General features: G+C 64.1%; 105 protein-coding genes and 2 pseudogenes (1 of these 107 cut by a window edge). 41 read left to right on the top strand and 66 right to left on the bottom strand.

The genetic code is table 11. From position 1 onward, the window contains the following. Positions 1-136: 136 nt before the first annotated feature. The 4 genes and pseudogenes from G3N96_RS00005 (at position 137) to G3N96_RS00020 (ending at position 3,589) form a co-directional block, all read left to right on the top strand. Positions 137-1,522 carry a cache domain-containing protein gene (locus tag G3N96_RS00005; RefSeq protein WP_206135787.1) on the top strand — a complete coding sequence of 462 codons (1,386 nt, stop codon included), beginning with the start codon at positions 137-139 and terminating at the stop codon, positions 1,520-1,522. Between the two features lie 29 nt (positions 1,523-1,551). Beyond that, positions 1,552-2,196: a response regulator transcription factor gene (locus tag G3N96_RS00010; RefSeq protein WP_124583310.1), complete on the top strand. Its 645-nt coding sequence runs from the start codon at positions 1,552-1,554 to the stop codon at positions 2,194-2,196. 202 nt (positions 2,197-2,398) lie between these two features. Then, positions 2,399-2,962: a PAAR domain-containing protein gene (locus G3N96_RS00015; protein WP_206135788.1), complete on the top strand. Its 564-nt coding sequence runs from the start codon at positions 2,399-2,401 to the stop codon at positions 2,960-2,962. Then, positions 2,962-3,589: pseudogene (locus tag G3N96_RS00020) on the top strand (type VI secretion system amidase effector protein Tae4). Before G3N96_RS00015 ends, G3N96_RS00020 begins: the two are co-directional and overlap by 1 nt. A gap of 447 nt (positions 3,590-4,036) precedes the next feature. Here G3N96_RS00020 and G3N96_RS00025 read toward each other — a convergent pair. Continuing rightward, entirely contained in the window at positions 4,037-5,560 is a 1,524-nt protein-coding gene (locus tag G3N96_RS00025; protein WP_124583316.1) for an MFS transporter, read from the bottom strand. 144 nt (positions 5,561-5,704) lie between these two features. Here G3N96_RS00025 and G3N96_RS00030 point away from each other — a divergent pair, with 144 nt between their 5' ends. Continuing rightward, the gene (locus G3N96_RS00030; protein WP_206135789.1) at positions 5,705-6,343 is read left to right on the top strand and encodes a TetR/AcrR family transcriptional regulator; all 639 of its coding nucleotides are present in this window, start codon (positions 5,705-5,707) and stop codon (positions 6,341-6,343) included. An 80-nt stretch (positions 6,344-6,423) separates the two neighbouring features. Here G3N96_RS00030 and G3N96_RS00035 read toward each other — a convergent pair whose 3' ends face one another. Next, complete coding sequence (locus tag G3N96_RS00035) at positions 6,424-7,020, bottom strand: ABC transporter substrate-binding protein (protein ID WP_011353639.1); 597 nt, start codon at positions 7,018-7,020, stop codon at positions 6,424-6,426. 322 nt (positions 7,021-7,342) lie between these two features. On the opposite strand from G3N96_RS00035, the gene G3N96_RS00040 reads away from it, so the two are divergent. Together G3N96_RS00040 and G3N96_RS00045 are read left to right on the top strand one after the other, a co-directional pair. Further along, on the top strand, positions 7,343-9,976 hold the full coding sequence (locus tag G3N96_RS00040; RefSeq protein WP_206135790.1) for an MMPL family transporter: 2,634 nt from the start codon (positions 7,343-7,345) through the stop codon (positions 9,974-9,976). Next, complete coding sequence (locus G3N96_RS00045) at positions 9,969-10,943, top strand: VacJ family lipoprotein (protein WP_124583323.1); 975 nt, start codon at positions 9,969-9,971, stop codon at positions 10,941-10,943. The genes G3N96_RS00040 and G3N96_RS00045 overlap by 8 nt, the downstream gene beginning before the upstream one ends. A 113-nt stretch (positions 10,944-11,056) precedes the next feature. Here G3N96_RS00045 and G3N96_RS00050 read toward each other — a convergent pair whose 3' ends face one another. The 5 genes from G3N96_RS00050 to G3N96_RS00070 all read right to left on the bottom strand — a co-directional run bounded on the left by G3N96_RS00050 (position 11,057) and on the right by G3N96_RS00070 (position 16,461). Then, the gene (locus G3N96_RS00050; RefSeq protein WP_241022391.1) at positions 11,057-11,713 is read right to left on the bottom strand and encodes a phosphorylase; all 657 of its coding nucleotides are present in this window, start codon (positions 11,711-11,713) and stop codon (positions 11,057-11,059) included. Between the two features lie 51 nt (positions 11,714-11,764). After that, positions 11,765-13,738, bottom strand: a complete 1,974-nt coding sequence (gene shc / locus G3N96_RS00055; protein WP_206135791.1) for a squalene--hopene cyclase — start codon at positions 13,736-13,738, stop codon at positions 11,765-11,767. Positions 13,739-13,753: 15 nt separating this feature from the next. After that, positions 13,754-15,007 (bottom strand): hydroxysqualene dehydroxylase HpnE, encoded by a 1,254-nt coding sequence (hpnE, locus tag G3N96_RS00060; protein WP_206135792.1) that lies wholly within the window; start codon positions 15,005-15,007, stop codon positions 13,754-13,756. 13 nt (positions 15,008-15,020) lie between these two features. Further along, a complete protein-coding gene (gene hpnD / locus G3N96_RS00065) occupies positions 15,021-15,869 on the bottom strand; it encodes a presqualene diphosphate synthase HpnD (protein ID WP_206135793.1) in 849 nt (282 codons plus the stop codon). Between the two features lie 259 nt (positions 15,870-16,128). Further along, the gene (locus tag G3N96_RS00070; protein WP_124585810.1) at positions 16,129-16,461 is read right to left on the bottom strand and encodes a hypothetical protein; all 333 of its coding nucleotides are present in this window, start codon (positions 16,459-16,461) and stop codon (positions 16,129-16,131) included. Positions 16,462-16,636: 175 nt separating this feature from the next. Here G3N96_RS00070 and G3N96_RS00075 point away from each other — a divergent pair, with 175 nt between their 5' ends. Beyond that, entirely contained in the window at positions 16,637-17,521 is an 885-nt protein-coding gene (locus G3N96_RS00075) for an alpha/beta fold hydrolase (protein ID WP_206135794.1), read from the top strand. A gap of 54 nt (positions 17,522-17,575) precedes the next feature. Here G3N96_RS00075 and G3N96_RS00080 read toward each other — a convergent pair whose 3' ends face one another. From G3N96_RS00080 to G3N96_RS00090, 3 genes are read right to left on the bottom strand one after another with little or no spacing between them, the layout of a single operon-like run. Beyond that, positions 17,576-18,514: a diguanylate cyclase gene (locus G3N96_RS00080; RefSeq protein ID WP_089443728.1), complete on the bottom strand. Its 939-nt coding sequence runs from the start codon at positions 18,512-18,514 to the stop codon at positions 17,576-17,578. Continuing rightward, positions 18,511-19,137, bottom strand: coding sequence for a chemotaxis protein CheC (locus G3N96_RS00085; RefSeq protein WP_039344650.1), 627 nt, complete (start codon positions 19,135-19,137; stop codon positions 18,511-18,513). Before G3N96_RS00085 ends, G3N96_RS00080 begins: the two co-directional genes overlap by 4 nt. Continuing rightward, on the bottom strand, positions 19,130-19,498 hold the full coding sequence (locus G3N96_RS00090; RefSeq protein ID WP_039344648.1) for a response regulator: 369 nt from the start codon (positions 19,496-19,498) through the stop codon (positions 19,130-19,132). Before G3N96_RS00090 ends, G3N96_RS00085 begins: the two co-directional genes overlap by 8 nt. A gap of 471 nt (positions 19,499-19,969) precedes the next feature. Here G3N96_RS00090 and G3N96_RS00095 point away from each other — a divergent pair, with 471 nt between their 5' ends. Further along, on the top strand, positions 19,970-22,228 hold the full coding sequence (locus tag G3N96_RS00095; RefSeq protein ID WP_124585814.1) for a hybrid sensor histidine kinase/response regulator: 2,259 nt from the start codon (positions 19,970-19,972) through the stop codon (positions 22,226-22,228). A gap of 52 nt (positions 22,229-22,280) precedes the next feature. Here G3N96_RS00095 and G3N96_RS00100 read toward each other — a convergent pair whose 3' ends face one another. Next, a complete protein-coding gene (locus tag G3N96_RS00100; RefSeq protein ID WP_039344642.1) occupies positions 22,281-22,835 on the bottom strand; it encodes an NAD(P)H-dependent oxidoreductase in 555 nt (184 codons plus the stop codon). 369 nt (positions 22,836-23,204) lie between these two features. Here G3N96_RS00100 and G3N96_RS00105 point away from each other — a divergent pair, with 369 nt between their 5' ends. Next, positions 23,205-23,804, top strand: a complete 600-nt coding sequence (locus G3N96_RS00105) for an RNA polymerase factor sigma-70 (protein ID WP_206135795.1) — start codon at positions 23,205-23,207, stop codon at positions 23,802-23,804. Continuing rightward, the gene (locus G3N96_RS00110) at positions 23,782-24,003 is read left to right on the top strand and encodes a zf-HC2 domain-containing protein (RefSeq protein ID WP_206135796.1); all 222 of its coding nucleotides are present in this window, start codon (positions 23,782-23,784) and stop codon (positions 24,001-24,003) included. The genes G3N96_RS00105 and G3N96_RS00110 overlap by 23 nt, the downstream gene beginning before the upstream one ends. Positions 24,004-24,221: 218 nt before the next feature. Here G3N96_RS00110 and arsC read toward each other — a convergent pair whose 3' ends face one another. Further along, positions 24,222-24,578, bottom strand: coding sequence for an arsenate reductase (glutaredoxin) (gene arsC / locus G3N96_RS00115; RefSeq protein WP_206135797.1), 357 nt, complete (start codon positions 24,576-24,578; stop codon positions 24,222-24,224). A gap of 965 nt (positions 24,579-25,543) precedes the next feature. On the opposite strand from arsC, the gene parA reads away from it, so the two are divergent. Together parA and G3N96_RS00125 are read left to right on the top strand one after the other, a co-directional pair. Then, positions 25,544-26,206, top strand: coding sequence for a ParA family partition ATPase (gene parA, locus G3N96_RS00120; RefSeq protein ID WP_011353621.1), 663 nt, complete (start codon positions 25,544-25,546; stop codon positions 26,204-26,206). A gap of 23 nt (positions 26,207-26,229) precedes the next feature. Then, the gene (locus G3N96_RS00125; RefSeq protein ID WP_124585824.1) at positions 26,230-27,291 is read left to right on the top strand and encodes a ParB/RepB/Spo0J family partition protein; all 1,062 of its coding nucleotides are present in this window, start codon (positions 26,230-26,232) and stop codon (positions 27,289-27,291) included. Positions 27,292-27,382: 91 nt separating this feature from the next. Here the strand turns inward: G3N96_RS00125 and G3N96_RS00130 are convergent, their stop codons facing one another. Continuing rightward, positions 27,383-28,750 (bottom strand): replication initiation protein, encoded by a 1,368-nt coding sequence (locus G3N96_RS00130; RefSeq protein WP_011353619.1) that lies wholly within the window; start codon positions 28,748-28,750, stop codon positions 27,383-27,385. Between the two features lie 1,821 nt (positions 28,751-30,571). On the opposite strand from G3N96_RS00130, the gene G3N96_RS00135 reads away from it, so the two are divergent. Further along, complete coding sequence (locus G3N96_RS00135; protein ID WP_206135798.1) at positions 30,572-31,753, top strand: DNA-binding protein; 1,182 nt, start codon at positions 30,572-30,574, stop codon at positions 31,751-31,753. A 136-nt stretch (positions 31,754-31,889) separates the two neighbouring features. Here the strand turns inward: G3N96_RS00135 and G3N96_RS00140 are convergent, their stop codons facing one another. The 3 genes from G3N96_RS00140 to G3N96_RS00150 form a co-directional block, all read right to left on the bottom strand. Beyond that, positions 31,890-32,909, bottom strand: coding sequence for a tyrosine-type recombinase/integrase (locus G3N96_RS00140; RefSeq protein ID WP_206135799.1), 1,020 nt, complete (start codon positions 32,907-32,909; stop codon positions 31,890-31,892). Between the two features lie 101 nt (positions 32,910-33,010). Further along, on the bottom strand, positions 33,011-33,391 hold the full coding sequence (locus G3N96_RS00145; RefSeq protein WP_206135800.1) for a DUF2471 family protein: 381 nt from the start codon (positions 33,389-33,391) through the stop codon (positions 33,011-33,013). Between the two features lie 148 nt (positions 33,392-33,539). Further along, positions 33,540-34,151 (bottom strand): XRE family transcriptional regulator, encoded by a 612-nt coding sequence (locus G3N96_RS00150; protein ID WP_206135801.1) that lies wholly within the window; start codon positions 34,149-34,151, stop codon positions 33,540-33,542. 161 nt (positions 34,152-34,312) lie between these two features. Between G3N96_RS00150 and G3N96_RS00155 the strand changes: the two genes are divergently transcribed. Both G3N96_RS00155 and tdh read left to right on the top strand, forming a co-directional pair. Further along, the gene (locus G3N96_RS00155; RefSeq protein WP_206135802.1) at positions 34,313-35,512 is read left to right on the top strand and encodes a glycine C-acetyltransferase; all 1,200 of its coding nucleotides are present in this window, start codon (positions 34,313-34,315) and stop codon (positions 35,510-35,512) included. Between the two features lie 13 nt (positions 35,513-35,525). Further along, on the top strand, positions 35,526-36,554 hold the full coding sequence (gene tdh, locus G3N96_RS00160; protein ID WP_011356765.1) for an L-threonine 3-dehydrogenase: 1,029 nt from the start codon (positions 35,526-35,528) through the stop codon (positions 36,552-36,554). Between the two features lie 398 nt (positions 36,555-36,952). Here the strand turns inward: tdh and G3N96_RS00165 are convergent, their stop codons facing one another. Both G3N96_RS00165 and G3N96_RS00170 read right to left on the bottom strand, forming a co-directional pair. Beyond that, on the bottom strand, positions 36,953-37,369 hold the full coding sequence (locus tag G3N96_RS00165) for a hypothetical protein (RefSeq protein ID WP_206135803.1): 417 nt from the start codon (positions 37,367-37,369) through the stop codon (positions 36,953-36,955). Next, positions 37,366-38,004: a GNAT family N-acetyltransferase gene (locus G3N96_RS00170; RefSeq protein ID WP_206135804.1), complete on the bottom strand. Its 639-nt coding sequence runs from the start codon at positions 38,002-38,004 to the stop codon at positions 37,366-37,368. Before G3N96_RS00170 ends, G3N96_RS00165 begins: the two co-directional genes overlap by 4 nt. 182 nt (positions 38,005-38,186) lie before the next feature. Between G3N96_RS00170 and G3N96_RS00175 the strand changes: the two genes are divergently transcribed. Beyond that, entirely contained in the window at positions 38,187-38,792 is a 606-nt protein-coding gene (locus tag G3N96_RS00175; RefSeq protein WP_124585840.1) for a TetR/AcrR family transcriptional regulator, read from the top strand. 63 nt (positions 38,793-38,855) lie between these two features. Beyond that, a complete protein-coding gene (locus tag G3N96_RS00180) occupies positions 38,856-39,335 on the top strand; it encodes a nuclear transport factor 2 family protein (protein WP_069250362.1) in 480 nt (159 codons plus the stop codon). A 505-nt stretch (positions 39,336-39,840) separates the two neighbouring features. Here G3N96_RS00180 and G3N96_RS00185 read toward each other — a convergent pair. Then, positions 39,841-40,926, bottom strand: coding sequence for a tartrate dehydrogenase (locus G3N96_RS00185; RefSeq protein ID WP_206135805.1), 1,086 nt, complete (start codon positions 40,924-40,926; stop codon positions 39,841-39,843). Between the two features lie 117 nt (positions 40,927-41,043). Here G3N96_RS00185 and G3N96_RS00190 point away from each other — a divergent pair, with 117 nt between their 5' ends. Beyond that, on the top strand, positions 41,044-41,967 hold the full coding sequence (locus G3N96_RS00190; protein ID WP_124585844.1) for a LysR substrate-binding domain-containing protein: 924 nt from the start codon (positions 41,044-41,046) through the stop codon (positions 41,965-41,967). Positions 41,968-42,125: 158 nt separating this feature from the next. Here G3N96_RS00190 and argC read toward each other — a convergent pair whose 3' ends face one another. Continuing rightward, entirely contained in the window at positions 42,126-43,073 is a 948-nt protein-coding gene (gene argC, locus G3N96_RS00195) for an N-acetyl-gamma-glutamyl-phosphate reductase (protein ID WP_206135806.1), read from the bottom strand. 120 nt (positions 43,074-43,193) lie between these two features. Between argC and G3N96_RS00200 the strand changes: the two genes are divergently transcribed. Further along, positions 43,194-44,078 carry a LysR family transcriptional regulator gene (locus G3N96_RS00200; RefSeq protein ID WP_089443708.1) on the top strand — a complete coding sequence of 295 codons (885 nt, stop codon included), beginning with the start codon at positions 43,194-43,196 and terminating at the stop codon, positions 44,076-44,078. A 70-nt stretch (positions 44,079-44,148) separates the two neighbouring features. On the opposite strand, the gene G3N96_RS00205 is transcribed toward G3N96_RS00200, so the two are convergent. Genes G3N96_RS00205 through G3N96_RS00220 form a run of 4 tightly spaced genes read right to left on the bottom strand, consistent with a single transcriptional unit; the run spans position 44,149 to position 47,466 of the window. Further along, entirely contained in the window at positions 44,149-44,613 is a 465-nt protein-coding gene (locus tag G3N96_RS00205; RefSeq protein WP_124585848.1) for a hypothetical protein, read from the bottom strand. A gap of 60 nt (positions 44,614-44,673) precedes the next feature. After that, positions 44,674-45,891, bottom strand: a complete 1,218-nt coding sequence (locus G3N96_RS00210; RefSeq protein ID WP_185634314.1) for a patatin-like phospholipase family protein — start codon at positions 45,889-45,891, stop codon at positions 44,674-44,676. Then, a complete protein-coding gene (locus G3N96_RS00215) occupies positions 45,888-46,673 on the bottom strand; it encodes a 3-hydroxybutyrate dehydrogenase (RefSeq protein WP_206135807.1) in 786 nt (261 codons plus the stop codon). Before G3N96_RS00215 ends, G3N96_RS00210 begins: the two co-directional genes overlap by 4 nt. A 52-nt stretch (positions 46,674-46,725) precedes the next feature. Next, complete coding sequence (locus G3N96_RS00220) at positions 46,726-47,466, bottom strand: acetoacetate decarboxylase (protein WP_039344575.1); 741 nt, start codon at positions 47,464-47,466, stop codon at positions 46,726-46,728. Positions 47,467-47,906: 440 nt separating this feature from the next. Here G3N96_RS00220 and G3N96_RS00225 point away from each other — a divergent pair, with 440 nt between their 5' ends. After that, positions 47,907-48,488 carry an undecaprenyl-diphosphatase gene (locus G3N96_RS00225; protein ID WP_124586122.1) on the top strand — a complete coding sequence of 194 codons (582 nt, stop codon included), beginning with the start codon at positions 47,907-47,909 and terminating at the stop codon, positions 48,486-48,488. Positions 48,489-48,514: 26 nt separating this feature from the next. Here G3N96_RS00225 and G3N96_RS00230 read toward each other — a convergent pair whose 3' ends face one another. From G3N96_RS00230 to G3N96_RS00240, 3 genes are all read right to left on the bottom strand, one after another. Next, positions 48,515-48,739: a hypothetical protein gene (locus G3N96_RS00230; protein WP_176048803.1), complete on the bottom strand. Its 225-nt coding sequence runs from the start codon at positions 48,737-48,739 to the stop codon at positions 48,515-48,517. A 173-nt stretch (positions 48,740-48,912) separates the two neighbouring features. Further along, positions 48,913-49,734 (bottom strand): siderophore-interacting protein, encoded by an 822-nt coding sequence (locus tag G3N96_RS00235; RefSeq protein ID WP_206135808.1) that lies wholly within the window; start codon positions 49,732-49,734, stop codon positions 48,913-48,915. 38 nt (positions 49,735-49,772) lie between these two features. Continuing rightward, on the bottom strand, positions 49,773-50,483 hold the full coding sequence (locus tag G3N96_RS00240) for a PadR family transcriptional regulator (protein ID WP_124580267.1): 711 nt from the start codon (positions 50,481-50,483) through the stop codon (positions 49,773-49,775). Between the two features lie 817 nt (positions 50,484-51,300). Here G3N96_RS00240 and G3N96_RS00245 point away from each other — a divergent pair. From G3N96_RS00245 to G3N96_RS00260, 4 genes and pseudogenes are all read left to right on the top strand, one after another. Further along, the gene (locus G3N96_RS00245) at positions 51,301-52,302 is read left to right on the top strand and encodes an FHA domain-containing protein (RefSeq protein WP_206135809.1); all 1,002 of its coding nucleotides are present in this window, start codon (positions 51,301-51,303) and stop codon (positions 52,300-52,302) included. 20 nt (positions 52,303-52,322) lie between these two features. After that, positions 52,323-55,139: pseudogene (locus tag G3N96_RS00250) on the top strand (TOMM system kinase/cyclase fusion protein); the annotation flags it as partial. A gap of 152 nt (positions 55,140-55,291) precedes the next feature. After that, positions 55,292-56,746 carry an aldehyde dehydrogenase family protein gene (locus tag G3N96_RS00255; protein WP_089473816.1) on the top strand — a complete coding sequence of 485 codons (1,455 nt, stop codon included), beginning with the start codon at positions 55,292-55,294 and terminating at the stop codon, positions 56,744-56,746. A gap of 77 nt (positions 56,747-56,823) precedes the next feature. Beyond that, positions 56,824-58,437 carry a GMC family oxidoreductase N-terminal domain-containing protein gene (locus tag G3N96_RS00260; RefSeq protein WP_206135810.1) on the top strand — a complete coding sequence of 538 codons (1,614 nt, stop codon included), beginning with the start codon at positions 56,824-56,826 and terminating at the stop codon, positions 58,435-58,437. 67 nt (positions 58,438-58,504) lie between these two features. On the opposite strand, the gene G3N96_RS00265 is transcribed toward G3N96_RS00260, so the two are convergent. Further along, positions 58,505-59,392 (bottom strand): transporter, encoded by an 888-nt coding sequence (locus tag G3N96_RS00265; RefSeq protein WP_089473818.1) that lies wholly within the window; start codon positions 59,390-59,392, stop codon positions 58,505-58,507. Positions 59,393-59,752: 360 nt separating this feature from the next. On the opposite strand from G3N96_RS00265, the gene G3N96_RS00270 reads away from it, so the two are divergent. Then, entirely contained in the window at positions 59,753-60,727 is a 975-nt protein-coding gene (locus G3N96_RS00270; RefSeq protein ID WP_241022382.1) for a helix-turn-helix domain-containing protein, read from the top strand. A 153-nt stretch (positions 60,728-60,880) separates the two neighbouring features. Here the strand turns inward: G3N96_RS00270 and G3N96_RS00275 are convergent, their stop codons facing one another. The 5 genes from G3N96_RS00275 to G3N96_RS00295 form a co-directional block, all read right to left on the bottom strand. Next, positions 60,881-61,972: a porin gene (locus G3N96_RS00275; RefSeq protein ID WP_206135812.1), complete on the bottom strand. Its 1,092-nt coding sequence runs from the start codon at positions 61,970-61,972 to the stop codon at positions 60,881-60,883. A gap of 195 nt (positions 61,973-62,167) precedes the next feature. Next, positions 62,168-62,890 (bottom strand): SDR family oxidoreductase, encoded by a 723-nt coding sequence (locus tag G3N96_RS00280; protein ID WP_124580274.1) that lies wholly within the window; start codon positions 62,888-62,890, stop codon positions 62,168-62,170. Beyond that, positions 62,868-63,989, bottom strand: a complete 1,122-nt coding sequence (locus G3N96_RS00285; RefSeq protein ID WP_206135813.1) for a 2,3-butanediol dehydrogenase — start codon at positions 63,987-63,989, stop codon at positions 62,868-62,870. The genes G3N96_RS00280 and G3N96_RS00285 overlap by 23 nt, the downstream gene beginning before the upstream one ends. 1 nt (position 63,990) lies before the next feature. Next, positions 63,991-65,295 (bottom strand): MFS transporter, encoded by a 1,305-nt coding sequence (locus tag G3N96_RS00290; RefSeq protein WP_206135814.1) that lies wholly within the window; start codon positions 65,293-65,295, stop codon positions 63,991-63,993. A gap of 18 nt (positions 65,296-65,313) precedes the next feature. Beyond that, positions 65,314-65,847, bottom strand: a complete 534-nt coding sequence (locus G3N96_RS00295; RefSeq protein WP_124580280.1) for a 2,4'-dihydroxyacetophenone dioxygenase family protein — start codon at positions 65,845-65,847, stop codon at positions 65,314-65,316. 178 nt (positions 65,848-66,025) lie between these two features. Here G3N96_RS00295 and G3N96_RS00300 point away from each other — a divergent pair, with 178 nt between their 5' ends. Then, positions 66,026-67,027, top strand: coding sequence for a helix-turn-helix domain-containing protein (locus G3N96_RS00300; protein WP_206135815.1), 1,002 nt, complete (start codon positions 66,026-66,028; stop codon positions 67,025-67,027). 67 nt (positions 67,028-67,094) lie between these two features. On the opposite strand, the gene G3N96_RS00305 is transcribed toward G3N96_RS00300, so the two are convergent. The 4 genes from G3N96_RS00305 to G3N96_RS00320 all read right to left on the bottom strand — a co-directional run bounded on the left by G3N96_RS00305 (position 67,095) and on the right by G3N96_RS00320 (position 72,010). Beyond that, the gene (locus G3N96_RS00305; protein WP_124580285.1) at positions 67,095-68,660 is read right to left on the bottom strand and encodes a GMC family oxidoreductase N-terminal domain-containing protein; all 1,566 of its coding nucleotides are present in this window, start codon (positions 68,658-68,660) and stop codon (positions 67,095-67,097) included. A 138-nt stretch (positions 68,661-68,798) separates the two neighbouring features. Next, positions 68,799-69,773, bottom strand: coding sequence for a helix-turn-helix domain-containing protein (locus G3N96_RS00310; protein WP_206135816.1), 975 nt, complete (start codon positions 69,771-69,773; stop codon positions 68,799-68,801). 283 nt (positions 69,774-70,056) lie between these two features. Next, positions 70,057-71,004, bottom strand: a complete 948-nt coding sequence (locus tag G3N96_RS00315; protein ID WP_124580289.1) for an aldo/keto reductase — start codon at positions 71,002-71,004, stop codon at positions 70,057-70,059. Positions 71,005-71,389: 385 nt separating this feature from the next. Next, on the bottom strand, positions 71,390-72,010 hold the full coding sequence (locus G3N96_RS00320) for a LysE/ArgO family amino acid transporter (protein ID WP_206135817.1): 621 nt from the start codon (positions 72,008-72,010) through the stop codon (positions 71,390-71,392). A gap of 110 nt (positions 72,011-72,120) precedes the next feature. Here G3N96_RS00320 and G3N96_RS00325 point away from each other — a divergent pair, with 110 nt between their 5' ends. Further along, a complete protein-coding gene (locus G3N96_RS00325) occupies positions 72,121-73,014 on the top strand; it encodes a LysR family transcriptional regulator ArgP (RefSeq protein ID WP_124580293.1) in 894 nt (297 codons plus the stop codon). 53 nt (positions 73,015-73,067) lie between these two features. On the opposite strand, the gene fnr is transcribed toward G3N96_RS00325, so the two are convergent. The 3 genes from fnr to G3N96_RS00340 all read right to left on the bottom strand — a co-directional run bounded on the left by fnr (position 73,068) and on the right by G3N96_RS00340 (position 75,378). Then, positions 73,068-73,814 (bottom strand): fumarate/nitrate reduction transcriptional regulator Fnr, encoded by a 747-nt coding sequence (gene fnr / locus G3N96_RS00330; RefSeq protein ID WP_124580295.1) that lies wholly within the window; start codon positions 73,812-73,814, stop codon positions 73,068-73,070. Between the two features lie 103 nt (positions 73,815-73,917). Further along, a complete protein-coding gene (locus G3N96_RS00335) occupies positions 73,918-74,385 on the bottom strand; it encodes a universal stress protein (protein WP_089443684.1) in 468 nt (155 codons plus the stop codon). Positions 74,386-74,967: 582 nt separating this feature from the next. Further along, the gene (locus G3N96_RS00340) at positions 74,968-75,378 is read right to left on the bottom strand and encodes a DUF3005 domain-containing protein (RefSeq protein WP_124580299.1); all 411 of its coding nucleotides are present in this window, start codon (positions 75,376-75,378) and stop codon (positions 74,968-74,970) included. Positions 75,379-75,656: 278 nt separating this feature from the next. On the opposite strand from G3N96_RS00340, the gene G3N96_RS00345 reads away from it, so the two are divergent. Both G3N96_RS00345 and epsC read left to right on the top strand, forming a co-directional pair. Then, entirely contained in the window at positions 75,657-75,890 is a 234-nt protein-coding gene (locus G3N96_RS00345; RefSeq protein WP_011356723.1) for a hypothetical protein, read from the top strand. Between the two features lie 137 nt (positions 75,891-76,027). Next, positions 76,028-76,948 carry a serine O-acetyltransferase EpsC gene (gene epsC, locus G3N96_RS00350; protein ID WP_089498047.1) on the top strand — a complete coding sequence of 307 codons (921 nt, stop codon included), beginning with the start codon at positions 76,028-76,030 and terminating at the stop codon, positions 76,946-76,948. A gap of 45 nt (positions 76,949-76,993) precedes the next feature. Here epsC and G3N96_RS00355 read toward each other — a convergent pair whose 3' ends face one another. The 3 genes from G3N96_RS00355 to G3N96_RS00365 all read right to left on the bottom strand — a co-directional run bounded on the left by G3N96_RS00355 (position 76,994) and on the right by G3N96_RS00365 (position 79,453). Next, positions 76,994-77,797 carry an SDR family oxidoreductase gene (locus G3N96_RS00355; RefSeq protein WP_206135818.1) on the bottom strand — a complete coding sequence of 268 codons (804 nt, stop codon included), beginning with the start codon at positions 77,795-77,797 and terminating at the stop codon, positions 76,994-76,996. After that, a complete protein-coding gene (gene folE, locus G3N96_RS00360; protein ID WP_021157584.1) occupies positions 77,797-78,429 on the bottom strand; it encodes a GTP cyclohydrolase I FolE in 633 nt (210 codons plus the stop codon). The genes G3N96_RS00355 and folE overlap by 1 nt, the downstream gene beginning before the upstream one ends. Before the next feature lie 97 nt (positions 78,430-78,526). Then, a complete protein-coding gene (locus G3N96_RS00365; protein WP_206135819.1) occupies positions 78,527-79,453 on the bottom strand; it encodes a LysR family transcriptional regulator in 927 nt (308 codons plus the stop codon). Positions 79,454-79,569: 116 nt separating this feature from the next. Between G3N96_RS00365 and pobA the strand changes: the two genes are divergently transcribed. The 7 genes from pobA (at position 79,570) to G3N96_RS00400 (ending at position 86,515) form a co-directional block, all read left to right on the top strand. After that, positions 79,570-80,802 (top strand): 4-hydroxybenzoate 3-monooxygenase, encoded by a 1,233-nt coding sequence (gene pobA / locus G3N96_RS00370; RefSeq protein ID WP_206135820.1) that lies wholly within the window; start codon positions 79,570-79,572, stop codon positions 80,800-80,802. Positions 80,803-80,943: 141 nt separating this feature from the next. Next, the gene (locus G3N96_RS00375) at positions 80,944-81,660 is read left to right on the top strand and encodes a 3-oxoacid CoA-transferase subunit A (RefSeq protein WP_039344485.1); all 717 of its coding nucleotides are present in this window, start codon (positions 80,944-80,946) and stop codon (positions 81,658-81,660) included. Between the two features lie 11 nt (positions 81,661-81,671). Then, positions 81,672-82,328, top strand: coding sequence for a CoA transferase subunit B (locus G3N96_RS00380; protein ID WP_034189746.1), 657 nt, complete (start codon positions 81,672-81,674; stop codon positions 82,326-82,328). Between the two features lie 88 nt (positions 82,329-82,416). Continuing rightward, entirely contained in the window at positions 82,417-83,790 is a 1,374-nt protein-coding gene (locus tag G3N96_RS00385; RefSeq protein WP_124580309.1) for a 3-carboxy-cis,cis-muconate cycloisomerase, read from the top strand. After that, on the top strand, positions 83,790-84,575 hold the full coding sequence (pcaD, locus tag G3N96_RS00390) for a 3-oxoadipate enol-lactonase (protein ID WP_124580311.1): 786 nt from the start codon (positions 83,790-83,792) through the stop codon (positions 84,573-84,575). Before G3N96_RS00385 ends, pcaD begins: the two co-directional genes overlap by 1 nt. 10 nt (positions 84,576-84,585) lie before the next feature. Further along, positions 84,586-84,972, top strand: coding sequence for a 4-carboxymuconolactone decarboxylase (gene pcaC, locus G3N96_RS00395; protein WP_046548861.1), 387 nt, complete (start codon positions 84,586-84,588; stop codon positions 84,970-84,972). A gap of 184 nt (positions 84,973-85,156) precedes the next feature. Beyond that, the gene (locus tag G3N96_RS00400) at positions 85,157-86,515 is read left to right on the top strand and encodes an MFS transporter (protein ID WP_206135821.1); all 1,359 of its coding nucleotides are present in this window, start codon (positions 85,157-85,159) and stop codon (positions 86,513-86,515) included. A gap of 60 nt (positions 86,516-86,575) precedes the next feature. On the opposite strand, the gene G3N96_RS00405 is transcribed toward G3N96_RS00400, so the two are convergent. Continuing rightward, positions 86,576-86,824 (bottom strand): hypothetical protein, encoded by a 249-nt coding sequence (locus G3N96_RS00405; RefSeq protein ID WP_046548863.1) that lies wholly within the window; start codon positions 86,822-86,824, stop codon positions 86,576-86,578. A 110-nt stretch (positions 86,825-86,934) separates the two neighbouring features. Further along, positions 86,935-87,549, bottom strand: a complete 615-nt coding sequence (locus tag G3N96_RS00410; protein ID WP_206135822.1) for a LysE family translocator — start codon at positions 87,547-87,549, stop codon at positions 86,935-86,937. Between the two features lie 333 nt (positions 87,550-87,882). Between G3N96_RS00410 and G3N96_RS00415 the strand changes: the two genes are divergently transcribed. From G3N96_RS00415 to G3N96_RS00425, 3 genes are read left to right on the top strand one after another with little or no spacing between them, the layout of a single operon-like run. Further along, a complete protein-coding gene (locus G3N96_RS00415; RefSeq protein ID WP_241022383.1) occupies positions 87,883-88,986 on the top strand; it encodes a hypothetical protein in 1,104 nt (367 codons plus the stop codon). Beyond that, positions 88,983-89,243, top strand: coding sequence for a hypothetical protein (locus G3N96_RS00420; protein ID WP_206135876.1), 261 nt, complete (start codon positions 88,983-88,985; stop codon positions 89,241-89,243). The genes G3N96_RS00415 and G3N96_RS00420 overlap by 4 nt, the downstream gene beginning before the upstream one ends. Before the next feature lie 31 nt (positions 89,244-89,274). Continuing rightward, positions 89,275-89,874, top strand: coding sequence for a dual specificity protein phosphatase family protein (locus G3N96_RS00425; RefSeq protein WP_206135823.1), 600 nt, complete (start codon positions 89,275-89,277; stop codon positions 89,872-89,874). 30 nt (positions 89,875-89,904) lie between these two features. Here the strand turns inward: G3N96_RS00425 and G3N96_RS00430 are convergent, their stop codons facing one another. From G3N96_RS00430 to G3N96_RS39015, 18 genes are all read right to left on the bottom strand, one after another. Beyond that, positions 89,905-90,948 carry a nucleotidyltransferase domain-containing protein gene (locus G3N96_RS00430; RefSeq protein ID WP_206135824.1) on the bottom strand — a complete coding sequence of 348 codons (1,044 nt, stop codon included), beginning with the start codon at positions 90,946-90,948 and terminating at the stop codon, positions 89,905-89,907. Beyond that, positions 90,945-92,090, bottom strand: coding sequence for an NAD-dependent epimerase/dehydratase family protein (locus G3N96_RS00435; protein ID WP_206135825.1), 1,146 nt, complete (start codon positions 92,088-92,090; stop codon positions 90,945-90,947). The genes G3N96_RS00430 and G3N96_RS00435 overlap by 4 nt, the downstream gene beginning before the upstream one ends. A gap of 136 nt (positions 92,091-92,226) precedes the next feature. Beyond that, positions 92,227-92,928 carry an AAA family ATPase gene (locus G3N96_RS00440; RefSeq protein ID WP_206135826.1) on the bottom strand — a complete coding sequence of 234 codons (702 nt, stop codon included), beginning with the start codon at positions 92,926-92,928 and terminating at the stop codon, positions 92,227-92,229. Further along, a complete protein-coding gene (locus G3N96_RS00445) occupies positions 92,928-93,845 on the bottom strand; it encodes a phosphotransferase (RefSeq protein WP_206135827.1) in 918 nt (305 codons plus the stop codon). Before G3N96_RS00445 ends, G3N96_RS00440 begins: the two co-directional genes overlap by 1 nt. Next, on the bottom strand, positions 93,829-94,407 hold the full coding sequence (locus G3N96_RS00450; protein WP_206135828.1) for a hypothetical protein: 579 nt from the start codon (positions 94,405-94,407) through the stop codon (positions 93,829-93,831). Before G3N96_RS00450 ends, G3N96_RS00445 begins: the two co-directional genes overlap by 17 nt. Continuing rightward, on the bottom strand, positions 94,408-95,019 hold the full coding sequence (locus G3N96_RS00455) for a deoxynucleoside kinase (RefSeq protein WP_206135829.1): 612 nt from the start codon (positions 95,017-95,019) through the stop codon (positions 94,408-94,410). It lies immediately after the preceding gene. 2 nt (positions 95,020-95,021) lie between these two features. After that, entirely contained in the window at positions 95,022-96,302 is a 1,281-nt protein-coding gene (locus G3N96_RS00460; RefSeq protein ID WP_206135830.1) for a glycosyltransferase family 2 protein, read from the bottom strand. Next, positions 96,303-97,472 carry a radical SAM protein gene (locus G3N96_RS00465; RefSeq protein WP_206135831.1) on the bottom strand — a complete coding sequence of 390 codons (1,170 nt, stop codon included), beginning with the start codon at positions 97,470-97,472 and terminating at the stop codon, positions 96,303-96,305. A 13-nt stretch (positions 97,473-97,485) separates the two neighbouring features. After that, entirely contained in the window at positions 97,486-98,397 is a 912-nt protein-coding gene (locus G3N96_RS00470) for a glycosyltransferase (protein ID WP_206135832.1), read from the bottom strand. Next, positions 98,375-99,526 (bottom strand): radical SAM protein, encoded by a 1,152-nt coding sequence (locus G3N96_RS00475; protein WP_206135833.1) that lies wholly within the window; start codon positions 99,524-99,526, stop codon positions 98,375-98,377. Before G3N96_RS00475 ends, G3N96_RS00470 begins: the two co-directional genes overlap by 23 nt. A gap of 160 nt (positions 99,527-99,686) precedes the next feature. After that, positions 99,687-101,243 (bottom strand): efflux transporter outer membrane subunit, encoded by a 1,557-nt coding sequence (locus tag G3N96_RS00480; RefSeq protein ID WP_346778864.1) that lies wholly within the window; start codon positions 101,241-101,243, stop codon positions 99,687-99,689. A gap of 16 nt (positions 101,244-101,259) precedes the next feature. Next, the gene (locus G3N96_RS00485; protein WP_206135875.1) at positions 101,260-103,410 is read right to left on the bottom strand and encodes a peptidase domain-containing ABC transporter; all 2,151 of its coding nucleotides are present in this window, start codon (positions 103,408-103,410) and stop codon (positions 101,260-101,262) included. Between the two features lie 5 nt (positions 103,411-103,415). Beyond that, on the bottom strand, positions 103,416-104,684 hold the full coding sequence (locus G3N96_RS00490; protein WP_206135834.1) for an HlyD family efflux transporter periplasmic adaptor subunit: 1,269 nt from the start codon (positions 104,682-104,684) through the stop codon (positions 103,416-103,418). 15 nt (positions 104,685-104,699) lie between these two features. Next, complete coding sequence (locus G3N96_RS00495) at positions 104,700-105,839, bottom strand: hypothetical protein (RefSeq protein ID WP_206135835.1); 1,140 nt, start codon at positions 105,837-105,839, stop codon at positions 104,700-104,702. A 241-nt stretch (positions 105,840-106,080) separates the two neighbouring features. After that, positions 106,081-107,229: a cupin domain-containing protein gene (locus tag G3N96_RS00500; protein ID WP_206135836.1), complete on the bottom strand. Its 1,149-nt coding sequence runs from the start codon at positions 107,227-107,229 to the stop codon at positions 106,081-106,083. A 119-nt stretch (positions 107,230-107,348) separates the two neighbouring features. Further along, the gene (locus tag G3N96_RS00505; RefSeq protein ID WP_206135837.1) at positions 107,349-107,555 is read right to left on the bottom strand and encodes a hypothetical protein; all 207 of its coding nucleotides are present in this window, start codon (positions 107,553-107,555) and stop codon (positions 107,349-107,351) included. Between the two features lie 755 nt (positions 107,556-108,310). After that, positions 108,311-108,655, bottom strand: coding sequence for a hypothetical protein (locus G3N96_RS00510; RefSeq protein ID WP_241022385.1), 345 nt, complete (start codon positions 108,653-108,655; stop codon positions 108,311-108,313). A 21-nt stretch (positions 108,656-108,676) separates the two neighbouring features. Then, on the bottom strand, positions 108,677-109,177 hold the full coding sequence (locus G3N96_RS39015) for a methylated-DNA--[protein]-cysteine S-methyltransferase (protein WP_241022386.1): 501 nt from the start codon (positions 109,175-109,177) through the stop codon (positions 108,677-108,679). Positions 109,178-109,714: 537 nt separating this feature from the next. On the opposite strand from G3N96_RS39015, the gene G3N96_RS00520 reads away from it, so the two are divergent. Beyond that, the gene (locus tag G3N96_RS00520; protein WP_206135838.1) at positions 109,715-110,971 is read left to right on the top strand and encodes an MFS transporter; all 1,257 of its coding nucleotides are present in this window, start codon (positions 109,715-109,717) and stop codon (positions 110,969-110,971) included. Positions 110,972-110,977: 6 nt separating this feature from the next. Here the strand turns inward: G3N96_RS00520 and G3N96_RS00525 are convergent, their stop codons facing one another. The 3 genes in view from G3N96_RS00525 to G3N96_RS00535 are tightly spaced (at most 23 nt apart) and all read right to left on the bottom strand, a layout consistent with a single transcriptional unit that may run on beyond the window. Then, positions 110,978-111,712 (bottom strand): polysaccharide deacetylase family protein, encoded by a 735-nt coding sequence (locus G3N96_RS00525; protein WP_206135839.1) that lies wholly within the window; start codon positions 111,710-111,712, stop codon positions 110,978-110,980. A gap of 23 nt (positions 111,713-111,735) precedes the next feature. Further along, complete coding sequence (locus G3N96_RS00530) at positions 111,736-112,302, bottom strand: hypothetical protein (protein ID WP_241022387.1); 567 nt, start codon at positions 112,300-112,302, stop codon at positions 111,736-111,738. Continuing rightward, positions 112,302-113,356, bottom strand: the 3' portion of a protein-coding gene (locus G3N96_RS00535; RefSeq protein WP_206135840.1) for a glycosyltransferase family 4 protein. 91 nt of this gene lie beyond the right edge of the window; 1,055 of the gene's 1,146 nt are visible here — the last part of the coding sequence; its start codon lies beyond the right edge, outside the window; the stop codon is at positions 112,302-112,304. The genes G3N96_RS00530 and G3N96_RS00535 overlap by 1 nt, the downstream gene beginning before the upstream one ends.

Here is a 113,356-nt window from a genome sequence, read left to right on the forward strand (position 1 = left end):
TGAGCAACGGCCGGGCGGCCGCCGGCCCGCCGTCGCCGCCCGTGCGCAAAATCGCCGACAATGTCGCCTCGACCTGCCGCCGCACGGCTGGCGCACCCGGCCCGCCCGCGCGGGTGCGCGGCTGCTTCGCACCACCATGAGACTCAAGGCAAAGATCTTCCTTCTGGCCATCGTGCCGTTCCTGCTCGCGATCGCCGGCATCGGCTTCGGCGTGCGCCAGCAGGCGACGTCCCTCGCGCGCACGCAGCACGCGACGATCCAGGCCGCGTACCTGTCGAGCAAGGAGGTCGAGCTGAAGCACTACGTGGAGCTGGCGACGAGCGCGATCATGCCGCTCTACGACGCGAGCGGCCGCAACGCGCGCGACGACGCGATGCTGCGCACGCAGGCGCTCGCGATGCTGCAGAAGATGGATTTCGGCCCCGACGGCTATTTCTTCGTGTACGACCTGCACGGCAATTCGCTGATGCATCCGCGCGAGCCCGAGCGCGTCGGCCACAACTACTGGTCGATGCGCGACCCGCAGGGCGCGCTGACGATCCAGAAGCTGATCGGCGCGGCATCGAGCGGCGGCGGCTACGTGCGCTACGCGTGGCAGCGGCCGTCGACGGGCCGCGTCGCGCCGAAGCTCGGCTACGTCGTCGCGCTCGAGCGCTGGGGCTGGATGGTCGGCACCGGCATCTATCTCGACGACGTCGACACCGCGCTGCAGCGCATCGACGCGCGCGCGTCCGCGAACATCGAGCGCACGATGAGCTGGCTGACCGCGATCGCGCTCACCGGCGCGGCGGCGATCGTCGTGTGCGCGCTGGTGCTGAACGTCAGCGAGTCGCGCAGCGCCGACGCGAAGCTCAAGCTGCTCGCGCAGCGTGTCGTCGAATCGCAGGAGCAGGAGCGGGCGCGGCTGTCGCGCGAGCTGCATGACGGGATCAGCCAGATGATGGTGTCCGCGAAGCTGATGCTCGAATCCGCGCTCGCACGCTTCGAACGCGGCTCGGCGCGCCTGCCCGAAGCCGAGCAGGCGCTGGCGTCGGGCGTCGGGCGGCTCGGCGACACGCTGCGCGAAGTGCGGCGCATCTCGCATGCGTTGCGTCCGTCGATGCTCGACGACCTCGGCCTCGCCGCCGCGCTCGAGCAACTGGTGCGCGAGCTCGGCGCCGAAAGCGGCATCGACATCGGCTATACGCAGGTCGCGCACAGCGGCACCCGGCCGCTGCCCGAAGCCGTCAACACTGCGCTGTTCCGGATCGCCCAGGAAGCGCTCAGCAACATCGTGCATCATGCGCAGGCGTCGCGCGCGGCCGTCACGCTCGACGTCGGCGCGCAATCCGTCCTGCTGACCATCGCCGACAACGGCTGCGGCTTCGACGCCGAACGCTCGCAGGCCGACGCGCGCCGCGGCATCGGCCTGCGCAACATGCGCGAGCGCCTCGACGCGCTCGGCGGCATGCTGACGATCACGTCGCAGGTCGGCCACACGATCGTCGCCGCGCGCGTGCCGCTGCCCGACGCCGCGTCATGACGCGCCCCATCACAGGAGACCTTTCACGCATGAGCGCCCCCGACACCGCCCGGCCCGTCGCCCGACTGCTGCTCGTCGACGACCACCCGCTCGTGCGCGACGGCTTGCGGATGCGGCTCGAAGCGGCCGACCTGTCCGTGGTCGGCGAAGCCGGCAACGCCGACGAGGCGCTCGCGCTTGCCGCGTCGCTCGACCCCGATCTCGCGCTGATGGACGTCGGCATGAACGGGATGAACGGCATCACGCTCGCGGGCGTGTTCCACGAGCGCTTTCCGGGCATCCGCGTGCTGATGCTGTCGATGCACGACAACATCGAATACGTGACGCAGGCCGTGCGTGCCGGCGCGAGCGGCTACCTGCTGAAGGATTCGCCCGCGAGCGAGATCGTGCGCGCGATCGGCGCGGTGCTGGCCGGCCAGACGTTCTTCAGCGAAGGGCTCGCCGCGCGGATGATCCACGCGAGTGCGACCGCGTCGCCACTCGACCGGTTGACGCCGCGCGAACGCGACATCCTCGACGCGCTGGCGGAAGGGCTGTCGAGCAAGCAGATCGCGCAGCAGACGGGGCTGTCGGTACGCACGGTCGAGACGCACCGGCTCAATCTGAAGCGCAAGCTGGAAATAGAAGGGCAGGCCGAGCTGATCAAGTTCGCGGTCGAGCATCGGCGCAGGTAAGCCAGCACGTCAACGGCGTCCACCTCACGATTTGCCGTCCAATTTCATACTCGTCCAATCGACCGCTCCCTGGGTCGATGGAATCCTTTCGCTTGCCGGAACGAGCATCGTGCTCGTGTTTCGCATGAAGCCTGCATGAACGCGTCGTGCGGCAACCGGCATCACCGGCAGATATCGGTGACCTGGACCAAGGAGCGAAATCATGATGCGCCGCATCGCCGTTGTCGGCGACGAGTTGGAAACCGGGGGACACGTCATTGCCTACGCAGGGCCGCCATTCACGTTTGGCGACGCTGGCCATCAGGTTGCACTGATCGGCGGCCTCGCGTTCTGCGAAGCATGCGGAAGTACTGGACAGATTGCCAAGGCTGGCGGACCGAAGCGCATCAAATTCATGGGCGAAACGGCAGCCGATGGCGACATCGTTTTATGTCGGTGCGCGACACCGCCACGCATCGTCGCGGTGCTCTCCGGCAATTCATGGTGCGATGACGAAGCGGAAACGGAAAGCATTGTTTCCTCTGGATCGAATCCGCAAGCCAATGTGACGACCATAGCAACGGGCGTCTATGACGAATGCGTTCGCGCCGTCGGAAACGGCGCATTGCCGGATTATCCGTACATCATCGAAACATCGGACGGGCGTGTTCACTCGGGCCGACTCGATGCCACCGGATACCTGCCGCGTGTTCATACGAGCCATGAGGGCACGTACACGGTCTATTGGGGCGACGAAGCGCTCGCACGACTGAGCGGGGATGCGTAATGCCAAACGCAAAAACAGTCGTGAGGACGACCACAGTGCAAAACTCGCACAAGGAAGTCCAGTTGAAGTCGGTGACGTTTTCCGAACTCTGGAACAACTATGCTCACGGGAATCCGTACGCCGATCCAAACGGGCAGTACCAGAACCAGTGCGCCATCCGGATGAGTGTAACGCTGCACAACGTCGGCATCGAGATGAAGTCGTTTTCGCAGAAGCGGGTCCGGCCGATGCCAGGCAAGCCGACACTGGGCCGCCTCATGCTCAACGGCAAATCGACGGCCACACGCGCATACGAGTTTGCTGAATGGTTGAAGCTGCGCCCGATCGCAGGATTACCCGCTCCGGAGAACGTGACCGGCCCCGATTGGGAAAACCGGGTCAGAAATCGCACCGGCGTCATTTTCTTCTTTTGGGTACTGGCAACAACAGGGCGACGCTGCCGACGACTTTAGCGGTGGACATATCGACCTCTGGAACGGTTCTCGCCTCCCGGTATCCAGTACGAGAGGTATCTTCGCGTCGATAGGCCGACGAATCGGAATATCCAGCCTGCAGATTCCACTCACGGATCTCGGCTACTCCGATCTGGCAAAATCGAAAACCATCCTTTTCTGGGAGATCAGGTGAAACGTGCCGGATTTTCACTTGCGTACTGGACCGCGGGCCTGATCACGACGTGGTTTGCATGCTGGATCGGGAGCCGAATCGACTGGCGCATTCATACCGGTTTGCGGTGGCCTTCCGATCGGAATTCTTGCCATGAAATCGACCTCTGCTCTCCGCCGTGGCCGACTACCATTCTGCTCGTTGCGTTTCTGATCGGGCCATCACTTGCATTCGCCTTCACGGGTTGGAGAATCAGTCGCCACCGCGTCACGGCAAAAAGATTGGCATCTTCTTTGGTCGCCTTGGCAGTTCCCACGATGCTCATGTACATCGGCACATATGTCATTCGATAGCTTGGTCGAATGAACAGCGGTGAGAATGCGCTCTTCGTCGGATGACGTGATCTGCAAGCCGTTCTTGCCGCCGCCGTGCGTGTCGTGACACGCATGAAAAGTTGATCGACCACTGTCATTCCGATTGTGACGACGTCACGCACGCAGCCGCCGCGCGTCCCGGCTGCTTCTCCGTTTCACACCGCATCATCAGCATCACCGCAACCACAATACTGAGGATTCCAGAACACAAAATCGCGATCGAAAACCCGTGCGCCATCGCGTCCCGATACGCACCGAGCAGCGCCGGCCGCCCCGCAGCAAACACATGCTCCATCACCGCCTGCCGCGCAAGCATATCCGCCTGTGCGCTACCCGCCGCCTGCATGGCGGCCGTCATCCGGTGTAATGCCCCGATACTCATCACGCTCCCGAGCACCGCGATGCCCATGCTCATCCCGGTCTGACGCAACGCGTTCATCGTCGCCGACGCCATGCCCGCGCGTTCGGCCGGCGCCAGTTCCATCACGGTCATGCCGGTCGCGGGCACCGCGAGCCCCATACCGACCCCGAGCACCGCCAGCGCGACTCCGACCGGCACGTACGACGTGCCCGCACCGAAGCCGGCCATGAGCGACAGCATCGCGCCGATCAACCCGTATCCCCCCACCATCAGCGCATGTAACGGAATACGCGCCGCGATGCGCCCGAACAGCATCGACGTGATCGCCGTCATCACGAACTGCGGCATCAGTTGCCAGCCGGCCTCGGCCGGCGTGCGTCCCTGCGCCTGCTGCAGGAACAGTGACAGGAAGAACAAACTGCTGTACCCCGAGAACCCGAGCACGAACGACGCGAGATTGGCGCGCACCAGCCGCCGGTCGCGAAACAGCCAGACCGGCAGCAGCGGCCGCTCGACACGCGTCTCGACTCGCACGAACACGACGAACGCCACCGCGGCGCCCGCCAGCGGCGCGAGCACCTCCGCGTGCCACGCGCCGGCTTCGCCGATGCCGATCAGCCCGTACGTGAGCAACCCGAGCCAGATCACGCTCAGCGCCTGGCCGAGCGGATCGAACGCCGCATGCTGCGGATGCCGGCGCTCCGGAATGCCCCACGCGCCGAGCAGCACGGTCACGATGCCGATCGGCACGTTGACGAGGAAGATGTTCTGCCATCCGCCATGCTCGACGAGCAGGCCGCCCACCAGCGGCCCGAGGATCAGCGCGAGCGCACTGAACGCGGACCACCCGCCGATCGCGCGGGCACGCTCGCGCGCATCGGGAAACGCATGCGTGAGGATCGGCATCGCGCCCGGTATCAGCAACGCACCGGCGAGCCCCTGGATCGCGCGCCCGATCAGCAGCGGCTCGATGCTGCGCGCGCATGCGCACACCACCGACCCCGCCGTGAACAGAACGACGCTGGCGAGCCAAACACGCTTGTGCCCGTAGCGATCGCCGAGCGGCCCGGCCGACAGCATGAACGCGGACAGCGCCAGCGCATACGCATTGACGACCCACTGGAGGCCGCCGATATCGGTATCGAGCGCCGTCTGCAGCGTAGGCAACGCGACGTTGACGATGCTGATGTCGAGCGTGGCGAGAAAGGTGCCGAGACAGGCGGCCAGGACGAGTGCGGCGCGACGGGAGCGAGGCATGGTGGTCAGCCCTTGACGGGCATGAAGATGAGAATGATTCTCATCATATATATCGACCGACCGTCGGTCAACGGATTGCGTTGGCCGTGACCAGGACGCTGGCCTAAACTGCGGGCTTTGCATGAACGGGCGTCGAACCGCGCGATGACGGACAGGACCAAGGCAGGACTCAGGACAGTGAAAGACGACACGCCGGCAGGCAAGCCGCGCACGAAGCCGGCGGAAGTGCGCCTCGATGAACTGATGGCGGCGGCCGAGACGTTGTTTCTCGCGCAGGGCGTGGAAGCGACGACCATCAGCGAGATCGTCGAGCACGCGCAGGTCGCGAAGGGCACGTTCTATCACTACTTCGAATCGAAGTCCGACATGCTCGCCGCACTCGCGCAGCGCTACACGGCGTCGTTCCTCGACCGTTTGCAGCACGCGGTGGACGCATGCGACGCCGACGACTGGCTCGCCCGCCTGCGCGCGTGGATCCGTGCCAACGTCGAAACCTACGCGGCGACCTACCGCACGCACGACATCGTCTACACGAACCACCATCACCACGATCGCGCGAATGCCGACAAGAACGCGATCCTCGACCAGCTCGGCGCGATTCTCGACGGCGGCGCACGGGCCGGCACCTGGCGGCTCGTGCACCCGCAGGTCACCGCGCTGCTGATCTATGCCGGCGTGCATGGCGCGACCGATCACATCATCGCGGCGCCGGAAGCGGATCGTGCCGCGTTCGTCGATGCGGTGGTCGACGATTGCCTGCGGATGCTCGGCGTCGGCGCGTAACGCGCCACCAGCGCGCAGCCATGAAAAAGGGCGCCCGAGGGCGCCCTTCGTCCATTCGAACCGCTTTCGCCAGCGGCCGATCAATTCGTCCGCGAATTGTGCTTCTGCAGGTACGCGATCAGCCCATCGATGCCGCCCGACGCAAGCTGGCTCTTGAACTGGCCCTGGTAGACCTGGATCAGCCACGCGCCCGACATGTCGATGTCGTAGATCTTCCAGTCGTTGCCGACCTTGCCGAGACGATAGCCGACCGACTGGCTGTCGCCTGGCGTCGTGACCGTCGACTGGACGAGCGCGTCGGCGCCCGACGCGCCGCCGGCCTTGAACGAGAACTTCGCGTCCTGGCTGCCGAGCTGCGCGAGCGACGCGGCGTAGGTGCGCGTCATCAGCAGCTTGAACTGCTTGTACAGCTCCTGCTGCTGTTGCGGCGTGGCCTGCTTCCACGCGTCGCCGACCGCGATGCGGGTCGTGCGCTCGAAGTTGGTCGCGGGCAGGAAGCGCTGCTCGACGACCTGCGTGACTTTCGCCATGTCACCGCCGCGTGCGGCCGGATCGGCCTTCATTGCGGTAACGGTGCCCTCGACCGCATTGCGGACGATATCGACCGGCGCGCTCTGCGCGAAAGCGGAAACCGACACGGCGGCCGCCGCGACGAAAGCAAACAGATGACGTTTCATACGAATTTCGCTCGATGAGAAAAAACGACCGGTTCATTGCACCGGCCGACGAAGCAAAGTATACCGGGCCTGACGCCCCGGTGCGCCGCCGTGACCGACTGTTACCTTTCAGATCCTTTGTCACATGCCCGCGGCGGGGCGTCGAAGCAGCGCGGCGCCGTTTATGTAAATATCCCCTTACAAACCGGCCGGCCACCGGTATCGATTCCGCCGCCACGAACAATTCTCCTTCCCTTCGCGTAACCCCCAACGTCACGACCGCCGCCACGCTGCGCCGGTATACTTGGCTACTTTGCCCTTTCCAGCCGCTCCCCACCGCCACATGGTGACATCTCTCATCGTCCGACTCGTTGCATGGTCGGTACGCCGGCCCGTCTGGGTCGTCGTGCTGTCGCTCGTCATCGCCGCGCTCAGCGGCGTCTATGTCGCGCAGCATTTCAAGATCAACACCGACATCAGCAAGCTCGTCGATGCGGAACCGCAATTCGCCGCACTCGGCCACGCGGTCGACACCGCGTTCCCGCAACGCAACGGCACGATCCTCGCGGTCGTCGAGGCGCCCGCGCCCGAATTCGCGAATGCCGCCGCGCAGGCGCTGACCGACGCGCTGCAGAAGGATGCAGAAGCCGGCCGCATCGGCCAGGTCGCCGAGCCCGGCGGCGGGCCGTTCTTCGAGCACAACGGGCTGCTGTTCCTGTCGCCGCAGGAAGTCACCGATACGACCGCGCAGCTCGCGAGCGCGCGCCCGCTCGTCAACGAACTCGCGAAGAACCCGAGCCTGACCGGGCTCGCCACGACGCTCTCCACCACGCTTGGCCAGCCGCTGCTGACCGGCCAGGTGAAACTGCCCGCAATGGCGAAGCTGCTCGCGCGCAGCGCCGCGACGGTCGACGACGTGCTGGCCGGCAAGCCGGCCGCGTTCTCGTGGCGCGCACTGGTCGACAACGATGCCGCGCGGCAGCCCGCGCGCGCGTTCGTCACCGTGCAGCCCGTGGTCAACTACGGCGCGTTGAAGGCCGGCGCGGCAACCAGCCAGGTGATCCGCGACGCGGCCCGTTCGATCGACCTCGAGAAGCGCTACGGCGCGGTCGTGCGCCTGACCGGCGAACAGCCGCTCGCCGATGACGAATTCGCGTCGGTCGAGGACGGCGCGGCGCTCAACGGCGTCTTCACGCTGCTCGCCGTGCTCGTCATCCTGTGGCTCGCGCTGCGCTCGAAGCGGATGATCGGCTCGGTGCTCGTCACGTTGTTCGTCGGCCTCGTCGTGACCGCCGCGCTCGGCCTCGCGATGGTCGGCTCGCTGAACATGATCTCGGTCGCGTTCATGGTGCTGTTCGTCGGCCTCGGCGTCGATTTCTCGATCCAGTACGGCGTGAAGTACCGCGAGGAGCGCTTCCGCGATCCGCGCATCGACCACGCGCTGATCGGCGCCGCGCACTCGATGGGCATGCCGCTCGCGCTGGCCACCGCGGCCGTCGCGGCGAGCTTCTTCTCGTTCATCCCCACCGCCTATCGCGGCGTGTCCGAGCTCGGCCTGATCGCGGGCGTCGGGATGTTCGTCGCGCTGCTCACCACGATCACGCTGCTGCCCGCGTTGCTGCGCCTGTTCGCGCCGCCGGGCGAATCGAAGACGCCGGGCTTTCCGTGGCTCGCGCCGGTCGACGATTACCTCGATCGCCATCGCAAGCCGATCCTGATCGGCACGCTCGTGGTCGTGATCGGCGCGCTGCCGCTGCTCGCGTTCCTGCGCTTCGACTTCAACCCGCTGCACCTGAAGGATCCGAACAGCGAATCGATGGCGACGCTGCTCGCGCTGAAGGATTCGCCGGAAGCCGCCGTCAACGACGTCACGCTGCTCGCGCCGTCGCTCGCGCAGGCCGATGCGGCCGCGAAGCGCCTCGACGCGCTGCCCGAGGTCGGCCGCACGACCACGCTGTCGACCTTCATCCCCGCCGACCAGCCGGCCAAGCGCGCGGCGATCGCCGCGGCCGCGAGCGACCTGCTGCCCGCGCTGACGCAGCCGCCCGCGCCGCCCGCGACCGACGCGCAGCGCGTCGCCGCGCTCAAGCGCGTGTCGGACCTGCTGAGCTACGCGGCCGAAGATCACCCGGGCCCGGGCGCGGCCGCCGCGCAGCACCTGTCGGCGTCGCTCGCGAAGCTCGCCGCCGCGGATGCCGCGACGCGCGACCGCGCCGAGCGTGCGTTCTCCGACACGCTGCGCATCGCGCTCAACCAGCTCGCGTCGCTGCTGCAGCCGCAGGACGTCACGCGCGAATCGCTGCCGCCGCGGCTGGTGCGCGACTGGGTCGCGCCGGACGGCCATGCGCTCGTGCAGATTTCGCCGAAGGTGCCGAAGGGCGTCGACCCGGGCGACGACACGATGCTGCGCCGTTTCGCGAAGGCCGTGAAAGCGGCGGAGCCGGGCACGACCGGCGGGCCGATCTCGATCCTGCATTCGGCCGACACGATCATCAACGCGTTCCTGCATGCGGCGCTGTGGTCGATCATCTCGATCACGGTCCTGCTGTGGGTCACGCTGCGCCGCTTCGGCGACGTGCTGCGCACGCTGGTGCCGCTGCTCGTGTCGGGCGTCGTGACGCTCGAGCTGTGCGTCGTGCTCGGCATGCCGCTCAACTTCGCGAACATCATCGCGCTGCCGCTGATGCTCGGCGTCGGCGTCGCGTTCAAGGTGTATTTCGTGATGGCGTGGCGCGCGGGGCAAACCGGGTTGCTGCACTCGAGCCTCACGCATGCCGTCCTGTTCAGCGCCGCGACGACGGCGACCGCATTCGGCAGCCTGTGGCTGTCGCACCACCCGGGCACGTCGAGCATGGGCAAGCTGCTCGCGCTGGCCCTGACCTGCACGCTGATCGGCGCCGTGGTGTTCCAGCCCGTCCTGATGGGCAAACCGCGCGTCAAACGCGCCAAGAACCAATCGCAAGGAATCAATGAATAAGGTGCGAATCATTGCGGCGACCGTTGCCGCCAGCGCGGCGCTGACCGGCTGCGCGACGGGGCCGAACCGCAACCCCAACGACCCGCTCGAGCCGATGAACCGGGCGATGTACAAGTTCAACGACACCGTCGACACGAACATCGCCCAGCCGATCGCGAAGGGGTACCAGAAGGTCACGCCGACGCCCGTGCGCACCGCGATCAGCAACTTCTTCTCGAACCTCGGCGATCTCGGCAACATCGCGAACAACCTGCTGCAGCTCCGCATCACCGACGCCACCGAGGATCTGATGCGCGTGGCGATGAACTCGGTGTTCGGCGTCGCCGGCCTGATCGATATCGCGACGCCCGCCGGGCTGCCGAAGCATCACCAGGACTTCGGCCTGACGATGGCGCGCTGGGGCGTGCCGTCGGGCCCGTATCTCGTGCTGCCCGTGTTCGGGCCGAGCACGATCCGCGACGGCGTCGGCCGCGCGGTGGACGTGCGCTTCAACCTGCTGAACTACATCGAGCCGGCCGCGCGCAACCCGATGTACATCGCGCAGTTCATCAGCGCGCGTTCGGACCTGCTCGGTGCGACCGACCTGCTGAAGCAGGCCGCGCTCGATCCGTATTCGTTCGTGCGCGACGCGTACCTGCAGCAGCGCAAGTCGCTGACGTATCGCAGCCAGTCGTCGTCGGCCGCGCTGCCGACCTACAACGAGCCGGGTGAAGCGGGCGCCGTGCCGGCCGCGACGCCGGCCGTGCCGGGGCTGCCGAACTACGAAGATCCGGGCGAGTCGGGCGGTGCATCGGGCGCCACGCCGAACAATGCGCCGGCCGCGCCGGGGCTGCCCCAGTACGACGATCCGGGCGCGGACAACGCAATGCCCGCGAGCGCGCCTGCTGCTGCGTCGGCCGCTGCGCCGGCTGCGGCATCGGCGGCCGCACCCGCGACGCCTGCAAGCGCGCCGGCCGTGCAGCAGTAACGCTGCAACGGCCCCGCCGCAAAGACAAAGAGCGCTGCAGATGCAGCGCTCTTTTTTTGTCCGCGAGAAACGGAAAACCGGGGGAGAAGGGCGAGACAGGCGGCGCGTGCCGCTCAGGCGATCCGCATCGCACCGGCACGCTCGAACGCATGCCGCGCCTGGATCAGCGTCGTGCGCGCCGCGCGCGCATCGCTCGCGACCTGCAGCAGCGGGCCGAGCTGCGACGGCTGCTTCAGCAGTTCACGCAGGATCGGCAGGATCGCCGTGCTGCCGTCGTCGCGCAGGCCGGCCGTCGCCGCGCGCGGCAACGTGCGCCACGCCGGATCGACGATCGCGCGGCACACCGCGAACGGTACACCGCGCGCCGCCGCGAAGGCCGCCGCGATATGCGACTCCATGTCGACGGCGAGCGCGTCCTTCGCGCGATGCAGCGACGTCTTGTCCTGTTCGCTGATGACCGGTGCGCCGACGGCCGCGATCGTGCCGCGCGTGACGCGCGCCCAGACGGGCGTGTCGTGCAGTGCGGCGACGAGCCGTGCGCTCCAGCCTGCGTCGGTCTCGACACGGCCGAACGGCCCGTCGATCGCGCTCGCGACCACGAGCGCGCCGGGCGCCAGGTCGGGTGCGAGCCCGCCTGCCGTGCCGAAGCTCACGATGCCTGCGCAACCGCGTGCGGTCGCCTCGGTCAGCGCGCGTTCGAGGCGGTCGGCCCGTGCGGCAAAGACGGCTTCGACGCCGTCGCCGCGCGCGATGCGCGCCTCGAATGCCATCCCCGTCACGGCGATGACGGGTAACGAGCCGGTGGATTGCGGCGCCACGCGTTACAGCCCGACCGTCACGCGCGTGGTGTTGTCGCGCTTCAGGTTGCGATAGCGGGCAAGCGCCCACAGCGGGAAGAACTTGCGATAGCCGTGATAGCGCAGGTAGAACACGCGCGGGAAGCCCGTCGCCGTGAAGCGCGCCTCGTCCCACAAGCCTTCTTCGTTCTGCTCGGCGATCAGGTAGTCGATGCCGCGCGCCACCGCCGGGTGGTTCACCTCGCCGGCCGCCATCAGGCCGAGCAGCGCCCACGCGGTTTGCGACGCGGTGCTCGGCGCCTGCTCGAAACCGCGATAGTTCAGCTTGTAGCTGTCGCCGTCCTCGCCCCAGCCGCCGTCCTTGTTCTGGATCGACAGCAGCCACTGCGCACCGCGCTTCATGCGCGAATCGTCCGGCGTCAGGCCGGCCGCGTTCAGCGAGCACAGTGCCGTCCACGTGCCGTACACGTAGTTCATCCCCCAGCGGCCATACCAGCTGCCGTCCGGTTCCTGTTCCTTGAGCATGTAGTCGAGCGCCCGACGCGCCGGCTCGCTGTTCAGCGGCGTCTCGCCGAGCTGCGACAGCATCGACAGGCAGCGGCCCGACACGTCGGCCGTCGGCGGATCGAGCAGTGCGCCGTGATCCGAGAACGGGATGTTGTTCAGGTAGTACTGTGTGTTTTCCGGTTCGAACGCGCCCCAGCCGCCGTCGCTGCTCTGCATCCCGACGACCCACTCGCGCGCCCGCGCGATCGAATCGCGATACGCATCGTTCTGCTTGAGTTGCTGCGCGCGCTCCATCGCCACCGCGACCACCGCCGTATCGTCGACGTCCGGGTAGTGCGCGTTCGCGTACTGGAACGCCCAGCCGCCGGGCCGCACGTGCGGGCGGCGCGAGATCCAGTCGCCCCGCACGTCGAGGATCTGCAGCGGGCGCAGCCATTCGAGGCCGCGGATCGCGGCATCCTCGGCACGCGCGTCGCGCGTTTCGAGCAGCGCATGCGCGGCGAGCGACGTATCCCACACCGGCGACAGGCACGGCTGGCAATACGCTTCGTCATCGTGCACGACGAGCAGCTTCTCGATCGACTTGCGCGCGATCGCGCGGTTCGGGTGATCTTCCGCGTAGCCGAGCGCGTCGTACATCATCACCGAGTTGGCCATCGCCGGATAGATCGCGCCGAGGCCATCCTCGCCGTTCAGGCGCTCGTCGACGAACGACACGGCCTGACGAATCGCGCGTTCGCGCGTGTAGTTCGGGAACAACCCGTCGACCGCGCGCAATGCATGGTCGACCACGCGGAAGAACGCGAACCAGCCGGCGCTCTGGTGGCCCTGGCGCGGCAGCAGACCGGCGTTGACGGGCGGATCGATGAACAGTTCGTCGATGCGCACGCCGCGCGGGTTCTTCGCGAGCGGGCGCTTCGCGTTCAGCACGAGCAGCGGCACGATCACCGTGCGCGCCCAGTACGACACCTTCGACAGATGGAACGGGAACCACTGCGGCAGCAGCATGATCTCGACCGGCATCATCGGCACCGCGCGCCACGGAATCGCGCCGTACAGCGCGAGCTGGATGCGCGTGAACACGTTCGACATCTCGGCGCCGCCCATCGCGTGGATGGCGCGGCGCGCACGCTGCATGTGCTCGGCGTTCTCGTCGTCGCCGATCACCTTCAGCGCGAAATACGCCTTCACGCTCGCGCTGATGTTCGGCGCGCCGTCGGTGAACAGCGGCCAGCCGCCGTCGGCCTGCTGGATGCGGCGCAGATACTTGCCGATCTTCTGTTCGAGCTCGAGGTTCGGCGTCTCGCCGAGATAGTGGACGAGCAGCACGTATTCGGCGGGAATCGTCGAATCGGCTTCGAGTTCGTAGACCCAGTGGCCGTCCGCGTTCTGCGCGGCCAGCAGCGCGTCGGTCGCGCGCGCGACGGCCGTATCGACGCCGGCCGGCACGGCGCCGGCGGACAGGGTAGCCATTTCGGTGAGATCGTTCATCGGTCCCTCTTTTACTTACTGTGTCTGGAGCACGTCCGCGGCCAGTTGGCCGGAGCGGATCGCACCCTCGATCGTGGCGGGCAAGCCGGTGGCAATCCAGTCGCCCGCCAGCACGAGATTGGTCCAGCGCGTACGCACGGCCGGACGCTTCATTTCCTGCGACGGCACCGCCGCAAAGCCGGCGCGCGGCTCGACGACGAGCTGCCACGCGGGGATGGTTTCCGGGTTCGCGCCGGTCACGCGCGCGACGTCTTCCCAGATGCGCCGCGCGAGCGTGTCGCGCGGCGTGTCGAGCCAGCGGCCCGCGTCGCGGATCGTCGCCGCGAGCTGGCCGCCGCCGGTGCGCACCGTATCGACCACACCGTTGACCACCGACGTCTGCAGCGGATTGCCGGCCGGCGCCTCAGCCGCGAAATACGCGGTCACGACCGCGCTGAACGTGTCGGGCGCGGTGAGTTCCGGCACGAGCGGCTGCGCGACCTCGGGCGGCACGGCCAGCACGACGGCGTCGCCCGGCGCGAGATCGATCCGCTCGCCGCCGACCGAAACCGCATCGACCGCGTTGCCGTGCGCGCCGAATTCGAGCGCGTCGAGCCGCGAGTTCAGCCGAATCTGCGCGCCGCCGTGCTGCAGCATCCGCAGCGCCGGTTCGACGAATGCGCTGCCGAGGCCGTGTCGCGCGACGAGCGGACGGCAAGCGGGGCCGCCCGCGGAAAACGTGCCGCACAGCGCCGCGCGCGCGAGTTCTGCACTCGCGTGGCGCGGCTCGACGTTCAGCACACCGAGGAAATACGGCCGCAGCCAACGTTCCCACAACATGCCGTCGCATCGCATCGTCTGTGCGAGTGAGCGGCCCATGCGCGCGAACGCGAGCGGGGCGAGCGCGAGGTAGTCGAGCGGCGTCGTGTCCGGCGCGCGCGACGCGGCATCGAACAGCCACGACGGCCAGCGCCCGTTGCCGAAGCGCAGCGTCCAGCGCTGCTGCGACGCGACGTCGACGACCGGGAATTCGGGCAGTGCGGGCCCCGTGAGCTGGTCGGCCGCGCCGATCGCGCGCAGGTAGCGCTGCGTCGCGGGCTGTCCCGCGAACACCGTGTGCAACCCGCTGTCGAGCGTCGTGTTCAGCGTCCCGTCGAACCACGAGCGGCAGCGGCCGCCCGCATGCGCGTGCGCGTCGTGCAGCACGATGCGCCGCCCGCGGCGTTGCAGTTCGACCGCGGCCGACAGGCCGGCAACGCCGGCGCCGATCACGTGGACGGTCCTGGGCATCGACTCGGTCGGCTCAGAACAGCGCGTAGCGCGCGGCGATCATCAGCATGCGCGCTTTCGGCTTGCGCAGCGGCGCGCGCGGGAACGCAAAGCCGCGTGCGATCGCGGCTTCGAGAATGCAGCGGTACGCGCCCGACATGATGCGCGGCGCCTTCACCTGCGCACGCGCGCAGATGTCCATCACCGCGTCGGCCTGGCGGAAGTGCTCGAGCGCGCGCTCGACGAGCGTCGCGCACACGCGCGGCAGCGCCGGATCTCGCACGATCGTCGCCGGGTCGGTGATCGCGATGCCTTCGCGCGCAAGCAGCTCGCGCGGCAGGTAGCAACGGTTGATCGCCGCATCGTCGTCGATGTCGCGCAGGATGTTCGTCAGTTGCAGCGCGCGGCCGAGGTGATGCGACAGCTTGATTCCTTCGGCTTCCGGCATCCCGAAAATCCTCACCGACAGCCGGCCGGCCGCGCTCGCCACGCGATCGCAGAAGAGGTCGAGCGTCGGTTCGTCGGGCGCGCAGATGTCTTCGACCGCATCCATCGCCATCCCGTCGATCATCGCGTGGAAGTCGTCGCGCTGCAGGTTGAATGCGCGGATCTCGCGGTCGAGCGCAGCCAGGTGGCGCGGCGGGCGGCCGGCGAAGCACGCGTCGATGTCCGCGCGCCAGCGATCGAGGCCCGCGTGGCGCTCGGCGCGCGGCAGGTCGCTGTCGGCGATGTCGTCGACCGCGCGGCAAAACGCGTAGACCTGGAACATCGCATCACGCTGGACGGCCGGCAGGATGCGCATCGCAAGATAGAAAGAACTGCCCGATGTGACGGCAGCGGCGTCGGTTTCTTGTTCGTCCACGACGGAATGGGAAACGGCCAAGACGAGCTCCACGGAGACACCCACGCGGGGCGATTGAAGAAGCCATGCCCGGCTGGGATGGTCAGGGCGTCAAATGCGTGCGAGATATGCGAACGATCGACACAGACAGGCACAAATTACCGGCGGGAAGCCGGAATTGGGCGAAAGTATAGCAATCTTTGAAGTTCGATGGCGGACACGCGCCACGTGCGGCGGCAGGCCGGAAGCCGTTGGCCGGCAAGCGCGGCCGGCCCGGGCGGGCCACGGCGCCGGCGGCGCGTCAGCCGTAAACGATGTCGCGTTGCAGGTCGAGCGCAATGAGCCCCATTTCGCGGGTGAGCTGCAGCATCGAGCGGCGTTCGAGGCGCGAGCCCATGAAGCTCGTCACGCGGCCGTCGGGCTCCGCGGTGAACTGGAATGTCGCGCCGCCCGTGCCGAACCACGCGCCCGGCACATCGGGCGATTCCTGCCAGTCGATCTGCTCGAACACGCGTGCGATGCCCGCACGCACCTGGTCGCCCGGGCCGATCGGCGGCGCGATGTCGCCGAGGTCGTCGAGCGAATAGGGGCCGGGCTTGTCCGGCCTCCGGTAGAAGAGATAGTCGACGTTCATGGGGCGCAATCGCAGGCAAAGCAACAAATTAGCGTGCTTCGCGATAAATTCAAATCAGATACGAACGAAATGTGGCCTGTACGAGACAAGACGGACGGATCGAATCCGGCCCGTCGGGGCGCACACGGGTTCGTCTAAGATGACACCTTTCTCAAGATCTGAAGACCCGGACACCATGGAGACGAACGCAAGCGCCACCCCGCAGTCCGATCATCCCGTTTTCGTGCTCGTGCACGGCGCCTGGCACGGCGCGTGGTGCTACGCGCACGTCGCGGCCGCACTGGCCGCGCGCGGCCACCTGTCGATCGCGCGTGACCTGCCCGCGCACGGCATCCATGCCCGCTTTCCCGCTTCCTACTTCGCCCGCCCGCTCGACAAGGACGCGTTCGGCGCCGAGCCGTCGCCGGTCGCGAACACGACGCTCGACGATTACGCGACGCAGGTGATGCAGGCGATCGACGACGCGTACGCACTCGGCCGCGGCAAGGTCGTGCTCGTCGGGCACAGCATGGGCGGCCTCGCGATCACGGCGGCCGCCGAACGCGCGCCGGACAAGATCGCGAAGATCGTCTATCTCGCCGCCTTCATGCCCGCGTCGGGCGTGCCGGGCCTCGACTACGTGCGCGCACCTGAAAACAAGGGTGAAATGCTCGGCCCGCTGATGCTGGCGAGCCCGCGCGTCGCCGGTGCGCTGCGCATCGATCCGCGCAGCGGCGACCCCGCCTATCGCGAGCTCGCGAAGCGCGCGCTGTACGACGACGTGCCGCAGGCCGACTTCGAGGCCGTCGCGAACCTGATGAGCTGCGACGTGCCCGCCGCGCCGTTCGCGACCGCGATCCCGACGACGGCCGCACGCTGGGGCGCGATCGACCGTCACTACATCAAGTGCCTGCAGGATCGCGTGATCCTGCCCGCGCTGCAGCAGCGCTTCATCGACGAAGCCGACGCGTTCGCGCCCGGCAACCCGACCCGCGTGCACCAGCTCGACAGCAGCCATTCGCCGTTCATGTCGCAGCCGGCCGTGCTCGCCGGCGTACTGGCCGACATCGCGAAAAGCTGAGCGCGGCACGCGCCCGGCGCATCCGCTCCGCGCACAGCGGGGCGGATGCGCTACCTATGCATACGCGACCGACCGGTCGCGCCCGAGCCGCTTCGCGCGATAGAGCGCGGCGTCGGCCTCGTTGACGAGCACATCGCTGGTCGGCGCGCCCGCCTTCGCACACGCGCCGCCGACGCTCGCCGTCACCGGCACGCTGACCCCCTCGGCATCGACCGGCACGCTGCCGATCGCATCGCGCACCTTGTCGGCCACGAGCATCGCCTCGTCGAGATTCGTGCACGGCAGCAGCAGCGCGAATTCCTCGCCGCCGAAGCGGCCGAACGTATCCTGCGCGCGCACGATCGACGCGACGCGACGCGCGGTCTCGCGCAGCACGGCATCGCCGGCCGCATGCCCGAAGCGGTCGTTGATCGTCTTGAAGTGGTCGAGATCGAACAGCAGCACCGACAGGTCGCCGCCATAGCGCTGCCAGCGCGCGAATTCGTCGCTGAGCCGCGCCTCGAAGAAGCGCCGGTTCGCGATGCCGGTCAGGCCGTCGCGATTCGCATGCTCGCGCAGCTTCGCGACCGCTTCCTCGCGCTCGCGCTGCATCACGCTCACATGCGTGACGTCCGAGATCGTCACGCACACGGCTTCGACGTCGCGGCCGCGCGTGAGCGGCATGAACGTGCAGTCCTGCTGCATGTAGTCGACGCCGCCCGTGATCGGCCGGTCGTGCTCGAAGCGGAACAGGTAGGGCCGCTGCTCCCACGAGCTGAACGCGAAGCTGCCGAGCTGGAACACGCTCTCGAGCTTGCGCGACAGCCACGCGCGCGGCAGGTCGGGAAAACAGTCGAACAGGTTGCGGCCGATCACGTCCGCGGCGGGGATGCCGCTGTGATCCTGCATGAAGCGATTCCACATCAGCACGGTCATCGCGCGGTCGAGCACGAACAGGCCGAAGCCCACCCGCTCGATCACGAGGTCGCTCAGCGACGAGGTGGCGGCCGTCATAGCGCGGACAGCAACGCGTCGAGCGCGTCGCCCATCAGCCGGATCGAATCCTCGGCCATCAGCATCACGAAGTGGGCGCGGAACGCGTGGTCCTCGAGCCCGAAGTTCACTTCCAGCAGCAGTGCCACGCTCCAGGCCAGCTCGGTCGGCTGGAATACGTCGTCGAACGACACGTTCGCGCCGAGCAGCCCCGGCGGAAAGAACACCGGCTTGCGGCCGAGCTCGTCGAGGATCGACGCGACGCACGCGCCCATCAGCACGTTCGCGACGTCGAACACGACTTCGTCGGGGGTCGCCATCCCGCCGTACACGCCATCGCCGAACGTGCGGTCGACGACCGACATGAGCCGCGCGATGCTCGCGGTGCGGCACAACACGATCGCTTCGCCCTTGATGTCGGAACGAAAACCCTGGCGCACGGCGGTCACGTTGTCGTGAATACCCGTCATCTCGCGCAGCGCGTCGCCCGCGTCGGTCGCTTTCACGACCCGCACGCGCGGCACCGACAGCTCGATGAAGTGCCCGAGCAACAACGCGAGCCGCGCGGCGGCGCGGCCCATTGCGAGGTTGGCGATCTCCTGCAACGCGTCGCGTTGCTCCGCCGTGAACACCGAGTCAGGCATACAACCCATACTCCTTGAGAATGGGCAGCAATGCCTCCGACGTCACGGGCTTGGCTACGAATGCGATCGCGCCCAATTCGCGCACGCGAGCTTGCGCCTGCGGCTGAATATCGGCGGATACCACGATCACGAACGTGTTCAGATCTTCGTGGCGCAGTGTCTCCAGGACCTGATATCCGCTCATGTCGGGCATCGTCAGGTCCAGAAACATTACGGAAGCTTTGCCGTCACGATAGAGCGCCAAGGCCTCTCGACCATTCGCGGCATACGCGACTTCGACGTCCCAGCCTCCCGGCAGCGCCTTTGTCAGAAGTTTGCGAGCGAGCAGCGAATCGTCGGCAATTACAATCGGCAAAGGCATGGGGCGATGCGGTATACGGAATGGTCTCTCTCGCGTTAACGACCGCGCGGCGCACTTCTTTAGGCGCCATGCGTTCGGGTGCGGGCAACCGTCTGGCGGCCGCGCGCGGGCGCCGCGACGCGGGGTGCGCGCGACGCACCGCGCGGCGAACACCGGCGGGCGCATATATCTGTCATAGGGAAAGCAAGGCGCGATTCTCTGAGTAAACCGGAGGCGATGCAACTCGCCATTTTCAGCATTTCGAACAGAATTGGTCCAAACACGCGCCATTCCGAAAACAGCCACGACCATTTTCGAGATAAGTACGCAAAATTTTTCCTTGTGTACGTTTGCGCTGCCGGATTCGTCGCGTTTTCAATCTGACAATTTCCCCCTGTCGAAATCGACAGGATGGCTGGCGTCCGGGGCCGTGCGGCGGGTCGCCGCAACTCGTTTATGATGGCAGGCACCTCCGCCTCACCCGCTTCCTCGATGATGTCCGACCGGCCCGCCGATTCCCACGCTCCCGCCTCCCCGCCCGCCGACGACTGGCAGGACGACGGCGACTATGCGGCCGGTGCGCCCGAGCACGATTTCGCGGTGCGTCGCATGACGCTGATCGTGCTGCTCGTCGCGGCGATCGTGCTGCCGTGCATCTACGTCGTGGTGATGGCGTACAACGACCTGAAGACGCGCGAGGCCGCCGCGAGCGACGTGACGATGCGCACGGTGCGGGTGGCCGAGGAGCACGCGCTCAAGGTGTTCGACCTGAGCGAGACGCTCGATGCGCGCATCGTCGATCTCGTGCAGGACATGGACGACGCGACCGTGCGCAACCGGGAGTCCGACATCCACGAAGCGCTGAACACGATCGGCGGCGGCTATCCGCAGGTGGCCGCCGTGTCGATCTTCGGCGCGAGCGGAATGTTGCTCGCGAACAGCCTCTACTATCCGGCGCCCTATGCGTCGATCGCGAACCGCGACGACTTCGCCGGCATCCGCGACGGCAAGGTCATCGAACACATCTCGCGGCTGATGATGGGGCCGCTCAAGCTCGAGAACATTCCCGTGTTCAACACGGGCGTCGCGCGGCGCCATAGCGACGGCTCGTTCGCCGGGATGGTGTCGATCGCGCTGAAGTCGTCGTATTTCAACGCGTTCTACCGCGACCTGCTCGGCGGAGTGAGCACGCCGATGACGATGGCGCTCGCGCGCTCGGACGGCGCGGTGATCGCGTCATATCCGCCGCCGCCGGCACTCGCGCACACCGATCGCGCGGTCACGTTCGGCGACGCGCGCAACGATCCGCGCGCCGGCGTCGTGCGCGTGCGCCACGACGGCGCGAGCAGCGAAATCGTCGCGTATCGCCAGGTCGGCAGCTATCCCGTCTATGTGACGTGCGCGTACCGCACGTCGGCGATCTGGCATGAATGGTACGAACACCTGAGCGTGCTGTTCATCTCGATGTTCGCGCCGTCGGTCGCGCTGTGGTCCGTGATCTGGCTGTCGCTCAAGCGGCTGAAGGCGGAAGAGGAGTCGTGGGACCGCTGGCAGGCCGAAGCGTCGATGCGGCGCTCGATCGAATCGGCGTACCGGCAGTCGCGCAAGATGCAGGCGCTCGGCAATCTCGTCGGCAGCGTCGCGCACGACTTCAACAACCTGCTGATGATCATCTCGAGCAACGTGCAGATCGCGCGGCGGCGCGGGGTCCAGCATCTCGACAAGGAACTCGGCGCGATCGAACGCGCGCTGAAGAACGGGCAGTCGCTCACGCGCCAGCTCCTCGGTGTCGCGCGCAAGCAGCCGCTGCACAACGAAACGATCGACGTCGGGCAATGGCTCGGCACGTGCCGCGAACTGCTGAAGACATCGCTCGGTTCGAAATCGTCGCTGGTCGTCGCGATCGAGCCCGGTGTCTGGCCGATCCGCGTCGACGTCGCGGAGCTCGAGCTCGCGGTGATCAATCTCGCGGTCAACGCGCGCGACGCGATGACGACCGGCGGCCGCTTCACGGTCGGCGCGCGCAACGTGACGCTGCGTCGCGAGGACGGTTTTCCGCTGACCGGCGATTTCGTGCAGATCTCGCTCGACGATACGGGTTCGGGCATGGCGCCCGACGTGCTCGCGCGCGCGTTCGAGCCGCTGTTCACGACGAAGGCGCAGGGGATGGGGACGGGGCTCGGCCTGCCGCAGGTGTTCGCGTTCTGCGAACGCTCGGGCGGCCTCGCGACGATCGACAGCGCGGTCGGCGCCGGCACGTCGGTGCGCCTCTACCTGCCGCGCGCACGCGTCGAGGATGTCGTCGCGCGGCCGCCGGCGGTCGTGCACGATACGGGGGCAGGGGCCCTCGCCGGGCTGCACGTGCTGCTCGTCGAGGACAACAGCGAAGTCGCGGCCGGCACCGAAGCGCTGCTGTCGCTGCTCGGGCACCGCGTGACCTACGCGCCCACCGCCGACGACGCGTTGCGCCTGATCGAAGGCGCAGCCGCGAACGACGCGTTCGATCTCGTGATTTCGGATATCCACATGCCGGGCCGCCTGAACGGCATCGACCTCGCCGAAGCGGTCGAACAGCGGCCGGAGAAACTGCCCGTGATACTCGTCACGGGTTACGCGGAGGAGCTCGACCGCACGCGCACCGTCAATGTCCGCGTGCTGTCGAAGCCGTTCGACATCGCGCTGCTCGACGAGATCCTGCTGGGCATCCGTGAAGCGCGCGATGCGCGACACGCGCGGCACACCGGCACGTGACCCGCTGCGTGCGGGCCAGCGCCGGTGCCGGCGGCGTGATCGGGTGGGGCGATCAGGCCGACTTCAGCAAGCGCACCCAGCCCGTGTAGCGATCGACGAAGCCCTGCAGGAACTTGCGGGTGTCTTCGCTGACGATCTGGCCCTGGTCGTCGATGCGTGCCGGATCGTGCTTGATGAACATCTCGGGCTGCCCGAGCGTCTTCACGTCGAGATACGCGAGCACGTTGCGCAGGTGCTGCTGCGCGAGCGCGGTGCCCGTCGCACCCGGCGACGTGCCGAGCACGGCACCCGGCTTGCCCGACCACGAGTTGGAACCCCACGGGCGCGAGCCCCAGTCCAGCGCGTTCTTCAGCACGCCCGGAATCGAGCGGTTGTATTCGGGCGTGAAGAACAGCAGCGCGTCGGCGGCCTCGATCGACTGCTTGAAGCGCTTCGCGACTTCCGGGAAATCCGCGTCGTAGTCCTGGCTGTACAGCGGCAGCTCGCCGATCTCGACGAACTCGAACGAGAAATCGGCGGGGGCGAGCGAGATCACGGCGTGTGCGAGCGCGCGGTTCGACGAAGCGCGACGCAGGCTGCCGACGACCACAGCGATGCGATAGGACATGACATTCTCCTTCCGGTGAGTGAGGAATCGGATCGATTGCTTCCGAACGAGCGACAAAGGTCTGTTTATAGGCAAGCCAGCCCGCGAACCGTCCCACGGGGCCGGCCGGCCGACTTTCCACAAGGTTTTCCACAGAAATTGTGGATAACTCGGCCGTTATGTTCTGACATTACGGATTGCCTACTGCGAGTCGTTGCCGACACGCGACACAGGGTTCGGCAAGCATAGCGCAGCGCGCCGGGCGGTTTCGTGAATTCGTGACGGAACATGCATTGCAGGCCGGCACCGCGCCCAGTAAGCTGCTCGCACTGCGATGCGCCTGCCCCAGGGGCGCATGCGCGATCGCTTCGAGACACTTGCAACCCATCCATGCCGTCCGCCTACGACGATCCCGTTTATCTCGCGCAACTGCGGCGCGACCTGCTGCGCTTCGCGCGGCTCCAGCTCCGTGATGCCGATGCGGCCGAAGACGCCGTGCAGGAAGCGCTCGCCGCCGCGTGGTCGCATGCGGGCGATTTCGCTGGGCTGTCGGCGCACAAGACCTGGGTGTTCGGCATCCTGCGCAACAAGCTGATCGACGTGCTGCGCGTGCGGCAGCGGACCGTGAGCCTGTCCGCGCTCGATGCGGAGCTCGACGGCGAATCGGTGCTCGATCGCGAGTTGTTCAAGGAAAACGGGCACTGGGCCGCGCATGCGAAGCCGCGACCGTGGCCACGTCCCGAAACGCTGTTGCAGCAGCAGCAGTTCTGGACGCTGTTCGAGGCCTGCCTCGATCACCTGCCGGAGCAGATCGGGCGCGTGTTCATGATGCGCGAATTCCTCGACTTCGAAATGACGGACATCTGCAGCGAATTGACGCTGACGACGAATCATTGCAGCGTGCTGCTTTACCGGGCGCGCACGCGCCTGCGAACCTGCTTGAGCGAACAAGGATTGACGACCGAAGATGCTGCCGGGGAAATGTACTGACGTGACGCGACTGCTGTCGGATGCGCTCGACCGGCATCTGACCCTGCATGAGCGCCTGCAGGTGCGCGTCCACCTGCCGACCTGCAGTGGCTGCAGAGCCTACCGCGGGCAGATCGCGCTGCTGCGGACCGCCGCGAAAGCGGCGGCGGGGCGGGGGCCTTCCCCGGATGATGACGGTGCGTCGTCCGGGGAAGGCTAAGCCCGGATCGCTCGACGGCGATCGTCAGGGCCTTGGTGGCGGGCTGCCCGGTGATCGAGCTGGCTTCAATTGCCGATGCTCGTGCCGATGCGCGTGCCGATGCGCGTGCCGATGCGCGTGCCGATGCGCGTGCCGATGCGCGTGCCGATGCGCGTGCTGATGCTCGTGCTGATGCTTGCGCTGGGCTGACGCAATCAAAAAAATACGGCGCACAAGAATTATTCGAACAGCGCCTGCACCGATTCGGGCGGCCGGCCGATGGCGGCCTTGCCGCGGTAAGCGACGATGGGGCGCTGCAGCAGAATCGGATGAGCGGCAATCGCCGCATAGGCTTCCGCATCGGTCAGGTCGGCGCGGGCCAGATTCAGCGCCTTGTACGGCTCCTCACCGTCGCGAAGCATGTCGCGAACCGGGCGGCCAAGCTGCCGATGCAGCGCTTCCAGTTCCTCGACCGTCAGCGGCGTCTTCAGGTACTCGACGACATTCAACGGCGCACCGGTGGTATTCAGCGACTCGACCAACGCAAGCGTCTCGCGCGACTTCGAGCATCGGGGGTTGTGGTAGATCGTGATCATCTTTCAGGCCTGGAGGGTAGAGCCCTGTATTGTAGCCAGTCTGTATTGTGGGCTTGGTGGGGCAGGCGACGAGTAATCGGGAGATCGGGCGCGGATTTCGCTGCTTCGTAGAGGCCGACGGATGACGCGGTGCGATGAATCGCGAAAGGGGAGTGCTGGTCGGGACGCGCTTCGATGAATTGGTAGGTTTATGCGCATAAAGGCGCGCGGGACTCTATCGCGGGATGGTGATTAAAGGTCCGCGCGCCTGGCCAATTGGTGGGGTTCGGGTCTGCAAAGGGTATAGCCGATGGCGCTGCAGGCCGGTTGGTTTATGCGCATAAAGCGGGCGACTGCCGGGGCAAGAGGATCTTGCGATTCGCGGCGCGGTGAATACAGACGCTTCGGCGCTTCGGTGGGATTGCAGCGTCGGTACGCAGCCTCGCAGGTTGGCCGCCCGGCACTGGATTCAGGCGCGGCCGAGAGGGAACCTTCATTACTCGCCGTCTATCGCTCGCGGTTTATGCGCATAAACGTGGCGCCTGGATAGCGCGTTGGGTCAACGCACGCAGGTCAAATGGCATACCTCGATGCGGCATACCCAGCGAGGGTGCGCCACTCACAACCTACGGTCAGAAGCACCTGCCCTCCCGGCGCGATCGCGCGTCAGGCTTTCCGCGGAGAGTTTATGCGCACAAACTCTCCGGCTCTCAGCCGAGACTACCCCATCGAACGATAGGGCAGTGCATGCGACACGCGCGGCAACTCGCGACTCACACCGACGTCATCGCACGCAATGCCACCGAGTCGCTCACCGACTTCTCAGGCATCCGCTACACCATCCGATCGAGTCATCTGCCATCGTCGCTTCGTTTATGCGCATAAACCGATAGCCCAAATGGCCAATGCGTAGTTGTTGAACGACAATTTCATTGAAATCCAAATATCGTCCTGTAGAATTCCAACGACCAAAATAGGAGTGAAAATTGGCCGCGGAAATCATTGCAGTCACTCAACAAAAAGGTGGCGTCGGCAAAAGCACGATTGCCATGCACCTCGGTGCCGCGTTCCATGAAAAAGGGAAGCGCGTCCTCGTCATCGACGCCGACCGTCAAAACACGCTGGTTCACTGGTCGAGCGCATCCGGCGACAGCGACACCGGCATTCCGTTTCCCGTCGTCAATCTGGCCGAAGCCGATGGCCAGATCCATCGCGAGATCAAGAAGTTCATCAACGACTACGACATCATCGTCGTGGACTGCCCGCCGTCGATCACCGAAAAGGTATCGGGCGTGGTCCTGTTGGCTGCATCGATTGCCGTGATCCCGACGTCGTCGTCGCCGGCCGATTACTGGTCGAGCGTCGGGCTGGTCAAACTGATCCAGCAAGCGCAGGTCATGAACGAAGACCTCCGCGCCGTCTTCCTGCTGAACAAGACCGAAGAGAAGCGCATGCTGACCCGCGAGCTCAAGCGTGCGCTCGAGGAACTCGGCTTCCCGTTGCTGAAAACGCAGATCCCGACCCGGGAGGCGTACAAGCAGGCGATGGCGCTCGGTCAGACCGTACTGCAGATGAACGATCGTGGCGGCAAGCTGGCCGCCGCAGAAATTCGCGCATGCGCCGACGAAATCGTCGCCATGCTGCCCTGACTTTATGCGCACAAAGGAGTCACATGAAACCCTCCCAATTTGCCAAAGGATTCCAAGCGCGCCCGGATATCACGACGAGCGAGAAGCGCACGGCGCTCGACCGACTCAATGCGATCGACGGCATCGTCAAGTCCGAGACGCCCACTCAGGCACCGACCAAATCCGCGAAGAAAGACATCGCGCCGTCGCCCGCTCCCGAACTCACGCTCGACCCGTCGATCGATGAATCGGCGCAATATCGCGCGTGGCGTCTCGAGAATCGCTATGCGCCGGGGCAGGTGATCGAGCTGCCGCTGAAGGCGATCAAGCATAGCCCGTTCAATCCGCGGCACTTCTATCTGAAGTCGTCGATTGCCGAACTCGCCGTCAACCTCGCCAAGCAAGGGCAGCAGCAGGCGATCCACGTGATTCCGGACTACGAGAACCCGGGCACGTATTTCGTCAGCGACGGCGGCCGCCGCGTGCGGGCACTGAAGGAAGCGAACAAGGAATCGGTCAAGGCGATCGTGATCGACGTGCCGATCGGCATCCAGAGCTACAAGCTCGGCTACGATCTCAACGTCCAGCGCGACTCACAAACGGTGTTCGACAACGCTGTCGTGTGGCGCCGCTTCCTCGACGACAAGCATTTCCAGAGCCAGAAGGAGCTCTCCGAGCACCTCGGCCTCGACGAATCGACGGTGGCCGTCGCGCTGTCGATCGGCAAGCTGCCGGAAGCGATCATGCAGGAAATGGTCGCACGCCCCGATCGCTTCGGTTCGAACATGGCGTATCAGGTCGGCCGCTATCACAATGCGCGCGGCACCGAGGCGACGCTGCGGTTGATCAACAAGATCGTGTCCGACGATCTCAGCACGCGCCAGGTGTCGGACATCGTCAAGGGCCGCGTCGCGGCGCAGGAAACGCCGAAGGCCGCAGGCCGTCAGCGCTATGCGCAGCGTCTCGAGATCAAGCTCGGCGGCAAGTCGGTCGGCGACCTGAAATCGTATGGTGAAGATCGCATCGAATTGCGCCTGCGCGGTCTCCCGAAGGACAAGCGCGACGCGATCCTCGAGCAGCTCGAGCGGATGCTGTTGTCGGAGTGATGGAAACGGCCGGCAGGGCCTGGTGAGGACGCCGGGCCCGCCAATCGAGGGCGGCGGCCGGCGGCGGCCCGTCAGCGGGCCTGAGCGGGCCTCAGGCGGCCCGCGACTGATTCAGCGTGAACGACAGCAGATCGCCGTCCGTCGGCTCGCCCCAGGTCCTCTGGGCCAGCCAGTCGAAAAAGGCCGTCTCGGCCAGCTTGGAATCGAGGCCGCGCTTGCGCCAGTCATCGCGCAAATGCGTACCCATCGTCGGCAGCGCCTCCGATTCGAACGACTCGCGCGCCACTTCGCGCTCCGCGTCGCCCTGCTCTTCGTACAGCACCTTCGCTTCCTTGCGGCGGAATGCCGCGAACTCGCTCAGCAGGCGTGCCTTCAGATCGTCCGGCTGGGCCGCTGCAATCTTCGGGGACGGCGTGCCGGCAGGCAGCGCGTCGACCGACTCGACCGGCGGCGCATACCCCTTCTTCAGCGCATCCTTGAACAACGCCGGCGCGCTGCGCACCGGCGGCAGCGTGGTGCTGCGCATCCGCTGCTCGGTCATCTGCAGTGCGGCACGAATGCGGTTCTCCTCGCTATCCGCGTAGAGCGTCTGCGCTTCCTTCAACGGGATCCCGAGCTTCACCATCCGGTCGACCAGTGTGCTGTCGAACACGTTCGGGTGTTCATCGAGCGCGAGCATCGGCTGCTTGCGTTCGGTCACGCGGAACTGGATCTCCGCGACCCGGCGCCCTTCACGATGCTCGATCAGCTCGACGAAGATGTTGGTGACCGCGTTGACTTCCGCGATCGCGGGACGCAGATAGTCGCGCTTGAAGTATTTGTACTCGCGCTTCGCCTCGTCGCCGGCTTCCGTGTCGGGCGTGCCCGACAGGATCGGCCGCCACCATTCCCAAGGCTCGCGCATCGTCAGGTGGCTCGGATTCGTCAGGTAGCGCACGCAGATTTCGTACAGCGCGAGACCGGCGCTGCTGCGCAGCTGGCTCTGGAACTGCAGGCTCAGGCGTGCGTACTGGACCGGGTCGAGCAGTTTCTTCTTGATCTTCGGCGCGAACGAGAATTCGACCCACACGCGGCGGGTCGCCGGATCCTCGAGAATTTCCGCGTCGGCAATCAGCGTCGAGATCCCCCACTTGCGGCCCGGCTTCTGGCTCGACGTCCCCGTGCTCCATTCGACCTGCACCGACACCATGCGGCGCAGATGTTCCTTCACCAGCGCGGTGTCGTTCGAATCGAAAGCGGAGTTGGCAACGATGTCCGACAGCAGCGCGCGATACGTATCGCCCGAGTCGTCGGCCTGCTGCGCCACGGCCAGCAGGACATTGAACAGCTTGCGAGTGAGGAGCGTGATCTTGCCGCTCTTCGGCTGAATTGCGATCGCCTCGACGGCCTTCCGCAATTCGGCTGAACTGGCACTCACCACATCCACATCGGTTTTCTTGGCGCGCTTCGTCGTGGCCATACGTCGGGTCGGAGGAGAAGTTTTCCGGAAGGATAGCGCCTGCGGTGAAGTGCGTCCAGAACGACATGCTCACCATAGCGGGTGAAGTGCGCGTGCAAAACGGCACTCACCCCAGACGCTCCCGAAAACCCTCACCGCTCCGGATTTGCAGCGTTCCGGACTCGTCCAGACCTGCCGCGGGATGCGCCGATTCACAGAATTTCCCCTGTGCACGACACGTGCGGAATGAGCTCCCGTATCGGCTCACCTTTCGATTTGTCGCAAATTTACGACTGCGCAGCTGTGCGTTCGGCACAGCGTTGCGATCCCACGTCGGCACGCCTCCCGATCGCGCTCCATCAGCCTGTATGCATGTACAGGCGTGACTTGCCGGGAACTCGGAATCGGATCCGACATCCCGAAAGACGCCCGCGAAACAGGCCCGCGCGACCCGATCAGGCGTGCTTTGCCGGCCCGGGCGCGCATTGTACAGCGCACAAACCGTATCGGGTCCCGAAAATACTCACCTCGAGCACAGTGACTTCGTTCGTCCGGGTATCGGCGAATGCCCGACACGCGGGGGATTCACTACCAAGGCCTCCCGAATATGCTCACCTTAGCCAAAAATCGCTGTGCCACTCCGGGCAGGGAATCGACTCCCGAAAAACCTCACCGTAACCGCCTCGGTATCAAAAATCCCAATGCCTTCCGATACTTATGCACAGAAGGCATTTAGCTGTGCGTCGCCGAGATCCCCCGAAAAACCTCACCTTTCGACGGAAATCCTTCATACGACAACCTCATGTCGGGCCCCGAAAAATCTCACCTGTGCCAAAAAGAGGCACAGCAAAAACGAGGTTTCCTCCAGTCCTGGCGGGCTTTTCAACGAATTCAGCCGTTCACAGCTCCCGAAAAGCCTCACCTTTGCCCATTTCCTGGGCAAATTCCATTCCCGAAAAGTCTCACCTGTGGCCGGCATCACAGCCTGTGATCGGGGCCCCGAAAAACCTCACCTTAAGCGGATACAGGCAGGAAAACCCGGATTTCCCTCCCGAAAAGCCTCACCTTTAGGGCTTCACAGGTCCCCAAGGGCGCTTTTGCTGTGCAAAATGGCGTTCGTTTCCCGGAAATCCTCACACCAAACGCGCGTGGAGTCCCGTGAAACCTCACCTTTCGGAAAAACTGCCTAAAAGATGGGCAGAATCGGGGCGCGAAGAAGGTCCCGCAGATTCTCACCTATGTCTGCACAGGCAGAAAACTGTGCGGTCAGGCACTGAGCGGGTTCCGTGGCTGTGAGGCCCCGAAAAGCCTCACCTTTGGTAAATCTCGTGTTTCACTGTGATCCCGAATCCGCTCACGACCTTTCCCGCAACGGCTCACGCAGCTCCCTGAACCCCATCACGTCAGCTCCCGCAGAAGATCACCTTGGCTCCCGTAAAACTTCACCTTGTCGGCCGGAAAGCCTTGCAGCGTAAGGCTGTGCCGCGGCGTTAACGTTTTTAACTAAGGGTTCAAGGGTGTTTACTTCTAATACTCTCAAGACATCGGCTGACGAGTTTTCCACAGACCCCCCACCCCCTGAACACCGACAGGCAATCGGATCCGCCGTCATGTGAAACAAATGCCGAAATTCGAGGTCTGCAGGAAAATGCTTGCACGACAAGGACTTGGCTGACTTTCTTCGCTTTGTTTCACGGAATCCTGGACTACAGTCGACCGGATTGGCTCACAGACCCGATTTCTGTGCAAAACGACGTAAATTCACAACGGCAAGCCGAAACAAGTATCGATAGATACGTATTTCGTTATGATTGCCACATTTCAATGTCTGTGAGCACAGCGATGACCCTGGACGAAATACGCCAAGCCATTCGGGACGAACTGGAATTGCTGCGTGCGAACGGTGCACGACGGCAGGAACTGTCGCTGCACGCCTGCAAGCGGTTGTTCTTCGATCTCGGCATCAGGCCGTCGGCTGCCAATGTCCGCGATCTCACCCAGACCGGCAGCGCCAGCGATATCCCGAAAGACATCGACCATTTCTGGGAGCGCATCCGTTCCGCCTCCAAAATCAGGCTCGACGGTGCCGCAATTCCCAAAGCCGTCGAGGAAAAGGCGGGTGCGTTGCTCGGCGCACTCTATGAAGAAGCGTTGAAAGCCGCGCGAGACAGTCTCGATGCAGATCGCGACCAGGTTCGCGCCGGCATTGCCGACGCCGAACAGCGGTTGCGAGACGCAACCGTCCGCCAGGAGACGCTCGAAGCCGCGCTCGCGCGTGGCGAAGCGAAAAACGAGCAGTTGCAGGCACGCGTGACCGAACTCGAGGTCCAGCTCGCGTCGCAAACGACGCATGGTTCGGCCAGTGAAGCGACGTTGCTCACCACAGTCGCCCGACTGGAGAAGGAACTGGCGGCGGCCGCCGGCCGCGTCGAAGCCGAGCAGACGCAAAATGCGGCGCTGCGCGACCGCATCGATGCGCTGCAGGCCGAACTGCAGCAGCGCACCGAGCACTACGCGCAGCAAATCAAGGACGCCGTGGCTGAAGCCGAACGCCGTGTGAAGCCGATGCTGGTCGAGCTGGACTCGTTGCGCAGCATGGCGTCGACCTACCAGAGCGGTTTGCGCGACGTTCAACGCAAGGAATTCGATTTCCTGCAGCAACTGAGTTCGGCCAAGGCACGTGCCGACCGGCTTGAAGAACAGTTGCGCAGCCAGGGTGATGAACTGGAACGTGCGACGCGCGATGTGAGTTCGTTGCGCGCGAGCCGCGGCATGAATCCAGAAATCGCCGCACTGATCCGCCGCCTGGCCGATGCCGGGCAACTGGATGCGGAGGCGTTTGCCGCGATTGGCACCTCGCTGGATCAGGAAGTTCCGGTGCCGGCTCATTGTCCGCATTGCGACGGTGAGCCGGAGCTGTCACACGGCGAAGAAGGTTTCGAAGTGGCCTGCCCCGAGTGCGAGCATGCTTCGGGCGCATGGCCGTCCCGATTCGAAGCGGTCGCGCGATTCGCGCATACGTGACGCCCGCACAGGCCGTGCGGCACCGGTGAGACGATCCGGGGAGCTTGAGGTGAGGTTTTTCGGGAGCTGTGAAACGGTGAGGCTACGCCACACAAGGCTGCTCACGGATCGTTTCGCGTGAGCAGCCCATTCGTGATCAGTGAGTTTCGTCGCTGTCGGACGTGTCACCGTTGCTGTCGGCGAGACCGTCACGCCAGTTCTTCCATGCACGATGCAGGCGGTTCGACGAGATCGGCCGCATGAAGCCCAGCCATTTACCGACCCGTTCGGGCGGCACGTCGTGTTCGAACAGTTCAGCCGCATAGGTATTGCGCAGCGTTTGCGGGCTCGCGCGCGCGGTGCGCGACGACGTGAGCCCGGCGGATTCGACGATCGCGTCGATCGCGCGCAGCATCGTCGCCTTGTGCATCGGCCGCCCGGCATGGGATGCCGGGAACACGAGCTCCCCCGGAATGTCCTGGCGCTTGCGCTCGGTGAGCCAGGCTTCCAGCAACGCGATCGCGAACGATGCCAGGTGGGTTTCGCGTGCGAAATCCGGATGCGTCGACTCGATCCGCAGTGACGTTCCACTTGTATTGATGCAACTAATCGTAAGCGCACGCGCTTCGCCGGTTTTGATGCCGGCACCGAGAAAGGCGGCAACGAGTGCGCGGTCGCGCCGCTCTTTCCAGTATGCGGAACCGGATACGCCGATCGGCGAGAACAGGTACGCGAGCAACGTCGCGCGCTCGGCCGGCGTGAGGAAACCGGTCGGTTCGTTGTCGCGCGCCTTGCGCCAGTTCGCTTCGCCATCCTGAGCAATGAACCGGGCCGGGTTGGTCGACGCGTATTCGGTGCGCCGGATGTGGTCGAGCACGCGCTCGATCAGTCGCAAATAGCGCATTCGCTGGGTTTTCCGGATCGGCAGTTCGCCGACGAAATTCGCGATGGTTGCGGTATCGACCGTTGCCAGATTCTTCTGGTGCGCGCGCATCCACGTGAGAAACGCGCCCCATTGCGCACGATAGACGTCGGCTGACGAACGGCGATAGTCCTGCATCGCGAGCCACGCATCGAATGCGGTTTCTGGCGAGACGATCCAGTCGGATGCGCCGCGGTCGAACAGATCTGTTTCTTCCGGGCGCGCCGGGGTGTCGGGAGAGGCGGGAAGAGACATGTGATTTATTCCGTTAGTTGCGTATATGGTAGCCCTTTCCGCAACGTCTCGGGCAGCAAGAGGCTGGACAAGGCCGCCATACGCGCGGCTCGGGTTGGGAATCAGTCGCCCCACGCCTTGGCCGGGCGATGAACGCGCGCGTGCGGCGCCGTGTCGTTCGACGCGGTTGACGCTGCTTCATAGGCGAGAACCGCGAACGAAAAGACGGCGGGCAGCGCATTCGAGCGCCCGAAGTCGATCGGATCGTCCGTTTCGGGAAACGTCATGTCCAACTGTCGCTCGAACAATTGACGCATGCCGGCTTCATGCCGGCTGGCAAAGCCGAGATCGGCAAGCGCCTCGGCCTCGATGGCGTGCAGCAACCGCCACGTCAGCGGGACGCGCTGGTGGATGTAGCGCCCGGCGATATGCCGGACGATCAGCTCGAGGTCGTGCGCGGCAGCCTTGAAGCTGAGCGCGGCCAAATCTTGTTCTTCTGTCATTGCAGGCTCCTGTCGACCGGGCTGGCGCCTCGGTGCGCCGGCTCCGGCCCATGCATGGCGGAATGTCCGTATACTGTACAAACATACAGTGCTTTCCGCAACTGGCCTGCAACAGATCCTTTGGCCGTTTGGCCGGCTATTCGCGCCGTCAGCGATGGATCACGATCAGCAATGCCCGCGCTTCGGTCTTGCCGGGATTGCGGATGGCGTGCGGCTCATCGGCAGGGTAGCGCGCGGTGTCGCCCACCTTCAGTCGCCGGCTGGCTGCCGCGGCCTCGATTTCCATCGCGCCCTGCAGCACGGTGAGGTGCTCGCGCGTGCCGGGTTCGTGGGCGTTCGATACCAGTGCGCCGCCGCCCGGCAGCGTCAGCTCGTACCACTCGAACTTGCCGGCGAGGTCGATCGGGCCCCACACGCGCAACTGGTAGCGGCCGTCATGGCCGGCGAGCGTCGGAATGTCGTGCGGGCCGTCTACACGGATCGTCTCGGCTGCCTTCGGCTGCGAGAACAGCTCGTCGAGCGTGATGCCGAGCGCGTTCGTCAGCCGCCACGCCACGGCGATCGTCGGGTTGGCCTTGTCGCGTTCGATCTCGGAGAGCATCGATTTCGATACGCCGGCCGCGCGCGACAGGTCGTCGAGCGTCAGCTTGCGTTCGTTGCGCAGCCGCTGGATCTGCTCGCCGACACGCGGTGGCGTTGCGGCCGGCTGTTGCGGTGCGGCGCTGGCGGGCGTGCGCCGCGAACCGGAGGAACTTGCCATTTGGATTCCGTTCGCTTAGAGTTGTTCGATATTTCGAATTTCAGTTCGGAATATCGGATAAATGCGGTCAACCGAACGACCGACTATAACAGTAGCAGGCCGTTGCGCCGCCGCCACGAGTGGCGCGTTGCGGAATGCGAAACCCTGTCAGGAGCTTTGCGATGCGTGATGCCTTTCTCGCCCAGGTGCGCGGGACGCTGGACCAGATCCGCGCGGACGGTTTTTACAAGACCGAGCGCGAGATCGCGAGTCCGCAGGCGGCGGACGTGCGGCTCGCCGGAGGTGCCGGCGTGCTCAATTTCTGCGCGAACAACTATCTGGGTCTGGCGAACGATTCGCGCCTGATCGACGCGGCGAAGGCCGGCCTCGACCAGGACGGCTTCGGCATGGCATCGGTACGCTTCATCTGCGGCACGCAAACCGTGCACAAGCAACTGGAAAGCGCGCTGGCCGCGTTTCTCGGCACCGAGGACAGCATCCTCTATTCGAGCTGCTTCGACGCGAACGGCGGGCTGTTCGAGACGCTGCTCGACGAGAACGACGCGGTGATCAGCGACGAGCTGAACCACGCGAGCATCATCGACGGCGTCCGCCTCTGCAAGGCGAAGCGTTTCCGCTACAAGAACAACGACCTGGCCGACCTCGAGGCGAAGCTCAAGGAAGCCGACGCGGCGGGCGCGCGCCACAAGCTGATCGCGACCGACGGCGTGTTCTCGATGGACGGCATCATCGCCGATCTCAAAGGCATCTGCGATCTCGCCGATCGCTACGGCGCGATCGTGATGGTCGACGATTCGCACGCGGTCGGCTTCATCGGCACGCATGGCCGCGGCACGCCCGAGCACTGCGGCGTCGAAGGCCGCGTCGACATCATCACGGGCACGCTCGGCAAGGCGCTCGGCGGTGCATCGGGCGGCTATGTCGCCGCGCGTCGCGAGGTCATCGAGTTGCTGCGCCAGCGTTCGCGCCCGTACCTGTTCTCGAACACGCTCACGCCGAGCATCGCCGCGGCATCGCTGAAGGTGCTGGAGCTGCTCGGCAGCGACGAAGGCGCGAGGCTGCGCGAGCGCGTGCGCGAAAACGGCGCGCGGTTCCGCCAGCAGATGACCGAAGCCGGCTTCACGCTCGTGCCCGGCGCGCATCCGATCATCCCGGTGATGCTCGGCGACGCGCAGCTCGCGACGAACATGGCCGACAAGCTGCTCGACGAAGGTGTCTACGTGATCGGCTTCTCGTTCCCCGTCGTGCCGCGCGGCCGCGCGCGCATCCGCACGCAGATGAGCGCCGCGCATACGCCCGAGCAGATCGACCGGACGGTCGCCGCGTTCGTGCGCGTCGGCAAGTCGCTCGGCATCATCTGACGGAGGCGCGATCATGAAAGCACTGGCAAAGCTCGAGCGCGGCCCCGGCCTCACGCTCACGCGCGTGAAGCGCCCCGAAGTCGGCCACAACGACGTGCTGATCAAGATCCGCCGCACGGCGATCTGCGGCACCGACATCCATATCTGGAAGTGGGACGACTGGGCGCAGAAGACGATTCCCGTGCCGATGCACGTCGGTCACGAATATGTCGGCGAGATCGTCGAGATGGGGCAGGAAGTGCGCGGCTTCGCGATCGGCGATCGCGTGTCCGGCGAAGGCCACATCACGTGCGGTTTCTGCCGCAACTGTCGCGCGGGGCGCCGGCATCTGTGCCGCAACACGGTCGGCGTCGGCGTGAACCGCGAAGGCGCGTTCGCCGAGTATCTGGCGATTCCCGCGTTCAACGCATTCAAGATTCCGCCGGAGATTTCCGACGATCTCGCATCGATCTTCGATCCGTTCGGCAACGCGACGCACACGGCGCTGTCGTTCAACCTCGTCGGCGAAGACGTGCTGATCACCGGCGCGGGCCCGATCGGCATCATGGCCGTCGCGATCGCGAAGCACGTCGGCGCGCGCAACGTCGTCATCACCGACATCAACGACTACCGGCTGGAACTCGCGCGCAAGATGGGCGCGACGCGTGCGGTCAACGTCGCGCGCGAGTCGCTGCGCGACGTGATGTCCGACCTGCACATGACCGAAGGCTTCGACGTCGGCCTCGAAATGTCGGGCGTGCCGAGCGCGTTCACGAGCATGCTCGAGGCGATGAACCACGGCGGCAAGGTCGCGCTGCTCGGCATTCCGCCGGCGCAGACGGCGATCGACTGGAACCAGGTGATCTTCAAGGGGCTCGAGATCAAGGGCATCTACGGTCGCGAGATGTTCGAGACCTGGTACAAGATGGTCGCGATGCTGCAGAGCGGCCTCGACCTGTCGCCGATCATCACGCATCGCTTCGCGGCCGACGATTACGAGAAAGGCTTCGCCGCGATGTTGTCGGGTGAAAGCGGGAAGGTGATTCTCGACTGGACGGCCTGAGTGCCGAGAAGGGGCAGTGCGGCGTGTTTGCCGCCTGCCCCGTTTCTGTTTTACGTCTGCGTGTTCGAGTCGAAGCACGCGAATCCGCGCTCAAGGTGAGATTATTCGGGAGCTGTGTTTGCTCGCCGAATCGCGACACGATCGCACATCGGTGACCTGCAATCGAACGTTTACTTCACCTGTCGTTAGCTGCCTCGCTTCCCGTCATCACGCCGTTCGGCACCTGGTCCCCCTCTTCCCACGCACTTCCCTCCCTGCTTGCCGCAGGATCGTTCGCTACGCACGCCATGCGATGCCATGCCGAACCGCACCATCAACCGTGAGCCTTCACGCGTCGTTGCGACTCACTCATGCATGAAGCAATCGACATCGATGGATATCGACCGGTGCGCAGGCCGCTACTTGATCCGTTCACCATTCGCCCCTCGCGGGTCGAGCTGAAGACTCAGCATGACGAGCCAGCGTTGCGGGCATTGCGGCGCGATGTCGGCCGGATCGCCGTGCGCGCCGGGAACGGTGACGAATCCGTGTTGCGCCGCGTATTGATAGGCGCGCAACGCGTCCGCCTGCAGCCAGAAGCTGACGAGCGCGCACGTGACGAAGCGGAACAGCAGCACCGTCGCGGCATCCGGCGCGAAGCCGGCCATCACCAGCAGGCTTTCGAACGCGAATGCGAGCGCTTGGGCGACCGCGATCGTGAGAATTGTCAGCTTCAACACACCGCGCAGCCGCCGCGCCGCGCGCACCCGTGCCTGCCGGACGTCGAGCCCGGTGTGATCGTCGCCGCCCTCGCGCTTCGGCATGTCGTGTTTCATGACGCTGCCCCGACGTGCCGCGTGACGTCGAACTGCGCCGTATCGCCGGCAACGATGCGGCCGCTCTTGGCGCCGACGGATTTGCACAGGATCGTGCTGTCGTAGTTGTGTCCCGGAAAGCGCATCACGTCGACCGGTTGAAATCCTTCGCGTCGATAGAAATCGATGAGCCGGACTGCTGCATACGGCGCGTCGAGTGCGAGGTGCGTCGCGCCGCGCGCGGCGGCCCGCCGTTGCGCGAATGCGAGCAGCGAACGGCCGATGCCGCGATCCTGCCAGACGGGATCGACGGCCAGTTGGCCGAGTGTCGCGACGTGCCGGCTGCGGTACGGATCGCAGCGGGAATCGGGATCGTGCGAACGCATCGTCATCGTCGCGACCAGGTGCGCGTTGCCGAGCGCGACGAAGCACTCGCTGGTGAGCACGCGTTCGCGCGTCGCCGAGGCCGGCTGATCGACGCCCGGGCAGTTGAAGCCCAGTGCGCCAAGTGCTGCGAACGCGCGATGCAGCAGCGCGGTCAACGCGTCGTACGAATCGCTGCGCGGGTCGAAGCGCCGCACGACGACGCGGCCGTCGAGCCGCTTCGCATAAGCCGCATAGGCGCGCGCGGGGCGCGCGGATTCCGGTCGCTGCATGATGTCCTTTTGCCCAGACAGGGTGACCGAAGTGTAGTGAGCGTCGCGCGTTCGCTTCAAGAAAAAATGTCGTAAACGCGGTGGGCCACGTCACGCGGCCAGGCCGCGATTCAGCCCTCTCGCCGACAGGGCTTTTTCATGAGGGTGTTGATGAAGGAGAACGATCGTTCTACCGTAAACCCATGAACACACCTCACGACTCCTCCGCCGAACCGGGTGTTCGCGACCGGCTGCTCGATGCAGCCGAAGCGCTGATCTATTCGGGCGGCATCCATGCCACCGGCGTCGATGCGATCGTCAAGCGATCCGGCGCGGCCCGAAAGAGCTTTTATTCGCATTTCGAATCGAAGGAGGCGCTGGTCGTGGCCGCGCTCGAACGTCGCGACGAGCGCTGGATGCGCTGGTTCGTCGATGCCACGCTGGCGCGCGGCAAGGCGCCGCGCGTGCAGTTGCTCGGCATGTTCGATGTGCTGCGCGACTGGTTCGGGCAGCCCGACTTTCACGGCTGCGCGTTCCTGAACGCATCGGGCGAGATTCCCGACGCGGATGACCCCGTGCGCGTCGTCGCACGCGAGCACAAGGCACGCCTGCTGGCATTCGTACGCGAGCGGTTCGATGCGTATGCCGACGAAACCGGCATCGAGCGACGCGGGCTCGCGCGTCTGGCGCGCCAATGGCTCGTGCTGATCGACGGTGCCATCGGCGTGGCACTCGTAACCGGCGACGCAAACGCTGCGCGCGACGCGCGCGCAACGGCCGAACTGCTGCTCGACACGGTGTCCCGCTAGTCGAAGCAGCGAATCCGAACCGGCCGCGGGCGTCCGTGGCCAGAACCTGAACAGGAGCCATCCATGTCCGCATCCCCCGAAGTCCGTCCGCCCGTTCCGCCCTTCACGCTCGAAACGGCGCGCCAGAAGGTGCGCGCCGCCGAGGACGGATGGAACACGCGCGACCCGCAACGCGTGTCGCTCGCCTATACGCCGCAAAGCCGATGGCGCAACCGTGCGGAATTCGTGACCGGCCGCGACGAGATCGTCGGGCTGCTGCAGCGCAAGTGGACGCGCGAGCTCGACTACCGGTTGATCAAGGAGCTGTGGGCGTTCGACGGCAATCGCATCGCAGTGCGCTTTGCATACGAATGGCATGACGACGCCGGCAACTGGTTCCGTTCGTACGGCAACGAAAACTGGGAGTTCGACGAGAACGGCCTGATGGCGCATCGTCACGCGAGCATCAACGACCTGCCGATTCGCGAGCAGGATCGTCTCTATCACTGGCCGCTCGGCCGTCGTCCGGACGATCATCCGGGGCTGTCCGACCTCGGGCTGTGACGCGCGCGTCGACTCGGCGGATCGACGAACGCCTCACCGGGATACAACGGTGAGGAAATTCGGGAGTCGGTGCGCTGAGGGTGAGATTTTTCGGGAGGAGGTGAAATGCCGCGTCGGACTGTGTGCAGTGAGCCGTTCGACGCGGCATCGCATCGGATAAAGCGGACGTGCCGCACATGTTGGCATCTCGTGATGCCCGTGTTTGCACGCAACGGTGTGCATCACGGCGTGAGGCATCTCACCGATCGCACAGCACCGGCAGTGGATTGACGATCGGTGTGCACGCGCGCAATGTGCAACTCACCGATCGGGTCGACGTCGATGACGGATAGCGAGAGCCGGGCGCGTTGCGGGGCGGTGTTGCTCACCACTCGACTTCACCGTGCAGGCGACGGTACGCGCACAAGTGCGCAAATGCGTTGCGTGTTGCTCACCGCACTTCGCTCACAGCTCGCCGAGTCGTGCAGTCGCTACCCGGCGCGTGCGAACGCGCCGGGCATGATCGTCAGCCGGCAATCCGCGCAGCGATCGCCTCACCCACTTCCTGCGTCCCAGCGTTGCCCCCGAGATCGCGCGTGCGCGGCCCCGTGCGCAGCACGTCCTCGATCGCGGCGACGATCGCGTCGTGCGCTTCGCGCTCGGGGCCGGCGCCGTTGCCGAGGAAGTCGAGCATCAACGCTGCCGACCAGATCATCGCGACCGGGTTCGCGATGGACTGCCCCGCGATGTCGGGCGCGGAGCCGTGCACGGGTTCGAACAGCGACGGAAACTTGCGGTCGGGGTTCAGGTTCGCCGACGGCGCGATGCCGATCGTGCCCGTACAGGCCGGCCCGAGATCCGACAGGATGTCGCCGAACAGGTTCGACGCGACGACGACGTCGAAGCGGTCCGGCTGCAGCACGAAGCGCGCGCACAGGATGTCGATATGCTGCTTGTCGACGGCGATGTCGGGATAGCGTTCGGCCATCTCGGCCGTGCGCGCGTCCCACCACGGCATGCTGATCGCGATGCCGTTGCTCTTCGTCGCGACGGTGAGGCGCTTCGCGCGCCGCTGGGCGAGGTCGAACGCGAATTTCAGCACGCGCTCGGTGCCGTGACGCGTGAAGATCGACTGCTGCATCACGATCTCGCGTTCGGTGCCTTCGAACATCGTGCCGCCGACCGACGAATATTCGCCCTCGGTGTTCTCGCGCACGATCATGAAGTCGATGTCGCCCGCGCGGCGGCCGGCGAGCGGCGACGGCACGCCGTCGAACAGGCGTGCGGGCCGCAGGTTGATGTACTGGTCGAACTCGCGGCGGAATTTCAGCAGCGAGCCCCACAGCGAAATGTGATCGGGCACCGTCGCCGGCCAGCCGACCGCGCCGAACAGGATCGCGTCCATGCCCGACAGTTGCGCCTTCCAGTCGTCCGGCATCATCGTGCCGTGCTGCGCGTAGTAGTCACAGCTCGCCCAGTCGATCTGGACGAAGTCGAAGCGGACGCCGAAGCGCGCGGTCACGGCGTCGAGTGCCCGCAGGCCCTCGGGCATCACTTCGCGGCCGATTCCGTCGCCGGGAATGACGGCAATCTTGTAAGTCCTGTCGGTCATGCAAATCTCCTTGGCTGGGCGGCCGGCTGCCTCGGGCGGTAGCGGCGCGTTACATCATTCTATTTATTTCCATTCAGATTAAAATCGTGCGAAAGGTTAATCGACTTTCCATGAATCGTGAACAAATCGCCGAATCTGGACGACCTGCGCGTGTTCAGCCTGGTTGTCCGCCTGACCAGCTTCAGCGCGGCCGCCGAGCAGCTCGCGGTGTCGCCCGCCTATGTCAGCAAGCGCATCGCGTTGCTCGAGGCGCAGCTCGGCACGCGCCTGCTGCATCGCTCGACGCGCCGCGTGACGGTGACGGAAGCCGGCGAACGCGTGTACGCGCGCGCCGAGAAGATCCTCGACGACGTCGATCATCTCGTCGAGGACGTGTCGACCACGCGCACGGTGCCGCGCGGCACGCTGCGCATTTCGAGCAGCTTCGGCTTTGGCCGGCACGTCGTCGCGCCGGCGCTGCTCGACTTCACCGCGCGCTTTCCGCAACTGAACGTGCGGCTTGATCTGTTCGACCGGCTCGTCGATGTCGCGGGCGAAGGCTACGACCTCGACGTGCGTATCGGCGACGAGATCGCCGATCACCTGATCGCGCGCCGCCTCGCCGCGAACTACCGCGTGCTGTGTGCAGCGCCCGACTATCTCGCACGGCGCGGCACGCCGCGCTCGCTCGCGGATCTCGCGTCGCACGACTGTCTGGCCATCAAGGAGCGCGATCACCCGTTCGGCGTGTGGCGGCTGAACGTGCGCGGCGAAACGGCAACGGTGAAGGTCGGCGGCGCGCTGTCGACGAACCATGGCGAAGTGGCCGTGCAGTGGGCACTGGCCGGGCGCGGCATCGTGTTGCGTTCGATCTGGGAAGCCGCGCCGCTGATCGAACGCGGCGCACTGTGTCGCGTGCTGCCGGACGCAATCCAGCCCGCGAACATCTGGGCCGTGTATCCGGAGCGCGTGGCGGCGTCGGCGAAGGTGCGCGTGTGCGTGGATTTTCTGGTGGAGACGCTGACCGGCTTGAATGCCGCCGCGGGTGTCGACATGGCCTGAAACCGGCTAAAGGTGAGCTTTTACGGGGGCATGTGCGGAACGTCGGCAAGCCCCGTTTCCGGCTCGCAACCGCGTCGCGAGCCGGCCGCGTCGAACGGTGACGCTCGCATCGCGGCCGCGATGTGCGGGGCCGGCCGACGATGGTGCCCGCACGCGGCTTACGCCGCTTTTGCCCCGCTTGCCGTGCCGAGCATCAGGTCGAGATTCTGCACCGCTGCGCCGGATGCCCCTTTGCCGAGATTGTCGAATACGGCGGACAGCAGCACCTGGCCGTGTTCGGCATTGACGAACACGCCGAGCCGCAGGTCATTGGAGCCGTTCAGTGCTTGCGGATCGAGATGCGTGATCGCTTGCGTCACCGCGAGCGGCGTGACGTCGACGTGACGCGCGCCGGCGTAATGGTGCGCAAGACACGCATGCAGCCGCTCACCGGTCACGCCGGCAGGAAGCAGGCGCAGCTCGATCGGCACGGTGAGCACGATGCCTTGCCGATAGGCACCGTAGGCCGGCACGAACATCGGACGATTCGTCAGACCGGCATGCAGCTGGATCTCCGGCACATGCTTGTGCGCGAGTGCGAGGCCGTAGACCTGTAGCGGTTTCGCTTGCGAAGCATCGTTCGACTCGAATGCGTCGACGGCAGCCCGTCCGCCGCCCGAGTACCCGGAGACGGCATGGATGCTCACCGGGTAGTCGCGCGGCAGCAGGCCGGCCTGTTGCAGCGGTCGCAGCAGCGCGATCGCGCCGGTCGGGTAGCAGCCCGGATTGGTGACACGCCGCGCGTGCGCAATCGTCCGCGCGTGCCCGTCGGCCATTTCGGGAAAGCCGTAGACCCAATCCGGCTGCGTGCGATGGGCGGAACTCGCGTCGATCACGCGCACCGTCGGATTCCGGATGAAGCCGACCGCTTCGCGCGCGGCCGCGTCGGGCAGGCACAGGATCGCGATGTCGGCTGCGTTGATCGCTTCGGCGCGCCGTACGGGATCCTTGCGCTCGGTGTCCGGCAGCGTGACGAGCTGCAGGTCGTCACGCCCGCGCAGGCGTTCGTGGATCAGCAATCCGGTCGTGCCTTGATCGCCGTCGATGTAGACAGTGGGCTGGCTCATGAGGGTCGCGTTCCTTCGGTTCGGTCGTCGGGAAAGCCATATCCTCCGCTGAACACCTAGAATAGGAAAAGTTGAATTTGCTGACTGCGAAATTCAGTTTTCTTGAACGAGAGGTGAAGGATGCGAGAGATCAGCCTGGACCGTCTGCGCACGCTGGTCGCCATCGCGGACCACGGGTCATTTGTCGCGGCGGCGCAATGGCTGCATCTCGCGCCGCCGACCGTCAGTCTTCACATTGCCGAACTGGAAAGCCGGATCGGCGCGCCGTTGCTGTCCCGCACGCGTGGAAACGTGCGGCCGTCGCCCATCGGCGAAGTGCTGGTGGAACGGGCGCGTCGCCTGCTGGCCGAGGTCGAATCCACGCTGGACGATGTGCAGCGGCAGGTGCAGGGGCTGTCCGGGCGCGTACGCCTTGGCGCATCGACCGGGGCGATCGCGCACCTGTTGCCGCAGGCGGTGGCCCGGTTACGCGACGCGCATCCGGACATCGATGTCCAGATCGCCGTGCTCACGTCGCACGACACGCTGGCGCGCATTGCGCAGGGCACGCTCGATGTCGGACTGGTGGCGCTGCCGCAGACGGCGGTCGCGGGGCTGTCGATCCGCGCGTGGCGGCGTGATCCGGTGATGGCGTTTTTGCCGGCGGACTGGCCGCTTCCGGCGCGCGTGACGCCCGGCTACCTGGCCGCCCGCCCGCTGATTCTCAACGATGCGACCACCCGCCTGTCGCGGCTCACGACGGAATGGTTCGCGCTCGGCGGCCACCGGCCGGAGCCGCGGATCGAACTCAACTACAACGATGCGATCAAGAGCCTGGTCGCGGCGGGTTACGGCGCGACGCTGCTGCCGCACGAGGCGGGCGCCCCGCTACCCGATGCACGCATCGTCATGCGGGCGTTGCGCCCGGCGCTGTGGCGTGAACTGGGTATCGCGCATCGTGCGGGGCCGGTCGAGCGGGCGACCCAGCACGTGCTCGATGCGCTGTGGGCGCTGAAGGCGCGCTAGCGCGCGCACGACGGGACAGCCGGCGCGACGGTTCGTGCCGCGCGCACGTGCACATCAGCCGCGCGCCGTGTCAGAGCCGGTTGTCCTTCGCGAGCGTCAGCACGCGGGCCCAGCGCTGCGCATCGCGCTTGTCCGTCATCGGCAGCTTCCATTCGCTGCGCACGGCGTCGTGCACGCGCACGACGAGATGCCAGCGGCCGCCGATCGGTGCGGCCTGGCAGCCGTCGAGCTGCGACAGCGTATAGCGGCCGTCCGCGCCGTCGTGCGACAGCCACAGCAGCCCCTGCGTCGCGGACACCCGCAGCTCGCCCCACGCGCGGTGCACGACGTGGGTCCAGCCTTCTTCCTTCGTATTCGGTGCGATGTCGCGGCGGCGCTTGATCCACCAGGCGACCAGCGCGATCAGGATCGCGGCGGCGAGCACGGCAGCCGCGATCGCGACCGGCTGGCCGAACTGCGCGGCGATGACGTGAAACAGGTGAACCGCGCCCCATCCGAGAGCGATGAGCGCGAACAGTGCGATGAAGATCGGCATGGCGAATCGGAGAAGAGGACGGACCGGCGCATGCATCGCGCCGATCCGTCGCACACGGCATTACCGTTTGCGGTGAATGTCGTGCGTCACGAAGCCCGCGTCGTTGTTGGGCAGCGCGAGGCCGTCCTTGACTGCGAGTGTCTTGCGGATGTCGTCGAGACCCGCGGTCCAGTGGTCACGCATCGTCGACAGACCGAACTGATAGTCCTTGTAGTGATGCTCGTACGCCTTCTGCTGGTAGATCAGGTGCTGGATGTTGTACTTCTTGCTGCACGACATCGCATCGGCCTCGATGCACCACGGATCCGCCTTGCGCTGCGCTTCCGGCACCTGGTCGAGCACGTGGCGCAGCACGTTGCGGTAGCGCTGTTCGCGCTGCAGCGTGTCGGTGACGAAACGCGTGCGGCTCGAATACTGCACGTCCTTCGTGCGCTCGGCGACGTCGGCCATCGTGCGCGGCAGCGGCCCGCGCGCGCTCCACAGATCGACCTGGAACGCGAGCGTGTCGCGGCGCGGCCGGGCGCGGAGCACTTCCATCAGCGGCGTATTCGACACCACACCGCCGTCCCAGTAGTACTCGCCGTCGATCTCGACCGGCGGGAATGCGGGCGGCAGCGCGCCGGACGCCATGAAGTGTTCGGGCGCGAGGCGGATGCGCGAGTTGTCGAAGTACACGAAGTTGCCGGTGCCGACATTGACCGCGCCGACCGACACGCGCGTTTCGCCCGAATTGATCCGGTCGAAATCGCACAGCTTCAGCAGCGTCGCGCGCAGTTGCGACGTGTCGTACCAGCTGATCTTCTCCGGATGATCCGACACGCCCGGCAGCGGCGGCGGGAAGCGCGGCACGAAGAAGCCCTGCTGGCCCTGCATCATCGCGCTCGCGGCCTGCGACGCGGTGAAGAACGTGCGGACCTGGTCGATGCTGTTGAACAGCGCGAACTCGAATGCGGCCGGAATCGTCGGGAAGAACGCCGGCTTGCAGATCGTTTCCCAGAACTCGCGCAGCCGCTCGACACGATGCTCGGGCGCGTTGCCCGCGATCAGCGCGGTATTGAGCGCGCCGATCGAGATGCCCGCGATCCAGTCGAGCGGGATGCCCGCCTCGTGCAGCCCTTCGAACACGCCGGCCTGATACGCGCCGAGCGCGCCGCCGCCTTGCAGCACGAGCGCGATCGTTTCGTACGGCAGCGTGCGCGCGGCGGCCGGTGCGCCGGCCTCGTGATGCAGGTCCGCCGCATCGACGGCCTGCTTTTCGGTGCGGGCGTGCGGCTTCATTGCATGAACCAGCCGTGGCTGACGATGAACGACTGGCCCGTGAGCGCGGCGCTCGGGAAGGCCGACAGGAACAGCACCGTCTGCGCGACGTCCTGAACGGTCGTGAACACGCCGTCGACCGTATTGCCGAGCATCACCTTCTTCACCACTTCGTCTTCGCTGATCCCGAGCTCCTTCGCCTGCTCCGGAATCTGCTTGTCGACCAGCGGCGTGCGCACGAAGCCCGGACACACGACGTGCGAACGAACATTGTGCTTCGCACCTTCCTTCGCCAGCACGCGGGCCAGGCCGAGCAGGCCGTGCTTGGCCGTCACGTACGCGGACTTCAGCGGCGACGCTTCGTGCGAGTGCACCGAGCCCATGTAGATCACGACACCGCCGCGATCGTCCTTGTACATGTGCTTCAGCGCGGCCTTGGTCGTCAGGAACGCGCCGTCGACGTGGATCGCCTGCATCTTCTTCCAGTCGGCGAACGAATAGTTCTCGATCGGGTTGACGATCTGAATGCCCGCGTTCGACACGAGGATGTCGACCGAGCCGAACGTTTCGGCCACCTTGTCGATCCCGCTGTTCACGGCTTCCTCGTTCGTCACGTCCATCGCGACGCCGATCGCCTTGCCGCCGGCCTTGACGATCTCGTCGGCGACCGCGTTCGCGCCGTCCTGGTTCAGGTCGGCGATCGCGACGGCCGCGCCCGCTTTCGCGAGCTCGAGTGCGATTTCCTTGCCGATGCCGCTCGCGGCGCCCGTGACGACTGCGGTCTTGCCATTCAGGTTGCTCATGTTCGAATTCCCGTGGTGAAAGGATTGACAGGGAGAAAGGACTGCGGACGTGTTACTGAGCCAGGTAATCGTAGACGACTTCGCCGAGGCCCAGTGTCAAATCTGCGACGATGTGGCGGGCTTCGACGATTTCGAGCACGGGCAGGTCGGCCACGGGCGCGAGCGCGTGCGGTGCCAGCTCGAGCGATGCGGGGCCCGTCCACGCGCCCTTCATCTTGATGTCCTGCATGTAGTAGCGCACGAGTTCGCAGACGCGCGCGGTGCCGTCGACGTGCGGGATGATCTTCAGCAGGAAATTGGGGCCGGCGAGACGCCTGGTCTGCTCGTCGATGTCGAGTTCCTTGTGCTTGTAGCCCATCGTGCCGGTGGCGACGCGCACCTTGCCGTAGTCGAGCGTGCCGAGCAGGTGGTCGGTGTTCACGTGCAGCGTGGGCGACGCGAGCTTCTTCGGGAAGCCCCACAGCTCGCGGCCGCCGGCGATCGGCGGGTGATCGTCGAGATACATCGCGAGCGTATAGCCGCCCGGCTGGCCGTTGTATTCGACGGGAATCACCTGGCCGCTTTCGGTGTAGTCGCCGAAGCCGGTCGAATCGGCCATGCGGATGAATTCGTAATGCACGAGCGGCTCGGTGACCTGCAGCGGCTCGGGGACGATTTCGCGGAGACGGTCCGGATCGGTGCGATACGTGATGATCAGGAACTCACGATCGACGAAACGGTAAGGGCCCATCGGGAAGGCGGGGCTGGTCAACGGCATCGCAAACGCTTTCGATCGGACATCGCTGGGTTTCATGCGGACTCCTTGTTGTTGATCGCTTCGTGGATGAGTGCTCGTAAGCTCGTAATCCTATGCCTGTGCGTTCCCGTTGTGCGATGCCGCATCTGGAATTAATTGTTGCCGATTTCGCAGCATTCGCAGCGTAAATATTGAGATGAATGACGTAAACGGTCTGGAGAGCACCCGGCGTCCCGATGTTGGCACGCGTCGGTGACGCCACGATGTGAAAAAGGTGAGTCTTTACGGGATGCCGGGTGAGCCTTTCCGGGAGACGGTCACGTACGAATGTGACAAATGTGTGAACTTGTGTTGCAGTGCAGGCTCTAAGCGCGTTAGCGGCGGCGGGCTTCGTCGCGCGGCCGTCTTATTAAGCATCGCTTAAGCGGGTGCGCCTTAGCATCGTTCGTAGCAGGCCGGGCAACCGGCCGATTTTTTACGCCCCACGCAACCGATTCATGCAGACCCTCAATCTCACCCTCTTTTCCGCCATCAACGCCGGGGTCTCGCCCCAGCCGGGCGTTGCCCGCCTCGCCCTCTTCGCCGCCGACTGGCTCGTCTATGCGTTGCCCGCGATGTTGCTGCTGACCTGGATCTTCGGCGCGCGCCCGACGCGGCGTCAGGCGATCGAAGCCGGCGTCGGCGTGTGCGTGGCGCTCGCGCTCGCGCAGGTCATCGGACATTTCTGGTTCTCGCCGCGCCCGTTCATGGCGGGCGTCGGCACGCAGCTGATTCCGCACGCGCCGGACAGCTCGTTTCCGAGCGATCACATGACGTTCGCGTGGAGCATGGCGGTCGGGTTGATGCTCGGCGGCACGACCCGGTTCACCGGGTTCGTGATGGTCGCGATGGCCGCGGCGATTGCATGGGGACGTATCTATGCGGGCGTGCACTGGCCGTTCGACATGGCGGGCGGCGTGCTGGTCGGCACGGCCGGCGCGCTGGCCGCGCACCTGTACGGACAACGCGTGATCGCGCTGCTCGAACGGCTCGGCGATTCGGTGCATGCCGCCGTGATGGGCCGCCGGCACGCGCCGTAAGCGGCAGAATATCGGGCAGGACGCCGTCAGCCGGGTGTCTTGGCCGATTCGGCCGATGCGGACGGGCCACCGCCCGCATCGTGCAGTTCAGGGGTATCGGCCGGGTGTTGCGCGGCGTCGCGGTCGAGTGCGCTTTCCTTCAGGATCGCGCACATCGCGACGAACAGCGCGAGTACCACCGCGGCAAGGCCGCAATAGCCGACGATCTTCAGGTTGCGAAGGAACGGCGAAGCGTGGCTTTCTTTTGTCATGACCGGGCGCTCCTGGGCGGGCTGCGGCGGCTGTCGCCCGACAGCGGCGTCGCACCCACAGATATATACCAGTCGCGATCGCGGTGCCAAGCCCGCTGGTGCGCCGACGCCACGATTGTGTCATCGGCCGGTCAATCTCAAGCGGGTACCCGTTTGCCGGGCACCCGCATCCATCAGTCTTCCAGCGTTTCGTGCACGGCCGCCGCGCCGCGCTTCCAGTAGGCCGCCGCACGGATGCGCGACTTGTCGACACCGCGCTCGCCGGTCAGGTGCTGGCGTACCGCGCGCATCGACAGCGCTTCGCCCGCCGCCCACACGTAGCCGTCGCCGGACGGCGGCAGCGGCAGGTCGCGCACGGCATTCAGCAGCACGTCGCCGTCCGCCGCGTCGGCTTCGGCGCGGAAGCGCCAGATTTCATGCACGTCGGCGCGCGTGTCGAACGCGATCTGCGCGGTGCGATCAGCGACTTCCATCACGACGGCTACACGCGCGCCGGCCGGCAGTTCCTCGAGACGCCGCGCGATCGCCGGCAGCGCCGTATCGTCGCCGATCAGCAGGTGCCAGTCGAAACCGGTCGGGACGACGAACGAACCGCGCGGGCCGCCGATGCCGAGCCATTGGCCGACACGTGCCTGGGCGGCCCACTGCGACGCGGGGCCCGGGTGGTTCAGCACGAATTCCAGATCGAGTTCGCCGGCGGCGCGGTCGAAACGGCGCGGCGTGAAGTCGCGCGCGACCGGCTTCGGTTCGCCTTCCGGAAACTCGGGGCCGTTTGCGCCGAGCGTCGGCAGCACGGGGCGTTCAGCGCCGGGCGGCGGGAAAAATACCTTCACGTGATCGTCGAACGACGCGGATTCGAAATCCGCGAGATCGGGGCCGCCGAGCGTGACGCGCAGCAGGTGCGGCGTGACGGTGTGCACGCGCAGGACCTGCAGCAAGCGGAACTTGAGGGTGTGGCGCACGCGGCTCACGGTGCGATCGGATGTGTTCTGCATCAGTCCGTTCTCCTTAGTGTTTGACGGGGCGGCGCGGATTACGCACCGGTGCCGCCTTCGATTTCAGCCGTCGCGCGGCGCATGATGGCGGCGATGCGGCGCTGTTCGTCGGCGTCGGCGGCACTCTTGTGCAGCAGTGCCCGCTTGAGCGCGAGACGCGCGTCGACGAACTCCGGCAGCCAGCCGGCTTGCGCTTCGTCCGGCGTTTCGTTGCCCGCCGATTCCCCGGCGAACGCGCGGCGCATGAACTCCATCTTGCGGGCGAGATGCGTGAGGCGCGCGAACAGCGTGTCGACGCGTTCGCGTTGCGCGTCGAGATGCGCGCGGCCGGCGTCGGTCAGCGCATAGCGTTTGCGGTTGCCTTCCGCTTGCGACGCGACGAAGCCGACTTCTTCGAGATACGTGAGCGCCGGATACACCATGCCGGGGCTCGGGCTGTAGAAACCGTTCGAACGCGTGTCGAGCGCCTTGATCAGCTCGTAGCCGTGGCTCGGTTGCTCGGCGACCAGCGCGAGCAGCAGCAGCTGGAGATCGTCGGAGCTGAACTGGCGGCCGCGCGGCATGCCGTCGTCGCCGAAATCGCCAAAGCCGCCGCGCCCGCCACGGCCGCCGAACGGGCCTCCGCCGAACGGATCGTGGCCGCGACGGTGGCGGCCGATCGCGTACCAGAGACCGGTGAACCACTCAGGGCGGCCATGCGCACCATGACCGTCGCATCGGGCATGGCCGCGGGAAGGGTTGTGTCGCATGATCGAGTCCTATATGTCGTAAAACATATCTAAAGATATATATCGAAAGATAGGTCGTCAAGGGGATTTATTGGGGCTGGATGGTGGGGCGAGGGAGGAGCGGGCAGCTTGCGGCGGAGACTGCCGTCGATGCGCTTCGTGTGATTCGTAGCGCGAGCCGGCCACGACGATCGGACGGTCGATGCGTTGCCGGCTTCTGCAGCCTGCGCCAGCCGTTGATCGTGACGCAGCGGCGTGCCGGCATGTATCCGCGCGTCGATGACATCGCGACAAGATGGCCGTGACACGCCTGAACTTCGCGGTAATTCATGTAATGCAATCTACCAAAACACCGGCAAACATTATTTAATTAGTTTGAACTGTTTAATTTATTTTCTTTTGATCAAACAAAACTTCCGCGCCAGCAAAGGTATTTAAATGCACCCCGTCATTCAATGTGGTGTTTCCGCTTGACGTAAGCCTGTCATGGGTTACGAGGCAGTTAAGATTTTCGACCCTTTATGTTTGAAGTGAGGAATTCTTCGAAATGTAAAGCATTGCAATATTAAAGCGGGATTTGGGTATTTCGATTGCGGCGCATGATTTTGTTTGGCAGGATTTTCATCAAGTCGCTCGGCTTTAAAACAACAAAACAATCGACCATTCAATCAGTCGAAATAATACACACCGGACGAGCGACGATCCGAAAGGAAGTTGACGAAGAAACTGGTAACGAGGCGGCGAACGGTCGACACCGTTCGCGATCACTGAATCAATCGCTTTCCCGGGCGTCGACGCGTCACGCGAGCGATCCGGGCGAATCCGATACGGGGCGGCCATGGCGATACTCAAGAACGATTCTTCCGGGCAAGCGTGCCTGCTCCGCGCGTATCACGTGTTCGGCCGCGATGCCGCGCGCTGCGATACGGTCATCCGCGACGCGTCGGTGTCCCGGGTCCATGCCCATATCCGCTGGGTCGGCGGGCGATGGGAGCTCCACGATCACAGCAGCAACGGCACGTCGGTATCGGGCACGCCATTGCGCGAAGGCGAGCACGCGGTGCTGCAGCGAGGCGACGTGATCCGGTTCGGCAGGGCGGGTGTCGCGCCGTGGCGCGTCGAGTCGCTCCACGATCCGGCCGATACGCTGTGGCCGGTACGGGGCGCCGTGCACCCGATCGTGCTCACGCCGCGCCAGATCCTGGCGGCCCACGCCGCGCAGCCGGTCACGATCGTCCGGTCGCCGGCCGGCGATTGGCTGTGCGACGACACGTTGCCGCCGCGCGCGCTCCATGACGGCGATGAAGTATCGACGGGCGACGTCACGTGGCGCGTGGCGCTCGTGCGCCACGGCTCGACGATGACGCTGCGCGCGCCAGCCGATCCGGCCGTGCCGGCCCGATTGCTCGAATTCTTCGTCAGCCGGGACGAAGAGCATGCGCGTGCGCTGCTGCATGTTCGCGGCGGCGTGGTCGATCTCGGCGAGCGCGCGCATCACTACAGCCTCGTCACGCTCGCCCGCGCACGTTCGGCCGACATGCAGGCCGGCTACGACGCTGCCACGCAAGGCTGGATTGAACTCGACCGGCTGGCGCGCATGCTCGGTATCGATACGTCCCATCTCAACGTGCAGATTCATCGCGCCCGGAGCCAGTTCGCGGCGCTGCCGGGGCTGGACGCGAGTCAACTGGTCGAGCGGCGGCGCGGCAGCGTCCGCTTCGGCGATTTCCCGTTCCGCGTCATGCGCGGCGAGCGCCTCGAATGCCAGTCGGTGCCGGGCGTCGAGCCGCGCATCGGCATGCATCGTCCGGCGCCGGATCCGGTCGTCCATTGCTCGTGAATGCGAAACGACAGCCCGGGTTGCCGACCGCGACACGCGCACGCGTCGTGCCTCACGCGCATGAATCGCAGCAGGCCGTCGCGCCTTTCGCGGTGCTGGCCGGCACGCGGCATTACCGGCTCGGCGCGTTGCTCGGCGAAGGCGGCAGCGGCGTGGTGTTTCGCGCGACGTGCGGCGAGACGGGGCAAGACGTCGCGATCAAGCTGATGCGGGACGATGTCGCGTGGACCGAAGCCGAGCGCGCCCGCCAGCGCATGCGCTTCCGGCGCGAGACGAGCCTGTGCGAGGCGCTGCGGCACCCGAACATCGTGGCGCTGCTGGACAAGGGGGAAGCGCCCGACGGGCGGTTGTTCGCCGTATTCGAGCGCGTGCAGGGCCAGACGCTGCATGACTGGCTTGCGATGCAGGGGCCGCTGTCTGCCGTCGACACCGGACGGCTGATGACGGAGGTGCTCGATGCGCTCGCGGCTGCTCATCGCCGCGGCATCGTCCACCGGGATCTGAAGCCGCAAAACATCGTGATCGAGATGGCCGACGACGGGCCGCACGCGAAGCTCCTCGATTTCGGGATCGGCGCGCTGTTGCCGGGCGCGACCGAGATCGCGCCTCAGGCCGCGACGCTCGCGGCCGAGGTGTTCGGCTCGCCGTCATACTGTGCGCCCGAGCAATTGCGCAACGAACCGCCGACGCCCGGAAGCGACCTGTATGCGTGGGGCCTGGTCGTGATCGAATGCCTGACGGGCGAAGTCGTGATGCAGGGCGCCAGCGTGGCCGACATTCTTTATCAGCAACTCGGTCCGGTGGATGTCGCGCTTCCGCCGTCGATCGCGTCGCATCCGCTCGGCTCGGTGCTGAGGCACGCGTTGGGCAAGCATCCGGCGCGGCGTGCCGCGTCGGCCGACGAACTCGCGGCGCGGTTTCGCGCGCTCAATTTCGCCTCGCTCGTCGGTCCGTTCGATGCCGGCCGCGCAAGCCGGCGCACGCGGCCGCACCCGTTCGCGCCGCGTAGCGACGCGATCGCAACGGCTGGCGAGCACCGGCAGGTCACCACGCTGTGCTGTTGCGTGACGATCGCCGGAGACGGCTGTCAACGCCATGCGGGAACCGATCACGGCGCCCTGCTCGACCGCTACGAGGCGCAGTGGCTGACGAAGTGCGCGGATATCGCCGTCGGCTATGGCGGGCAGGTCGACGAGCGGCTCGGCGACACGCTGCTGTTCCATTTCGGCCTGCAAGGCGATCTCGACCGGCCTGCACGCCGCGCGGCGCGTGCGGCGCTGGACATGGTGCGGGTGGCCGGGCGCGCGCGGTTGCCGGTACCGGCCGACGCCCGCGATGCCGTCGACGGCGAAGGCTGGCACGTCGAAGTGGCCGCTGCGATTCACGTCGGGCAGGTTCTCGCGCATGCGGCGCAGAGGGTGGGCGGATCGACGCCGGCCGCCGCGTCGCGGCTGTTGCGGCTGGCCGGGCCCGGGCAGATCCTGATCAGCGACGACGCGCGGCTCGCGCTCGAACGGCATGCCGACTTCCGGCCGACCGGGTTGCGGCTGGCGCGGGCGGGCCTCGTGCCGCAGCCGGTGCATGAACTGCTCGGCGAGCGTCGGGCCGATACACCGTTCGATTCGCTCGATGCCGGCATGCGGGCGCCGATGATCGGCCGCACGCGCGAACTCGATGTGCTGCTGCGCGCGTGGCAGGAGACGCTTGCACGCCATCGTCGCGCAATGCACGGTGTGCTGCCGCGCCTGGTCGTCGGCGACGCGGGAATCGGCAAGTCGCGCCTCGTATACGGGCTGTGCGAGACCGTGCGGACACAGGGCCACGCGTTCGCGCATTGCGGGTGCCTGCCGGAGCGGGCGAATCATGCGCTGTTTCCGATCCTGCGGTTCATCGGCGCGCATTGGCAGCTCGACGCCGACAGTCCGGCCGACATCACGCACGCGGCGATCGACGCAATGCTTGCGACGCTCGACTGCGATCGTGCGTCGGCCCGTGTCGCGCTTGCGACCTGGCTGGGGCTGCCCTGCGATGCGAAGGCGGCGAGGCGGCCGAGCGCGGGCGGACAGGACGCGCTGTTCGATGTCCTGGAGCAATTGATCGTGTCGCTAGGCGATGGCGCGCCGGTGTTGCTGGTCGTCGAGGATGTCCAGTGGATCGACCGCTCGACCGAGGATTTTCTGGCGTACCTGCAGCGCTCGCCGCGCGCGGCGGCGCTTTGCATCGTGCTCACGTCGCGACCCGCCAGGCTCGCGCGCTGGCGTGGCGCGACCGAGCGCCTGGTACTGCGCCGCCTGCCGCGCGACGACGCGCGGCGCCTGATGTCGGCGCACCTGGGCCAGGGCGCGCTCGATCCCGCCTGGCTCGACCCGCTCGTCCATCGTACGGCGGGCATTCCGCTGTTCATCGAGGCCGTTGCGCGCGAGCTGACGATGTGCGGCGCGGACGGCTCGCTCGCGGCGCTGCGGACGATGGACCCGTGCCAGCTTCCGCTCAGTCTCGGCGACATGCTCGGCCGCGCGTTCGACCGGATCGACGATGCGCGCGGCACCGCGCAGCTCGCCGCGACGATCGGGCTCGAGGTGGATGCGCAACTGCTGGCCGCGGCATCGCCGCATGATCGCGTCACGCTCGACGCGCACCTGCAGCTGCTGCTCGAAGAGCGGATCATGTATGCGCAACATCGGCGCGATCGCGTGTTCTATTCGTTCCGCCATGCGTTGATTCGCGACGCGGCGTACGCGTCGATGCCGCCGGCCGTGCGGTGCGCCAACCATGCGCGAGTCAGCCAGGCGCTGGCCGCGCGAGCCGATCACGGCGCGGACGCACCCGCGTTCGGCGCCGACGAACATGCCACGCGCATGTGCATCTGAATCCTGCATTCGATGCACGGATGTCCCAGCGGTGCCGCCACCCGCGTCCTACAGTGGGCCAGATAGGCCGATACGGCTTTCAGCGCCGGATCGGCTTTCGACAATCTGGAGACAACCCCATGACAGCCGACTACACCCTTCAACACCGGATCGCGGGCGACGCGTGTGACGCCGCGCGGGGCGAGTGGTTCGAGAAATTCGAACCGTGCACCGGGCACCTGCTTGCGCGCGTGGCGGCCGGCACCGGCGCCGACGTCGACCGGGCCGTGCGCGCGGCCCGCGCGGAATTCGACGGCGGATCCTGGCGCCGCTTGCCCGGCGCGGCGCGGGCGAAGCTGCTGAACCGGCTGGCCGACCTGCTCGAGCATGACGCGGAACGCTTCGTCGAGTTGCTGGCGCGTGAACAGGGGCGCCCCGCGATGGAAGTGCGCATGATGGACCTGCCGATGTCGATCGACACGCTGCGTTACTTCGCCGGATGGGCGGACAAGCTCGAAGGCCGCCAGATTCCGACCGGCGGCTTCATGGGGCGCCCGACCGTCAACTACACGGTGCGCGAAGCAGTCGGCGTCGCCGGCCTGATCGTGCCGTGGAATGCGCCGCTGATGATCGCGTGCTGGAAACTGGCGCCCGCGCTCGCGGCCGGCTGCACGGTCGTGATCAAGCCGTCGGAGGACGCGCCGCTCGCGGTCGGGGCGCTGGTGGACCTGGCGGCGCAGGCTGGTTTTCCGCCAGGTGTCGTGAATCTCGTGCACGGCATCGGCGCGTCGGTCGGCGCCGCGCTGGTCAATCACCCGGGCGTCGACAAGATCAGCTTTACCGGCAGCACCGAGGTCGGCCGCACGATCGCGCGCGAAGCCGGCGCACAGTTCAAGCGGCTGACGCTGGAACTCGGCGGCAAGGCGCCGCAGATCATCTTCGACGACGCGAATCTCGAGCAGGCGATCGCCGGCGTCGCGATGGGGCTGTTCGTCAACCAGGGGCAGACGTGCGCGGCCGGCACGCGCGTGCTGGTGCAGCGCCGTCACTACGACGACGTCGTCGGCGCGCTCGCGCATGCGGCGCGGTCGGTCAGGGTCGGCACGCCGTTCGACCCGGCGACGCAGATGGGCGCGCTGATCAGCGCCCGCCATGCCGACCGCGTGAAGACGCATATCGCCGTGGCGCTTCACGACGGCGCGACGATGGTCGCGGGCGACGAACCGGTGCCGTCGCAAGGCTTCTTCGTGCGGCCGACGGTGTTCGCGAATGTCGATCCGGCGATGCGCATCGCGCGCGACGAAGTGTTCGGGCCGGTCGGCACGATCATGCCGTTCGATACGGAAGACGAGGCCGTCGCGCTGGCGAACGACACCGTCTACGCGTTGTCCGCCACGCTGTGGACCCGCGATCTCGCGACCGCGCACCGTACTGCCGCCCGTCTGCGGGTCGGCGCGGTCGCGGTGAACGCGTGGAGCCCGCTCGACGCACGGCTGCCGTGGGGCGGCTTCAAGGAGAGCGGCGTCGGGCGCGACCTGTCGCAGAGCGGGCTCGATGCGTACCTGGAGGAGAAGGTCGTCACGATCGCGATGTAGCCGCGCACGTGCCGGCTCGGAGACACAACAACAAGATCGCGAGCATTGCTCGCCCGCCTATCCCATTCGACAGACACATGACTACTCAAGACCTGACCTTCGATTACGTCGTCATCGGCGCGGGTTCCGCCGGTTGCGTCGTGGCCGCGCGGTTGATCCAGCAGAACGCCGGTTCGGTGCTGCTGCTGGAAGCCGGCACGCGCGACGACAATCCGTTTCACCGGATTCCGGGCGGCGTGATGCAGGTGTTCCAGAAGAAATCGTGGCCGTACATGACCGAACCGCAGCCGAACGCGAACGGTCGCAGCATGATCATCGCGCAGGGCAAGGTGCTGGGCGGCGGCAGTTCGGTCAACGGGATGATCTACATCCGCGGGCAGCGCGACGACTACGACGACTGGGCGACGCAGTGGGGATGCACGGACTGGCGCTACGACGACGTGCTGCCGTATTTCATGAAGGCGGAAGCGAACGAAAGCCTGGGGCCTGCGTATCACGGCCAGACGGGTCCGCTGCCCGTCAGCGAGAACCGTTATCGCCATCCGTTGACGGCTGCGTTCATCCGGGCCGGGCAGGAGATGGGGCTGCGCTACGTCAACGATTTCAACGGCGAAGTGCAGCAGGGCATCGGCTATTACCAGACGACGACGCGCAACGGCGAACGCGCAAGCACGGCACAGACCTATCTGGCGTCGGTGCGCGACGACGCGAAGCTGAAGGTGGTGACCGGCGCGCTCGTGCACCGGATCCGGACCGATGCGGGGCGTGCGGTCGCGGTCGAATTCAGCGAAGGCGGCCATGCGCCCGTGTCAGTACGCGTGCGCAACGAGGTCGTCGTGAGCGCGGGAGCGATCGGGAGTCCGAAGGTGCTGATGCTGTCCGGCATCGGGCCGGCGGAGCAGCTTGCCGCGCTCGGGATCGATACGGTTGCCGCATTGCCGGTCGGCCGGAATTTCCACGATCATCTGCACATGTCGGTGCAGGCGTCGATTCGCACACCGGCGAGCCTCTACGGCGAGAACACCGGGCTCCGGGCGATGCGCCATTTCCTGCAATGGAAGTGCTTCAGGAGCGGGCTGCTGACCAGCAACATCCTCGAAGGCGGCGCATTCATCGACACGCTGGGCACCGGGCGGCCGGACGTACAGTTCCATTTCCTGCCGCTGCTCGACAACTTCGACAATACGCCGGGAGAGAAGCCGCCCGCGAGCGAGCACGGCATGTCGGTCAAGGTCGGCCATCTGCAACCGAAATCGCGCGGGCAGGTGGCGTTGCGCAGCAAGGATCCGTCGGATCTTCCGAGGATCGATGCGAACTTCCTGAGCGACCCGGCCGACCTCGACGGCCAGATCCGGGCCGTTCAGGCCGGGCTCAGGATCCTGTCGGCGAAGGCGCTGCAGGCGCACGTGAAGGAAATCGTCGCGCCTGCCCGTGTCGATCCGGCCGACCTACCGGCAATCGAGCGATTCGTGCGGCAGGACATCAAGACCGTCTATCACCCGGCCGGCACCTGCAGGATGGGTACGGACCCGCGGACGTCGGTGGTCGACCAGAAGACGCTGCGCGTTCACGGCTTCTCCAATCTGCGCGTGATCGATTGCTCGATCTGCCCGCAGGTGCCGAGCGGCAACACCAACGCGCCGGCAATCATGATCGGCGAACGCGGCGCTGACCTGCTGCTCGGTCGGTGAATGAGGCGGCGCAGGGCTGACCTGCGCTGACTTCGCGTCGGGCGATGCCGACGCGGTTTCGTTCGAATCAGAGCGGAAACACGGCCTTGAGCCAGAACGCCGCACCTTCCGGGCGGTTTCGCACATCGGTTTCCATCTGGTATTTGGCGGTCACGAACCAGCCCTTCCCGCTGTCGTACTTGATCGACGGGCCGATCGCGAACGCACGGCCGCGATTGCCGGCGATGGTTTGCCCGGCCTGTGAGTCGTCCGTCATCTGCCGGTAGACATAGCCGCCCGCGCCGACCGTCAGCCCGTTGCCGAAACCCCAGCCCGCCGAATAGTCGACGATGAATTCCTGGCCGGATCGGTAGTCCGTCGCGTGGTTGCGCTGGTTGAAGGTCCACATCAGCTTTGCATCGAACACCGGCCCGGTACGGCCGCCATACGAGATCCCCGCGATCGGCTGGATCGCCCAGACGTGTCGGCCGATGTTGGCCAGGTCGCTTTTGTCGTACCGGCCCGTAGGCGCGAAGAAATCGACGGCGAGCAGCGTGTGGAGCGTCGGCGTGACGTGCCAGCCGAGCGCCGGCCCGAACGTCATGTCGCCGACACCGGTCCGCCGCTGCGATTGCCCGCCCGCGTGCACGTCGAGCGTGACGAGCGGAAGCAGCGCATGCATGGCCAGCGACGCGCCGGCAAATGTGTAGGGTGTGACCCACACGATCCGTGGCGTCACCGAATAGGCAGTGATGCTGAAGTCTGGCGGCGCGACGTTGCGGCCGTCGTTGTTGCGCAGTTCGCCGGCGCGGTAGCGCTCCGCGTAGATCAGTGCATAGAGCCCCGGCGGCGGCAGTGCGCAGCACAGGTAGCCTTCCGCCCCGGTCGGGTAGACGGAGCCGCCGCCTTCGGTTGCGTGAGCGCCGTGCGCGACGACGAGCGCGGACAGCATCACGGAAAGGGAAAGTCGTTTCATCGTTTGTCTCCTCCTACGGCGCACGGCCGGAAGTCGTCTTTCCGCCCGTCAGCAGGGTGCCGCGCCAGTTTTTCGCTCGCATGTGTTTGCGTGCAGAGCCGTCAGGAGTGCGGTGCATCTAGGGGAAATCTTTACAGCGTCAGGTAGCGTTCCGGCCACCCATGGGAGTTGTGCGAATGTTCTTTCGCATCGATGCGCCGTACGCTACGAGCCGATCCCCTCTTATCGGTGCTGGCCGGGCGCGTGTCGTCACACATGACCGGAAGTCGGGCGAGTCGATCGTCGCGCTCGCTGCATGCGTACGCAGGCGGCCACGCAACGGATGTACTTGAAAGCCGGATTTTTCTGGAGGCGAACGTCATGATCGATTCGGAAGCGCATCCGCCGCTGCAGGCGGGCGGCGTGTCGTGCTGGTCGGAGCAGATCCGGCATCGGTTCTTTCCGCTGGAGCTCAACGCCGGTTCGTCCGGCGAATTCGACGCAAGCGTCGACGTGTTCGATCATGCGCGCTGCCGCGTGGCGCGCATTGCGGCCAGCGCGCACAGCGCCTCCATCGGGCGCGACGCCTGCAAGACGCTGAAGCACCGCTACGTCAAGGTGATCTGGCAACTGAGCGGCGTGGCGAGGCTCGAGCAGGGTGCCAGCGACGTGATCGTGCCGCCCGGGCATTTCACGCTGTACGAGGCGAGCAGCCCATACTGGATTCAAAACGACGCACACGGCGAATTCGTCACGATGCTGTGCGAAGTGGCCGACCACGACGCGCTGCTGGCGCTGGCCCGGCAAGCGATCGGCCGCGCGATGCCGACGACGGGCGGCGCGGCCGTGGCGCTCGCGAGCCTGCAGGCGATGATCGCCGAGGGCCGGCGCATGAATCCGCGCAGCCGCTTCGGCGTGCTGGAACTGGTGGCGACGTTGCTCGCCGAGACCATCGATTTCGCGGACGGCACGGCGCCCGCTTCGCGGCGCAAGATCCGCGAGACGTTGCTGCGCGACGCGCAGCAATACATCCATCGGCATCTGGACGACGGCGAACTGTCACCCGATCGTATTGCCGCCGCATTGAAGGTGTGCCGTCGCACGCTCTACCAGGCGTTCGAATCGATCGGCGAGCGGCCGCAGGCGATGATCCAGCGCCTGCGGCTCGAGAAGTGCCATGAAGTGCTGTCGCAGACCGGTGCCGACGGGGCGAGCATTACGCGCCTCGCGCTGCAGTCGGGGTTTTCCGATCCGGCGTATTTTGCGCGCCTGTTTCGCCGGCGCTTCGGCGTCACGCCGTCGCAGTGTCGGGATGCGGCGATGCAGGACGGGGGCGGTGCGGGATCGTCGGGTTAGTCGCGGCGTGCATTCGTTGCGATTCGAACCGACTCGATCGGAGGATGGCCGGCAGCGTGTGACGACGAACGCGGCAGCGCGGGCCGGCGCCGCGCCTGCGTCGTCAGGCGATCCGGACACAGGGGCGTCGCCAGAATCCGCCGGGGCGGCGGCCTAGAACCGCGTACTGAACCCGACCCGCGCGATCGACTGCAGCGCGCCGCCCGACGCGCCGTTCGCATCCATCACGCCGTTGATCTGCGCGTTGCTGCCGTGGTTCGCGCGCTGGTGCACGCCCGCCACGTACACCATCGTGCGTTTCGACAGCCAGTACTGGACGGCGGCCAGGAGCTGGTGCGCGTGCGCGTTGTCGAGCGAGTCGTTGCCTTTCATGTACGTGTAGCTCGCGCCGATCACCCAGGCCGGCGACGGCCGCCATGCGGCGCCGGCTTCCGCCGACCACGCGCCCGCGCCGTTCCGCGCATTGCGTACGGTCGTGAAGAGCGCTTTCCCGGTGACCGTGCCGAGCGTGTAGTGCACGCCCGCGCCCCAGTTGCGCACGCTGGTCGGCGGCAGCCCGTCGATCGCGCCGTACTTCTGGTTCGTATAGGCCGCGCCCGCGCCGAACGGGCCGTTGTCGTAGCTCGCGCCGACGCTGACCGTGTTGTTCGCGCCGACCGACCCGGCGACGTTCCCGAAGCCGTACAGCGCACCGAAGGTCAGGCCCGACAGCGACGGGCTCGTGTACTTGACCGAATTCGCGACGCGATTGCTGCCCGCGACGCGATCCCAGTCGAAGGCGCCGGTCGGGTTGTTCGGGAGCGCGAGCTTGTCGAACGGCCCGTTGCGAAAGCCGTACAGGCCGACGAGATCCTGCGCGATCTCGTTGCCGCTCGCGGCCAGCGCGTCGACCATGAACTCGTACTGGTTGCCGAGCGTCAGCGTGCCGTACCGGTCGTTCCGCAGCCCGACGTAGGCCGTGCGCGCGAACAGCCCGCCGCCGATGATCGAGCCGTTGCCGAGCGAATACTGGTTCACGAGCCGGAAGATCGCACGTGTGCCCGCGCCGAGATCCTCCTTGCCTTCGAAGCCGAGCAGGTTCGGGAAGAAGATGTTGTCGTCGAACTTCGCGGCGCCGTGGCCGCCTTGATTGCTGACGTAGCTGATGCCGGCATCCATTAGCCCGAACATCGTCACGCTGCTCTGCGCGAACGACACGGCGGGAATGGCGCATGCCGCGAGCGCCAGAAGGGTCTTTTTCGTCATCTCCAATGTGCTCCTCACATGTTTCCGATCGGATCGGATATTTTTGATTGGACTACTGATTGATATGAATAAAGCAGAACCGGACGAATCCCGGTTCAGTGGCACGGGAAGGAAGCCGGTGTGTGACGGGCATCGGCGGAAGCAACTGGCTTGCCGATTCCCGCTGATTCCCGCCGATGCCCGTTGGGCCGTGTGCTAGACCGTCGAATACCCGCCGTCCACCGGCACGACCGCGCCGGTCACGAACGACGCACCGGGCGAGCACAGGAACAGGATCACGTCCGCGACTTCGTCGGCGGTGCCCCAGCGCCCGAGCGGCGTGCGTTCGAGGATGCGCCGCGACGCCTGCATGTCGGCCATCAGGCCGCTGCTGAGCGGCGTATCGATCCAGCCGGGGGCGACGGCATTCACGCGAATGCCGCGATCGGCCCACGCCTGCGCGAGCGAGCGCGTGAGCTGCGCGATGCCGCCCTTGCTCGCGCTGTACGCGGGGCGGTCCTTGCTGCCGAAGTACGTGTACATCGACGCCACATTGACGATGCTGCCGCCGTGTGCGGACAGCGCCGGCCGTGCGGCGTCGGAGGCACGCATCACCGACGTCAGGTTCACGTTCAGCACGAGCTCGAACTGGTCCATCCGGTATTCGTCCGCATGCCGGCTGATGCCGACCCCGTTGACGAGCACGTCGAGCCGCGGCAGCGCCGCGACCGTGCGCGTCAGCGCATCGCTGTCGGTCACGTCGAGTTCCACGCAGCGAACGCCCGCATGCACGGGCGCGTGCGGGCCGGCCGCATCGAGCCCGAGCGCGACGACCGACGCGCCGGCCTCCGCGAACCGCATCGCCGTGCGCGCACCGATGCCCGACGTGCCGCCCGTCACGACGACGGACCGGCCCTCAAACGCCCACTGACGACTCATGCTCGACGCTCCCGATGGTGTGTGCGCGACCGGCCGGCCGTTGCGCGGGTGAAACGAGGATCTTGATTTGCGCGCGGTCGGCGAGCAGCGCGTCGAAGCCGTCGACGACGGCGTCTTCGAGCGACACGGTGCGCGTGACGATCGATGTGAGGTCGAGCGCACCCGACGCGACGATGCGCAGCAGGTCTTCGTACGCATGCCGGTAGCCGACGCTCGCCGTGAAGGTCAGCTCGTCGTTGACCGCGCGGAACGCGTCGAAGCCGGCACGCGGCATCAGGCCGACCATCACGACGCGGCCGCCCTTGCGCAGCGCCTGCATCGCCGATTCGAACGTGGCCGGCAGCCCGGCCGCTTCGAAACTCGCATCGACGCCGAGCCCGCCCGTGGCCGCGCGGATCGCGTCCTGCAGCGCGGGTGCACCGAGTGCGCGTGCGTCGAACGCATGCGTCGCGCCAAAGCGTGTGGCCGCCGCGAGTCGTTCGGGCGAGACGTCGACGGCCACGATCGTGGTCGCCCCCTGCAGTTTCGCGAGCATGATCAGCAGCAGGCCGATCGGGCCGAGGCCGAACACCGCACAGGTTTCGCCGAGCCGCAGCTCGCCGCGCCGCAACGCGTGCAGCGCGACGGCCGCCGGCTCCGTCACCGCGGCCTGTTCGAGAGTCACGCCGTCAGGCAGGCGATGCAGCATGTACGCCGGCACGACCGCGAAGTCGGCCATGCCGCCGTCGCCCATCAACCCGGCGAAGCCCATCGATACGCACAGGTTGTACGACCCCGCGCGGCAATACGCGCACTGGCTGCAGCGATACTCGGGCTCGACCGCGACGCGATCGCCCGCGCGCAGCGCCGTCACGCCGTCGTCGACCTCGACGACGGTGCCGCAGAACTCGTGGCCGAGCGTCAGCGGCGCGGTGCGGCGCGACAGCGGATGCGGCGTGTCGACCGGAATCGCGTGTGGGCCGTCCGCATATTCGTGCAGGTCGCTGCCGCAGATCCCGCAGTACGCGACCGCGATGCGTACGTCACCGGGGCCGACGCGCGGCGTGTCGATTTCCACGAGACGGACGTCGCGCGGGCCATGCCATTGAAGTGCTCGCATGTCAGTGGCCTCCGAGGTTTTGTGCGTCGAGGCGGCTCGCGGCCGTGCCGGCGAGTGCGCGCTTGCGCAGCACGGCGGGCGCGGTCTCGACGAGGCCGAACGACAGCACGCATGCGACGATCGCGCCGGCGGCCGACGTCCACATCGCGAACTGCAGGCCGTACGTGTCCGCCGCGAGGCCGGCGACGGTCGGTGCAACGAAGCCGCCGATCAGCTCACCGGCGCCCATGATCAGGCCGAGCGCGCTGGCGATCGCGCGCGGCGGCACCGTTTCGGCCGGGATCGTCGCCATGAACAGCGTGAAGCAGCCGAGGCCCGTGTAGGTGGCGAACACGAGCGCGCCGAGCGCCCACAGCGAGCCGGCATGGATCATCACGATCGGGCACACGGCTGCGATCAGCGCGAACGCGATCATCGTCGGCTTGCGGCCGATCCGGTCGGAGATCGCTGGCACCGCGAAACCCCAGAACACCCACGCGGCGCCGAGGCAGGTCATCACGGCGCCCATGTCGGACGGCGACAGATGGCGGCTTTCCACGAGGAACACCGGCGCGAACGAGATGATCACGACGAACCACGTGAGAAAGAAGCCGCTGATCAGCATGCAGAGCAGGATGTTGCGCTCCTTCAGCAGCGCCCATCGGCTGACTGCCGCGCCGCTCGCGGCCGGTGCGCCGCCGGGTTCGGCCTGCGCGTGCCGCACGCCGCCGGGCGGCGCTTCGCGCACCCAGCGCCAGATGCAGAGCGCGATCAGGAAGCCGGGCATACACGACACGTAGAACGCCTCGCGCCAGCCGTACGCAGTCGCGATGCCGATGACCACCGGCGGGCCGATCATCGCGCCGAGCAGGCCGGCGGCGGAGCCTTGCAGCAAGCCCATGTTCAGCCCGCGGCGGCTCGGCGTCGAGCTTTCGACCATCAGCGATTGCGACAGCGGCAGCACGGGGCCTTCGGCGATGCCCATCAGCGCGCGGAACGCGATCAGGCTCGCGAAGCCGCCGACGAGCCCCGACAGCGCCGAGCACACGGAAAAGCCGAGCACGGCCGCGATCAGCAGCGGTTTGCGCGTGCCGCGGGCGTCGGACCACGCGCCGGTCGCGGCGCCGGACAATGCCCACGTGAGCGCGAGCGCGGACGACACCATGCCGAGCTGCGTGTTCGTCAGGTGCAGCTCGGCCGACATGAACGGGAACAGGAACGACAGCGCGAGGCGATCGAAGAACACGAAGCCGAACGTCATGAACAGGATCAGCAGCAACCTGTTCTCGTACGTCCACGCGGAGCGGGAGGAGGAAGGGGATGTCATGGTGAGCCTCGCCGCGCGTCAGCGGAACAGCTTCTCGATCGCTTGCGCGCCGAGGCCGACCTGCTCGTAATGCGCCTTGCACATCGCGATGTACGAGTGCACGTCGAAGTAGCCGTCGGGGTTGCCTGCTTCGTCGAGCCAGATCAGCGGCCCCTTGACGATGAAGAACGCGCGCATCGGCTCCGGATGATCGAACGCGACGAGCGTGTGACCTTCGCCCGGCGTCTCGTACACGAAATCGCCGCGCGTCGCGGTCCATTCGTGCTCCAGGTAGCCCCACTTCCCCGACAACGTGTAAGCGAACACCTCGTGCGGGTGATAGTGCCGGTTCACGAGCCCGGCCTTCTTGGCCATCAGGATGTCGCACCATTTATTCTGCGACGGCGAGATCCACAGCGGTCGCGACGAAACCGTTTCGGTGAACGGAACGTAATAGCGCTCGTCGTCGGTGGCCGCGTTCGCGATGTACGCTTCGGGCAGCGCATCGGGCTTGAACGGATTGGCAATCGGCGGAATGTTTTGCCAGAATTCGGCTACGGCTTTGTCGACCACGGTTTGTCTCCAGGTGTATGAGTTGTCGTGGGCTCGACTTTAGCCAGCCGGTGCGCGCCGCTCTTGACTGGGCTGGACGAATTGCTTGACCGCGCCGGACATTGCATCGCACCAAAATCCAGACGAACCATCCCCCAATCCGTGCCGTTCCGCACGACAGGCGCCCGCAGGAGGCGACGTGACGAATTCGACCGTTTTTTCCCGCACGCGAGGCTCGACGGCCGACGTGCCGGCGCGCGACAGGATGGCGTACTGGGATGCGTTCAATGCGGCGACGCTGGTCGGGCTGCGCTGTTCTTCGCTGTCGCCGGCCGGGCTCGAGGTCGAGAAGACCGACCTCGCGCTGCCGGGCCTCGGCATCGCGGACATCAGCGGTCAGGATCACGTGATCGAGCGCAGCCCCGCGCTGGTGCGCCAGCTGCCGAAGGAGTCGCTGTTCGCGTGCCAGATCCTGAGTGGCCGCGCGTATTTCATCCAGCGGGACCGTTGCCTGTTGGCGGATGCCGGCGATGTCGTCGTCTACGACACGTGCGTGCCCTATCTGTTCGGATTCCTGACGCCGATGCGGCAACTGCTGATCGATATTCCGATCACGACGTTCGACGACCGGCTCGATGCGGAGCTGGCGGCGCTGCCGCTGCGGATCGCGCCGAAACCGGGCGCGGGCGCGATGCTCGGTGCGACGTTACGCGCGAGCGTCGAGCGCTTCATGAAGGATCCGGTCGAGCGTGACGCCGTACAGTTCGCCGAACACACGCGCACGCTGATCGCGGAACTCATCGATGCCGAGGTGAATGGCGCGGGCGCGTCGCGTGCGTCGCTGTCGTATCTGCTGACCGCGAAGCAGTACATCGCGACGCATCTCGGCGACCCGGAACTTGGGCCGCAGGCTGTCGCCGATGCGGTCGGGCTGTCGCTACGGCATCTGAGCCGGCTCTTCGCGGCAGAAGGCGAGTCGATCACGCAGCACATCTGGTCGGAACGGTTGTCGCATGCGTATCGCGAGCTGACCGATGCGCGGCTGCGCAAGACGAGCGTCGGCGAAATCGCGTTTCGCTGGGGGTTTTCGAGCCAGGCTCATTTCAGCCGTGCGATTCGCGAGCGCTATGGCGCGTCGCCGATGGCGCTGCGCGAGGCGGCGCGGGCGGACGGGGGTGATTGCGGAAGTCGATGCAAATGAAACGGCGGCGCGTGTCTCACGCGCCGTTTTTTTTTCGTGAACGAAAGCGCCCGCGCGTCGTGTTGCATTACTCCGCCAGCATGAACTCGGCACAGCGCTCCGCGATCATGATCGTCGGCGCGTTCGTGTTGCCGGACACGATGCGCGGCATCACCGACGCATCGCAGATCCGCAATCCGTCGACACCTTGCACCGCGAGGCGCGGCGTGACGACCGCGTGCGCGTCGTTACCCATGCGGCAGGTGCCGGCCGGGTGATAGACGGTTTTCGCGCGACGCCGCACGTAGTCGGCGAGCGCGGCATCGGTCAGCGTCTCGGCTTCACGCACGATGCGTGCAAGCGACGGCGCGCGGATGATCTGGCGCGCGAGCGCGACGCCGCGCACGAGGCCGTCGACATCGGCCGGATCGGACAGCGCGCCGCTGTCGAACAGGATCGGCGCGGCCGGATCGTTGCCGCGCAGTCGCACCGAGCCACGCGAGCGCGGCCTGAGCAGGCACGGGTTGATCGACAGGCCGTGGCCGGGCAGCGGCGCGCGATCGACGTCGCCGACGAGCGTCGGCAGCACGTGGAACTGGATGTCCGGGCGGCCGCTGCCGGTCGTGTCGACGAATGCGCCGGATTCGACGACGTTCGACGTCAGCAGGCCCGTGCGGCACAGCATCCACTGCAGCCCGTGGCGCAGCGCCTTCAGCCCGCGATCCTCGCCCAGCAGGCTGAGCGGCGCGTGGCTGTGGCCGTAGATCGAGACTTCGAGATGATCCTGATAGTTCGCGCCGACGTCGCGGCTGTCGTGCAGCACGTCGATGCCGTGCGCGTGCAGGTGCGCGCCGGGCCCGATGCCCGACAGCATCAACAGCTTCGGCGTGCTGAGCGCGCCGGCCGCGAGCACGACATCGGCGCGCGCGGTGGCCGAGCCCATCGCACCGTTTTCCGTCCGCCATTCGACGCCGGTCGCACGCCGGCCGTCGAACCGGATGCGCGTCACGCGGCAGCCGGTCAGCACGCGCAGGTTCGGGTGGCCGCTCGCGTCGGCGAGATAGGTGGCCGCGGTACTGCCGCGCTGCCCGTCGAAGATCGTCGTGTGATAGAAGCCGACGCCATGTTGCGCGGCGCCGTTGAAATCGTCGTTGTATGCGATGCCGGCTTCCTGTGCGGCCTTCACGAACGCAAGGCTCAGCGGATGCCGGAAGCGCGTGTCGCCAACCTTCAGCGGCCCGTCGGTGCCGTGAAACGGCTCGGAGAGCCGCAGGTGCGATTCCGCGCGCTTGAACACGGGCAGCACGTCGTCCCAACTCCAACCTGTGCAGCCGAGCGCGGCCCAGTCGTCGTAGTCGTCGCGTGTGCCGCGCACGTACAGCATCGCATTGACCGAACTGCCGCCGCCGAGCGTGCGGCCCTGCGGCACGTAGGTCTTGCGTCCTGCCGCGCCGGGTTGCGGCTCGCTCTCGAACGTGACCGTGCGCCGGGTGCCGAGCACGCGGATGAACGTCGCCGGAATCCGGATGAACAGGCTGTCGTCCTTCGGGCCGTCCTCGAGCAGCAGCACGCGCCTGCCGGCCTTCACCAGTCGGTGCGCGACCGTGCAGCCGGCCGAACCGCCACCGACGACGATATGGTCGTACGTCTCCATCCCGCTTCTTCTCCTTGCTGTCGGGCGGCGAAACGAGTGCCGCCGCGCAGGAAGCCAGCTTAGCGACCGCTATGCGGGCCCATTTGACCGGGACGGACGCCGTGCTTGCCTCGCAGGGACACGGCGGCGGAGGGGGGACTAGCGTGCGTCGGCCGGCGCCCGCGCGCGGGTATCGCTCGGCGTCTCGCCGAAGCGCGCGCGATAGCTGCGGCTGAAGTGCGCGCTGTTGTTGAAGCCCCAGCGGAACGCGATCTCGCTGACCGTCAGGTGCTTCAGCGACCAGTCGCGCAGGTCGGCACGGCAGCGTTCGAGCCGCCGCGCGAGGATGTAGCGCGTGAGCGGCATCCCTTCGATTTCGAAGACGCGCGCGAGCTGGCGCGGCGACAGGTTGATCGCGCGACTCACCGACTGGCTGTCGAGGTCGTCGTCGGCGAGATGGCTGTCGATGAACGCCTTGGCGCGCGACAGCGTGTGGACGCTCGACTTGGTCGGTGACGCGTCGCCGTCGCGCAGCCGCAGCATCGACTGCACGAGATCGAGGATCGCGGCGGCGCGCCGTTCGCGTGCGTCGGGTGTCGGTTCCTGCGGCGCGGCGAGCAGCGCGTACACCTGCCGCACGGCCCACGACGCGACACCGTCGTCACGGTCGATCTTGACGAGGCTGCGGTAGCGCCACGGGCCGACGCGGGCTTCGAACACGTCACGCGGCACGTCGAGCACGGTCATCGCCATGTCGGCGGGAAAGCCGTGACCGTACGGCATCGACGTGTCGTAGAGGACGAGGTCGCCGGGCCCGTGCTGCATGCAGTCGACGTCCTGGAACGTATAGCCTTGCCCCGCGTGCATCAGGCAGATGAACACGGCGTCGCGCTGGTCCGCATGGATGTTGTGCGGCGTGCGCACGACCGCGTGCCGGTTCGCGACGATGTCGCAGGCGCCGAACAACCCGAGATCGCGCCTGCGCAGCGATGCGTCGATGCCTTCGGACGACTTGCCGCTGCATTCGATCCGTACGAGCGTGCGCGCGACATGGTCGACCCAGAAGTCGACGCGTTCGTGGCCGCGCAGGGCGCGCGTCGAGATCGTGGCGATCTCCGTGCTGGTGTCCGGCATGACGTTCTCCCAATGACCGCCTGAGCGGCGCAGTCTCGGGCACGTGGAATGGCGCGGTCAATCCGTGAAAGACCCGGGGCGGGGGCGTGATGCGCTTGCAGCGGGGCGTTGCGGCTGCAAGCGCGATCGATGTCCGGCTGAGTCAACACAAGCGGCCGTGCCGGTCAAAACGCGACGACGGTTTTCGTCTAGGCAGCGTGCATTTCGGTACGCACACGACACCGGCCGATCGCGGAACCGCGCAGACTGCGCGGTCCGATCGACCGGCTCGCTAACACCAACTTCAACCTGCGCTGACTTCGTCGATCCGGCGGATGTCGTCCTGATCGAGCTGAACCCGGATCGCTTCGCCGAGCGATGCCAGCTGCGCCAGCGACGTCGCGCTGGCGATCGGCGCGGTAATCGTCGGCCGCGCGATCTGCCAGGCGAGGGCGATGGCGGCAGGCTGCGTGCCGTGCTTCTCGGCTACCGCATCGAGTGCCGCAAGAATACGCAGCCCGCGTTCATTGAGATACCCGGCGACGCGATCGCCGCGCACGCTCTTCTTCAGGTCGGCCTCGCTGCGGTACTTGCCCGACAGGAAGCCGCTCGCGAGCGCGTAGTAGTTGACGACACCGAGCTTCAGGTCGCGCACGACCGGTTCGAGATCGCGTTCGTAGTCGGCGCGGTCGAGCAGGTTGTATTCGGGCTGGATGACCTGGTACGCGGGCAGGCCGTCGCGCTTGTTGATGTCGGCCGCTTCACGCAGCCGTGCGCCGCTGTAGTTCGATGCGCCGATGATCCGCACCTTGCCCGCGTCGATCAGCGTTTGATAGGCGCCGAGCGTTTCTTCGAGCGGGGCCGTATCGGCGAGGTCGCGGTGCGAGAAATACAGGTCGATGTAGTCGGTCTGCAGGCGGCGCAGCGAATCGTCGGCGGCTCTCAGGATGTTGTCGCGGGTCAGCCCCGCGCGCGCGGCGAGCAGCCCGACCTTGGTCGCGATCACGACTTGCTCGCGCTTGCCGGACCGCTTGAGCCACTTGCCGATGATCGTTTCCGATTCGCCGCCGCTGTTGCCGGGAACCCAGGCCGAGTAGACGTCGGCCGTGTCGATGAAATTGATGCCGGTGTCGGCGAGCGCGTCGAGCAGCGCAAACGACGTGTTCTCGTCGACGGTCCAGCCGAAGACGTTGCCGCCGAACGCGAGCGGCGAAACCTGGATGTTAGATGTGCCGAGGGTGCGTAGTGCCATGTTCTGCTCCGATATCTGCGGGTGACGGAATGGAACCGCGGGATGGGCCGAGACGATCACGGCGAGACGACGGGGTATGTGGTGCGGTCACGCCGTTGTCGCGGGACGCAGGACATTCTCGCCGATCGCTCCGAATCGTGCAGGCGGCGCACCGTCGCGATGGCGGACGGCATGACGCAGATGACGGACAACTCGTCCGCTGCGTGGGTGTTTCGCGTGGTTGCGTTCGATCGGGAACCGATTTTTTGTCGCGGCTGGCGCGAGGTGACGCGCAGCGGTGGGTGGCGTGAGGCGGGCGGCGGGCGGGAGCGTGGATGCTCCGGCATTGCGCCGAAGCGGGCGGGACGACGGGCGGCAAGCGGCCGCCCGCGCATTGGCGAGCCGGTCAGCGCAACTGCACCGCCGCGAGAAACAGCACCATGCTGCCGATCGCGCCATCCAGCACACGCCACGCCGTCGCCTTGCGGAACCATGGCGCCAGCAGTCGCGCCCCGTAGCCGAGCCCGAGGAACCACACGACGCTGACCGACATCGCGCCGATCGCGAACGCGAGCCGCGCGCCTTCCGGCTCGCGAGCACCGGCCGTGCCGATCAGCAGGAACGTGTCGAGATACACGTGCGGGTTGAGCCACGTGAACGCGAGCGTCATCAGTACGATCGCGAGGCCGCTCTGCGGCGGCGGCGCGACCGCGTCGCCGCGCACGTCGAGCGTTTCGTGGCCCGGCTTGAACGCGCGGCGCAGCGCGTTGATGCCGAACCACGCGAGATACGCGAGGCCGACGTACAGCACCGCATGGACGAAGGTCGGATAGCGTTCGACGAGCACCGACGCGCCGCCGACGCCCGCGCCGATCAGGATCATGTCGGACAGCGCGCACAGCAGCACGATCTTGCCGACGTGCGAGCGCATGATGCCCTGCCGCAGCACGAATGCGTTCTGCGCGCCGATGGTGACGATGAGCGAGCCGCAGAGTACGGCGCCATGGGAAAAAGCGAGCCAGTTCATGATGGGTGACAGCAGTGGAAGCAGTAGACGGATGAATCGGGTAGCGCTAGTCTGCGGTCAGCCTGAAAATAAGAGAAGCTAAATCACCTAATGCCGATTAAGGAAATCTAATGCTCGACTACGCGTTGCTCGATGCCCTCGCGGCCGTGATCCGGCACGGCTCGTTCGAGCGGGCGGCCAAGGAGCTGAATGTCACGGCGTCGGCCGTGTCGCAGCGCGTGAAACTGCTGGAGGAGCGGGTCGGCAGCGTGCTCGTCAAGCGCGGGCAGCCCTGCGTCGCGACGACGTCGGGTGCGCTGCTGTGCCGGCATACCGAGCGCGTGCAACTGCTCGAGGCCGAGCTGGGCGGCTGGATGCCCGCACTACCGGGCCAGATCGCGAGCGCGTGGCCGACGTTGCGCGTGGCCGTCAACGACGACAGCGTCGCGACGTGGTTCATCGACGCGGTCGGGCCGTTCTGCACGGAGCGCGAAACGTTGCTCGACCTCGTGATCGACGACCAGGATTACACCGCGTCGCGCATTCGCGACGGCAGCGTGCAGGGCGCCGTGACCGCGCAGGCGGAGCCGATCCAGGGGTGCCGCTCGGAGCGGCTCGGGCGCATCCGCTACCGCGCGGTGTGCTCGCCGGCGTTTTACGAACGCTACTTCAACGCGGGCATCACGCGCGATGCGCTGCGTCGCGCGCCGTGCGTGATGTTCAATCCGAAGGACGGGCTGCAGGCGCGTTTCATCCGGCGCGTGACGCGCGCGGATCTCGATCCGCCGCAGCACTGGATACCGCACGTCGCGGGCTACCTGCGTGCGTGCGAAACGGGATTGGGATGGGGGATGTGTCCGGACCGGATGGTCGACCGCCAACTGGCGGCGGGTGAACTGGTCGACATGTCGCGCGGGCGAACGATCGACATCGACCTCTACTGGCAGAGCTGGCGTTTGTCGATCGGCTGGCTCGACGATTTCAGCGCGGCGCTGAAGGCGCGCGCCGCGCTGTTTCTCGATTGACCGATCGCGTGACGCAGGCGGCGCGCGCGAGGTGCGCGCCGTGCGGCATCACATCAGACGTGATGCAAGCCGTCGAAATCGACGATATGGACGTGGCGGCCCTGCATTTCGATCAGACCGCGCTTCTGGAATTTCGACAGCGTGCGGCTGACCGTTTCGAGCGTCATGCCGAGGTAGCTGCCGATGTCCTCGCGCGTCATCCGCAGGTTGAATTCCGACGGCGAGTACCCGCGCTTCAGGTAGCGCGACGAGACGTCGAGCAGGAACGCGGCGACGCGCTCTTCGGCATTCAGCGAACCGAGCAGCATCGTTTGCGACGTTTCGCGCACGATCTGTTCGCTCATCAGCTTGTGCATGCGCAACTGCATCGAACCGGCCTCCGAGCACAGCGCCTTGAGCGCGCTGTACGGAATCACGCAGACCGAGCTGTCTTCCAGCGCGACCGCGGTGCGCGGGTGCGTGTCGTCGCAGATGCCGTCGAGGCCGAGCGCTTCGCCGGCGAGATGCAGGCCGGTGACCTGCTCGCGGCCGTCGTGGCGCGTCGCGACGGTTTTCAACGAGCCCGAACGCACGGCGTACAGGTTGTCGAATGCGTCGCCTTCGCGGAACAGCGCTTCGCCGCGCTTGACGGGGCGCGCCGCGCAGATGACCGACTCGAGGCGACTGAGCGCTTCGGGCGCCAGGCCCTGCGGCATGCACAGGTGCCGCATGGCGCACGACGAGCAGTGCGCGGCCTGGCGAGGAGCCCAGCTACCGGCATGAGGCGTGGCGGCGGGACGTGTGGCGACGGGCGTCAGCATGATCGTTTACTCCGGCGTTGAATCGACGGAATCATTGTCCCACCGCAACTTGCCGCTGTCGGGTGACAAAACGTCGCGATTGCCCGCGCATGCCGAACGCTGCTTACGCGGCCGTTTCGTCGACGTTGGCGGCCGCCGGAATCAGCAGCACGGGCAGCGTCGCGTGGCGCACGCACTGCTCGGCGATGCTGCCCAGCACGAGACGGCGGAACCCGCGGCGGCCGTGCGTGCCGAGTACGATGAGATCGGCATCGAACGCTTTCGCGCCCTCGAGGATCAGCGACGATACGTCGTTGAGCGACGTCGCTTCGCCCAGCTTCGTCTCGCCCTTCACGCCCGCTGCCTGCATCAGCGCGGTGAAATCCTTCGCGAGTGCGTTGCCCTGCGCGACGAGCTGATCGCGCAGCACGGACGGATCGTAGCCGGGCACGTTATAGTAGATCGCGGCGTTCTCGACGACGTAGAACGGTTGCAGCTCGGCACCGTGCGATTTCGCGAGCGCCAGCGCGGCATCGAACGCATGGCGGGACGTGTCGCTGCCGTCGACGGCAACCAGAATACGCTTGTACATAGTGTCTCCGAGTGGCGGGTTGAAACGAAGTCGGCCGGATGGCCTATCGGGCTGGGCAATGCGCAATGCTGCGAGGCAGAGTAAACCAACGGCCGGGACTTTGCAGTGAGGTGCCGGTCGCGCCGCGCGGCGGCGCCGCTTCCGTTTCCGCGGCGCACGGCCATGCACCTACGCATGCTGCGACCCGCGACGCGTCTCGTGCGACGTGGTGGCCGCTGTTGTCTGCATCGTCGGCGGGAAGGCGCGCGCGCATCGGTGTCGCGCGTGGCGCACGCACACGCCTCGCCGCGCACGCCGATCGCATCGACACGACATGGCGGTCACCAGGATGCATTGCCCGCATCGCCATTCAATCGCAACCGCGCCGTTTCGACATGACCTCGATCAACGCATGTGCGTCGGTGCAATTCACGGCGTGCATGGCGCCGCCCGCGCCGCTGCGCGGAATCATTCGTTCGTGCATCGTGCATCGTGCGGTTGCCGGTGCACGATCCGCGCACGGTCGCATACGCCGATCGCCGATCGCCGGCCGTCGGCCGATACCGGTTCGCAAACGAACGACCGATTCAAACGCCGCGCCGGCTATCTCGGCACGGCCGCCAGCTCGAAGACGCGCTCCGGCCGACGCTGGTGGCCGGGCCAGTACGTGCTGCCGTACATCCGGTGGACGGGCCCGAACAGCGCGTCGCTCAGGGGCGGCGGCGCGTCGAAGCCCTTCTCGATCACCATGTAGCCGGCACGCAGCGCGAACGCCGGATGATTGCCGCCGGGGCGGCTGTCGAAACCGGCGAAGCCGTCGCCGGCTTCCGGCATCGCGTTGACGAGCGACGCGTTGCTGCGCGTGATTTCGTCGGGCGAGATCGGCCCGCCGCCGGCGAGGCGCGACGCCTCGCGGTTCTTGCCATCGGTGTCGACCGTGCTGTCGTGCGTGTCGTCGTTGTCGAGCTCGATGCTGCGCGGACGCGAACGTTCGGTTTGACCGGATGATTCCATCGCGGCTCTCCTCGCGGCGAAGCGTTCCGGATCGAAGCAAATCCCGTTCCGGGCGTGACGGGAAAAGACGCGCGGGCGATCGCCGCGGTCGCGCGACGCGCACTGATTTGTCATGATTTATTTCAGCTAGAAGACGCGTTTTCTACAGAGTATGATTCTTTTCCTGCGAAGCGGCGACAGGGGATTCAGTCGCGCCGCCTCTGCCCGCGCCGGGGGGCCGCAGCACCCTTAAAGACGGGTAGTGAACAACAAAGCAAGGGACTAGAGGTGGCGGATTCATGCAAGCGACTACTGCCTTCACGCACCGCGGTTATCTGTTGAACTGCGCGCCCGCGCGCGCCAGCGACGGTTCGTTCAAACCCTACGTCGTGATCTCCCGATCGAGCGACGGGGAACTCGTTGCGAACCGATTTTTCCCGATCGAACTCCAGTTCAACGACGAAGGCGATGCGATCGCGCACGCGCGCGACTGGGCCGTGCGATGGATCGACGCGAGCAGCATCACGATCTGACGCCGTCGCGATCCAGTGCCATCGGCCGTCCGGCCGAGCCCCGGCGTGCCGCTCCCGGACAAAAAACGCGGTAATCTTGCGGAACCCGTCACTTTATTAGCGGCCGTGCGATCGAGCGCGGCTGCCTGCATTGGCATATGTCGACATCACCCGCCCGTCAGTGGGGCCTTGAAGAAATCGTCGCCGGCTTGCGCGAGTCGCGCGAGGAACTCCATCGCACGCGCCATCCGCGCGGCATTCGCGAACTGCCGTCGCGCGATGCAATCTGCAAGATTGTGACCGGCCTGCGCGCGTCGATGTTTCCGACGCACTACGGCGCAGCGGATCTGACCGACGAAAGCGTCGACTTCTACGTCGGCCACACGCTCGAAAGCACGCTGCGCATCCTGTCCGAACAGATCCGCCGTGCGTTGCCGTTCCTGCCCGAGCATGCCGATACGCCGTTCGCCGAGCTCGACGAACGCGCGTTCGAAATCGCGCGCGAATTCGGCCGGCAGTTGCCGGCGGTCCGCGCGCTGCTCGTCAGTGATATCCAGGCGGCGTATGCGGGCGATCCGGCCGCGCAGCACATCACCGAGATCCTGCTGTGCTACCCGGGCGTGCTGGCGATGATGCATCACCGGCTCGCACACGCGTTGCACCAGCTGGGCGTGCCGCTGCTGGCGCGATTCATCAATGAAATCGCCCACTCGGCCACCGGCATCGACATCCACCCGGGCGCGCAGATCGGCCCGAGCTTCTTCATCGACCACGGCACGGGCGTCGTGATCGGCGAGACGGCGATCATCGGCGAGCGCGTGCGCGTGTACCAGGCCGTCACGCTCGGCGCGAAGAGCTTCCCCGCCGATGGCGAAGGTGCGCTGGTCAAGGGCAATGCGCGGCACCCGATCGTCGAGGACGACGTGGTGATCTACGCGGGCGCGACGATTCTCGGCCGCGTGACGATCGGGCGCGGCTCGGTGATCGGCGGCAACGTGTGGCTCACGCACAGCGTGCCGCCCGGCACGAGCGTCGCGCAGGGCAAGGTGCGAGAAGGCGGGAGCGCCGACAAGCCGTAACGCGGCGCGCGCCCGACGGCTGCCGGCCGTCGACGCGCGCACCGGTCAGTGCTTGCCGTCGGGCGCGCGGTGCTTGTACAGCACGTCCTGGTCGACGCGGATCAGGTTCTGCCCCGCATCGACGACGAAATCCACACCGTTGTACGCGTTGCCCGTCAGCATCAGGATCGCGCTCGCGACGTCGTCGGGGCCCGCGATGCGCGCGAGCGGCGTCGAGGCGCGGCTCGCGTGTTCGAAGTCGGCCTGCGTCTGGTCGTCGCTCGGCAGCATCAGCCCGGGGAACACCGCATTCACGCGCAGCACCGGCGCGGACGACAGCGCGAGCATCTGCGTGAGGTTGCCGAGCGCGGCCTTCGCGACCGTATAGCTGAAATGGTCGCGGTGAAAGTTTTCCTTGATCTTCTGGTCGACCACGTTCACGACGACACCCTGCGTGCCGGCCGCGCGAGCCCGTTCGTAGAACGCGCGCGTGAGCAGGATCGGCGCGCGGCAGTTGACGGCCCACGCCTGGTCGAACGCCGCGAGGTCGAAGCTCGGGAAATGGTCCTGCCAGAACACCGACGCGTTGTTGACGAGCACGTCGAGGCGCCCGAAGCGCGCATATACCTCATCGATCAGCGCGGTGATCTGCGCGGCATCCGACAGGTCGGCCTGCAACGCGACCGAATCGTGTCCGCGCTCGGCGATCGCACGGGCCGCCGCCTGCGCGGCATCGGCCGAACGGTCGTAATGCACCGCGGTGCGATAGCCGTGCGCGGCGAAATACTCGGCGAACGCGCGCCCGGCCCGGCGTGCGGCGCCGGTCACGAGCACGACGGGCGCGTGCGCCGCTTGCTTCGTCTGCTCCATTACGTATTCGTCAGATTCACGGAAGAAGGATTCGCGACGATCGACAGGAATTCGCGCCGCGTCGACGGATCGGTGCGGAACGTGCCGAGCATGCGTGACGTGACCATCTCGACGCCCGGCTTGTGCACGCCGCGTGTGGAAATGCACTGGTGCGCGGCTTCGAGGATCACGCCGACACCCTTCGGCTGCAGCACGTCGAACAGCGTGTCGGCGATCTGCACGGTCATCTTTTCCTGGATCTGCAGGCGCTTCGCGAACGCGTCGACGAGGCGCGCGAGCTTCGAGATGCCGACCACGCGATGATTCGGCAGATACGCGACGTGCGCGCGGCCGATGATCGGCACCATGTGGTGCTCGCAATAGCTCTCGAAGCGGATGTCCTTCAGCACGATCATTTCGTCGTAGCCGTCGACTTCGCTGAACGTGCGCGCGAGGATGTCGCGCGGCTCCAGCGCATAGCCGGCGAAGAACTGCTCATAGGCGCGCACGACACGCGCGGGCGTGTCGATCAGGCCTTCGCGGGCGGGATCGTCGCCGGCCCAGCGCAACAGCACGCGAACCGCGTCCTCAGCTTCTTCGCGGCTCGGTCGGGATGCGGCCGGCTCTGGCCGCGCGGACTTCTTTTTAGCCATCTATCTGCTCCATCGAATGCCGCCGCCGGGGCGGCGCGGAATCCGGGCATTGTTTCATGCTTTCGCGGGACGCGTGTGCGGCCCTGGGGCCCGGCACTCACTTCGGCCATTCGTCCTGCTCGTCGTTGAACAGCGACGCGACGACGCCGCGCAGCCACGCGGTGCGCGGATCGTTGTGATACTTGCGATGCCAGTGCTGCTTCAGGTCGAAGCGCGGCAGCGCCAGCGGCGGCTCGACGGGCACGATGAACGCGTGCTCGGCCGCGTACGCATAGCCGATCGCGTGCGGGACCGTCGCGATCAGGTCGGTGCGGCTCAGGATGAACGGCAGGCTCATGAAGTGCGGCGTCTCGAGCACCGCGCGGCGCTGCATGCGCTGCTTCGCGAGATATTTCTCGAGCACCTCCTGACTGCGGCCTTCGGCGCGCACCACCGCGTGCCCGCACGTGAGGAACTGCTCGACCGTGAACGGCGGTGCCTGCTCGAACGGATGGCCGCGCCGCATCAGGCACACGAACCGGTGCGTGAACAAACGCTGCTGGAAGAAGTTGTTGCCGTCGAGATCCGGGAAGTAGCCCACCGCGAGATCGATCGAACCGGCTTCGAGTCCACGCCCGACTTCGTCGTGCGCGAGCGAGACCGAGCGCAGGTTCGCGTGCGGCGCGCGCGTCGCGAACGCCTGCAGCAGCTTCGGCAGGAACACGATCTCGCCGACGTCCGACAGCGCGATCGAGAACGTATGCGTGCTCGCGGCCGGGTCGAAGTCGTGCGGCGCGACGAGGCCGCGTTCGATCTGCGCGAGCGCGTCGCGGGCGGCCGGCAGCAGTGCGAGCGCGCGCGGCGTCGGCTCCATCCCGCGCGACGTGCGCACGAACAGCGGATCGCCGAAGTACGCGCGCAGGCGGCCGAGCGCCGTGCTCACGCGCGGCTGGCTGACGCCGAGCAGGTCGCCCGCGCGGCTCACGTTGCGCGTGTCGTCGAGCGCGACGAGGTAGGGAATGAGGTTCAGATCGAGCGCATCCATCGCCGGGCCAGTATCGTCAAAACGTATACAACATATCTCCTGAATCGCGTTGCCGCATAGTCGGGAAAGCGCTCAAATGGCTTCCATTACTCGAACCAAAGTTCTGGAGACGAACAATGCGCACCCAAGTCGCGATCATCGGCGCCGGCCCGTCCGGCCTTCTGCTTTCCCATCTGCTGCGCCTGCAAGGCGTCGATTCCATCCTCGTCGAAGCGCGTTCACGCGAATACTGCGAGAACCGCATCCGCGCCGGCGTGCTGGAGCAGGGCACGGTCGACACGCTGAACGAAGCCGGCCTCGGCGACCGGATGCGCCGCGAAGGGCTCGAACACCACGGCATCGAACTGCTGTTCTCGGGCCAGCGCCACCGCATCGACCTGTCCGAGCTGACCGGCGGGCGCGCGATCACCGTCTACAGCCAGCACGAAGTGGTGCGCGACCTGATCGCGGCCGGCGTCGAGCATGGCCACGCGATGCACTTCGAGGTAAGCGACGTCGCGCTGCACGACGTCGAGGGCGAGCACCCGTTCGTCACGTTCAAGCACGCCGACGGCCGCGAAGACCGCATCGACTGCGACTACATCGCCGGCTGCGACGGCTTCCACGGCATCGCGCGCCAGACGATTCCGGCCGAGCGGCTGAACACGTTCGAGCGCGTCTATCCGTTCGCGTGGCTCGGCATCCTCGCCGACGCGGCACCGTCGCTCGACGAGCTCGTCTATGCGCATCACGACAATGGTTTCGCGCTGTTCTCGATGCGCTCGCCGACGGTCACGCGCCTGTACCTGCAGTGCAAGCCCGACGAAGACCTCACCGAATGGTCGGACACGCGGATCTGGGACGAATTGCACACGCGCTTCTCGAACGACACGGGCTGGACGCCGACCGAGGGCCGGATCACGCAGAAGAGCGTGACGCCGATGCGCAGCTTCGTGTCCGAGACGATGCAGCACGGGCGCCTGTTCCTCGCCGGTGACGCCGCGCACATCGTGCCGCCGACCGGCGCGAAGGGGATGAACCTGGCGGTGGCCGACGTCCGCGCGCTGTCCCGCGCGCTCGGTGCGCGCTACCGCAACGGCGACGCGACGCTGCTCGACACGTATTCCGCGACCTGCCTCGAGCGCGTGTGGCGCGCCGAGCACTTCTCTTACTTCATGACGAACATGCTGCATTCGTCGCCGGAAGACTCGCCGTTCGTCAATCGCCTGAAGTTTGCCGAGCTGAAATACGTGACCCGCTCGCGGGCCGCCGCGCAGGCGCTCGCCGAGAACTACGTCGGCTTGCCGTTCGACGACGCAGCGCCCCCCGAGGCAACCCGCCTTGACAACGCGCTGTGCGCGACTCTATGATCGGCCATCGTTCGCTAATCGAATCTAGGTTCGATTAGCGAACAAAACCGGGATCGACATCGGCCCCGGCGCGGCACGCGGCACGCGCGTGTCCCCTCGACAGGCCGCGCATCGAGCCGCGGGTTCGTATCAGGAAGAGACATGGTCAACAAGATTTTCGAATCGCTTCAGTCGGCGGTGGCCGACATCCACGACGGCGCGACAATCATGATCGGCGGCTTCGGCACGGCAGGCATGCCGTCCGAGCTGATCGACGCGCTGATCGAACAGGGCGCGCGCGACCTGACGATCGTCAACAACAACGCGGGTAACGGCGAGACCGGCCTCGCGGCGCTGCTGAAGGCGAAGCAGGTGCGCAAGATCATCTGTTCGTTCCCGCGCCAGAGCGACTCGCAGATATTCGACGGGCTGTACCGCGCCGGCGAGATCGAGCTGGAACTCGTGCCGCAGGGCAACCTCGCGGAGCGCATCCGCGCGGCGGGCGCCGGCATCGGCGGCTTCTTCACGCCGACCGGCTACGGCACCAAGCTCGCGGAAGGCAAGGAAACGCGCGTGATCGACGGCAAGCCGTATGTGTTCGAGACGCCGATCCACGCCGATTTCGCGCTCGTGAAGGCGTACAAGGGCGATCGCTGGGGCAATCTCGTGTATCGCAAGACGGCACGCAACTTCGGGCCGATCATGGCCAGCGCCGCGAAGGTCGCGATCGTGCAGGTGTCGGAAGTCGTGCCGCTCGGCGCGCTGAACCCGGAACACATCGTGACGCCGGGCATTTTCGTCCAGCGCATCGTCGAGGTGCCGCAGGCCGCGCACGCGGCCGAGCTGGCCGCCGAACACGCCACGTCCCAAGCCGCCTGAGGAGACCCGACATGAAACGACTGACCCGCGATGAAATGGCCAAGCGCGTCGCCCAGGACATCCCCGAAGGCGCGTACGTGAACCTCGGCATCGGCGTGCCGACGCTGGTGGCGAACCACCTCGACCCGAGCAAGGAAATCTTCCTGCACAGCGAGAACGGGCTGCTCGGCATGGGCCCCGCGCCCGCGCCCGGCGAGGAGGACGACGAACTGATCAATGCCGGCAAGCAGCACGTGACGCTGCTCACCGGCGGCGCATATTTCCACCACGCGGATTCGTTCGCGATGATGCGCGGCGGCCACCTCGACTACTGCGTGCTCGGCGCGTTCCAGGTGTCCGCGACCGGCGACCTCGCGAACTGGCATACGGGTGCGCCCGATGCGATTCCGGCGGTCGGCGGCGCGATGGATCTCGCGATCGGCGCGAAGCAGGTGTTCGTGATGATGGAGCACCTGACGAAGCAGGGCGAGAGCAAGATCGTCGCGCAGTGCTCGTATCCGGTCACCGGCGTGCAGTGCGTGAGCCGCATCTATACGGATCTCGCCGTGCTCGACGTGACGGCCGACGGCCTCGCGGTGAGCGAGATCTTCACCGACCTGTCGTTCGACGAACTGCAGAAGCTGACCGGCGTGCCGCTGATCGACGCGACGCAAAAGGCCGCTGCCTGAACCCCGAGCGTGCCGGCGCGTGCGCTTGCGCGCAGGCCGGCACGCTTGGGTGGACAATAGGCGCACGCCGTTTCCCCAATCTGATGCCATGCTCGAAGACAGCGCCCGCCTCACCTCCCTCATCTGCGGCACCGAGCCGCTCAACCGGATCTGGTCGCCCCGCGCGACGATCCAGCGGATGCTCGACGTCGAGGCCGCGCTCGCGCGTGCGCTCGCCGCGCAGCAGGTGATTCCCGCCGCCGCGGTCGCGCCGATCGAACGCGCATGCGATGCCAGCCGGCTCGACGCCGACGCGCTTGCGCACGGTGCGGCGCTCGGCGGCAATCTCGCGATTCCGCTCGTCAAGCAGCTCACCGCGCAGGTGAAGGCCGACGATCCCGAGGCCGCGAAGTTCGTGCACTGGGGCGCGACGAGCCAGGACATCATCGATACCGCCACCGTGCTGCAGTTGCGCGACACGCTCGACGTACTCGAACCGATGCTCGACGAAGCATGCGCATCGCTCGCGGCGCTCGCGCGCACGCATCGCGCGACGCCGATGATCGGCCGCACGTGGCTGCAGCAGGCATTGCCCATTACGCTCGGCCTGAAATTCGCGCAATGGCTCGATGCGCTGCTGCGCCATCGCGCGCGCTTCGCCGAATTGCGCGAGCGTGCGCTCGTGCTGCAGTTCGGCGGCGCGGCCGGCACGCTCGCGAGCCTGCGCGAGCAGGCGGCTGGTGTCACGGCCGCGTTGGCGGCGGACCTGAAGCTCAAGGCGCCCGCCGTGCCGTGGCACACGCAGCGCGACCGCATCGCGGAAGCCGCGTCCTGCTTCGGCATGCTGACGGGCACGCTCGGCAAGATCGCGCGCGACGTGTCGCTGCAGATGCAGACCGAAGTCGGCGAGCTCGGCGAGCCGGCGGCGGCGGGCAAGGGCGGCTCGTCGACGATGCCGCACAAGCGCAACCCGGTCGGCTGCGCGGCCGTGCTGACGGCTGCCGTGCGTGCGCCGAACCTCGTCGCGACGGTGTTCGCGGGCATGGTGCAGGAGCACGAGCGCGCGCTCGGCGGCTGGCAGGCCGAATGGGATGCCTTGCCCGATCTCGCGCGCCTGACCGGCGGTGCGCTGGCGCAGATCGCGCAGATCGTCGTGGGCCTCGACGTGAACACCGAACGCCTGGCCGCGAACCTCGACCTGACGCGCGGGCTGATTCTCGGCGAAGCGGTGATGCTCGCGCTCGGCGACAAGATCGGCCGGCTCGACGCGCATCACGTCGTCGAACATGCGTCGAAGGAAGCCGTGCGCACGGGCGCGACGCTGTTCGACGTACTCGCCGCCGATGCGACCGTGTCGGCCCACCTGTCGCGCGACGCGCTCGCGCGGCTGCTCGATCCCGCTCATTACGTCGGCGAGGCGCAGGCCTACGTCGACGCCGTGCTCGCGCTGCACGCGGGCGCGCAATCACCAGGAGAACATTGATGCCTTTCGCCACTGTCAACGGCGTGAAACTGCATTACCGGATCGACCGTGCCGCGCGCGACGACGCGCCGTGGCTCGTCTTCTCGAACTCGCTCGGCGCCGACCTGCAGATGTGGGCGCCGCAGATCCGCCCGCTCACGCAGCACTTCAATATCCTGCGCTACGACACGCGCGGTCACGGCCATTCCGACGCGCCGGCCGGTTCGTACACGATCGAACAGCTCGCCGGCGACGTGATCGGCCTGCTCGACCACGTCGGCATCGCCCGCGCGTATTTCTGCGGGATCTCGATGGGCGGCCTGACGGGCGCGGCGCTGGCCGCACGCTTCCCGTCGCGCATCGTTCGCGCGGTGCTGTCGAACACCGCCGCGAAGATCGGTTCGCCGGAAGTATGGGCGCCGCGGGCGCAGAAGGCGCGTGCCGAAGGGATGGCCGCGCTTGCCGACGCCGTGCTGCCGCGCTGGTTCACCGACACGTTCGTCGAACGCGAGCCGCGCCTGTTCGACGCGATCCGCGACACCTTCGTGCATACCGACAAGGACGGCTATGCGGCGAACTGCGACGCGCTGAACGCAGCCGACCTGCGCGAAGAGGTGAAAGGCATCGCGCTGCCGGTGCTCGTCGTGACCGGCGCGAAGGACATGTCGACGCCGCCCGACCAGGGCCGTGCGCTGGCCGCCGCGATTCCGGGTGCGCAGCACGTCGAATTCGACGCCGCGCATATTTCGAACATCGAGTGCACCGACGGCTTCAACCGCGCGTTGCTCGATTTCCTGACCGCGTGAGGCACCGGCGATGGATGACCAGGAACGTTATGAAGCAGGGATGAAGGTGCGTCGCGCGGTGCTCGGCGACGCGCACGTCGACCGTTCGCTCGAGAACCGCACCGAGGTGACCGACGAATTCCAGAACCTGATCACGCGCTATGCATGGGGCGAGATCTGGACGCGCGACGGCCTGCCGCGCCATACGCGCAGCCTGCTGACCATCGCGATGATGGTGGCGCTGAACCGCGGTGAGGAACTGGCGCTGCACCTGCGCGCCGCGCGCAACAACGGCGTGACGCGCGACGAGATCAAGGAAGTGCTGCTGCAGACCGCGATCTATTGCGGCGTGCCGGCGGCGAATTCCGCGTTTCATCTCGCGGACAAGATCTTCAAGGAGCAGGATGGGGCCGCCTAGGTGCGGCCGGTTAAGTACCTGTAGTCCGATGTTGAGTCGAGGCCCGCGGATGGTTCGCGGGCTTCGGCGATGAATGAACGTGCCGGCAGAGCATCGGCGCGCGGCGCACCGGATGACCGGTGCGCGAATAAAGGCAAGACGTGGTTCCGAGGCCGCGTCGCTTGTATATATCAGGAGACTCGCGATGAATCGCACACCCGTGGTCGATGTCCAGACCTTCATCAACGAGCAGCCGTTCGGCGGTTTTCAATGGCTCGTATTCCTCATGTGTTTCGTGATCGTGCTGCTCGACGGCTTCGATACGGCTGCGATCGGCTTCATCGCACCGTCGCTGCTCGGCGAATGGAACCTCACCAAACCGGATCTCGCACCGGTGCTGAGCGCCGCGCTGTTCGGCCTCGCGTGCGGCGCGCTCGTGTCGGGCCCGCTGTCCGACAAGCTCGGGCGCCGCTCGCTGCTGCTCGGCTCGGTATTCCTGTTCGGCGTCGCATGCCTGATGTCCGCCTTCTCGACGACGATCGGACACCTGACGATCCTGCGTTTCATCACCGGCGTCGGGCTCGGTGCGGCGATGCCGAACGCGGTCACGATGATGGGCGAGTTCTGCCCGGACAAGCGTCGTGCGACCGTGATCAACCTGATGTTTTGCGGCTTCCCGCTCGGCGCCGCGTTTGGCGGTTTCCTCGCCGCATGGATGATTCCGCATTTCGGCTGGCGCAGCGTGCTGATCCTCGGCGGCGTGACGCCGCTGCTGCTCGGCGTGCTGTTGCTGCTGAAGATGCCGGAGTCGGTGCGCTTCATGGTCGCCAACCACCACGCCGTCGACAAGGTTCGCGCGACGCTCGCGCGCATCTCGCGCGATGCGCTGAATGCCGGCTCGTTCGCGCTGACCGAAGCCGCACCGCAGACCGGCAGCAAGGGCCTCGGGGTCGTGCTGTCGCGCTCGTACATCGTCGGCTCGGTGATGCTGTGGCTCGCGTACTTCATGGGGCTCGTGATCTTCTACGCGTCGATCAACTGGATGCCGATCCTGCTGAAGGATGCCGGCCTGACGCCGAAGAGCGCGACGCTGATCTCCGCGCTGTTCCCGCTCGGTGGCGTCGGCGCGGTGCTGTGCGGCGTGCTGATGGACCGCTTCAACGCGAACCGCGTGATTGCCGTGTGCTACGCGCTGACGGCGGTGAGCGTCTACGCGATCGGGCAGGCGGCCGGCAACGTCGGGCTGCTCGTGCTGGTCGTGTTCGTGGCCGGCGTGCTGATGAATACCGCGCAATCGTCGATGCCGGCGCTCGCCGCCGCGTTCTATCCGACCGAGGGGCGCGGCACGGGTGTCGCGTGGATGCTCGGCGTCGGCCGCTTCGGCGGGATTGCGGGATCGTTCCTCGTCGCCGAGCTGACGCGCCGGCATTTCTCGTTCGCGGGCGTGTTCGCGACGATCGCCGTCGCGGGCTTGCTCGCGTGTGTCGCGCTGCTGATCAAGCAGATGGCGCGGCCGCATGGCGTGACGCAGTCGGCAGGCAAGATCGAATCGCTCGGGCATTGAGCGACGCGCGGGCCGGTGCGATGCGCCGGCCCCCTGATACGGCGGCCGTCGGGCCGCCGGCTATTCCTCCGTGTCGTGTTCCCGCACGAAGTTGCGCAGATACGCGCGCAGCGCGGCCTCCCGGCCGCGGTGATCGGCGAGGTTCGCGGCGCCCATGTCTTCCTCTTCACCGAACATCGTCGGCGGCGCGCTGTAGATACCGATCTCGATGTCCTCGCGCAGCACGCGAATCTCGTGCGTGAGCGGGTGATACTCGGCGATCCAGTGCATCCCCTCGATGTGCTCGCCCGCCCTCAGCAATGGCTTCATCGACACTCTCCCGGCAGCAGCGGCGCAACCGGCGAAACGGCTGCGCGCGCCCGTAACAAAAGGGTACGCCTGCATCGGGCGAATCTCAACGGGCGCGCGGTGAGCGCTCACTACGTCAGCAGGTGCGCGACCAGCGGATACAGCGACAGGATCAGCAGCACGGCCATCGTCATGTTGAAGATGCGCAGCGCGCGCGGGTTCGACAGGAAGCGGCGCAGGCCGAGGCCGAATGCGGCCCACAGGCAGATGCACGGGAAACCGATCAGGATGAACACGACGGCCATCCAGGCGGCGTTCATCCCGTAGTCGGCGGACAGGCGGACCGTCGTCGCGGCGGTCAGCACCATCATCCAGGCCTTCGGGTTGATCCACTGGAACGCGGCGGCTTCGATGAACGTCATCGGACGCGGCTTGCCGCCGTGCGCCTTCACTTCGCCCGACGTGCCGATGCGCCACGCGAGGTAGAGCAGGTACGCGACGCTCGCGGCTTCGAGGATCGTGTACAGCAGCGGCATGCGCTTGAACGCTTCGCCGAGGCCGAAGCCGACGCAGAGCATCAGGATCGCGACGCCGATGCTGATGCCGAACAGGTGGGGCATGGTGCGGCGGAAACCGAAATTGACGCCGGATGCGAGCAGCATCGTGTTGTTCGGGCCGGGCGTGATCGACGTGACGAGCGCGAACAGCATGCCGGCGGGCAACGCGCTGAGGGTGAGGAATTCCATCGCGGATTCTCCATTCGGGTCGGGACTGGGATGGAGGTCAGTTTAGCGACGGTTTTCTGTACAGTACCGGTACAGTTGGTTTGACGAATGCCGGTACGGGGGAGGGGTGGAATGATTGTGGGGGGCGACGCTTGTTGTTTCTCAAAAAAGATATCCACAGTCTCAATATGTTGTCTTTGAATAAAAGCGACGTTTCCTTGCTTGTGAGCTCGATCTGCAGCGTTATGAGTCGAATATTGAGTCAATTTTTGGGGAACGCATATCTTCGCACAATCTTATGACGATTGATGGCGTGCTTACCAAGTCCGCGAAGCCAGCACGCTGGGCGACGCGGTGGAGGAGGTGGTCAACGTCCCACTGCCGCTGCACAACGGCGATTATCTTCGTCTCGAACAGCACGGCACCTGGAAACGACAGCGGGGTCGTGCGGTCCCGTTGTCGCTTCTAGGGGGCAGCACCGCGCCGGCACCCGTCGCGCAGATTGAGCCGTGCTATTGTTTATGCGCCGGAACAAGTAAAAGCCATTGGACGATGGGCCAACAACAAGACCTGTACGACCGCTGGAAACAGGCGAGAGCGCAACTGAACGACCTGTTCAAGAAGCCCGAAAACACGCTCATTGTTCACTACTCTTGCGAGAGTTTTTACGACCAGACCAAGGCGGACTCGCCACGCGTCACGTCGATTGCAGTAAGAAACCTGCAATCCGGGCAGACTCATTCGTTTTCGATCCATTTTGCTGCAGAGCGCGCTCACGCCCTCGACCAGATTGAAAATCGGCATGACGAGTTTGAGCAGGCGATGCTGACGGACTTTTTTGCGTTCGCTCGCGACCATCAGTTTCACACCTGGCTGCACTGGAACATGCGAGACATGAACTCCGGTTTCCCGGCGCTGGAACACCGCGCGGCGGTGTTGGGCTCGCGAAGTTTCCACATAGACAAGAAGCAACTGGTGGACTTGTCTCATGTGCTCATCGCGATCTACGGCAACAAGTACATGGGTCACCCGCGCATCCGGTCGCTCATGGAAAAGAACCAAATCACGCCCCGCGATTTCATGGTCGGACAGAGCGAGGCCGAAGCGTTGGAGCAGAAGCGGTTCTTGGACATGCATCGTTCAACCCTGTCGAAAGTCGACGTGTTCGCCAACTTCGCCGAGCGCGCTCTTAGCGGGACGCTGAAAACCAACGCCAACTGGTTCGAGCGAAACGGGCGCTCCTTCAAAGCCGGAATCGAAAAGATCAGGGAGCATTGGTTCTGGGGGGCGTTGATTGCCATGGTCTTTGGAGCCTGGAACTACCGCGATCAAATCGTCCAGATTTTGGGGCTGGGCCTCGAAACATCTGGTGCACGGCTGACGGACGAAACTTGCCGCGTGTGCGGTCAGCGGTACTGCTCGGCGTGCTACATTCCCCGACAAAACAACGGGGGATGAACGTGCGAAGTTTCAACAGCGTGGTGGACGAGGCGCGGTTGGTCGCCAGTCCAGCCGAGACAGTGGCCAAGTACCTTGAAGATCGCGGTGCGCAGGTCGCAAAGCAGCCGTTCAGCGATACGGCTGACGAGCAGTTCGGACAGGCGCAGCTGGAACGGCACGATCCACTGATCGATCTCCCCGTTGTCCTTAGTCTCAATGTGCTGTTCGTGAATAAAATCCATTCTCATGAAGTCGACAGTAAAAGACCATGCTAGTCTGTCAGAAAGAACTTGATCATTAAACTAGATGAGCGTCTCTTTTAATCAAAGGCCCAAAAAAGTTGGGTCAGTTCAGGTTGAGGAAACGGAGAATTTGCCCGATGCCAACACATACTGGGTTGTGCACGGTCGGCTGGCGGCTGGCGGCTATCCTCTGAACCCATCTCGGGGAACTGACAGACAACGGCTTGCCGCTTTTTTGGAGTGCGGCTTTCTAGATTTTGTCGATCTTACCGAGCTAGGTGAACTTGATGAATACGCTCCGCTCCTCGAGGACATTGCGGCAGAACACAAGCAGGAAGTATCGCATACGCGTTTTCCGATTGTAGATCGAGGAATTCCGTCTCCGATCCTCATGGACCAGTTGGTCGCCCATTTGAGCAAGTGCTTAGAAAATGATCGCCGTACCTATATCCATTGCCTGGCTGGAGTTGGGCGTACGGGCATTGCTGTAGGCTGCTATCTGGCAGCAAGCGAAAAAATTGATGCGCTGGGCGTACTGGGATCACTTCGACTATTACGCAGTGGGATAGAGAAGTTCGATCGGTTTCCCGTATCCCCGTCTCTGGCAGCGCAGCGCGCATTTCTTCTGAAGTGGGTGGAAGTGCGTCGAGCAAAAGGCGGATAACCGCCGAAATTGCGCGGGTGTCCGGCCCCTTCATCTCCCTTCGAAAGGTCTGATCAACTCAAGGGCGCGTAGCACGTCAATCATTCTTGCGACATCGGAGGGAGCGATCCCCAGTTGTACGGCCATTTGCGTCTTGACGAGATTTGATGCGATGGGTGTGTGATAGCCAAGGAAAACCACTGCCATCGATCGATCAATACCGTGCATTGTCTGGCGCGTGCGAATATAGAAATTCCGTTTCAGTCTGACGATAAACGCGGGGGCAGATATAACGAACATGTCGCCGTGTCCTTCATCGTGCTCCGCGGCAACTGCGTATGGCAGATCCATTGCGATAAGACTGCAAAGTTGCAACTTGTGCGCGAACTCCAGGGTTGCCGATACGTCCCGTTCCAGGTCACGCTGACTATCGCCGGTAAAGAGTTCTCTTTGCATATACTCCATATGGAGAGGAGAGTCTCCACCTAGCATCTTCCGGCTTCGAAGCGCCCGCCATTTTTCCCTCATGTAAGTATCACCTCGAGCTGCTAGAAGCAGATCCATGCATGACTGCATGTAACGCCTGGCGAAGAGCGCACTTATAGGTGTATCAAAAGCGAGTGTCGCCCCCAGCAAGTCGTCAAAGGTGCCAAGCGTCGTGCTGTAAGCGCAATCGATGGCTGCCTCCTTCAACGCTTCAATATCGGACCCTGCAACGAGATTCCGGTACAGTTCCTCTCCCACCAGTGGCATGCCTCGCATCAGCCTGTGTCCATAGTCGATATCGACCCATGACTGACCGCCTTGTCGAAATCTAGAGCGCAGTTTCTCGATATCGGCCCTGAAGGTGGCGAAGGAAATCAGGCGATATTCGACTCTCTTTCCCTGGATGATTTCTGTGTGAAATCCTTTCGCAATGGTTTCGGGGACCTGTTCGGTGAGGATCAGGAAATCGTAATCCGAACTGGGGGTTGCAAATCCCTCGCTGACGGACCCATTTACGCAGATGACCAAATCATTGCTCAGAGATGCGAATCTATCTGAGAGATGAGCGGCCACATCTCGTGCGTTGTCAAGTTGAGGGTGATGTGTCATTTTGCTTGATCTGCTCTGTTAATCTCGTTTACGTACCCCGCGCAATTTCCAGAGCGCAAATGGAGGTGCGAATCAGCCTCCACCGTAGTGTCGTCGATGTCCGTTGGTGTGAGCCAGTCAGCATGGCGGGCAGGGCGCTCTGCAATCTGTGTACCAGACGGCGCATCCTTCGACGAGGACAGTATTCGCGAGAAGTGTTGGATGGTTTTCTGAAGACCTTCCTTGAGCCCGACAAGCGGGCCGGGCCACTCGAGCTGCGAGAGGGCTAAGCCGATATCCGGACACCTGCGGGCGGGATCGTCAGTCAGCGCTTTCGAAAATTCGATCGGGCTTTGTGACCCCGTCAACGCTACGATTGCCGTCGCGAGACTCGCAATCGAGATCTCACCGGGATTGCCGATGTTGACTGGCCCGCGAAACACGTTGGAGGTTTCCATGGTCGCGAGAATCCCTGCAACCATGTCGGAGATATAGCAGAAGCTACGGGTCTGCGCTCCCGTGCCGTTGACGCGCAGCCCGTTGCCAGTCAGAGCATTGACGATGAACTCGGGGATCACACGACCATCGTGGATGCTCATTCGAGGACCGTAGGTATTGAAGATGCGCACGATCTTCACTTCAACGCCCGCTGTCTCGGCATAGGCATGACAAAGGGCTTCGGCAACTCTCTTTCCTTCATCATAGCAACTACGTGGGCCGGTTGTGTTAACTGAGCCGCGATATGGTTCAACTTGCGGATGAACCTCCGGATCGCCGTAAACCTCGCTCGTAGAAGCCTGGATGAAAGGGACCTTATTGACCCTCGCAAGATCCAGCAGATGTCGCGTACCTTCAAAGTTCACGCGTAGCGTACGGATGGGGTCCTTTTGATAGGCAATGGGTGAAGCTGCGCAGGCAAAATTCAGTATCGCGTCACAGTCAATCCCTCTCGGACGCGTGACATCACCCTCTATGAACTCAAATCTTGGGTCCACGAAAAGGTGTCTGATATTTTCCATCGTGCCTGTGCTCAGGTCGTCCAGGCAAATGACAGATCGCCCGCTTGAAATCAATGCATCACAGACGTGACTTCCAATGAATCCTGCACCGCCAGCCACGAGAATGCGTTGTTTTGTCATTGTGTAGTCTTGCAATCCACCCACCTTATTTGCAACGTTCTTGCGTATCGCGGCGCGCGAAGTTGTGAATCAACTTGCTCGATCGCTGCCGACAACCGGATGTCGCCGCGCGGTGCAATATAGGCCGCGTTGGGAAACTGTCGAGATTGGACAATCAGCATCAGAGTGTGCGTGGAACCAGACCCGTAGCGATCTGTTCCCAGCAGTCCTCCACTAGGCTGTGGGCGGGTCGGGACGCATCCAGGATACGAAGATTGGGTATTGCCGGAAACAATTCGCGCGCGAATGCACGCTCGTTCCTCTTCTTCTCCAGAAAGGAGTTATTGGCTGCAGCCGGGTCAATGAGCCCCATCTGGTAAGCCTTGCGTAGTTCGGTATTTCGATGCCCAACCTCGTACTGGTCCATGGTTTCAAAGAAGGAAACCTTCCCGCTACGCGACAAGACCCGTTTCAATGCGAGATGGGGTGTCAAATCGAGATAGACGTAGAGATCTGGCTGGGGAAGCAATGCTGCGTTTGTGGATGTGAGCGCCGGGGGGATGCCGCAAAACCGGTCATATAACCTTCCCGTGAGGTCATATCGGTCACAAACCACAAGCTGCGCAGGCGAACCGGCAACCTGCTCCATGGTGTACGCAGCGGAAGCCCAGAGGCATGCGGAGACCATCTCGTTTGTAATGCAGTGATGGGCTTCGAAATTCCGGATGATGGCCTTGACCATTGGCTGGTCGTGGAACGATCGCTTCAGGAAGCTTACATTGGCCTGCGTCGCGCGCGCCTCGAGCGCCTGAATCAGGGTAGATTTCCCTGAGCCATCGGAGCCCTCAATGGCGACGAGGAATTTTACGGTGTTGGATTGCATCAGGAAAGCCCGGCAATGCGTGCGGCGTCGGCCGCTTCGCTGAATTTACCCTTCTTCATCCAAGTGGAAATTGAAAGTATAGTCCGCAGTTGAAGCGCTGCACCGAATACCTGTTCGCTGATTCCGCTATCGGACAAATACGAGGCCCTGTATATATGCGCGGTGTCTGCTTGACCACCGAGGCTGAGTCGCAGAAAGGTATACGCAGCGCACATCGCTGGATGCGTGAGGCGGCAATTCGGATCGATGATCACGATATCTCCATCCGCATTCAGCAGGACGTTGTCCATGGAGAGATCCGAATGGGTCAAGGTACCACCGCTTTTTTCGTGTCCGCAATCCGATTCGATGCAGCAGGTTGCAGCGAGAAATTGTGAACGCAGTTGCCCCCGGAACATTTCGTGCTGCGCTAACTGAGCAAGACGCCGTTCCCACTCGATCTCCATTTCGTCGGAGAAGGTGTCGGTCACACCTCGCCACGGTTGTTCCCTGTCGGGCCGACCGTATCCTTGACCGCCGGCACGATGCATAAGACTTTGAAGCTTGGCGATTCGCTTCGCCATGTCGGTTGACACATGGCCGAATCCGGCGAGCGGTGCGCCATTCACTCTCTCCATGACCAGAATGTCGGGCTCATGGTCTCGGATTGTGTTGTCAGCCAGCAAGACATTGGGTACCGGAACGCCGTTTGCTCGCCAACGATCCAGGAAGTAGGCTTCCGACTTTGCCGTGCCCGGTGCAATTGTAAGTTTCACAACCACCGGAAGATCGGACGAACGCTGTGTCCCACTTAGCACCGTCGACTGTCCGTTCGATAAAAGCTGCAGATTATGAAACCCGCCTTCGCACCGGCGATCAAGCAAGGCGTTGATAGCGGCCAGCGACCACGAAGAGCCATCACTAAAGCGTACATTCATAATTTCCCCTATCCCGTACCTGCTCACGGAGCCTGAAAAGTGACGAAAAGCGCTCCATGAACAAATCCCTGGCTTGTGCAGGATTCAATGGAATGATCCTTTCGGGAAGCGGGGAAAAGTCCCTCAATTCGTCGTAGTTTGTGGGTTCATTAAAGGTGAGGTCGCGCAGTTCGGTATGCAGTACGCGTTTGTCTGCAATCTTGATCTCGCTCGCCAGCGGATACGTGATTCCGAAATGCGAGAAAAGTGCAGATTCAACCTTCTTTTCAATTGCTTGATAGTCGGGAAGAAGCAGCTTTAGCGGCTTCGGAACATCGCCAACCAAGGCCTCAGCCGCATCATGCAGAAGTGCATCAAACTGCAGATCTATTCTGACACTCATGCTTACCAGAACACTATGTTGCGCGACGGAATAGAAGACCCGGCTATGTCCACCAAAGCGACAAATGTTCGAGAGCGAGTGCGCGATATCCAGAATGGAAATCTGGCTGAGCTCGGGTTCCAGCAAATTGTAGATCCCGCCACTGAAGGTGAGCACTTCCGCGTGTTTGAATTGTGTCATTTACGGTCTTTGTGAGTGGCACAGTTCATAGACTTGCTGTGAGATGTCGCCGATCGGCCGTCGCGCATCAATATAGTGCAGCAAGGTCGGATGCTCTTGATGCACGGTTGAAAAGTAATCAGCAAGGTGATCGTTGAATAGGGAGTTCATCAAGATGGACTCCCTTGCTATGCTACGCGCGTTCCGGGCCATTGCCTCTTCGTCAGGAAGGTTTAAGTAGACAATGAAATCCGGCCACAGTATCTGCTTTAACGACGGAACCATTCTCTCCGCTAGTGTGGCGCATCCTTCCAGAAGCGTCGCGGACAATGCATAGCAGTGAGCCAGGATGCTGTAGATGCTTCTGTCAAGTAGAAATACCGGCGTATCGGTGTTTTGAACGCGATCGGAGCGAAGCGCGTCCAGACTGGCGAATGTTGTGAGTGCCCGAGCTTCTTCCTGCAGATCCCGGGGTATTGCGCGGGGGAGATTTTTTCCTCCGCCAACCATGTCGCAGTAATCGACCATGTGCGTAAACTGGTCGGGCCAGCCAGCGCAGAGCGAGCGAGCGAGCGTCGTTTTTCCGGCGCAGCTTCTTCCTTCAATGGCGACAATCAAGGGATGATGAGACAATTTCAGCGCTCCGTTTTGCCATTGTCGATCGCATCTGCCGCAATCCGTAGTGCACCGAAAATTCCCGCTAAGCCGAATAACATACAACTGATTGGATAAAATGCAATATGGGCGAAGGATGTCCCTACTTCCATCTTGTTCAGGAAGAACCGGACAGTGAAGAGCTGCATGAGAACGATTCCGCAATAGGTAGCAACGAGAAATTTCACAGCCACCGAATCGCATGCCAACCACGCCCATATGATGAAGGGTGCAATGAAAGCGCAGCTCAACCATTCCAGCGAGATGAGTGCTGCGGATGCTGACAACTGAAAAGCACCGAGAGGCGACTGATGTCCGTAGCGCCTGAAATAGGACAGGAATCTGCCTGGACCCGCAAACCAGCGTGACAATTGGCGAAATTCCTCCTTCGGATCCAAAGGAACCTCGGCGTTGTCCAGACTCTTCACCGGAATCATCGGCTCACCACGGACACACAGTTCAAAACTGAATTCCATATCCTCGATCGGTGTTCGGGCAGGAAAAGGATGGTGCAGCAGGAACGAAAGTCGCGCGCAGAGACCGTGCCCCGTAACATGCGTATAGGTGTGACGTGCATGGGAGCAGTCCCTGATTCTGTTAAGCAGTTTTCTGAGTTCGTGGGCCAAGACGAATCGATTGGCCCGCAACGCGCCTGCGCCAGCGAGTAGTGTCGAAAAATTGGACATCGATCGCGGTCTGTGTCGGACCTGAAAGATGGACGATTGATGGAAGATATTTGCGTCCGGATGGTGATCGATGGCGGTGTTGAATGCCTCCAACGTATCCGTACGAGGGCGTGAATCGGCATCGTAAATCAGCCCAAAGGTGTGCTGAAGTTGAGTGTCCCTGATCTGGCCGGCTAGGTGAGCCAGTGCGTAGTTTAGCTGATCACCTTTTAGTCCGTACTGATGTGGATAGTGAATGTGCAGGCAGCGACCGGCCGATGCCAGTCGAGCTGCCATGGTGATCGTGTCTGTATTCGATGTGACAGCTATCCCGACTCTCTCGCGTTCCGTTGTTATCACCACGACCTGAACATCAGCAAGCTGCGTGAATGCGTTGAAATGATCGACGGCAGACTCGATGTTCGACGTTTCCCTGAGCATTGGAATAAGCACCAGAAACTTCCTGGACGTCTCGCTGCGGAGTCGGGAAGTATCCGTGGCAGACGAAAGGAACCCCCAGCTCCGGAATATTGCACGGAGCAGATAGCAATTCCGAATGATTAGGCACGCCAGGAACGCCGTTACGATCTGGACCATTTACTTTCTCCGAGTCGCAGGGAGATTGACGCGCACGCCAGCGCGATGTTCATCGGCACCGTTGAACTGCGTGATATTGGCGAGTGGATCGAATTCCATGCGGTGCGCAGGAGGAGGCAAATTGCCTTTTGCATATTCGTACTTCGCCTGCTGGCTAATATAATGAATGGGGTCCGAAATCAATTCCCCACTGTATGGAGCGGCTTCTTCGGAGCCCCATCGTGCCAAATACTGAGCGTGAAAGCCGTCACATATGTTTCGGGCGGCGCAGTTCTGACATTTCTCCGTATGGATATACGAGTGGCGAGCTTTTTGATCAGCGGATGCCGAGTAATACCATTCTTGCGACGGCTGACCCCTTAGCCCGCGATCGTACCAGCTGTTGTAGTCCCACTCGTGAACGTCATAAGGTAGCTGGTAGCCGGTGAATGCGTGGGACTCGAATCCATTCAGCTGGCATATTGGCATATATCGAACATTTGCTTCAATGCCGTAATCGTTGCACAGGTGCAAGGCCGGTCCAAGATGCTGCATGATTTCGGAATGTTTTGCCTGGAAAGGAATTTCAGGTGCGCCACGCCATTCGAAATAAGGGTTGAAGGTCAAGAAATTAATGATTTTTACATTTCTGGATTTTGCCAGCTCAACAATGGAGGACAGATCGAAAAGGTTGTCACGGATCAAAATACAGTTAAAACGCACCGGAATTTCAAGTGCATTCAGGTTGTCGATCGCCTGTACCTGACGATCAAAATTTTCGACGTTGCGGCCGTGCAATTGGGCTACGTTTTCTCCCACGCCGTGAATGGACATTAGGAAGTCGTGAACGCCAGCGGACTTGAACGCCTCAGCGCGCTTGCGGTCGGCCAGGTGCATGCCGTGCGTGATCAATGTCGGCTTGAGGCCAATGGAAGCGCAATGTTCAATTATTTCGAGCACTCGCGGATGAAGCGTGGGCTCACCACCCATGAAATCGACATACTCGTTTCCATAGTAGAAACGGAATTTTTCCAACGCATGCTTGGCATCGTCCAGCGGTAGCCACAGCTTGTCCTTCTTGTCGACGTTCTCGTCGTAGCAGAACTTGCACTTAATGTCACACTTGAGACCCAGCCAAAGCACCCCGCGGCGTGTCAGGGACCGATGATTTTTCGCGATGGTATATGCCATTTTCTGTATTCTTCTAAATGTAAAATTGCCTGTGTTTGAATGCACCCTTGATGCTGCCCCACCATATTCCAGCGGCTTCAACGAGTTGCGTAATGACTTTCTGAATTAGCGTGAAGCGGCCAAGCAAAACTAGTAAAACAGCGCCAGGCATGAGTGCAATGGCGAGTAGTGCGCGCTTTAAAGGGTAGGAATTCAGCACAAATCTTCGCTCTGTCAGGTGACGGTACTTTGCAAACAGCAAAACCTGGTATTCTGCGTAGAAGGCAAAGCGCTGAAAATGCTTCCTGAGCGTGGATCGGTCCTCGTGGTAAATGATGGCTTCCGGTTCCAGCCCTATGGTTTGTCCGGCGTATCCGAGCTTGTAGCAGATGTCGACATCGGCACCAGATTTCAATTCTTCGTCGAAGCCGCCAATTTGACGCACTAACTGAGCCCGGTAGGCGACATTTGCGCCAACGACATACGGATAGGGCGATGCGGGAAGGTAGCTCAGGAGCGATTGTCCGTTGACTATCGTTATGGCTGCCTTCTGGACCCACGTGTCCATGGATGCTTTCCTTATTGAGCCGCCGACTGCGGCGTGATTCGAGTTATCGAGCGATTCGACCAGTTTTCGCACCCAAGTATTGGTCACGATGACATCCGCATCGGTCATGAGGATGTAACGTCCCCGGGCATGCTTCAGTCCAATGTTCCGGGCCGCCGCGGAGTTAGGGGCTTCTTGATGGAAATAGTGGATGGCTAAATCATCTCGAAATTGGTTGCATATTTCTTCCAAATCACGAGTGCCATTCTCGATAACCAGAATCTCGAACGTATAGGGATGGGGCTGCTGAGATTTCAAGGTTTCAAGCAGCCGATTCACTCGCAAATCATTACAGACTGCGATAACTACGCTGGCGTCAATTTTCGATTTCGAATACATTGAATTGTCGACATAGCTTTGGAATAAACCCGACAGTCTTGTTGCGTGGGGAGGAGCACTTCACGCAAAAATCGATTCGGTTTCTTCGGAAATTGGAATAGCCGGAAGCGGCCCAGACGTCTGTCAGTGAGTTCTTGGACATATCCCCAACCTCTCCTTCGTGAGAGATTTCGACCAAGCAGCACGGCAGGACCTTTCCATCGGGCTCGATCAGTGCGTAATGTTCGGGCGTTCTGCACGCGGCCTTCGCCGCTGCGGGGCTAGGCCAATAGATTCCTTTTGAATAATTTTCATCAGAATTTTCTGATGAAAAGAAGGTATTCATTACCGATTCTGCATTGGTCTTGACAATGTCGTAAGGTGATTTATCGTTGATTCGACGCAAAATTTCAGGAACGATTTCATTCCGAAACTCTTGTATTTGGTCAACGGATAACAATGAGCGGCCTTCCACATCGCCGTAGACATTCATGAGATAGATCGAGGCGACCCCTGTTTCCAGACAATGAGAAAAAAGGTCAGGGAGTTCTCGGTAATTCTTGTTTGTAATTACCGTCATATAGTTGATACAGAAGTCCGGATAGTCCACTGCAACGGAACGCACGGTTGCAATGGCCGCCATGATTTTCTCTAGCGCGCGGTTGACGCCCCGCAGCTCCTCGTACAAAGCTGGATCGAGCGTATCAATGGAGAAGTTCCAGGCCATCAGACCTGCGTCGATCAGTTCCCGCACCTTTGCAGCGGAGACCTGCGTGCCAACGGAATTCATGAAGACGAACACACCCTGATGCTTTGCAGCCGCGCTGATGACTTCCGTGAGGTGTGGATAGAGAAGCGGGTCTCCGCCGCTCAACTGCATCGATTCCATGCCTAGGGCAGCGGCTTCGTCGATACTTTGCAATGCCATTTCCAATGGCATGTGCCCAGGATTGAACTTCGCGGCTTTGGCGTTCATTTCGAGGCCGGGTGTGTTCGTTCGGGTGTCACGTACCGGGATGACGCGCGCCTTATTTTTTTTCAGTACCTCTTGGTAGTAGTCCTGGCGAAGATCGCAGTAGGGGCATTTGTGAAAGCAGTAAACAGTGGGCTTTATGACCAGCTGCTTGAGGGCACGGGGCGTTTCGTTCAATTTTGGTTTTCCTCTGATATGCCAGGTTTTCCGGCGGCTGCATGGTTGAGGGGCGTGCCGGCAATCCACGAGTGCTGCAATTTGATACGAACAAGTCAACTGCGAAATTGTCTCCAATGCTTGGAACTCGGATCGGTTCGATCGACGGTCAATGCCAGGTTCACTGAATGGACGTATTGCCTCCCATGCTCTGGTAGAGCGTGACCAGGTTCTGCAGCTGACTGAACCGTGCCTGTGTCCAGAGCAGTTCGGCCGTTCGGTACGACTCCTGTGCATCGAGCCACATGCGAAGTGCGACGGCACCGGCGCGATAGCGGATTTCGTAGAGACGCTCAGCCTCGCGGGCGGCCGCTAGGGCTTGCGCCTGAAGCTCCGCCTGTTCGGCCAGCCGTATACGTGCGGACAGCGCGTTCTCGACATCCACGAACGCCTGGTATAGCGTCTGCCGGAAGTCGATCACCGCAGTCTCGTACTGGAGCTGCGCCAGTTCGGTGTTCAGTCGCATTGCCTTGAGGTTGAGAAACGGCAGGCTCAGGCCCGCACCGAGAATGGCAGTCGGGCTCGCGAGCAGATTTACCAACGACTGGCTCGCCGCGCCGACACTACCGGTCAGCGACAGCGTTGGGTAGTAACTGGTCCGGACCACTTCGATGTTGGCGAGTCGCTGCCGAAGATTCAGCTCGGCGGCTTGCAGGTCGGGGCGACGGCCCAGCAGATCTGCGGGCAACCCTTCTGCCAGGGTTGGCAGAGCGTTAGTCGGCAGCGCCTGGGGCTCGAGGCCCAGTACTTCCTCCAGCACGTTGCTGCCCGGCGCGGCGTTGAAAAGTACAGCTAGGGCGTTGCGGGTTTCTACCTGGTTTTGTCGGAGCTGAGACAGGCCGGCTCGTTGAGCGACGACAGCTTGCTCTGCCTCGCGCTGCTCTAGATTGGAGACGGCGCCAGCGATGTACTGGGCATGCACCAGCTCGCGTGTGCGTATGGCCGTCGCCAGGCTCTTTTCTCCAAAAGCCAGTCGCTGGTTGAGGTACGCCAACCGCCAATAGAGATCGGCGGTGGTGCATACAATGTTCAGCTGTACAGTGTCTCGGTCGGCCTCGGACGCCTGCAGCGCCCATCGCGCGATATCTCGCTGCCGCGCCAGCCTTCCCCAGAAGTCGACGGTGTAACTAACGGTGCCGTAAAGTGTGCCGCTTCGGATACGTGACACATCATCGTTGTCCAGACGACGTTCGCGGCGTGCATTCACGCTTGCCTGCGGGCCAATCTGCAGAGGATCGCCGGCAAGCTGCAGTTCGAGCTGAGCCTGTCGCACGTTCAGCGTGGCGGTAGCAAGATTGTTGTTGCGGGAGAGGGCGGAGGAGATCAACTTGTCGAGCTGTGCATCTCCGAACCCAGTCCACCACTGGCGTGGATGCTTTCCGGCGTCTGCGTGTGGGGTGTTGCCATCGGAATACACCCACTTTGTGGGTACGTCGAGTGGGGGGCGTTCGTAGGTCCTTGTCGCGCAGGCCGAAAGAATCCCGGACGCCGCGAGCACGATGGCTGCCAACCGATGGCGTTTCTTGCTCGGGGAACGCGGGAAGTCACCCGTCCCGAGCGCGGCGAGCATTGCAGCATGATGCCCGCCGCAAGCTGGCAGTTGTCGAAAGTCCGATCGGAAGGCGGAGGCACTTCCCTTCATTCGTTCCCGATGGCTCTGGATGGTTTCGATATGCACGGTGTCGGCTCGAACGCTAGGCGGCATGGACGGATCGAAGAAAGTCCATCGCCTGCGATGGCGTCAGGACTGCATCGATTCTTCCAGCCTTCATCAGCATGATTCTGTCCGCGGACAGCACGGTCTCCGGCCGATGGGCAATGATGAGCCGCGTGATATTGAGCGACTGGATAGCCTTGCTGACCGCACGTTCGTTCGAAACATCCAGGTGGCTGGTGGCCTCGTCGAGTAGCAGAAATTTTGGTCGCTTGTACAGTGCCCTGGCAAGCAGGACGCGCTGCTTTTGCCCACCGGAAAGGACAGCGCCCATGTCGCCCACAAGCGTGAAGTACTTCATCGGCATCGCGTCAATCTCTTCCGCGATATTCGCCATTTCGGCGCACTTGACGATCCACTCGTGGTTCGCTTCGCTATCGAATCCGGAAATGTTCTCGGCGATGGATCCACTGAAGAGGATGTCGTCCTGGAGCACCGTTCCAATCATTCGCCGAACCGCTTGCGTGCCGATGAACTGGAGGTCTTCGCCACCAATCAGGACGCGACCGCGGGCGCCCTGGTAAATCCCGAGGATGACATTGAAGATCGTGGACTTTCCGCATCCCGAGGGCCCGATGATTGCGACGGATTCCCCTTCCTCGACCTTGAAACTCATCCCATCAATCACATTTCTTTCGAACAGCGAATACTGAAACGAGACATCCTCGCATTGGAGCGTGGCAGGCAGCCTGTCGATATCGAATACCGACTGGTTGGTGGTCGTCTCCGCTTTGGACAGGACGATATCGCTCAGGCGGTCAGCGTGAAGCTGGATGTTCTGAATGACGAAGAGGTTGTCGATCAACGCTGCCACGCGGGATTCGTAGAGCAGCTTGTATCCAAGAAACGCGACAAGAGCGCCTATTGAATACTCACGATCTATGACTAGAATGGCGCCCCACCAGATCACGACGATGTTCTGGACGTCGAATATCAATACCCTCGACGCCTTGAGCCAGATCTCGATCTTCTGGGTGGCGATCTTGGCGTTGATTTGGCTGATGAACAGCGATATCCATGCGAGCCGACGTTCCCTTTGTTGCCCGTACAGTTTGACTTGCCGGATTCCGCGGATTGTCTCCAGGAGGTACGAATTCTGTTTCGCACCATGAATGATCTCGTTGCGGGACGCGTTTCTGAGCGCGGCGTTGATGAGCCACCGCACGGCGAGGTATAGGAGTGTGCTCGCCAGCACAACCAGACTCAACAGCGGTTGATACAGAAAGAGGATGACAAGCACGACGCACGAAAATGCGCCGTCGAGGAACGACTCCACGAAGGAGGTGGTGAGCATCCGTTGAATCGCGTCGATAGCCCCGAATCTGGAGGTCACGTCGCCGACGTGTCGCTTTTCATAGTATTCGAGTGGCAGCGTCAGCATGTGATCCAGAACATTGTCCTTCCACTGGACGTTCAGGCTCGTGCCAAGATACATGAGAAACCAGCTGCGAACCGTCGCAACAAGGTTTCTCAGCAGATAGACAATGGCAAAGCCTCCGGTAAGTACCGCCGTGAAATAGCGGTCGTTTGCGCCGATCGCATTGTCGATGATGAGCTGAATGTGATATGGCAATAACGCCGTCAGAAACTCGAGACTTAGCGCCAGAAGCAGAATCGCCAGCACCGCATTTGTACGGCCCCTGAGATTGCCGAGAAGCTGCAGAAGCGTGATGTTTCGTTGCTGCTTCACGGTGACAAAATCGGGGTCCGGCCAGATCTCGATGGCGACCCCGGTAAATGCTTGCGAGACGCTCTCCCAGTCGACCTGTCTCTCGCCATACGCAGGGTCGACGATGACAGCGTGGTTGGCGCCAATCTTCCTTAGAATAACAAAGTGATTGAAGTTCCAATGCAGGATGCACGGTAGCTTGATCTGCTTCAGCCCTGCCAGCTCGGTGCGGATAGGCCGGCTGCTCAAGCCGTTGTGCTTACACACGCGCAGGAGTGAGCCGAGCGAGATCCCCTTCAGCGATACCGAGAATTTTTGCCGGAGGTCGCGCAACGTCACGTGGCGGCCATGATAGTTGGCCAGCATCGCCACGCACGCGAGGCCACACTCAGTGGACTCGGTCTGCAGCACCGTTGGAAAGCGGGTTTTGAACAGACCCGACAGATATGCTTTCCTCTTCATGGGATTCAGTGCTTTAGCTTCTCGGAAACGGAAAACAGCGGGCGCAGAATCCATCGATAGATTCGATCCTGCTCCAGCATGATGTCGGCATCGACCGCAATCCCTGGCTTCAAGGCGTAGCGGACGCCGTCTGCAATGACGGTCTTGTCGCGGATTCTCACCTTCACAAGAAACATGGGCTCAGAGACGGACAATTTCGAGCCGAGTGCGATGTCGTTAGGCAACAGTGCGGTGCCAGATATCGAATAGACAGTGCCTGCCCCCTGACCAAATCTCTGATATGCGTACGCCGAGTACCTGAGGTACACGGTGTCTCCCTTCTTGATGAAACCGATGGCAGTGGCCGGTACCAGGAGGCGGGCTTCGATCTCCGAATCTGTTGGCACAATGAAGGTCACTGGCTTGGTATTGTCGTAGTACGAGCCACTGACCCCTTGAATGGCTGTCACATTACCGGACGCAGGTGCCTTGATGATCGCTCCCTTCTGATACTCGGCTGTGATGATCTGTTCTTCGAGCGTAAGCAGATCAGCCTTGAGCTGCAATACCCGCTTGCCATGTTCGGAGTCCGCCTTTTCCCGTTCGAACGAGAGATTCGAAACATCCCGGCCCAGGCCTTCCAACTGTCGCTCGCGTTCGTTGTAGTCGATGCGGCTGTTCAGCGTTGTGATGGCTTTTTCGGCCATGGCATCGTCTGAAATCGCTTCCTGCACGCGGGCTTCTCGGTACCGTTCTAGGCTGGCCGAAAGCAGTTCGTTCTTCTTTCTGATCGCGTGGATCTGCCTCGTGATGAGACTTCGCTCTTTCTGCTTTGAGCGCATTTGGTCGTCGATATTTCGCAGATTCTGGACGTGCGTTGCCGCTTCGCTTTCCAGTTGGTGTTCAAGGAGACGCTTGCGCTCAACCAGCAAATGGATGGTTTCCGAGGATGTTCCCCGATTGGCCAGTCCGAAGACTTCCGTCGATACGGCGAAGAGAGGATCGTCCTTGCGAACGGGCTGGTCCTCTGAAACGAAGTACTCGTTGATGACGCCGGGGCGGGGTAGATACACGGGTATGGCTCCCAGCGTCGAGAACAGTTCACCCTTCACGGTTGCCCTCCTGGTGTATGAGCCGAAAATGAGCAGCGTGAGCATTAGAAGAATGGCAACGCTGATGAGCGCAAGAATTCTTCGGTACGAACTGGGAAGGAACAGCAGTACATCCGAATGCAGCCGCCTGGAGTCCGCTCTCGCGCCCAGTGCTTCGCTTCGGAATAGATGTTTCTTGTCCATACAACACTACTTGCTTCACAAGGCCGGCCAGCGGCCAAAGAACACATCCAGGTCTGCAGTGACACATGCCCCCGGCTTGACCTGTTGGGAGAGAAAGCCGGCGTGGCTATCCAGTAGTGCCAGAATTGCGGCCTTGATGAGCGACCGTTGTGCATCCGTCGCGGCATCTTGACCAACGTTGACGATGGCAATCGCAGCGCCGAGCATTTCATCGACGCGCGTGGGATTGATCAATAGCGGCCGGGCAAGGTGATAGGCTCTTCTGAATAACAAATGGTCGAAGGGCTGCGCGGCAAGAGAGATCTTTTTCGCAACCAGGCAGTGGGGAGTCGCGAACGTGGGCGGGGGCTCCTGGCCGATGTGGGTGGCTGGCATCTGTCTCCAAAGCCAGCGCCGGATCGTTTCATAGATCAGGCAGCACAACTCCAGCTCCGCTGTAATGCGCGCCGCATGACAAACGGCTTCCACCATGCTTTTCGGTAACGTTCCGCTGTAATGCTCGGCCGTATCTCTCGCACTGCTGTCGGAGCACGATTGGCGTGTCGAAGTGATGTATCGGATGATTGTGGCGCTGGATGCTGCACAGGATTCGCTCTTCCCGATTAGGTGCTTGTTGCGATCCGCATAACGGTAGATGTCTTCCGCCGTAATTTCGTGGCCTTGCAGGTGTCCTTCGTGGTCGAGCGCCATCAAGGCCAGGATATTGACCAGGCCATGAAAAAAACGGGACACAATCGCACAAACGGCAGGAACCTCTACTGGTTCGCCGAGCATCTTTTGCATGAAGAAGATCTGCGGAGACTTGTATCCGATATAAGACACCGCATACAACGCGGCGAGATCGGCCGCGCCAGCTGCGACGATTGCATGACTGCGCAAACACCGTGCGATGTCGTCGACGAAGGCGACGACATCGTGGTGGTGGTGCAACAGGGCCTGGAGCGATTCGATGTTTATAGGCTTTCCCGCGTTCGATCTTGAGTCGGGATAGGGACATCGTTGATACGCCACTGGATCTGGCCGGTATCGCACGGATCGGCCTTCCAGAACCGGACGCCCGTGCTCGTCCAGACAGTCCGGCGGACAGAACAGCAGAAACGCCTTGTTGCGCTTCATGAATTCAATGCTGAAGGGGTAAGGCAGCTCGGCTTTCATCGTTCAGTACATTCGAAATCCTGACTATTCCAGGGCTACTGGATTAGGCATTGATCGCCTGCTCGCGTTTGTCTTCGCAGCGTGACTGCAGCGGAGAACCGATTGACGTGGGCAGGGGCGTGTATCGACATGGCCCCGTTGCCAATCCATCGGTCGGCGTACTTCACCGCCGCCCGTTGCTTCAAGCAACGAGCGGAAGGCAGAGGTAGGCGGAATAGTTCGCTGTCGGATCGGGCGAACGCTACAGGACCTCTATCGTTCCGTTTGTGGCGAGGAGATGGAGGACTTCGGAAAGCTGCCGATGCGAATAGTCTGGAAATTTCTCGTGAAGTTGGGAAACTTTGAACCGGGGATGCGTGACGAGGAAATCCCGGACCGGACGTAGCTCATCCTGTAGCCAGACCTTGCCACTGCCCGTGACAAAATACTCGTCAGAAATATCGGTGCGTAGCACGTTCAGACGTATCTCGTTATCAAGTTCAAGTGCGGTAATGCTCGCGTCCCCAAGCTTTTCGAGATTCAGTCTTGTTTCCAGAATCTGTTCGCCGACATGTGCTTCCATGAACGCACGATAACAAGCCGGATCATTCATTCGATCATAGATGTGCTTGCTTAATGTATGGATAGTTTCGGCGTCTTGCTCGAAATCCTCCAGAGCCATCCTTGCATGGATACAGTCCGGCAATTCCCGGAATACCCACTTCACATAATCAACAGCGAATGCGGGAAATGTTCCAATGGCCAGGTGCACAGTCGGTTCGCCGAGCGGCGTAACGTTGTGCCACCACCCCCGGGGAATGTAGAAGACGTCACCTTCTTCTAGTACGAAGTCCATATGGGGTTCAGCGGGACACGGATATCTGTCCTCGATGAACTTACTTTGATGCATGAACAAGGGCGCATCAAAGGTGGGTTTGTACACTACCCAACGCTTCCGACCTTTCAATTGCACGGCGAAGACATCCCTGGAGTCCCAGTGAGCTCTGTAGGAATCCGTTTTACCGAATGCAATGTATGCAGACGTGACCGTCTGCCGACCGGTAAATTGCGCGATGTCTTTCGCGTAGTCGTTGAACTTTGGTTCATCGTAGATATGATTGGCAACCAAAGTGCCACCTTGCCGCAAAAGATTATATAGAGCCGGCTTATTGAGCTTGCGACGTACATCTCCGATATGAAAGTACGTGTTGACGTACTGTTTCTTTTCGATATTTCCGTTTGGGAACGAAACGCGAAAATTCTCCGACTGCGGATCGCACCTCGAAATAATATCGTTGATATCGGACCAAAGGACATTTGAGGTATCAAGGGATCCCTTGATGATCAGTGGCATCCGTTCCTGATATTTTTTCTTGAATTCATCGACATCAATCTTAAAATCAATTTGCATTTTTTATTGGGATGCCAGCATGTGGGAAGTGTCTCTGACTTCAGGTCGCGCCATATATGCAAATTGCTGCCAGAAATAGCTCTGGCAGCAATGTTTGACGCCGTTTATGTTTTTATTGCTTACGCATACACAGTGCCACAATAGGTGCCACCAGTTTTTGCTGCGCCCGAAATCAACAGAATCTCGTCAGAAGTCAGTTCTCGCGCAAACGCGTCCATGAGGTCGTCGTAGCTTGCATGGCTACTGTTCAGCCGTTCGAGGTTGAGTTGATTTGCTGTCGGCTCGATCTTGAGCTTAGTGCTTAATCGTACGTTGTTGCCAGACATTTACGATTCTCCTTCTGTTGATGAAGACAGAGATTTGACCGCCACGGGAAATTTCTCCCCGGGAGGAGAAGCAGCTCCCAATTAAGGTTGCGATATTTCCCTCTGCCAACCAAGCGGCGGTTGGCGGCGCAAAGCGCATGAGAAATGCGCGATTGAAGTCATACATATAATCTACGACTCCCATACAAATATATTACAACATTGGTGTGATTTGTAACCTGATAGATTTGTCAGGGAGGAGTGTCTTCCCATCTGAAGTCGTGGGAGTTGTAGCGGAGGTATTTCATCCTGAACTGATCTCGGGCGCGCGATTCGACCTGGACACTGCCATAGCATGTCGCAGGTAGCTGAATCTCTCTGGCGGGATGTCCGCAACCCGAACGTTTCGCTGTGCTACTCGGAGCTCATGGAGAACTCGCCGAGCCACCAGACTCTAATTCGCATTTCTAGGGCAAAGTTTTGTCGCTAAGTTCCGCCAAGCCACTGGGACAGGGAGGGACCTTTCCAGAGACGATTTTTCTGAGAATTTCGGTGCCCACGGACATCTTTTCTGAGACGCCAGTATGGCGTTCGTCTTAAAAAAGATGTCCAAGCCCTTGATCTGTCGAGGGGGCAAAGACACCTTTTCTGAGAAACCACAGCTGTTGCCCGGCTTCTACCCTGGATTCCATGTCCGACCTTGCGCTGTCGCGGCATCGTATGATGTCCGGCAGCGCGCTGGCCGCGATGGAGATGTCGGATTTCGGACACCGCACCTAGATGACTCGGTTCCATGAACCGCTTTCCGCTTTCTCCGGCTCGACGAATGACCAGATCGAGCCGCCGCGGGTGCAGCGACAGTACATTGCAGAGCCCGCCGAATCGGGGCCTTCGGATGCAAAGTGAGGTTGAGGAATGTCGGAGAGGACGCCGCGTGCGATGGCCGCATCGCGGCGATGGATGTATTGCCGGTACTCCTGATGCGATACGAACGGCTTGGGCTCGCCGACGCCGAGACAATGGAGGCAGGCCGGAAGCAGGCGCGCGATCGCACCGTTGCACTGTGCTTCATTCCCTCGTGTCAGTTTCAGCCATGCACCGCGCGGGACCTGTGCGTCCACACGCGTGCTTTCGCGTTCAAGCTACATGCGCAACTGATGCAGGTCGATTTCTCGCTCGCGGTAGCGGCGGAGCATGGTCTGAATATCGGGGTCCATTGCGGTTATCCACATGAATGTCGGCGGGCGTCGGCCGGCAGAGACAACGCGATCGGCATCGCCACCACGGTGCCGATCGCAAAATTGCCGAGGCTCAGTTTTCCTCAGGATTCGGATAGGACGGTAGCGATCCGACACCTTCCCGTTGATGTAATGGGTCCGCGATGAACAGACCTGCTTCAGGCAATCGGCCGTCGAACATTTGAATCGCTGCTTCAAAACGCCGTGCGCAATTCTAGCGGCATCGACAGGACGTGAGAGGGGACCGTCGATCGCGACACGATTGGCGCCGTTGGTGCCGGCCACCGCGCGGACCGACTGGGGTGTGCCGAGCTTCTGAGCCTGCTCGCCGTAACTGGCCGTGCTGCCGTACGGGACGGCCTGCAATGCCTGCCATACCGATTGCTGGAATGGGCTGCCGGGCATGTCTAGCGTCAGGTCGAACCGCTTGCGTGTCCCGGCGAAGTACTCGCCGATCTCGCGCTCGGCCTGGCGTGTGTGGGCGTTTTCTCCCGTCAGGATGCGTGTTTATGCCGGTATGCAACTTGTCGTGTTGTCCATCGGCTCCCGAAACGGCAACCTCAATAGCGGGTGCCTCGAACCCGCTACCCGAAAACGGTACTACGAGGGCTCGAGAGACGCGGCCGTTCCCTGCGATCGCGCACAGCCAGCAACAGCTGACCGGCTCACGTGAGCTGGCGCATTTTCCGTGATGTCGGCCGACTTCCCGTCTGGCCTGCCACGCAGTCGACGTATTGACGCCCGACAGCAGGTTGACTAGATTCCTCTCATGAACGCACTTTTCGTCACGACCACGACTACCACCACGACCGCCAATGGCGGGCCGGGAGGAGGTCGCGCGTCGTAGGTCAGTGTGTCGAACCCACCCCAAGCCCCGCCGGAAACGGACGGGGCTTTTTTCATGCTCCGTCTGGCCGGCATTAAACGTCAGCGGAGAACGTGATGGATGATTGCGATCGCCGGGTGCCCGGCGACAGAGTCGACCCGTTTCGCCAGAAGCACAACAAACCGGCCGTCTGGCTCACCGGAATCGCGGAGGGCGTGCCGACGTCGACGCGGCTGCTGCTGATCTTCCAGTTCCTGGTGAACCTGTCGGTGTTCGGATCGCTGCCGCTGCTTGCCGCATTCCTCGACATGGAGCGCCATCTGGATGCGAGCAGCGTCGCCAGCGTGCTGACGCTGAATTTGCTGGCGAGCCGGCTACTGCCGCTGGTGCTCGGGGCGTCGACGGATCGCTTCAGCAGTCGCGTGCTGACGACACTCGGCCTGCTTTGCCGTGCGGCGGGGTTCGTCGGGTTTGCGTATGCGCGGTCGCTGCCGGGCCTGTTGACGTGGGCATGCGTGTCAGGGCTGGGCGCCGCGCTTTACGAAACGACCGCGTATTCGATCTTCGGCTCGCTCGACGGCGCCGTGCGTCCCAAGGTGTTTGCGTTGAACAATCTGGCGCTCAATCTCGGCGCGTTGATCGGCCCGGCGCTGCTGTTCGTCGTGCCGAACACGAACGGGGCGCTGCCGTTTCTGGTAAGTGGCGCGGTGTTCGCGGCGCTCGCGCTGATCGCGCCGTGGATCGCGGGGCGAAGCACGCCCGACGCAGGCGTTGCGTACCCGCTGCGCGGCGTGCTGGTCGCGTTCGGCGACCGGCGGTTTCGCCGGCTCTGCTGGGCGCTTGTTCCGTTCTGGACCGTGTACACGCAAATATACGTATTCATCCCGTTGACCTTTTCGCGTGGCGTGCACGGCTACAACGGCGTGCGACCGTTCTACATCACGAATGCGCTGATCGGAATCGCCACTGCGTCGCTCGGCATGGGGTGGTTTCAGCGCACGCACTGGCGATCGATGATGGTGATCGGGCATGTCGCGTTGTGCGGCTGTTTTGCGATGGCGGCGCTGTTGTTCGTCCGCGATCGGGGCGCGGATGCGTCGCTCGTGATCCTGGTCGTGATCGCGATCGTCTTCACGTTCGGCGAAAGCCTGATTCTTCCCGCGTCGAATATTGCACTCGCCAACCTGACGACGCACGGCAATGCCGGCAGCTATTTCGGCGCGTCGGCGATTTCGTGGGCAATCGGCGGGATGCTCGGCAACTTCATCGGCAGCGTCGCCGCAGGCTGGAAGACGCTCACGCCGGGATGGTTCCTGTTTATGGGAATCTCGCTGATGGGTCTGTTGACATTCTGCCGGCAGCGGCCGAAATAGCGTGAACTACCCGCGCCGCCGAACCCGCGCCTTCGCACACTTGAACCACAGCCGCATCGCCCCGACGCCACCCGCGACCGTCATCCGCGGCAACAGGAACCGATCGTCGTTCACGTCGGCGCAGCCGCGCCGGGTCGTCGTCGCGTTGCGGTAACCCGCGGCGGCGACCTGATCGCGCACGCGCGGGTCCAGGTCGCCGTACGGGTAGCAGAACGATTCGACCATCTGGCCGCTCAACGCCTCGAGCCGCTGCTTCGATTCGACGATCTGAACCTTCGACACGTGCGCCGGCACCTGCGACAGCGCGACGTGGTCGAGCGTATGCGAGCCGATTTCATGACCGTGATCGCGCCATGCGAGCATGTCCGCGTGCGTCATCAGCGGCGAGCGTGCGGTATCGGCGGCCGCATCCCAGTCGTTCTCGCCGCCGAACCGGCCGGCGACGAAGTAGCAGGTCGCGGTGAACCCGAGCGCGTCGAGCGCGGGCATCGCATGCGTCAGCACGTTGAGAAAGCCGTCGTCGAACGTGATGCCGAAGACCTTCCCGCTGCGCTCGCCGCGCAGGTACGGCTGCAGTTCGCGCACGCTCAGGCCGCGGTAGCCGAGCCGCCTGAACAGCGTCATCTGGCGGCGGAACGCATCGGGCGCGACGCTCAGGCTGCGCAGCCGGTCGGTCGGCGGCGGCAGCGTGCGGATCTGGTGATACATCAGGATCGGGTAGCGCGTGGCGGGCAGCAGCATGAGCGGGTCGCGGGAACGGGGAATTACGCGGCCTTGCGGAAAATCCGCAAGGTCTTGAAGTCGCCGATTTCGACGAAATCGGCATTCGCAGCCCATTGCGCGATGATCGGCTCGGCCTTCCGGTATGCCGACGAGCCCTTGTAGAACAGCAGGTGGCCGTCGCGCGCGGTGTGTCGTGCGAACAGGTCGAGCACTTCGGCGTCGGTCTTCGCGCCGTAGCGGCTGTTGGACTCATCGCGGAATTCGCATAGATGGAACAGCGTGACGACGTCGAAGGCCGGCAGCAGGTCCGAGTTGCTCGTGTAGATGTCGCCGAAATAGGCCAGATAGGTCTTGCTCACCTCCGGCTGCCGCGTGACGAGATCGACGTACGACTTGTATTCCTTCGGCGACGCCGTCACGCCGAAGACAGTGTTGTTCAGGTGCGGCCGCGCGCATTCCACGCCGACATGATGATGGCCGCCGGTGCCGAAGTGATAGATGCGGATACCGTTGAGGCGCGCGGTTTCCAGCCATTCGACGAAGTGCACGTCACACGGGCACTCCTGCGTGCGCAGGGCCCAGTACTTCTTCCAGATATTCATTGCCATTAAACGGACCTCATGGATGTCACCCGACGATACGGGTTGTGGCGAATCGATTTCTGATAGACGGACAGCGTCGCGTCGATGAATCGTTCGAACGAGAATTCACGCTTGCCCTTCAGCCGCGCGCTGCGCCCCATCGCGCGCACGCACTCGGGCTCGCGCACGATCGCGCGCAGGATTTCCCCGATCGCTTCAGGCTCGCGCGGCGGGACGACCCAGCCGTCCACGCCCGGCTCGACGTTCTCGGGCAGCCCGCCCACGCGCGTCACGATCGCGGGGCAGCCGAGCGACATCGCTTCGCGGCACGCATACGACAGGCTCTCGTGGTACGACAGCACGAACGACACGTCGATGATCGAGAACGGTGTCCGCACGTCGTCGAGCCGGCCGGTGAACGCGGTGCGCGCGGCCATGCGGTGGTGCGCGATCTGTTCGCGTTGCTCGGCGGTCGGCTCCGCGCCGACCAGCAGCACGCGAAACCGCTCGCGCTCGTGCTCGGGCAGGCGGCCCAGCGCCGCGATCAGGTCCATCCAGCCTTTCTCCGGCGCGGTGCCGGCACTGCTGCCCAGCACGATCGCGTCCGCGGCGGACGGCCCGAACAGCGCGATCTTGCGGCGACGGATTTCGTCGCCGGCCAGTCGTTCGGCGGCCTGCCGGCGCACGCCGTGCTTGACGACGGTGACGTTCCCGTACGGCGACCGGAGCGCGAGCATGCCCGCGACGTAGTCGCTGACCGCGATGGTGTGGTCGGTGGCGAGGCGTGCGCGCAGCATGTTGCCGAAGCTGTCGGCGCGGTAGGTGTTGTGCTTGGTGAGCACGACGGCGGGCCGATACCGGCAGCCGAGCAGCGCGAGCATCACCTGCCGGTGATCGGCGGACCCGTTCACATGGATGACGTCGAAGCGCTCGGCGACGATCCGCTGGCGCAGCCGGAGGATTTCCTGGCACAGCCGGTTCCAGCGCGGTTTGAATTCCATGTCGAAGATGGCCACGTCGGGACTGTCCTTCAACAGTCGCGACAGGCGGCTGCCTTCCGGTGACGCGACGGTCACGCGAT

The sequence above is a fragment of the Burkholderia sp. Se-20373 genome, assembly GCF_017104705.1.
In the GTDB taxonomy this organism is placed as follows: Bacteria; Pseudomonadota; Gammaproteobacteria; order Burkholderiales; family Burkholderiaceae; genus Burkholderia.

What these genes read in the sequence shown, in the direction of transcription:
- G3N96_RS00005 (WP_206135787.1), top strand. Translation starts at nt 137, where the DNA reads ATGAGACTCAAGGCAAAGATCTTCCTTCTGGCCATCGTGCCGTTCCTG.
- G3N96_RS00010 (WP_124583310.1), top strand. Translation starts at nt 1,552, where the DNA reads ATGAGCGCCCCCGACACCGCCCGGCCCGTCGCCCGACTGCTGCTCGTC.
- G3N96_RS00015 (WP_206135788.1), top strand. Translation starts at nt 2,399, where the DNA reads ATGATGCGCCGCATCGCCGTTGTCGGCGACGAGTTGGAAACCGGGGGA.
- G3N96_RS00025 (WP_124583316.1), bottom strand. Translation starts at nt 5,560, where the DNA reads ATGCCTCGCTCCCGTCGCGCCGCACTCGTCCTGGCCGCCTGTCTCGGC.
- G3N96_RS00030 (WP_206135789.1), top strand. Translation starts at nt 5,705, where the DNA reads ATGACGGACAGGACCAAGGCAGGACTCAGGACAGTGAAAGACGACACG.
- G3N96_RS00035 (WP_011353639.1), bottom strand. Translation starts at nt 7,020, where the DNA reads ATGAAACGTCATCTGTTTGCTTTCGTCGCGGCGGCCGCCGTGTCGGTT.
- G3N96_RS00040 (WP_206135790.1), top strand. Translation starts at nt 7,343, where the DNA reads ATGGTGACATCTCTCATCGTCCGACTCGTTGCATGGTCGGTACGCCGG.
- G3N96_RS00045 (WP_124583323.1), top strand. Translation starts at nt 9,969, where the DNA reads ATGAATAAGGTGCGAATCATTGCGGCGACCGTTGCCGCCAGCGCGGCG.
- G3N96_RS00050 (WP_241022391.1), bottom strand. Translation starts at nt 11,713, where the DNA reads ATGGCATTCGAGGCGCGCATCGCGCGCGGCGACGGCGTCGAAGCCGTC.
- shc (WP_206135791.1), bottom strand. Translation starts at nt 13,738, where the DNA reads ATGAACGATCTCACCGAAATGGCTACCCTGTCCGCCGGCGCCGTGCCG.
- hpnE (WP_206135792.1), bottom strand. Translation starts at nt 15,007, where the DNA reads ATGCCCAGGACCGTCCACGTGATCGGCGCCGGCGTTGCCGGCCTGTCG.
- G3N96_RS00070 (WP_124585810.1), bottom strand. Translation starts at nt 16,461, where the DNA reads ATGAACGTCGACTATCTCTTCTACCGGAGGCCGGACAAGCCCGGCCCC.
- G3N96_RS00075 (WP_206135794.1), top strand. Translation starts at nt 16,637, where the DNA reads ATGGAGACGAACGCAAGCGCCACCCCGCAGTCCGATCATCCCGTTTTC.
- G3N96_RS00080 (WP_089443728.1), bottom strand. Translation starts at nt 18,514, where the DNA reads ATGACGGCCGCCACCTCGTCGCTGAGCGACCTCGTGATCGAGCGGGTG.
- G3N96_RS00085 (WP_039344650.1), bottom strand. Translation starts at nt 19,137, where the DNA reads ATGCCTGACTCGGTGTTCACGGCGGAGCAACGCGACGCGTTGCAGGAG.
- G3N96_RS00090 (WP_039344648.1), bottom strand. Translation starts at nt 19,498, where the DNA reads ATGCCTTTGCCGATTGTAATTGCCGACGATTCGCTGCTCGCTCGCAAA.
- G3N96_RS00095 (WP_124585814.1), top strand. Translation starts at nt 19,970, where the DNA reads ATGATGTCCGACCGGCCCGCCGATTCCCACGCTCCCGCCTCCCCGCCC.
- G3N96_RS00100 (WP_039344642.1), bottom strand. Translation starts at nt 22,835, where the DNA reads ATGTCCTATCGCATCGCTGTGGTCGTCGGCAGCCTGCGTCGCGCTTCG.
- G3N96_RS00105 (WP_206135795.1), top strand. Translation starts at nt 23,205, where the DNA reads ATGCCGTCCGCCTACGACGATCCCGTTTATCTCGCGCAACTGCGGCGC.
- G3N96_RS00110 (WP_206135796.1), top strand. Translation starts at nt 23,782, where the DNA reads ATGCTGCCGGGGAAATGTACTGACGTGACGCGACTGCTGTCGGATGCG.
- arsC (WP_206135797.1), bottom strand. Translation starts at nt 24,578, where the DNA reads ATGATCACGATCTACCACAACCCCCGATGCTCGAAGTCGCGCGAGACG.
- G3N96_RS00125 (WP_124585824.1), top strand. Translation starts at nt 26,230, where the DNA reads ATGAAACCCTCCCAATTTGCCAAAGGATTCCAAGCGCGCCCGGATATC.
- G3N96_RS00130 (WP_011353619.1), bottom strand. Translation starts at nt 28,750, where the DNA reads ATGGCCACGACGAAGCGCGCCAAGAAAACCGATGTGGATGTGGTGAGT.
- G3N96_RS00135 (WP_206135798.1), top strand. Translation starts at nt 30,572, where the DNA reads ATGACCCTGGACGAAATACGCCAAGCCATTCGGGACGAACTGGAATTG.
- G3N96_RS00140 (WP_206135799.1), bottom strand. Translation starts at nt 32,909, where the DNA reads ATGTCTCTTCCCGCCTCTCCCGACACCCCGGCGCGCCCGGAAGAAACA.
- G3N96_RS00145 (WP_206135800.1), bottom strand. Translation starts at nt 33,391, where the DNA reads ATGACAGAAGAACAAGATTTGGCCGCGCTCAGCTTCAAGGCTGCCGCG.
- G3N96_RS00150 (WP_206135801.1), bottom strand. Translation starts at nt 34,151, where the DNA reads ATGGCAAGTTCCTCCGGTTCGCGGCGCACGCCCGCCAGCGCCGCACCG.
- G3N96_RS00155 (WP_206135802.1), top strand. Translation starts at nt 34,313, where the DNA reads ATGCGTGATGCCTTTCTCGCCCAGGTGCGCGGGACGCTGGACCAGATC.
- tdh (WP_011356765.1), top strand. Translation starts at nt 35,526, where the DNA reads ATGAAAGCACTGGCAAAGCTCGAGCGCGGCCCCGGCCTCACGCTCACG.
- G3N96_RS00165 (WP_206135803.1), bottom strand. Translation starts at nt 37,369, where the DNA reads ATGAAACACGACATGCCGAAGCGCGAGGGCGGCGACGATCACACCGGG.
- G3N96_RS00170 (WP_206135804.1), bottom strand. Translation starts at nt 38,004, where the DNA reads ATGCAGCGACCGGAATCCGCGCGCCCCGCGCGCGCCTATGCGGCTTAT.
- G3N96_RS00175 (WP_124585840.1), top strand. Translation starts at nt 38,187, where the DNA reads ATGAACACACCTCACGACTCCTCCGCCGAACCGGGTGTTCGCGACCGG.
- G3N96_RS00180 (WP_069250362.1), top strand. Translation starts at nt 38,856, where the DNA reads ATGTCCGCATCCCCCGAAGTCCGTCCGCCCGTTCCGCCCTTCACGCTC.
- G3N96_RS00185 (WP_206135805.1), bottom strand. Translation starts at nt 40,926, where the DNA reads ATGACCGACAGGACTTACAAGATTGCCGTCATTCCCGGCGACGGAATC.
- argC (WP_206135806.1), bottom strand. Translation starts at nt 43,073, where the DNA reads ATGAGCCAGCCCACTGTCTACATCGACGGCGATCAAGGCACGACCGGA.
- G3N96_RS00200 (WP_089443708.1), top strand. Translation starts at nt 43,194, where the DNA reads ATGCGAGAGATCAGCCTGGACCGTCTGCGCACGCTGGTCGCCATCGCG.
- G3N96_RS00205 (WP_124585848.1), bottom strand. Translation starts at nt 44,613, where the DNA reads ATGCCGATCTTCATCGCACTGTTCGCGCTCATCGCTCTCGGATGGGGC.
- G3N96_RS00210 (WP_185634314.1), bottom strand. Translation starts at nt 45,891, where the DNA reads ATGAAGCCGCACGCCCGCACCGAAAAGCAGGCCGTCGATGCGGCGGAC.
- G3N96_RS00215 (WP_206135807.1), bottom strand. Translation starts at nt 46,673, where the DNA reads ATGAGCAACCTGAATGGCAAGACCGCAGTCGTCACGGGCGCCGCGAGC.
- G3N96_RS00220 (WP_039344575.1), bottom strand. Translation starts at nt 47,466, where the DNA reads ATGAAACCCAGCGATGTCCGATCGAAAGCGTTTGCGATGCCGTTGACC.
- G3N96_RS00225 (WP_124586122.1), top strand. Translation starts at nt 47,907, where the DNA reads ATGCAGACCCTCAATCTCACCCTCTTTTCCGCCATCAACGCCGGGGTC.
- G3N96_RS00230 (WP_176048803.1), bottom strand. Translation starts at nt 48,739, where the DNA reads ATGACAAAAGAAAGCCACGCTTCGCCGTTCCTTCGCAACCTGAAGATC.
- G3N96_RS00235 (WP_206135808.1), bottom strand. Translation starts at nt 49,734, where the DNA reads ATGCAGAACACATCCGATCGCACCGTGAGCCGCGTGCGCCACACCCTC.
- G3N96_RS00240 (WP_124580267.1), bottom strand. Translation starts at nt 50,483, where the DNA reads ATGCGACACAACCCTTCCCGCGGCCATGCCCGATGCGACGGTCATGGT.
- G3N96_RS00245 (WP_206135809.1), top strand. Translation starts at nt 51,301, where the DNA reads ATGGCGATACTCAAGAACGATTCTTCCGGGCAAGCGTGCCTGCTCCGC.
- G3N96_RS00255 (WP_089473816.1), top strand. Translation starts at nt 55,292, where the DNA reads ATGACAGCCGACTACACCCTTCAACACCGGATCGCGGGCGACGCGTGT.
- G3N96_RS00260 (WP_206135810.1), top strand. Translation starts at nt 56,824, where the DNA reads ATGACTACTCAAGACCTGACCTTCGATTACGTCGTCATCGGCGCGGGT.
- G3N96_RS00265 (WP_089473818.1), bottom strand. Translation starts at nt 59,392, where the DNA reads ATGAAACGACTTTCCCTTTCCGTGATGCTGTCCGCGCTCGTCGTCGCG.
- G3N96_RS00270 (WP_241022382.1), top strand. Translation starts at nt 59,753, where the DNA reads ATGATCGATTCGGAAGCGCATCCGCCGCTGCAGGCGGGCGGCGTGTCG.
- G3N96_RS00275 (WP_206135812.1), bottom strand. Translation starts at nt 61,972, where the DNA reads ATGACGAAAAAGACCCTTCTGGCGCTCGCGGCATGCGCCATTCCCGCC.
- G3N96_RS00280 (WP_124580274.1), bottom strand. Translation starts at nt 62,890, where the DNA reads ATGAGTCGTCAGTGGGCGTTTGAGGGCCGGTCCGTCGTCGTGACGGGC.
- G3N96_RS00285 (WP_206135813.1), bottom strand. Translation starts at nt 63,989, where the DNA reads ATGCGAGCACTTCAATGGCATGGCCCGCGCGACGTCCGTCTCGTGGAA.
- G3N96_RS00290 (WP_206135814.1), bottom strand. Translation starts at nt 65,295, where the DNA reads ATGACATCCCCTTCCTCCTCCCGCTCCGCGTGGACGTACGAGAACAGG.
- G3N96_RS00305 (WP_124580285.1), bottom strand. Translation starts at nt 68,660, where the DNA reads ATGGAGACGTACGACCATATCGTCGTCGGTGGCGGTTCGGCCGGCTGC.
- G3N96_RS00310 (WP_206135816.1), bottom strand. Translation starts at nt 69,773, where the DNA reads ATGCCGGACACCAGCACGGAGATCGCCACGATCTCGACGCGCGCCCTG.
- G3N96_RS00315 (WP_124580289.1), bottom strand. Translation starts at nt 71,004, where the DNA reads ATGGCACTACGCACCCTCGGCACATCTAACATCCAGGTTTCGCCGCTC.
- G3N96_RS00320 (WP_206135817.1), bottom strand. Translation starts at nt 72,010, where the DNA reads ATGAACTGGCTCGCTTTTTCCCATGGCGCCGTACTCTGCGGCTCGCTC.
- G3N96_RS00325 (WP_124580293.1), top strand. Translation starts at nt 72,121, where the DNA reads ATGCTCGACTACGCGTTGCTCGATGCCCTCGCGGCCGTGATCCGGCAC.
- fnr (WP_124580295.1), bottom strand. Translation starts at nt 73,814, where the DNA reads ATGCTGACGCCCGTCGCCACACGTCCCGCCGCCACGCCTCATGCCGGT.
- G3N96_RS00335 (WP_089443684.1), bottom strand. Translation starts at nt 74,385, where the DNA reads ATGTACAAGCGTATTCTGGTTGCCGTCGACGGCAGCGACACGTCCCGC.
- G3N96_RS00340 (WP_124580299.1), bottom strand. Translation starts at nt 75,378, where the DNA reads ATGGAATCATCCGGTCAAACCGAACGTTCGCGTCCGCGCAGCATCGAG.
- G3N96_RS00345 (WP_011356723.1), top strand. Translation starts at nt 75,657, where the DNA reads ATGCAAGCGACTACTGCCTTCACGCACCGCGGTTATCTGTTGAACTGC.
- epsC (WP_089498047.1), top strand. Translation starts at nt 76,028, where the DNA reads ATGTCGACATCACCCGCCCGTCAGTGGGGCCTTGAAGAAATCGTCGCC.
- G3N96_RS00355 (WP_206135818.1), bottom strand. Translation starts at nt 77,797, where the DNA reads ATGGAGCAGACGAAGCAAGCGGCGCACGCGCCCGTCGTGCTCGTGACC.
- folE (WP_021157584.1), bottom strand. Translation starts at nt 78,429, where the DNA reads ATGGCTAAAAAGAAGTCCGCGCGGCCAGAGCCGGCCGCATCCCGACCG.
- G3N96_RS00365 (WP_206135819.1), bottom strand. Translation starts at nt 79,453, where the DNA reads ATGGATGCGCTCGATCTGAACCTCATTCCCTACCTCGTCGCGCTCGAC.
- pobA (WP_206135820.1), top strand. Translation starts at nt 79,570, where the DNA reads ATGCGCACCCAAGTCGCGATCATCGGCGCCGGCCCGTCCGGCCTTCTG.
- G3N96_RS00375 (WP_039344485.1), top strand. Translation starts at nt 80,944, where the DNA reads ATGGTCAACAAGATTTTCGAATCGCTTCAGTCGGCGGTGGCCGACATC.
- G3N96_RS00380 (WP_034189746.1), top strand. Translation starts at nt 81,672, where the DNA reads ATGAAACGACTGACCCGCGATGAAATGGCCAAGCGCGTCGCCCAGGAC.
- G3N96_RS00385 (WP_124580309.1), top strand. Translation starts at nt 82,417, where the DNA reads ATGCTCGAAGACAGCGCCCGCCTCACCTCCCTCATCTGCGGCACCGAG.
- pcaD (WP_124580311.1), top strand. Translation starts at nt 83,790, where the DNA reads ATGCCTTTCGCCACTGTCAACGGCGTGAAACTGCATTACCGGATCGAC.
- pcaC (WP_046548861.1), top strand. Translation starts at nt 84,586, where the DNA reads ATGGATGACCAGGAACGTTATGAAGCAGGGATGAAGGTGCGTCGCGCG.
- G3N96_RS00400 (WP_206135821.1), top strand. Translation starts at nt 85,157, where the DNA reads ATGAATCGCACACCCGTGGTCGATGTCCAGACCTTCATCAACGAGCAG.
- G3N96_RS00405 (WP_046548863.1), bottom strand. Translation starts at nt 86,824, where the DNA reads ATGAAGCCATTGCTGAGGGCGGGCGAGCACATCGAGGGGATGCACTGG.
- G3N96_RS00410 (WP_206135822.1), bottom strand. Translation starts at nt 87,549, where the DNA reads ATGGAATTCCTCACCCTCAGCGCGTTGCCCGCCGGCATGCTGTTCGCG.
- G3N96_RS00420 (WP_206135876.1), top strand. Translation starts at nt 88,983, where the DNA reads ATGAACGTGCGAAGTTTCAACAGCGTGGTGGACGAGGCGCGGTTGGTC.
- G3N96_RS00425 (WP_206135823.1), top strand. Translation starts at nt 89,275, where the DNA reads ATGAGCGTCTCTTTTAATCAAAGGCCCAAAAAAGTTGGGTCAGTTCAG.
- G3N96_RS00430 (WP_206135824.1), bottom strand. Translation starts at nt 90,948, where the DNA reads ATGACACATCACCCTCAACTTGACAACGCACGAGATGTGGCCGCTCAT.
- G3N96_RS00440 (WP_206135826.1), bottom strand. Translation starts at nt 92,928, where the DNA reads ATGCAATCCAACACCGTAAAATTCCTCGTCGCCATTGAGGGCTCCGAT.
- G3N96_RS00445 (WP_206135827.1), bottom strand. Translation starts at nt 93,845, where the DNA reads ATGAATGTACGCTTTAGTGATGGCTCTTCGTGGTCGCTGGCCGCTATC.
- G3N96_RS00450 (WP_206135828.1), bottom strand. Translation starts at nt 94,407, where the DNA reads ATGACACAATTCAAACACGCGGAAGTGCTCACCTTCAGTGGCGGGATC.
- G3N96_RS00460 (WP_206135830.1), bottom strand. Translation starts at nt 96,302, where the DNA reads ATGGTCCAGATCGTAACGGCGTTCCTGGCGTGCCTAATCATTCGGAAT.
- G3N96_RS00465 (WP_206135831.1), bottom strand. Translation starts at nt 97,472, where the DNA reads ATGGCATATACCATCGCGAAAAATCATCGGTCCCTGACACGCCGCGGG.
- G3N96_RS00470 (WP_206135832.1), bottom strand. Translation starts at nt 98,397, where the DNA reads ATGTATTCGAAATCGAAAATTGACGCCAGCGTAGTTATCGCAGTCTGT.
- G3N96_RS00485 (WP_206135875.1), bottom strand. Translation starts at nt 103,410, where the DNA reads ATGAAGAGGAAAGCATATCTGTCGGGTCTGTTCAAAACCCGCTTTCCA.
- G3N96_RS00490 (WP_206135834.1), bottom strand. Translation starts at nt 104,684, where the DNA reads ATGGACAAGAAACATCTATTCCGAAGCGAAGCACTGGGCGCGAGAGCG.
- G3N96_RS00495 (WP_206135835.1), bottom strand. Translation starts at nt 105,839, where the DNA reads ATGAAAGCCGAGCTGCCTTACCCCTTCAGCATTGAATTCATGAAGCGC.
- G3N96_RS00500 (WP_206135836.1), bottom strand. Translation starts at nt 107,229, where the DNA reads ATGCAAATTGATTTTAAGATTGATGTCGATGAATTCAAGAAAAAATAT.
- G3N96_RS00505 (WP_206135837.1), bottom strand. Translation starts at nt 107,555, where the DNA reads ATGTCTGGCAACAACGTACGATTAAGCACTAAGCTCAAGATCGAGCCG.
- G3N96_RS39015 (WP_241022386.1), bottom strand. Translation starts at nt 109,177, where the DNA reads ATGCCCGGCAGCCCATTCCAGCAATCGGTATGGCAGGCATTGCAGGCC.
- G3N96_RS00520 (WP_206135838.1), top strand. Translation starts at nt 109,715, where the DNA reads ATGGATGATTGCGATCGCCGGGTGCCCGGCGACAGAGTCGACCCGTTT.
- G3N96_RS00525 (WP_206135839.1), bottom strand. Translation starts at nt 111,712, where the DNA reads ATGCTGCTGCCCGCCACGCGCTACCCGATCCTGATGTATCACCAGATC.
- G3N96_RS00530 (WP_241022387.1), bottom strand. Translation starts at nt 112,302, where the DNA reads ATGGCAATGAATATCTGGAAGAAGTACTGGGCCCTGCGCACGCAGGAG.